General features: G+C 64.1%; 105 protein-coding genes and 5 pseudogenes. 51 read left to right on the top strand and 59 right to left on the bottom strand.

All coding sequences use genetic code 11. The features are described 5' to 3' along the window. A pseudogene (locus tag LCM4577_RS18650) lies at nt 1-397 on the top strand (hypothetical protein); the annotation flags it as partial. A gap of 205 nt (nt 398-602) precedes the next feature. Then, on the top strand, nt 603-1,247 hold the full coding sequence (locus tag LCM4577_RS18645; protein WP_071072761.1) for a glutathione S-transferase family protein: 645 nt from the start codon (nt 603-605) through the stop codon (nt 1,245-1,247). A gap of 77 nt (nt 1,248-1,324) precedes the next feature. Here LCM4577_RS18645 and LCM4577_RS18640 read toward each other — a convergent pair whose 3' ends face one another. Then, nucleotides 1,325-1,768, bottom strand: coding sequence for a MarR family winged helix-turn-helix transcriptional regulator (locus LCM4577_RS18640; protein WP_071034694.1), 444 nt, complete (start codon nt 1,766-1,768; stop codon nt 1,325-1,327). Nucleotides 1,769-1,917: 149 nt separating this feature from the next. On the opposite strand from LCM4577_RS18640, the gene LCM4577_RS18635 reads away from it, so the two are divergent. Further along, complete coding sequence (locus LCM4577_RS18635) at nt 1,918-2,790, top strand: alpha/beta fold hydrolase (protein ID WP_071072760.1); 873 nt, start codon at nt 1,918-1,920, stop codon at nt 2,788-2,790. Between the two features lie 82 nt (nt 2,791-2,872). Here the strand turns inward: LCM4577_RS18635 and LCM4577_RS18630 are convergent, their stop codons facing one another. Further along, on the bottom strand, nt 2,873-4,102 hold the full coding sequence (locus LCM4577_RS18630) for an MFS transporter (protein WP_071072758.1): 1,230 nt from the start codon (nt 4,100-4,102) through the stop codon (nt 2,873-2,875). Between the two features lie 162 nt (nt 4,103-4,264). Here LCM4577_RS18630 and LCM4577_RS18625 point away from each other — a divergent pair, with 162 nt between their 5' ends. Further along, the gene (locus LCM4577_RS18625) at nt 4,265-5,134 is read left to right on the top strand and encodes a helix-turn-helix domain-containing protein (protein WP_040989658.1); all 870 of its coding nucleotides are present in this window, start codon (nt 4,265-4,267) and stop codon (nt 5,132-5,134) included. A gap of 125 nt (nt 5,135-5,259) precedes the next feature. Beyond that, nucleotides 5,260-5,827: pseudogene (locus LCM4577_RS18620) on the top strand (dihydrofolate reductase family protein). Here LCM4577_RS18620 and LCM4577_RS18615 read toward each other — a convergent pair. The 8 genes from LCM4577_RS18615 to LCM4577_RS18580 all read right to left on the bottom strand — a co-directional run bounded on the left by LCM4577_RS18615 (nt 5,828) and on the right by LCM4577_RS18580 (nt 12,222). Next, nucleotides 5,828-6,763, bottom strand: a complete 936-nt coding sequence (locus LCM4577_RS18615; RefSeq protein ID WP_040989656.1) for a ribose-phosphate pyrophosphokinase — start codon at nt 6,761-6,763, stop codon at nt 5,828-5,830. It lies immediately after the preceding pseudogene. Between the two features lie 183 nt (nt 6,764-6,946). Next, nucleotides 6,947-7,570, bottom strand: coding sequence for a hypothetical protein (locus tag LCM4577_RS18610; RefSeq protein WP_040989655.1), 624 nt, complete (start codon nt 7,568-7,570; stop codon nt 6,947-6,949). A gap of 55 nt (nt 7,571-7,625) precedes the next feature. After that, the gene (locus LCM4577_RS18605; RefSeq protein ID WP_040989654.1) at nt 7,626-8,777 is read right to left on the bottom strand and encodes a Xaa-Pro peptidase family protein; all 1,152 of its coding nucleotides are present in this window, start codon (nt 8,775-8,777) and stop codon (nt 7,626-7,628) included. A 1-nt stretch (nt 8,778) separates the two neighbouring features. After that, the gene (gene pgeF, locus LCM4577_RS18600) at nt 8,779-9,567 is read right to left on the bottom strand and encodes a peptidoglycan editing factor PgeF (protein WP_071034689.1); all 789 of its coding nucleotides are present in this window, start codon (nt 9,565-9,567) and stop codon (nt 8,779-8,781) included. A gap of 86 nt (nt 9,568-9,653) precedes the next feature. After that, nucleotides 9,654-10,721, bottom strand: a complete 1,068-nt coding sequence (locus LCM4577_RS18595; RefSeq protein WP_071034688.1) for a class I SAM-dependent methyltransferase — start codon at nt 10,719-10,721, stop codon at nt 9,654-9,656. Continuing rightward, nucleotides 10,718-11,572 (bottom strand): prolipoprotein diacylglyceryl transferase, encoded by an 855-nt coding sequence (gene lgt, locus LCM4577_RS18590; RefSeq protein WP_116390099.1) that lies wholly within the window; start codon nt 11,570-11,572, stop codon nt 10,718-10,720. The genes LCM4577_RS18595 and lgt overlap by 4 nt, the downstream gene beginning before the upstream one ends. Before the next feature lie 90 nt (nt 11,573-11,662). After that, a complete protein-coding gene (locus tag LCM4577_RS18585) occupies nt 11,663-11,965 on the bottom strand; it encodes a type II toxin-antitoxin system RelE/ParE family toxin (protein ID WP_041012784.1) in 303 nt (100 codons plus the stop codon). After that, complete coding sequence (locus tag LCM4577_RS18580) at nt 11,962-12,222, bottom strand: type II toxin-antitoxin system ParD family antitoxin (RefSeq protein WP_041010205.1); 261 nt, start codon at nt 12,220-12,222, stop codon at nt 11,962-11,964. Before LCM4577_RS18580 ends, LCM4577_RS18585 begins: the two co-directional genes overlap by 4 nt. Before the next feature lie 138 nt (nt 12,223-12,360). Between LCM4577_RS18580 and LCM4577_RS18575 the strand changes: the two genes are divergently transcribed. The 3 genes from LCM4577_RS18575 (at nt 12,361) to LCM4577_RS18565 (ending at nt 13,855) form a co-directional block, all read left to right on the top strand. Continuing rightward, nucleotides 12,361-12,663, top strand: a complete 303-nt coding sequence (locus LCM4577_RS18575) for an accessory factor UbiK family protein (protein ID WP_041012785.1) — start codon at nt 12,361-12,363, stop codon at nt 12,661-12,663. A gap of 313 nt (nt 12,664-12,976) precedes the next feature. Next, a complete protein-coding gene (locus LCM4577_RS18570; RefSeq protein WP_071072756.1) occupies nt 12,977-13,477 on the top strand; it encodes a YbjN domain-containing protein in 501 nt (166 codons plus the stop codon). An 18-nt stretch (nt 13,478-13,495) separates the two neighbouring features. Then, nucleotides 13,496-13,855, top strand: a complete 360-nt coding sequence (locus LCM4577_RS18565; RefSeq protein WP_071072754.1) for a tRNA-binding protein — start codon at nt 13,496-13,498, stop codon at nt 13,853-13,855. Here LCM4577_RS18565 and LCM4577_RS18560 read toward each other — a convergent pair. Genes LCM4577_RS18560 through LCM4577_RS18540 form a run of 5 tightly spaced genes read right to left on the bottom strand, consistent with a single transcriptional unit; the run spans nt 13,847 to nt 17,825 of the window. Beyond that, nucleotides 13,847-14,911 (bottom strand): glycosyltransferase family 1 protein, encoded by a 1,065-nt coding sequence (locus LCM4577_RS18560; RefSeq protein WP_083354769.1) that lies wholly within the window; start codon nt 14,909-14,911, stop codon nt 13,847-13,849. The genes LCM4577_RS18565 and LCM4577_RS18560 overlap by 9 nt on opposite strands. After that, nucleotides 14,899-15,063 (bottom strand): hypothetical protein, encoded by a 165-nt coding sequence (locus LCM4577_RS18555; RefSeq protein ID WP_157900473.1) that lies wholly within the window; start codon nt 15,061-15,063, stop codon nt 14,899-14,901. Before LCM4577_RS18555 ends, LCM4577_RS18560 begins: the two co-directional genes overlap by 13 nt. Nucleotides 15,064-15,118: 55 nt before the next feature. Continuing rightward, entirely contained in the window at nt 15,119-16,534 is a 1,416-nt protein-coding gene (locus LCM4577_RS18550; protein WP_116390098.1) for an ATP-binding protein, read from the bottom strand. 51 nt (nt 16,535-16,585) lie between these two features. After that, complete coding sequence (locus LCM4577_RS18545; protein ID WP_040989639.1) at nt 16,586-17,305, bottom strand: response regulator; 720 nt, start codon at nt 17,303-17,305, stop codon at nt 16,586-16,588. Next, a complete protein-coding gene (locus LCM4577_RS18540; RefSeq protein WP_040990369.1) occupies nt 17,292-17,825 on the bottom strand; it encodes a MarR family winged helix-turn-helix transcriptional regulator in 534 nt (177 codons plus the stop codon). The genes LCM4577_RS18545 and LCM4577_RS18540 overlap by 14 nt, the downstream gene beginning before the upstream one ends. 260 nt (nt 17,826-18,085) lie before the next feature. Here LCM4577_RS18540 and LCM4577_RS18535 point away from each other — a divergent pair, with 260 nt between their 5' ends. The 3 genes from LCM4577_RS18535 to LCM4577_RS18525 all read left to right on the top strand — a co-directional run bounded on the left by LCM4577_RS18535 (nt 18,086) and on the right by LCM4577_RS18525 (nt 20,208). Continuing rightward, on the top strand, nt 18,086-18,979 hold the full coding sequence (locus tag LCM4577_RS18535; RefSeq protein ID WP_041010203.1) for a branched-chain amino acid aminotransferase: 894 nt from the start codon (nt 18,086-18,088) through the stop codon (nt 18,977-18,979). Between the two features lie 146 nt (nt 18,980-19,125). Next, nucleotides 19,126-19,434: a hypothetical protein gene (locus LCM4577_RS18530; RefSeq protein WP_040989635.1), complete on the top strand. Its 309-nt coding sequence runs from the start codon at nt 19,126-19,128 to the stop codon at nt 19,432-19,434. 132 nt (nt 19,435-19,566) lie between these two features. Continuing rightward, entirely contained in the window at nt 19,567-20,208 is a 642-nt protein-coding gene (locus LCM4577_RS18525) for an MBL fold metallo-hydrolase (protein WP_041010202.1), read from the top strand. Between the two features lie 85 nt (nt 20,209-20,293). Here the strand turns inward: LCM4577_RS18525 and LCM4577_RS18520 are convergent, their stop codons facing one another. The 3 genes from LCM4577_RS18520 to LCM4577_RS18510 all read right to left on the bottom strand — a co-directional run bounded on the left by LCM4577_RS18520 (nt 20,294) and on the right by LCM4577_RS18510 (nt 21,599). Next, a complete protein-coding gene (locus LCM4577_RS18520; RefSeq protein ID WP_040989633.1) occupies nt 20,294-20,707 on the bottom strand; it encodes a BA14K family protein in 414 nt (137 codons plus the stop codon). A gap of 231 nt (nt 20,708-20,938) precedes the next feature. Beyond that, nucleotides 20,939-21,151: a cold-shock protein gene (locus LCM4577_RS18515; protein WP_006202521.1), complete on the bottom strand. Its 213-nt coding sequence runs from the start codon at nt 21,149-21,151 to the stop codon at nt 20,939-20,941. Between the two features lie 235 nt (nt 21,152-21,386). Continuing rightward, nucleotides 21,387-21,599: a cold-shock protein gene (locus tag LCM4577_RS18510; RefSeq protein WP_006202520.1), complete on the bottom strand. Its 213-nt coding sequence runs from the start codon at nt 21,597-21,599 to the stop codon at nt 21,387-21,389. Between the two features lie 453 nt (nt 21,600-22,052). Here LCM4577_RS18510 and LCM4577_RS18505 point away from each other — a divergent pair, with 453 nt between their 5' ends. After that, nucleotides 22,053-22,445 carry a Kazal-type serine protease inhibitor domain-containing protein gene (locus LCM4577_RS18505; protein ID WP_071072752.1) on the top strand — a complete coding sequence of 131 codons (393 nt, stop codon included), beginning with the start codon at nt 22,053-22,055 and terminating at the stop codon, nt 22,443-22,445. A 298-nt stretch (nt 22,446-22,743) separates the two neighbouring features. After that, nucleotides 22,744-24,378: a tetratricopeptide repeat-containing sulfotransferase family protein gene (locus LCM4577_RS18500; protein ID WP_041010201.1), complete on the top strand. Its 1,635-nt coding sequence runs from the start codon at nt 22,744-22,746 to the stop codon at nt 24,376-24,378. Between the two features lie 145 nt (nt 24,379-24,523). On the opposite strand, the gene LCM4577_RS18495 is transcribed toward LCM4577_RS18500, so the two are convergent. The 7 genes from LCM4577_RS18495 to LCM4577_RS18465 all read right to left on the bottom strand — a co-directional run bounded on the left by LCM4577_RS18495 (nt 24,524) and on the right by LCM4577_RS18465 (nt 32,948). After that, the gene (locus LCM4577_RS18495; protein ID WP_071034681.1) at nt 24,524-24,877 is read right to left on the bottom strand and encodes a DUF1428 domain-containing protein; all 354 of its coding nucleotides are present in this window, start codon (nt 24,875-24,877) and stop codon (nt 24,524-24,526) included. 100 nt (nt 24,878-24,977) lie between these two features. Further along, nucleotides 24,978-25,394: a glyoxalase/bleomycin resistance/extradiol dioxygenase family protein gene (locus LCM4577_RS18490; RefSeq protein ID WP_071034680.1), complete on the bottom strand. Its 417-nt coding sequence runs from the start codon at nt 25,392-25,394 to the stop codon at nt 24,978-24,980. Between the two features lie 150 nt (nt 25,395-25,544). Beyond that, the gene (locus LCM4577_RS18485) at nt 25,545-25,727 is read right to left on the bottom strand and encodes a hypothetical protein (protein WP_040989628.1); all 183 of its coding nucleotides are present in this window, start codon (nt 25,725-25,727) and stop codon (nt 25,545-25,547) included. Between the two features lie 93 nt (nt 25,728-25,820). Next, nucleotides 25,821-26,210 carry a nuclear transport factor 2 family protein gene (locus LCM4577_RS18480; RefSeq protein WP_071034679.1) on the bottom strand — a complete coding sequence of 130 codons (390 nt, stop codon included), beginning with the start codon at nt 26,208-26,210 and terminating at the stop codon, nt 25,821-25,823. A gap of 111 nt (nt 26,211-26,321) precedes the next feature. Further along, complete coding sequence (locus LCM4577_RS18475) at nt 26,322-27,848, bottom strand: ABC-F family ATP-binding cassette domain-containing protein (RefSeq protein ID WP_071072750.1); 1,527 nt, start codon at nt 27,846-27,848, stop codon at nt 26,322-26,324. Between the two features lie 437 nt (nt 27,849-28,285). Further along, nucleotides 28,286-31,381, bottom strand: coding sequence for an excinuclease ABC subunit UvrB (gene uvrB, locus LCM4577_RS18470; RefSeq protein ID WP_071072748.1), 3,096 nt, complete (start codon nt 31,379-31,381; stop codon nt 28,286-28,288). 316 nt (nt 31,382-31,697) lie between these two features. Beyond that, the gene (locus LCM4577_RS18465) at nt 31,698-32,948 is read right to left on the bottom strand and encodes a hypothetical protein (RefSeq protein ID WP_371410059.1); all 1,251 of its coding nucleotides are present in this window, start codon (nt 32,946-32,948) and stop codon (nt 31,698-31,700) included. 107 nt (nt 32,949-33,055) lie between these two features. Between LCM4577_RS18465 and LCM4577_RS18460 the strand changes: the two genes are divergently transcribed. Then, nucleotides 33,056-34,099 carry a CapA family protein gene (locus LCM4577_RS18460; RefSeq protein ID WP_071072744.1) on the top strand — a complete coding sequence of 348 codons (1,044 nt, stop codon included), beginning with the start codon at nt 33,056-33,058 and terminating at the stop codon, nt 34,097-34,099. 82 nt (nt 34,100-34,181) lie between these two features. Beyond that, nucleotides 34,182-35,153 (top strand): DUF3137 domain-containing protein, encoded by a 972-nt coding sequence (locus LCM4577_RS18455; RefSeq protein WP_071034674.1) that lies wholly within the window; start codon nt 34,182-34,184, stop codon nt 35,151-35,153. Nucleotides 35,154-35,156: 3 nt separating this feature from the next. Here LCM4577_RS18455 and LCM4577_RS18450 read toward each other — a convergent pair whose 3' ends face one another. Then, nucleotides 35,157-35,639: a YegJ family protein gene (locus LCM4577_RS18450; protein WP_071072742.1), complete on the bottom strand. Its 483-nt coding sequence runs from the start codon at nt 35,637-35,639 to the stop codon at nt 35,157-35,159. Between the two features lie 179 nt (nt 35,640-35,818). Between LCM4577_RS18450 and LCM4577_RS18445 the strand changes: the two genes are divergently transcribed. Continuing rightward, a complete protein-coding gene (locus LCM4577_RS18445) occupies nt 35,819-36,445 on the top strand; it encodes a hypothetical protein (protein WP_071072740.1) in 627 nt (208 codons plus the stop codon). Nucleotides 36,446-36,454: 9 nt separating this feature from the next. On the opposite strand, the gene LCM4577_RS18440 is transcribed toward LCM4577_RS18445, so the two are convergent. Both LCM4577_RS18440 and LCM4577_RS18435 read right to left on the bottom strand, forming a co-directional pair. After that, nucleotides 36,455-36,970 carry a hypothetical protein gene (locus LCM4577_RS18440; protein ID WP_071034672.1) on the bottom strand — a complete coding sequence of 172 codons (516 nt, stop codon included), beginning with the start codon at nt 36,968-36,970 and terminating at the stop codon, nt 36,455-36,457. Nucleotides 36,971-37,110: 140 nt separating this feature from the next. Continuing rightward, nucleotides 37,111-38,238, bottom strand: a complete 1,128-nt coding sequence (locus LCM4577_RS18435) for a hypothetical protein (protein ID WP_071072738.1) — start codon at nt 38,236-38,238, stop codon at nt 37,111-37,113. A 1,037-nt stretch (nt 38,239-39,275) separates the two neighbouring features. Here LCM4577_RS18435 and LCM4577_RS18430 point away from each other — a divergent pair. Beyond that, entirely contained in the window at nt 39,276-40,214 is a 939-nt protein-coding gene (locus LCM4577_RS18430) for a diacylglycerol kinase family protein (protein WP_071034670.1), read from the top strand. A 71-nt stretch (nt 40,215-40,285) separates the two neighbouring features. On the opposite strand, the pseudogene LCM4577_RS18425 reads toward LCM4577_RS18430, so the two are convergent. The 3 genes and pseudogenes from LCM4577_RS18425 to LCM4577_RS18415 all read right to left on the bottom strand — a co-directional run bounded on the left by LCM4577_RS18425 (nt 40,286) and on the right by LCM4577_RS18415 (nt 44,023). After that, a pseudogene (locus tag LCM4577_RS18425) lies at nt 40,286-41,202 on the bottom strand (NAD(P)-dependent oxidoreductase). Beyond that, complete coding sequence (locus LCM4577_RS18420; protein WP_071034669.1) at nt 41,199-42,410, bottom strand: mandelate racemase/muconate lactonizing enzyme family protein; 1,212 nt, start codon at nt 42,408-42,410, stop codon at nt 41,199-41,201. Before LCM4577_RS18420 ends, LCM4577_RS18425 begins: the two are co-directional and overlap by 4 nt. Beyond that, nucleotides 42,407-44,023 carry a GMC family oxidoreductase gene (locus LCM4577_RS18415; RefSeq protein ID WP_071072736.1) on the bottom strand — a complete coding sequence of 539 codons (1,617 nt, stop codon included), beginning with the start codon at nt 44,021-44,023 and terminating at the stop codon, nt 42,407-42,409. Before LCM4577_RS18415 ends, LCM4577_RS18420 begins: the two co-directional genes overlap by 4 nt. A 189-nt stretch (nt 44,024-44,212) precedes the next feature. On the opposite strand from LCM4577_RS18415, the gene LCM4577_RS18410 reads away from it, so the two are divergent. Next, nucleotides 44,213-44,608, top strand: a complete 396-nt coding sequence (locus LCM4577_RS18410; protein ID WP_040989615.1) for an acyl-CoA thioesterase — start codon at nt 44,213-44,215, stop codon at nt 44,606-44,608. A 118-nt stretch (nt 44,609-44,726) separates the two neighbouring features. Beyond that, complete coding sequence (locus LCM4577_RS18405) at nt 44,727-44,930, top strand: hypothetical protein (RefSeq protein ID WP_052469074.1); 204 nt, start codon at nt 44,727-44,729, stop codon at nt 44,928-44,930. 168 nt (nt 44,931-45,098) lie between these two features. Here the strand turns inward: LCM4577_RS18405 and LCM4577_RS18400 are convergent, their stop codons facing one another. Continuing rightward, the gene (locus LCM4577_RS18400; protein ID WP_040989613.1) at nt 45,099-45,467 is read right to left on the bottom strand and encodes a helix-turn-helix domain-containing protein; all 369 of its coding nucleotides are present in this window, start codon (nt 45,465-45,467) and stop codon (nt 45,099-45,101) included. Nucleotides 45,468-45,557: 90 nt separating this feature from the next. On the opposite strand from LCM4577_RS18400, the gene LCM4577_RS18395 reads away from it, so the two are divergent. Continuing rightward, entirely contained in the window at nt 45,558-46,163 is a 606-nt protein-coding gene (locus tag LCM4577_RS18395) for an NADPH-dependent FMN reductase (protein ID WP_071072735.1), read from the top strand. 186 nt (nt 46,164-46,349) lie between these two features. Beyond that, nucleotides 46,350-46,715, top strand: coding sequence for an avidin/streptavidin family protein (locus LCM4577_RS18390; RefSeq protein ID WP_071072733.1), 366 nt, complete (start codon nt 46,350-46,352; stop codon nt 46,713-46,715). 127 nt (nt 46,716-46,842) lie between these two features. Here the strand turns inward: LCM4577_RS18390 and LCM4577_RS18385 are convergent, their stop codons facing one another. After that, nucleotides 46,843-47,250, bottom strand: coding sequence for a helix-turn-helix domain-containing protein (locus LCM4577_RS18385; protein ID WP_083354768.1), 408 nt, complete (start codon nt 47,248-47,250; stop codon nt 46,843-46,845). 98 nt (nt 47,251-47,348) lie between these two features. Between LCM4577_RS18385 and LCM4577_RS18380 the strand changes: the two genes are divergently transcribed. After that, nucleotides 47,349-48,329, top strand: coding sequence for a zinc-binding dehydrogenase (locus LCM4577_RS18380; protein WP_071072729.1), 981 nt, complete (start codon nt 47,349-47,351; stop codon nt 48,327-48,329). Between the two features lie 34 nt (nt 48,330-48,363). Here LCM4577_RS18380 and LCM4577_RS18375 read toward each other — a convergent pair whose 3' ends face one another. The 4 genes from LCM4577_RS18375 to LCM4577_RS18360 all read right to left on the bottom strand — a co-directional run bounded on the left by LCM4577_RS18375 (nt 48,364) and on the right by LCM4577_RS18360 (nt 49,974). Further along, a complete protein-coding gene (locus LCM4577_RS18375) occupies nt 48,364-48,681 on the bottom strand; it encodes an autotransporter outer membrane beta-barrel domain-containing protein (protein WP_071034663.1) in 318 nt (105 codons plus the stop codon). Nucleotides 48,682-48,925: 244 nt separating this feature from the next. Next, nucleotides 48,926-49,258 carry a hypothetical protein gene (locus tag LCM4577_RS18370; RefSeq protein ID WP_071072727.1) on the bottom strand — a complete coding sequence of 111 codons (333 nt, stop codon included), beginning with the start codon at nt 49,256-49,258 and terminating at the stop codon, nt 48,926-48,928. Further along, entirely contained in the window at nt 49,259-49,435 is a 177-nt protein-coding gene (locus LCM4577_RS18365; RefSeq protein ID WP_157900472.1) for a hypothetical protein, read from the bottom strand. A gap of 149 nt (nt 49,436-49,584) precedes the next feature. Then, nucleotides 49,585-49,974, bottom strand: a complete 390-nt coding sequence (locus LCM4577_RS18360) for a gamma-glutamylcyclotransferase family protein (RefSeq protein WP_244508370.1) — start codon at nt 49,972-49,974, stop codon at nt 49,585-49,587. A gap of 50 nt (nt 49,975-50,024) precedes the next feature. On the opposite strand from LCM4577_RS18360, the gene LCM4577_RS18355 reads away from it, so the two are divergent. Continuing rightward, entirely contained in the window at nt 50,025-50,426 is a 402-nt protein-coding gene (locus LCM4577_RS18355; RefSeq protein WP_244508369.1) for a GNAT family N-acetyltransferase, read from the top strand. Between the two features lie 48 nt (nt 50,427-50,474). Here LCM4577_RS18355 and LCM4577_RS18350 read toward each other — a convergent pair whose 3' ends face one another. Then, nucleotides 50,475-51,785, bottom strand: coding sequence for a hemolysin family protein (locus LCM4577_RS18350; RefSeq protein ID WP_071072725.1), 1,311 nt, complete (start codon nt 51,783-51,785; stop codon nt 50,475-50,477). A 244-nt stretch (nt 51,786-52,029) separates the two neighbouring features. On the opposite strand from LCM4577_RS18350, the gene LCM4577_RS18345 reads away from it, so the two are divergent. After that, nucleotides 52,030-52,206 (top strand): hypothetical protein, encoded by a 177-nt coding sequence (locus LCM4577_RS18345; RefSeq protein ID WP_198540293.1) that lies wholly within the window; start codon nt 52,030-52,032, stop codon nt 52,204-52,206. 33 nt (nt 52,207-52,239) lie between these two features. Here LCM4577_RS18345 and LCM4577_RS18340 read toward each other — a convergent pair whose 3' ends face one another. The 4 genes from LCM4577_RS18340 to LCM4577_RS18325 all read right to left on the bottom strand — a co-directional run bounded on the left by LCM4577_RS18340 (nt 52,240) and on the right by LCM4577_RS18325 (nt 55,558). Next, nucleotides 52,240-52,947 (bottom strand): LssY C-terminal domain-containing protein, encoded by a 708-nt coding sequence (locus LCM4577_RS18340; RefSeq protein ID WP_071034703.1) that lies wholly within the window; start codon nt 52,945-52,947, stop codon nt 52,240-52,242. A gap of 68 nt (nt 52,948-53,015) precedes the next feature. Next, the gene (locus LCM4577_RS18335; protein ID WP_040989603.1) at nt 53,016-53,843 is read right to left on the bottom strand and encodes an extensin family protein; all 828 of its coding nucleotides are present in this window, start codon (nt 53,841-53,843) and stop codon (nt 53,016-53,018) included. A gap of 167 nt (nt 53,844-54,010) precedes the next feature. Beyond that, the gene (locus LCM4577_RS18330; RefSeq protein WP_041010169.1) at nt 54,011-55,057 is read right to left on the bottom strand and encodes an extensin family protein; all 1,047 of its coding nucleotides are present in this window, start codon (nt 55,055-55,057) and stop codon (nt 54,011-54,013) included. 75 nt (nt 55,058-55,132) lie between these two features. Continuing rightward, a complete protein-coding gene (locus LCM4577_RS18325) occupies nt 55,133-55,558 on the bottom strand; it encodes a DUF3775 domain-containing protein (RefSeq protein WP_071034657.1) in 426 nt (141 codons plus the stop codon). A 178-nt stretch (nt 55,559-55,736) separates the two neighbouring features. Between LCM4577_RS18325 and LCM4577_RS18320 the strand changes: the two genes are divergently transcribed. Both LCM4577_RS18320 and greA read left to right on the top strand, forming a co-directional pair. Further along, a complete protein-coding gene (locus tag LCM4577_RS18320; RefSeq protein ID WP_071072723.1) occupies nt 55,737-56,273 on the top strand; it encodes a tetratricopeptide repeat protein in 537 nt (178 codons plus the stop codon). Between the two features lie 258 nt (nt 56,274-56,531). Continuing rightward, nucleotides 56,532-57,005, top strand: coding sequence for a transcription elongation factor GreA (gene greA, locus LCM4577_RS18315; RefSeq protein ID WP_027168132.1), 474 nt, complete (start codon nt 56,532-56,534; stop codon nt 57,003-57,005). Nucleotides 57,006-57,145: 140 nt separating this feature from the next. On the opposite strand, the gene waaC is transcribed toward greA, so the two are convergent. From waaC to rfaD, 3 genes are read right to left on the bottom strand one after another with little or no spacing between them, the layout of a single operon-like run. After that, nucleotides 57,146-58,120, bottom strand: a complete 975-nt coding sequence (gene waaC, locus LCM4577_RS18310) for a lipopolysaccharide heptosyltransferase I (RefSeq protein ID WP_071034656.1) — start codon at nt 58,118-58,120, stop codon at nt 57,146-57,148. Further along, nucleotides 58,117-59,124 (bottom strand): lipopolysaccharide heptosyltransferase II, encoded by a 1,008-nt coding sequence (gene waaF, locus LCM4577_RS18305; protein WP_071034655.1) that lies wholly within the window; start codon nt 59,122-59,124, stop codon nt 58,117-58,119. Before waaF ends, waaC begins: the two co-directional genes overlap by 4 nt. After that, the gene (gene rfaD, locus LCM4577_RS18300) at nt 59,097-60,044 is read right to left on the bottom strand and encodes an ADP-glyceromanno-heptose 6-epimerase (RefSeq protein ID WP_071072770.1); all 948 of its coding nucleotides are present in this window, start codon (nt 60,042-60,044) and stop codon (nt 59,097-59,099) included. The genes waaF and rfaD overlap by 28 nt, the downstream gene beginning before the upstream one ends. 143 nt (nt 60,045-60,187) lie before the next feature. Here rfaD and LCM4577_RS18295 point away from each other — a divergent pair, with 143 nt between their 5' ends. The 5 genes from LCM4577_RS18295 to LCM4577_RS18275 all read left to right on the top strand — a co-directional run bounded on the left by LCM4577_RS18295 (nt 60,188) and on the right by LCM4577_RS18275 (nt 64,223). Further along, nucleotides 60,188-60,424, top strand: coding sequence for a type II toxin-antitoxin system Phd/YefM family antitoxin (locus LCM4577_RS18295; protein ID WP_040990363.1), 237 nt, complete (start codon nt 60,188-60,190; stop codon nt 60,422-60,424). 358 nt (nt 60,425-60,782) lie between these two features. Continuing rightward, nucleotides 60,783-61,409, top strand: a complete 627-nt coding sequence (locus LCM4577_RS18290; protein WP_071072721.1) for a LysE family translocator — start codon at nt 60,783-60,785, stop codon at nt 61,407-61,409. A gap of 127 nt (nt 61,410-61,536) precedes the next feature. Continuing rightward, nucleotides 61,537-63,021 (top strand): D-glycero-beta-D-manno-heptose-7-phosphate kinase, encoded by a 1,485-nt coding sequence (gene rfaE1, locus LCM4577_RS18285; RefSeq protein ID WP_071072768.1) that lies wholly within the window; start codon nt 61,537-61,539, stop codon nt 63,019-63,021. Between the two features lie 7 nt (nt 63,022-63,028). Continuing rightward, nucleotides 63,029-63,601, top strand: coding sequence for an SIS domain-containing protein (locus LCM4577_RS18280; protein ID WP_040989594.1), 573 nt, complete (start codon nt 63,029-63,031; stop codon nt 63,599-63,601). Beyond that, a complete protein-coding gene (locus tag LCM4577_RS18275) occupies nt 63,594-64,223 on the top strand; it encodes an HAD-IIIA family hydrolase (protein WP_071072719.1) in 630 nt (209 codons plus the stop codon). The genes LCM4577_RS18280 and LCM4577_RS18275 overlap by 8 nt, the downstream gene beginning before the upstream one ends. A 69-nt stretch (nt 64,224-64,292) precedes the next feature. Here the strand turns inward: LCM4577_RS18275 and LCM4577_RS18270 are convergent, their stop codons facing one another. Then, complete coding sequence (locus LCM4577_RS18270; RefSeq protein WP_040989590.1) at nt 64,293-64,769, bottom strand: Lrp/AsnC family transcriptional regulator; 477 nt, start codon at nt 64,767-64,769, stop codon at nt 64,293-64,295. A gap of 278 nt (nt 64,770-65,047) precedes the next feature. Between LCM4577_RS18270 and trxB the strand changes: the two genes are divergently transcribed. Both trxB and LCM4577_RS18260 read left to right on the top strand, forming a co-directional pair. Beyond that, entirely contained in the window at nt 65,048-66,022 is a 975-nt protein-coding gene (gene trxB / locus LCM4577_RS18265; protein WP_071072717.1) for a thioredoxin-disulfide reductase, read from the top strand. 72 nt (nt 66,023-66,094) lie between these two features. Continuing rightward, complete coding sequence (locus LCM4577_RS18260; RefSeq protein WP_071072715.1) at nt 66,095-66,991, top strand: LysR family transcriptional regulator; 897 nt, start codon at nt 66,095-66,097, stop codon at nt 66,989-66,991. Between the two features lie 15 nt (nt 66,992-67,006). On the opposite strand, the gene LCM4577_RS18255 is transcribed toward LCM4577_RS18260, so the two are convergent. The 3 genes from LCM4577_RS18255 to LCM4577_RS18245 form a co-directional block, all read right to left on the bottom strand. After that, nucleotides 67,007-67,507 carry an isoprenylcysteine carboxylmethyltransferase family protein gene (locus LCM4577_RS18255; protein ID WP_071034699.1) on the bottom strand — a complete coding sequence of 167 codons (501 nt, stop codon included), beginning with the start codon at nt 67,505-67,507 and terminating at the stop codon, nt 67,007-67,009. Nucleotides 67,508-68,250: 743 nt separating this feature from the next. Further along, nucleotides 68,251-70,299, bottom strand: a complete 2,049-nt coding sequence (locus LCM4577_RS18250) for an elongation factor G (RefSeq protein WP_071072714.1) — start codon at nt 70,297-70,299, stop codon at nt 68,251-68,253. 435 nt (nt 70,300-70,734) lie between these two features. Next, nucleotides 70,735-71,595, bottom strand: coding sequence for an alpha/beta fold hydrolase (locus tag LCM4577_RS18245; protein ID WP_071072712.1), 861 nt, complete (start codon nt 71,593-71,595; stop codon nt 70,735-70,737). Between the two features lie 132 nt (nt 71,596-71,727). On the opposite strand from LCM4577_RS18245, the gene LCM4577_RS18240 reads away from it, so the two are divergent. Together LCM4577_RS18240 and LCM4577_RS18235 are read left to right on the top strand one after the other, a co-directional pair. Next, the gene (locus tag LCM4577_RS18240) at nt 71,728-72,417 is read left to right on the top strand and encodes an isoprenylcysteine carboxylmethyltransferase family protein (protein WP_083354767.1); all 690 of its coding nucleotides are present in this window, start codon (nt 71,728-71,730) and stop codon (nt 72,415-72,417) included. A 4-nt stretch (nt 72,418-72,421) separates the two neighbouring features. Then, entirely contained in the window at nt 72,422-72,817 is a 396-nt protein-coding gene (locus LCM4577_RS18235) for a cupin domain-containing protein (protein ID WP_071072710.1), read from the top strand. A gap of 61 nt (nt 72,818-72,878) precedes the next feature. Here the strand turns inward: LCM4577_RS18235 and LCM4577_RS18230 are convergent, their stop codons facing one another. Further along, the gene (locus LCM4577_RS18230) at nt 72,879-74,081 is read right to left on the bottom strand and encodes a pyridoxal phosphate-dependent aminotransferase (RefSeq protein WP_041010466.1); all 1,203 of its coding nucleotides are present in this window, start codon (nt 74,079-74,081) and stop codon (nt 72,879-72,881) included. Nucleotides 74,082-74,300: 219 nt separating this feature from the next. On the opposite strand from LCM4577_RS18230, the gene LCM4577_RS18225 reads away from it, so the two are divergent. From LCM4577_RS18225 to LCM4577_RS18215, 3 genes are all read left to right on the top strand, one after another. After that, on the top strand, nt 74,301-75,200 hold the full coding sequence (locus LCM4577_RS18225; protein WP_071072708.1) for an EAL domain-containing protein: 900 nt from the start codon (nt 74,301-74,303) through the stop codon (nt 75,198-75,200). Continuing rightward, complete coding sequence (locus LCM4577_RS18220) at nt 75,197-76,057, top strand: EAL domain-containing protein (protein ID WP_071072706.1); 861 nt, start codon at nt 75,197-75,199, stop codon at nt 76,055-76,057. The genes LCM4577_RS18225 and LCM4577_RS18220 overlap by 4 nt, the downstream gene beginning before the upstream one ends. Before the next feature lie 150 nt (nt 76,058-76,207). Next, on the top strand, nt 76,208-76,816 hold the full coding sequence (locus LCM4577_RS18215; RefSeq protein WP_071072704.1) for a glutathione S-transferase family protein: 609 nt from the start codon (nt 76,208-76,210) through the stop codon (nt 76,814-76,816). A gap of 323 nt (nt 76,817-77,139) precedes the next feature. Here LCM4577_RS18215 and LCM4577_RS18210 read toward each other — a convergent pair whose 3' ends face one another. Then, nucleotides 77,140-77,340: a hypothetical protein gene (locus LCM4577_RS18210; protein WP_041010462.1), complete on the bottom strand. Its 201-nt coding sequence runs from the start codon at nt 77,338-77,340 to the stop codon at nt 77,140-77,142. Nucleotides 77,341-77,616: 276 nt separating this feature from the next. Then, complete coding sequence (locus LCM4577_RS18205; RefSeq protein WP_027168154.1) at nt 77,617-77,829, bottom strand: cold-shock protein; 213 nt, start codon at nt 77,827-77,829, stop codon at nt 77,617-77,619. A gap of 332 nt (nt 77,830-78,161) precedes the next feature. Here LCM4577_RS18205 and LCM4577_RS18200 point away from each other — a divergent pair, with 332 nt between their 5' ends. Beyond that, nucleotides 78,162-78,488, top strand: coding sequence for a hypothetical protein (locus tag LCM4577_RS18200; RefSeq protein WP_041010155.1), 327 nt, complete (start codon nt 78,162-78,164; stop codon nt 78,486-78,488). Between the two features lie 28 nt (nt 78,489-78,516). Here LCM4577_RS18200 and LCM4577_RS18195 read toward each other — a convergent pair whose 3' ends face one another. Then, nucleotides 78,517-79,086, bottom strand: a complete 570-nt coding sequence (locus LCM4577_RS18195; protein ID WP_071072766.1) for a methylated-DNA--[protein]-cysteine S-methyltransferase — start codon at nt 79,084-79,086, stop codon at nt 78,517-78,519. 165 nt (nt 79,087-79,251) lie between these two features. On the opposite strand from LCM4577_RS18195, the gene LCM4577_RS18190 reads away from it, so the two are divergent. The 5 genes from LCM4577_RS18190 to LCM4577_RS18170 all read left to right on the top strand — a co-directional run bounded on the left by LCM4577_RS18190 (nt 79,252) and on the right by LCM4577_RS18170 (nt 84,176). After that, complete coding sequence (locus LCM4577_RS18190) at nt 79,252-80,232, top strand: lytic transglycosylase domain-containing protein (RefSeq protein ID WP_071072702.1); 981 nt, start codon at nt 79,252-79,254, stop codon at nt 80,230-80,232. Nucleotides 80,233-80,266: 34 nt separating this feature from the next. Beyond that, nucleotides 80,267-80,764: an N-acetyltransferase gene (locus LCM4577_RS18185; RefSeq protein WP_071072700.1), complete on the top strand. Its 498-nt coding sequence runs from the start codon at nt 80,267-80,269 to the stop codon at nt 80,762-80,764. A 424-nt stretch (nt 80,765-81,188) separates the two neighbouring features. Next, entirely contained in the window at nt 81,189-82,412 is a 1,224-nt protein-coding gene (locus LCM4577_RS18180; protein ID WP_371410058.1) for an ABC transporter substrate-binding protein, read from the top strand. A 23-nt stretch (nt 82,413-82,435) separates the two neighbouring features. Next, nucleotides 82,436-83,350, top strand: coding sequence for a carbohydrate ABC transporter permease (locus tag LCM4577_RS18175; protein WP_071072698.1), 915 nt, complete (start codon nt 82,436-82,438; stop codon nt 83,348-83,350). Nucleotides 83,351-83,357: 7 nt separating this feature from the next. Further along, the gene (locus LCM4577_RS18170) at nt 83,358-84,176 is read left to right on the top strand and encodes a carbohydrate ABC transporter permease (RefSeq protein WP_071072763.1); all 819 of its coding nucleotides are present in this window, start codon (nt 83,358-83,360) and stop codon (nt 84,174-84,176) included. Between the two features lie 4 nt (nt 84,177-84,180). On the opposite strand, the gene LCM4577_RS18165 is transcribed toward LCM4577_RS18170, so the two are convergent. Further along, nucleotides 84,181-84,519, bottom strand: a complete 339-nt coding sequence (locus LCM4577_RS18165) for a hypothetical protein (protein ID WP_071072696.1) — start codon at nt 84,517-84,519, stop codon at nt 84,181-84,183. A 162-nt stretch (nt 84,520-84,681) separates the two neighbouring features. On the opposite strand from LCM4577_RS18165, the gene LCM4577_RS18160 reads away from it, so the two are divergent. The 4 genes and pseudogenes from LCM4577_RS18160 to LCM4577_RS18145 all read left to right on the top strand — a co-directional run bounded on the left by LCM4577_RS18160 (nt 84,682) and on the right by LCM4577_RS18145 (nt 87,571). Next, nucleotides 84,682-85,437 carry a DUF899 family protein gene (locus LCM4577_RS18160; protein WP_071034639.1) on the top strand — a complete coding sequence of 252 codons (756 nt, stop codon included), beginning with the start codon at nt 84,682-84,684 and terminating at the stop codon, nt 85,435-85,437. A gap of 101 nt (nt 85,438-85,538) precedes the next feature. Then, nucleotides 85,539-86,093 (top strand): DUF4142 domain-containing protein, encoded by a 555-nt coding sequence (locus LCM4577_RS18155; protein WP_071072694.1) that lies wholly within the window; start codon nt 85,539-85,541, stop codon nt 86,091-86,093. 286 nt (nt 86,094-86,379) lie between these two features. Next, nucleotides 86,380-86,681 (top strand): annotated as a pseudogene (locus tag LCM4577_RS18150) (Rid family hydrolase); the annotation flags it as partial. A gap of 101 nt (nt 86,682-86,782) precedes the next feature. Next, nucleotides 86,783-87,571: a type I restriction enzyme HsdR N-terminal domain-containing protein gene (locus tag LCM4577_RS18145; RefSeq protein ID WP_040989545.1), complete on the top strand. Its 789-nt coding sequence runs from the start codon at nt 86,783-86,785 to the stop codon at nt 87,569-87,571. A gap of 47 nt (nt 87,572-87,618) precedes the next feature. Here the strand turns inward: LCM4577_RS18145 and carB are convergent, their stop codons facing one another. The 4 genes from carB to LCM4577_RS18125 form a co-directional block, all read right to left on the bottom strand. Continuing rightward, the gene (gene carB, locus LCM4577_RS18140) at nt 87,619-91,122 is read right to left on the bottom strand and encodes a carbamoyl-phosphate synthase large subunit (RefSeq protein ID WP_071072691.1); all 3,504 of its coding nucleotides are present in this window, start codon (nt 91,120-91,122) and stop codon (nt 87,619-87,621) included. Nucleotides 91,123-91,308: 186 nt separating this feature from the next. Further along, entirely contained in the window at nt 91,309-92,112 is an 804-nt protein-coding gene (locus LCM4577_RS18135; RefSeq protein WP_071072689.1) for an SH3 domain-containing protein, read from the bottom strand. 52 nt (nt 92,113-92,164) lie between these two features. Then, nucleotides 92,165-92,923, bottom strand: coding sequence for a metallophosphoesterase (locus LCM4577_RS18130; protein WP_071034634.1), 759 nt, complete (start codon nt 92,921-92,923; stop codon nt 92,165-92,167). A gap of 3 nt (nt 92,924-92,926) precedes the next feature. Next, nucleotides 92,927-93,283 carry a helix-turn-helix transcriptional regulator gene (locus tag LCM4577_RS18125; protein WP_040989537.1) on the bottom strand — a complete coding sequence of 119 codons (357 nt, stop codon included), beginning with the start codon at nt 93,281-93,283 and terminating at the stop codon, nt 92,927-92,929. A gap of 194 nt (nt 93,284-93,477) precedes the next feature. Between LCM4577_RS18125 and LCM4577_RS18120 the strand changes: the two genes are divergently transcribed. Further along, nucleotides 93,478-94,656 carry an MFS transporter gene (locus LCM4577_RS18120; RefSeq protein ID WP_071072687.1) on the top strand — a complete coding sequence of 393 codons (1,179 nt, stop codon included), beginning with the start codon at nt 93,478-93,480 and terminating at the stop codon, nt 94,654-94,656. A gap of 34 nt (nt 94,657-94,690) precedes the next feature. Here LCM4577_RS18120 and LCM4577_RS18115 read toward each other — a convergent pair whose 3' ends face one another. After that, the gene (locus LCM4577_RS18115; RefSeq protein WP_040989531.1) at nt 94,691-95,155 is read right to left on the bottom strand and encodes a MarR family winged helix-turn-helix transcriptional regulator; all 465 of its coding nucleotides are present in this window, start codon (nt 95,153-95,155) and stop codon (nt 94,691-94,693) included. A 233-nt stretch (nt 95,156-95,388) separates the two neighbouring features. On the opposite strand from LCM4577_RS18115, the gene LCM4577_RS18110 reads away from it, so the two are divergent. Further along, complete coding sequence (locus LCM4577_RS18110; RefSeq protein ID WP_040989529.1) at nt 95,389-96,183, top strand: SDR family oxidoreductase; 795 nt, start codon at nt 95,389-95,391, stop codon at nt 96,181-96,183. Between the two features lie 303 nt (nt 96,184-96,486). Beyond that, nucleotides 96,487-96,762 (top strand): annotated as a pseudogene (locus tag LCM4577_RS18105) (transposase); the annotation flags it as partial.

Genomic DNA, 96,762 nt, shown 5'->3' with positions numbered 1-96,762 from the left:
GCTGCCGAAAGAACTGGCGCTGGCCGGCATTGCCGATGTCGAGGCCGCCAACCGCTTCATCGCACAGACCTATCTGCCGGCTCACAACGCCCGCTTCGCCAGGCCGGCCGCGGTCCAGGACAGCGCCTTCGTCGCCGCCGATCCGGCCGTTCTGGCCGAGATCCTGTGTATCCAGGAAGAGCGTGTCGTTGCCCGCGACAACACCGTCGCCTTCGCGCGGCTCAGATTGCAACTGCCGCGAAGCCCGATCCGACACCACTTCGTCAAAGCCACGGTTAGGGTCAGGCAATACCCGGATGGCACGCTTGCGATCTTCCACGGGCCGAGACGCATTGCGACATACAACTCGCAAGGCGCCACAATCCAGGAAATCTGCCCCACTGGGCAAGCTGCGTGAACCGCTTCGACGCAAACTGAAGCGGACAAATGATGTGCTACCAAACCGGACAACTTGATTAGCTACCGACAGCGCTTGGGCTGGAAGGCTTGGCAGGGGCGGTTTCCAGCGACGAAAGCATAACCGGAAGTCCCATTTGCAACAATGTAGGATCGGGCGGTTCCCAGCCGTCCTGCGGCATGCAACCAGACCCCAGGGGACCAATATGAAACTCCTGTTCAGCCGCAATCCCAATCCTCGCCTCGCGGTCGCGACGGCACGCTATCTCAAGGCCAAGATCGCGTTCGCGTTCGCATCGCCGATGGCGCCCGGGCAGGCCGAGCGCTACCATGCGCTCAATCCCAACCTGACCTTGCCGATATTGGTCGGCGCGGGATGGAGCCTGTGGGAGGCGGACGCCATCGCCTGCCGGCTTTCGCGCGAGATGCGTTCGGATTTCTGGCGCAGCGGGGACGACGAGCCGGACATGATCCGCTGGATGAGCTGGGGCAAGGAGCGGTTCGCCTTCGCTTGCGACATGGTGCATTTCGAGCGCGGCACCAAGCAGCGCTATGGGCTGGGTCCCATCGACCAGGCGCTGGTCGAGGAGGGGCTGAGGCAGTTCCACAAGGCCGCGGCAGTGCTCGAGCCCGAGCTTTCCGCGCGGGAGTGGCTGGTCGGCGCTTCGATCTCCTATGCGGACTTCCGCATGGCGACGTTCCTGCCGTTCAATGATGTCGCCGGATTGCCGCTCGACGACTATCCGGCGATCCGCCGCTGGTACGGCCGGCTGGAGGCGATCGACGCCTGGCGCGACCCATTCCAGGGGTTGGAAGCGCCGCAACTGCCGCCGGTCAAGGTCGAGGCGTGACCCGCATATGCTGAACCTATCAAGGCGTCCGGGACGCAAACCCGCCCGGTCGAGCCCGCTCTCTTTTTTCGTATATCTCAGGCGGGGTCGACCTCCAGGCCGCCATTCAGCGCATCGCGCAATGCCTGGATTTGCCGGTTCAAGGCATCGAGCTCAGCCAATTTCATGCCTGAGCGCTCGATCAGCGTCTCGTTCAAGCAGTTGCACTGGACGAGCAGAGCCCGGCCGCTGGGGGTCAGGTCGACCTGGACCTGGCGCTCGTCGGCCTGGCTGCGCTGCCGGGTGACAAGGCCAGCCTGCTCCATTCTTTTCACCAGCGGCGTGATGGTGCTCGATTCCAACGCGAGCCGATGCGCGATGCTGCCCACCGACATGCCGTCCGCCTCTCCCAGCGCGTTGAGCACGAGATATTGCGGATAGGTGATGCCCATCCCGTCCAGCATGGGCTTGTAGGTGCGGTTGATCGCCATCGAGGTGGCATAGAGCGTGAAGCAGAGCTGATTGTCCAACGGGAGAGGCACGGCGCATTCCTTTTGCCGACTGAGAACTCATTGTATACCACGAAAAATGATATCGCGATACATATTCTTGTGGACAAGGCTTCCGATCTCCGTTACGCATATAGTTATCGCGATATTGTTTATCGTGATATCAACTGAAGGAGATTGAGATGAGCTTGCAGACCACGTCAGGGCAGACCAATTCAGGCTCGGGCAGCGGCACGGTCACCACCAAGGACGGAACGCAGATCTTCTACAAGGATTGGGGGACGGGCCAGCCGATCGTCTTCCACCATGGCTGGCCGCTGAGCAGCGACGACTGGGACGCCCAGATGCTGTTCTTCCTGTCAAAGGGTTACCGCGTCATCGCGCATGACCGACGCGGCCATGGCCGTTCCAGCCAGACCGACACAGGCAATGAGATGGACACCTATGCCGCCGACGTGGCGGCGCTCGCCGCGCATCTCGACCTCAAGGACGCCATCCATGTCGGCCATTCGACGGGCGGCGGCGAGGTGGCGCGCTATGTCGCGCAATATGGCGGCGCGGGCCGCGTCGCCAAGGCCGTGCTGATCGGCGCGGTGCCGCCAATCATGTTGAAGACGCCCGCCAATCCAGGCGGCTTGCCGATCGAGGTGTTCGACGGTTTCCGCGCGGCGCTGGCGGCCAACCGCGCCCAGTTCTTCCATGACGTGCCGGCGGGACCGTTCTACGGCTTCAACCGTCCCGGCGCCCAGGTTTCCGAAGGCGTAATCGACAATTGGTGGCGCCAGGGCATGATGGGCGGCGCCAAGGCGCATTACGACTGCATCAAGGCCTTCTCGGAAACCGACTTCACCGAAGACCTGAAGACAATCGACGTGCCGGTGCTGGTCATGCATGGCGACGACGACCAGATCGTGCCGATCGCGGACTCCGCGCTCATCTCGATCAAGCTGCTCAAGAAGGGCGAGCTCAAGGTCTACAAGGGTTTTCCGCACGGCATGGCAACGACCCACGCGGACGTCATCAACGCCGACCTCCTGGCCTTCTTCAAGGCCTGAGGCCGGTCGCCAAACACGAAGGCACCCGCCAGGCGGCGGCGGGTGCCTTGATCCTTGGAAGCCGTTCGAGGTGGCTGGGCAATCAGGCCTTCCGCGCTTCCTTCATGTTGGGCAGGAAGACCGTCAGCAGGCCGAGGAAGGGCAAATACGAGCAGATCTGGTAGACGAAGTCGATGCCCTTCATGTCGGCGACGACGCCGAGCACCGCGGCGGCGATGCCGCCCATGCCGAAGGCGAAGCCGAAGAAGATGCCGGCGATCATGCCGACGCGGCCCGGAACCAGCTCCTGCGCGAAGACGACGATATTGGAGAAGGCCGACGACAGGATCAGGCCGATCAGCACGGTGAGCACCATCGTCCATTCCAGATTGGCGTAGGGCAGCGCCAGCGTGAAGGGCAGCACGCCGACGATCGAGAACCAGATCATCGCCTTCTGTCCATAGCGGTCGCCGAACGGTCCGCCGAGCAGGATGCCCAGCGCCGAGGCGCCGAGGAACAGGAACAGCATCACCTGGCTCATCTGCACCGAAACGCCGAACTTATGGATGGCGTAGAAGGTGTAGTAGCTGGAGAGCGAGGCGATATAGGCGTTCTTGGTCAGCACAAGCAGAGTCAGCACGGCCAGCGCCCACATGACCTTCTTGCGCGCGAAGGGCGAGACATGGGCAGCCTGCTTGCGGCTGGCCATCGAGGCGCGCAGCCGGCTGTACCAGCCGCCGACCCGCCACAAGACGACGATGCCGATCAGCGAGYCGACGGCGAACCAGGAAATGCTGGCCTGGCCGAACGGCACGACGATGAAGGCGGCGAGCAGCGGGCCCATGGCCTGGCCGAAATTGCCGCCCACCTGGAACAGCGACTGCGCCAGGCCGAAGCGGCCGCCGGAAGCAAAACGGGCGATGCGCGAGGATTCCGGATGGAAGATCGCCGAGCCGATACCGATCAGCGAGGCGCCGATCAGGAGCAGCCAGTAATGGCCGGCATGGGCAAGCACCACCAGGCCGACCAGCGAGGAGGCCATGCCCCAGGGCAAGGAGTAGGGCATCGGCTTCTTGTCGGTGATCATGCCGATCACCGGCTGCAGCAGCGAAGCCGTCACCTGGAAGGTGAAGGTCAGAAGGCCGATCTGCCAGAAATCGAGACCGTAATTGTCCTTGAGCAGCGGATAGATCGCCGAAAGCAGCGACTGCATGATGTCGTTGACGCAGTGGCAGAAGCTCACCGCAAGAATGACGGTGAAGGCCGTCGTTTGCGCCGAGATGTTGCTTGCCGGCGCCGGTGCGGCGACGGAGGTGGCGGTCGTATCGGTCAAGGCAATGCTCCGTAGTCTTGTTGGAGCATGATCTTTTCCGAAAACCGTTTCCACTTTTCGGGATCATGCTCTAGGCGGCGAACCGCAGCCGGCCTTATAGGCCCGTTGCCAAGCGACTTCTTTCGTGGTTTGGTCCAATAGTTTCGCAAGTGGGCCACATCGATGCCGCATGGCAAGGAGATATTCAAGGGCGACGCCGCCGAGCTCGGCCGGCTGCATGAAAGCCGCTGGCAATGGCTGGAACAGGCCGTCGGGCCGGCGGTGGCGCTGCCGACAGAATATCCGGACGGCTACCACGTGCCGCGGCACCGCCACAGCCGCAGCCAGTTGCTGCACGCGCTGGTCGGCGTGGTCCTGGTGACGACCAGGCACGGGCGCTGGATGGTGCCGCCCGACCATGCGATGTGGATACCGGCCGGCACCGAGCATTCCGTCGAGATGCTGGGCGACGTCTCCATGCGGTCGGTCTATGTGATGCCGGACGCCATTCCCGGCTTACCGGAGGGCCTGCGCGTCGTCGGCATCACCGAGCTGATGCACAGCCTGATCGTCGAATCGGAGAAGCTGCCGCAGGGGAGTGAGCTCGAAGGGCGCGCCGCCCTCGTCATGGGTCTTCTGCTGCATGAGATCCCGAACCTGCCGGAACGGCCGCTCGGCCTGCCTTTCCCGTCCGATCCGAAGCTTGCAGCGCTCTGCCGGCGCTTCGTCGCGGCCCCGTCGCCGCGTGCGACGATCGACGAATGGGCGGATGCCGCAGGCATGAGCCGGCGGTCCTTCACCCGCGCCTTCCACCGCCAGACCGGACTGTCGCTGTCGACCTGGCGCCAGCAGGCCTGCCTGTTCGCGGCGCTGCCCAGGCTCGCCGACGGCGAGCCGATCACCAGGGTGGCGCTCGACCTCGGCTATGACAGCGTGCCGGCCTTCACGACCATGTTCAAGCGCATGCTCGGCACCTCGCCGCGCGGCTATATGCGCGGCGCGCGCGATGTCGGTGAAAACCCGCGCCGCACAGGTGGTCCGATCGCCGCGTGAGACAGCGCCGCCAGCATTGAGTTGATGTGTCGGTTCTCAATCTGGGTTCCGTTTGCCAAATACTGATTGCAAACTGCAATCGGTTATGTTCCTCTTTGTGAGGAGGCAAAATCGGAGGAACGCTGGTGGCCACGATTGTCTATGCCATGCTGACATCGCTGGACGGCTACATCGCCGGACCGAGTGGAAGTATTGACCTGCCGGTCCCGGAAGAGGAATTGCACCGGCATTTCAACGACGAGATGCGACGGACGTCGATCGCGCTTTGCGGGCGCAGGATGTATGAAACCATGCGTTTCTGGGACAGCCCGGAGCGGGAGATCGCCGCCGAGGTAGGTCGAGCGGGATTTTGCGCATGCCTGGCGGGAGACGCCGAAGGTCGTGTTTTCGACCACGCTTCGGGAGGTTGGGCCGAATGCCCGTCTGGTGAGGGGTGATGTCGAGGCGGTTGCAAGGTCGCTCAAGGCGGACACGGACGGCGAGATTTCCGTCTCCGGCGCCGAGTTGGCTGCCCATCTTGTCCGCGCGGGCCTGATCGACGAATACCGGCTTTACATGCATCCGGTCGTGCTGGGCGGCGGCAAGCCGTACTTCCGGTCCGGCCTGTCGCTGGCGCTGAAGCCGCTCGGTACGGAGCGCCTTGCGCAAGGCGTCACGCTGCTGCGCTACGCGCCCGGGGTAGCCAGTTTCTGATCAATCGAACAGGCTCGACACCGACTCCTCGGTCGCGGTGCGCGAGATCGCCTCGCCCATCAGGTCGGCGATCGAAATGACACGGATGTTCGGCGCGTCGAGCACGCCCTGCGTCGGCTGGATCGAATCGGTGATCACCAGCTCCTGCAGCTTCGAGCCGGCGATACGGGCGACGGCGCCGCCAGAGAGCACGCCATGGGTGATGTAGGCGGTGACGGAGGTCGCGCCGTTGGCGAGCAGCGCGTCGGCCGCGTTGCAAAGCGTACCGCCGGAATCGACGATGTCGTCGATCAAGAGGCAGTCCTTGCCGGCGACCGCACCGATGATATTCATGACTTCCGATTCGCCGGGACGCTCGCGGCGCTTGTCGACGATGGCGAGCTGCGCATCGAAGCGCTTGGCGAGCGCGCGCGCCCGCACCACGCCGCCGATGTCGGGCGACACGACGACGACATTGCCGAGCTGCTTGTATTTGGCCTTCACGTCGCGCGCCATCACCGGCACCGAGAACAGATTATCGGTCGGGATGTCGAAGAAGCCCTGGATCTGGCCGGCATGCAGGTCGAGCGTCAGCACGCGGTTGGCGCCGGCGCGGGTGATCATGTTGGCGACGAGCTTGGCCGAGATCGGCGTGCGGCCGGAGGCGCGGCGATCCTGCCTCGCGTAGCCGAAATAGGGGATGACCGCCGTGATGCGTCGCGCCGAGGAGCGCATGAAGGCGTCCATCATGATGAGCAGTTCCATCAGATGGTCGTTGGTCGGATAAGAGGTCGACTGCAGGATGAACACATCCTCGCCGCGCACGTTTTCCTGGATTTCGACGAAGATTTCCTGGTCGGCGAAGCGCCTGACGCTGGCCTTCCCTAACGGGATGTTGAGATAGCGAGCGACCGCTTCGGCCAGCACCCGATTGGAATTGCCCGCGAAAAGCTTCATGCACCGTTCCTGGTGAAGGATGGAGAGGCCGGAGAGACTCTCATGAGCCTTTTATGCGGGCTTTTAGCGGCCCGCGCCGGTATTGCAAGCCTCGTTGTGGGGAATCCTTGCGGCGACCGCAACAAACAGGGAAAACATCGCAAGCCGGCAACAGTTTGGTCGGCAACAGTTTGGCCTGTCCGGTCAACCGGCGCCGCCGCTGCCCAGCCAGGCGGCGAACTGGTCGATCGTCTGGTCGGCAATGGCCTGCATGGTGGCGGGCGCTACCGCGGGCCAGCCTTCGCCGCTGCCGACGGAGGGCGCCTTCTGCTGGCCATTGATGCGGTGCAGGCGGTTTCCCGAGGGATCGTAAATGTCCCAGACATAGATGACGGTCGTGTCCTTACCCTCGGACATCGTCGAAAAATAGCCCTTCAGCACATGCGTCGCTGTCTGGTCCGTGCTGCCGACAAGCGTCAGGCCACGCTGTTTGGCACGGGCCTGCAGTTCCGCCGTCAACGGTGCCGCCGCGTCCACCGATGCGCCGACGATCGGCGCCACCTGCAGCCGCGTCCTGGCGAGGGCGGCGGTCTGGGCGGGCGTTGCGGGCTTTGCAGGTGCCGTCGTCGCAGTGGCGGTCGACGGAGCCGGCGCGGTCATGGTCGGAGTGGTGGCCGTCGTCGATGTGCCCTGCGGGGTGGCCGAAGACTGGGCCGAGGCCGCCGGCGGGGTGATCGCCGAAGGTTCGAGCACGTCCTTGGCGTTGGTGCAGGCGCCGAGCGCCAGCGCCGCAAGCAATGACACGGTCGTCACCCGCGATCGTCTCATTTGCCTGAAAGCTCCCTACTGGCGAACGCCCCCGCGTGAACCAACCATTATGGATTCACTGCACGATCAAGTCGAGATCATGGCGCGACAGCGGCTTCGGCGCCGATTCCGTCGTAAGGTAAGTCCGGCCAAGCGTCATCGCGGTCTCGGTCTCGGAGTCCATGATGATCATATGCGCGAACAGCGTCATATTGGGCGCGATCGGCTCCGGATTGCCCTGGTAGAACATCGGCATGTCCATCCAGGACGGCGTGAAGCGGGCGCCGACCGAATAGCCGCAGGCATTCAGCCGGTGCTTGGTCAGATTGTGCGCTTCGAGCGTGCGGGCATGCGCGTCGAAGACATCGCCGAAGGTGTTGCCCGGCGTCATCGCCTTTTCGACCGCGAGCAGGGCGGCGCGGGAAGCGTCAAACAATTCCTGGTGACGCTTCGACACCTTGCCCGTGAGTACGGTGCGCATCATCGGGGCATGATAGTGGTGGAAGACGCCGGCCCATTCGAGCGTCAGCTGGTCGTTCTTGGTGAGCTTGCGGCGGCCGGCCTTGTAGCGGCAGAGCAAGGCATCGGCGCCGGAGCCGATGATATACTCGTTGGCGGGATAGTCGCCGCCGCCGGCAAAGACGGCCCCTTGCATGGCGGCAAGGATGAGCCCTTCGTCGCCGCCTTGCTTGATCAGCGGGAGTGCGGCATCCAGCGCGTCGTCGGAAAGATTGGCGGCCTTTTCCGCCTTGGCGATCTCGGCCGGGCTCTTGAACAGGCGCAGCCGGCCGACGATGCCGGAAGCATCCGCGATCTGGCCGAAGGTCTGCAACTGCTCGTCGAGGCGCCGGCCATTATAGGCGGTCAGGCCATGGGTGTCGTATTCGACGCCGATGCGGGCGCCGAGCAGGTCGAGGTCGTTGAGCAGGTTGCGCAGGTCGATCGCCGGGTTGGCGCCCTGACGATCGGTCCACAGCACGATGTTTTCGATGGTCGAGGTATGGCGTGCTTGCCTCAGATCGGCCGAACGGGTGAGCAGCACCATCGAGCCGTCGGCCTTCACCACCAGGCACTGGAAAAAGCAGAAGCCGAATGTGTCGTAGCCGGTCAGCCAGTACATGCTCTCCTGCGCGAACAAAAGCACGGCGTCGAGCTTCTTCTCGGCCATTTCGATCAGCAGCCGATCGCGTCGCGCGTCGAATTCCGAACGTTCGAAATGCAGCGCCATTTTACTCTTTCTCCAGAACGATTGCCGAAACCTGGCGCCCGTAATCCGCTTCCTTGCGGTGTGTGGTGCGCCGGTAGGAATAGAAAAGCTCTTCTTCCGCGTAGGTGCAGCGGCCAAGGCCTTCGGCGGTCACGCCAGCCTTGCGCAGCCGGTCGACCGTATATCGGTTGAGGTCGAACATCGAGTGGCCGGTCGTCTTCGACGGTCTGAAATAGCGGTGATTGCCGGCGTCGGCTTCGACGAAGCGGGCGACGAATTCCGGCCCGACCTCGTAATTGTCGGGGCCGATCGAGGGGCCAAGCACGGCGACGATGCGCTCGCGGCGGGCGCCGAGGGCTTCCATCGCGGCGACCGTGTTTTCGAGCACGCCGGTGAACGCGCCCTTCCAACCGGCATGCGCCGCGCCGATGACGCGCGCCCCGGCGTCGGCGAAGAGAACCGGCCCACAATCGGCCGTCGAGGCGCCGATGGCGATGCCGGGACGGTCGGTGACGATGGCGTCGGCCTTCGGGCGAGGACCGGCGAAGGGTTCCCTGGCGACAATGACATCCGGCGAGTGGATCTGGTGCGCGGTCAACAGATGATCCGCGGGCACGCCCATCCAGGCGGCGACGCGCCGCCGGTTCTCGGCGACCAGTGTCTGGTCGTCGCTGGAGCCGGTGCCGATGTTGAGCCCCCGGTAGATGCCGTCGGAGACGCCGCCGATGCGGGTGAAGTAGCCGTGGCGCATGCCCGGCACTTTTTCAAGCAGCGGCGAGCGTACTGGATCGGGTCTGGTCTGATTCAGCATGGTTGGGTTTGTCGTCCGTGCAAGGCGGGTTCGTCAAGGCGAAGTTCGGAGAACGAAGCGGACCAGATGGCGAGGCCGCTCGGCGATCAGGTGGCTTTCGCCGCCGGCAGGACCTTCATGACCTTGAACAACTCGCCCATCGCGTCGGGGCCGGCCAGGCGTTCGACCGCGTCGGAAATGGCTTGACGCGTCTCGGTATCGCCATCGGCGCCGAGCGTGCCGGCGCGCTCGAGCAGGCCCATGCCGAGCAGGAATTCGCCCTGGGTCGACAAGTGCACCTCGAGACCGTGAGCGCGCGCCATCTCGGCAAGCGCGGCGAAATCGACATGGGCTGTGAGGTCGGCTTCGCCAGGATTGGCTAAAACGTCCTCGCGCTGGTGCCGGCGCAGCGCCTGGAAAGTGTCGCCGATCCCCGGCTGAAGGTGGCCGTAGTCGATGAAGAGGCCGGCGCCGCCCTGGCCGGCTATGCGCTCGGCGATCTGCGACATCAGCGCCGAACGGGCAGGGGCCACTTCGACGATAGCGCCTTGCGGCGCGTCGGCAGCGGCGGCCGGCAGCAGTGCCGGGTCGACAGACCCCGCGCCAGCGAAGAAGTGCAGTTCATCGGCGCCGTCGAGGCCGACAACACGCTCGCGCCAGCCCGCGCCGACATAGACGAACTGCCGGATCGGCACAGCGTCGAACAATTCGTTGCCGACGATGAAGAGCGGCTGCCGCGGCAGCGTGTCGATGGTCTGGTGCCAGGCAGGCGCCGCGCTCTGGCCGGCAAGCGTCTGCTTCTGGATCTCGGCCAGGCGCGGGCTGGTCTCGATCATGGCGAAGGAAGCGCCAGCGACGAGCGCCGGGTCGAGCCGCGACCATGTGCGCAGCATGTCCTTCATCAAGGTGCCGCGGCCGGGACCGATCTCGGCAAAGGTCGCGGGCAGAGGCCGGCCCTCGCCCTGCCAGGCCTGGTAGAGCCAGACGGCGACGAGCTCGCCGAACATCTGGCTGATCTCGGGCGCGGTGATGAAGTCGCCGGCGGCGCCGAAGGGCTCGCGCGTCGTGTAGTAGCCCTCGTCGGGATCGAACAGGCAGAGCGCCATATATTCGCTGACCGGGATCGGCCCCGCGGCGCCGATCAGGCCTATGATGCGCTTTTTCAGCCGGGTCATGCCGCCCGCGGCTGTGGCGCCGGCTTCGCGGTGACCATCGCCCAGATGCCGGCGAGCACCATCGGCGTGGACAGGATCATGCCCATGGTCAGCCAGCTGGTGCCGAGCAGGTAGCCGAGCTGCTGGTCGGGCTCGCGGAAGAACTCGACGAAGATGCGCGACAGGCCGTAGCCGCAGATGAAGGCGCCGCCGACGAAGCGCGGCGTCTTGAGCTTGAGGCGCGAATGGGTGAGGAAGCGCAGCACCAGGAACAGCACAAGGCCTTCGAGCAGCGCCTCGTAAAGCTGGCTGGGATGGCGGGTGAACGGGCCGCCATTGGGGAATTCGATTGCCCATGGGACGTCCGAGGGTCGCCCCCACAGCTCCGAATTGATGAAGTTGGCGACGCGCACAAGGCCGAGCCCAACGGGCACGCCGGCGGACACCACGTCGAACAATGTCCAGGTGGGAATCCGGCGCTTGAGCGAAAACAGCGTCATGGCGAGGATGACGCCAAGCAGGCCGCCATGGAACGACATGCCGCCCTGCCAGACCGCGAAGATGTCGAGCGGATGCGCGATGTAGCGCGGCAGGTCGTAGAAGAGCACGTAGCCGGTGCGTCCACCGAGCACGACGCCGATCGCCGCCCAGACGATGAAGTCGTCGAGGTCCTCGGGCTTCATCGGCAGATGGCCGTCCGGCCACAGGCGCGGGTTCGTCACCAGCCGCTTGGCATACCACCAGGCAAAGAGGATGCCGACGATATAGCCGACGCCGTACCAGTGCACCGCGAGCGGCCCGATTTGGACGATGACCGGGTCGATGTTGGGGAAGGGCAGGGAGGCCAGCGGCAGCAGGAAATATTCGCTCAACGGTGTCTCCGGGGCGCGGTCACGATTGGGCGCGGACCATGCGGCAGGGTTTTGGCGCGGTCAAGGCAGCGCCGATGCCGCAGCCGACCGTCAAGTCTCAGGGAACAGAATCCGCTCATAATCCGTCGCGCCGTGAAGGATGTGCAGCACTTCGACGGCATCCATATGGATGCGGAAGAAAATCAGATAATTGCCATACACCCGACGACGGATGCCGGAGGATTGATGGCGGGCGACCAACTGACAACGTTCCGGCATTGTGCATAGTTCAATGCAGGCATTGCGCAATTCACGAACGAAGGTCATTGCCCGGAATGGGTTGTCGCCCGCGATGTGATCGCCGATAGCCTCAAGGTCGCTCTCGGCCTCGTCGGTAAATACCAGCCGTTTCACCTACGCTTCTCGGCCATCGCCTTATATTTGCTCTCCAGGCGATCGAACACGTCTGCGGCAGGCTTCACGCGTCCTGCATCTGCGTCAGCGACGCCTCGCGCGAGTGCAGCGTCAAGCGCGGCGAGACGTTTCTCCCTTTCTTCCACAAGGCGGACACCTTCGCGCAACACTTCGCTTTTCGAATTGTAGCGGCCGGTGCTGACGAGCCGGTTCACGACGTTTTCCAGGCGCTCACCGAGATCTGCACTGATTGCCATGACATACTTCCTAGGACTCTCACCGAGATAATAATAGTTATTGAGCGGCTTGCCAACAGGAGCAACCGCTCCGCGTCAGATGCGCTTGCATTCCGCGTCGCGCGCCACTACGTCAAAACGACAAAGCGAGGATCTGCCATGGCGACCGGACCGAACCGCATTCTCGACGAATTCGCAAAGATCATGACCGACGCGGCGGGCGCCGCGCAGGGCGTGCGGCGCGAGGTGGAGACGGCGTTCCGGGCGCAGGCCGAGCGCATGCTGAACTCCATGGATGTGGTGCAGCGCGAAGAGTTCGAGGCCGTCCGCGAGATGGCGGTCAAGGCGAGGGAAGACAACATCCAGCTGGCGACACGCGTCGAGGCGCTCGAGGCCAGGCTCGCCGAACTGACCGGACAGGCCGCACCTGCGGGTGCCGCGAAGCTCCGCGCAAAAAAATAATCGTTAAACTTTTCCACATAGCGCGATCCGAAAAATCGCTTTGCCGTGAATCGCTTACCGGCATTGCATGAATCTTTGTGACAGCCACCTTTCCACATGCGGATGACGCAGTGCGAAAAATTGGGCTGTTCACGCGACTCCCGATCAATAGACTGAATTTGTTGCATGATTCGAAGCAGGGTCATGCGCCGGGCGGTGGGGTCCGGTTGGGTCTTTGCGTTGGAAAGTCCTGACCGTCCGAGTTCTAGACAAGATTGTTCGTCGTGTGTGCCCCGCGGAGCGTGTGGCGCTCCCCTGAACACAGGAAGCATTCATGGAACTCCTCGAACTCGAATTCTCCCGCGAAATCCACCCGGTGGATGTCATCGAGCAGGTGGCCCACAACAACGACTGGTCCTTCGAACGCGCCGGTGACGATGAGATTTCGATTTCGGTCGCCGGCAGCTGGACGGACTACCACGTCTCCTTCTCTTGGATGGAGGATTTCGAGGCGCTGCATCTGGCCTGCGCCTTCGACATCAAGGTGCCGGAGACGCGCGCGCTTGAAGTGATGCRGCTGTTGTCGCTGATCAACGAGCAGATGCTGTTCGGGCATTTCGATCTGTGGGAACAGGAAGGCGCCATCATGTTCCGGCAGTCGCTGCTGCTTGCTGGCGGGGTCGAGCCRTCGAGCCAGCAGGTCGAGGTGCTGTTGTCCTCGGCGTTAGAGGCCTGCGAATGCTATTTCCAGGCCTTCCAGTTCGTCGTCTGGTCGGGTACATCGGCCAAGGACGCGCTCTCCAGCGTGCTCTTCGAGACCCACGGAAACGCCTGAACCAAACCGACACCGCCGATGAGTTCCAGCAGCGAGCGCAAGCCCGAGATCAGCTTTGCCGATTTCGACCGTGTCGACATCCGTGCCGGCACGATCGTCGAGRCCGAGCCGTTTCCGGAAGCGCGCAAGCCGGCGATCAAGCTGAAGATTGATTTCGGTCCGGCCATCGGAGTGAAGAAGTCGTCGGCGCAGATCACCAAATACTACGCGCCGGAAACGCTTGTCGGCCGTCAGGTCTTCGCGGTGGTCAATTTCCCGCCGCGCCAGATCGGCCCGTTCATGTCGGAAGTGCTGACGCTCGGCTTTCCCGATGAAGAGGGCGCCGTCGTGCTCGGCGCCATCGAGCGCAAGGTGCCGGACGGCGGGCGTTTATTCTAGGACGAGCCTGGGGCGACCTGGAGCCAGCCTATCCTGATCGGCGCGTTTGCTTGGCATCCCCAGCGCTTCATCGACCACGTCGAGGAACATTCCGGCGCAGGCCTGCCAGCTGTAGCGCATCGCGCGCTGGCGGGCTTCGGCGCGGTCGACGTGAAGCGCCTTCATCGCCGCTTCGCCCAGGTCGTTCGACACGGCTCCGCCGATGCCGTCGCCGACAATGTCGATCGGTCCGGTCACCGGGAAGGCGGCGACCGGCGTTCCGCTGGCCAGCGCCTCGATGATGACGTTGCCGAAAGTATCGGTGCGGCTCGGGAACACGAAGACATCGGCCGAGGCGTAGATCTCGGCCAGCTCGTCGTTCGGGCGGTGGCCGAGGAAATGCGCGTTGGGATAGCGCGCCTTGAGTTTTGCCAGTTCCGGTCCTTCGCCGACGATCACCTTGCTGCCGGGCAGATCGAGATCGAGGAAGGCGGTCAGATTCTTTTCGATCGCGACGCGGCCGACGCACAGGAAAACCGGGCGGGGAAATCCGGTTTCCTTGCGCTTGTCCGGCCGGAAATGGTCGGTGTCGACGCCGCGCGTCCAGGGCCTCAGCTTGTTGAAGCCGCGGGCCGCGAGATCGTCCGCCAGCGATTGCGTTGCGACAAGCGTGCCCTGTCCGGAATTGTGGAAGTCGCGCAGCCAGTTGTAGGCCCAGCTCTCCGGCACCGGCAGGCGGGCGCTGAGATATTCGGGAAAGCGCGTGTGATAGCTGGTGGTGAAGGGGCGGCCCACCTTTCGGCAATGGCGACGCGCCATGATGCCGAGCGGACCCTCGGTGACGATGTGGATGTGGTCGGCCTTGGCGGTGTCGATCATGCGCGCGACATGACCCGGCGTCGTCAGCGCCAGCCGGATGTCGGGATAGGTCGGCATCGGCAAGGTGCGAAAGAGGTTCGGCGTCAGGAAATCGAGCTCGACGTCGAAAGGTTTCAGCGCCTCGGTCAGACGTTCCAGCGTGTGCACCACGCCATTGACCTGCGGCCGCCATGCGTCGGTGACCATCAGGATGCGCATGGCGGTCCTTTGCCGGCATGGCTATCGAGCATGCCGGCGCGGTGCCGGAACGGCAGCCAGGCAGCAGCCCGCGCCTCGCTCCAGCGCACCCGGGTGGGCACCGGATCGAAGCGGGGCGGCAGGGCCGAATCAACGAAGGTCGCGCGCTTCATGCGCGCTCTTGACCATGATTTCATGACGGGCGGATGAAGCCTGTCTTGACCGGTCTTACGCGGGCACCTTGATGACGGCGCGCAGGCCGCCGAGCGGGCTGTCCTCGAGGCTGATGTCGCCGCCGTGGCTGCGGGCGATGTCGCGGGCGATCGACAGGCCAAGTCCCGTGCCGCTGGCGTCGAGGTTGCGCGCTTCGTCGAGCCGCAGGAAAGGCTTAAACACCTCTTCGCGCTTGTCGGGCGCAATGCCKGGACCGTCGTCGTCGATGGTGACGGTGAGCGAGCCGCGACCGTGATTGGCGTGGACCTCGACGGTCTTGGCGTAGCGGAAGGCATTGCCGATGACGTTCGACAGCAAACGGGCAAAGGCGTTCGGCCGCACATGCACGGCCGGATCGCCTGTCAGCGTCGTCGTGAGCTTGCAGCCGCGCAATTGCGCTTCCTCGCCAAGCTTCTGGAAGTAGGCGTTGAGATCGAAACGGCCAGTGTCCTCCGCCGCCTCGCCGCGGGCAAAGGAGAGATAGCCTTCCAGCATCGACTGCATGTCGTCGATGTCCTGGTTCAGCGCGGCCTTGGTCTCCGACTTGCCGCCGGCCAGCGCCAGTTGCAGCTTGAATCTTGTGAGGATGGTCCTGAGGTCGTGGCTGACGCCGGTCAGCATGGCGGTGCGTTGCTCGATCTGGCGCTCGATGCGCTCACGCATCTGGATGAAGGCGAAACCCGCGCGGCGGACCTCCTCGGCGCCGCGCGGGCGGAAATCGCGCGGCATCGGCCGGCCCTTGCCGAAACTCTCGGCCGCCTCGGCGAGCGTCAGGATCGGCCTGATCTGATTGCGCAGGAAGGGGATGGCGATCATCAGCAGGACCAGCGAGGTGCCGACCATCCAGATCAGGAAGATGTGGGTGTTCGAGGCATAGGCCTGGCTGCGCCGCACGAAGACGCGCAGCACCTTGCCTTCGAGCTGGACGCGAACCTCGACGACGTTCGAGTTGCCGACCGTGTCGATCCAGAACGGACGGTTGATCTGTCTCGTGATCTCCGACGACAGCGCCTCGTCGAGGATCGAAAAGAACGGCTTAGGGCCCGGCGGGGGCAGCGGATCGGGCGGCAACAGATCCACCTTCAACTGCATGCGGTCCTGGGCGATGCGGATGATGTTGGCGTAATCGGCGTCGTGCGGATAGGTCTCCATCATGTCGATGACGGCCGCTATGTCCGAGATCGTCGCCTGCGACAGGCGCTGGGTGACCGTCTGCCAGTGCCGCTCCATGAAGACGAAGGCCACCACCGACTGCAGCAGGATCATCGGCGCGATGACGATAATCAGCGAGCGGGCGTAGAGCCGCTTCGGCATGTAGAGCGCGACCAGGCGCCAAAAGCGGTTCCAGGCGCGCGGCATCGCCCTCAGCGTCCGCAGCACGAGATCGCCGGGGCCGCCTCCTTCGGGCTTTTCCAGTTGCGTGGTCGCCATTCGCCCTTCCGCTCGTCGATGGCCGTTCAGCAAAGGGCCTTCGACGGTAGTTTATTCGACGCTGAGCCGATACCCAATACCGCGCACCGTCTGCAGCCACACCGGATTGGATGGATCGCGCTCGATCTTGCGGCGCAGCCGGTTGATCTGCACGTCGATGGTGCGCTCGCCGACATCCGATTCATCGCCCACCAGTTCATGGCGCGGTATGGTCTCGCCCGCCCGCGCGGCGAAGATCGCCAGGATCTCTTGCTCGCGGTCGGTCAGCTTAAGCGCCTCGCCGCCGCGCTTCAATTCACGCTTGGCGATCTGGAACGTGTAAGGCCCGAACACCAGCTGCTCGACCTTAGGGGTCGCGGCGGGGCCGCCACGGCGCAGGATGTTGTTGATGCGCAGGATGAGCTCGCGCGGATCGAACGGTTTCGGCAGGTAATCATCGGCGCCGGCTTCCAGCCCGGTGATGCGGCTGTCGGTCTCGGACAGCGCCGTCAGCATCAGGATCGGCACGTTCTTCTCGGCCCGCAGCGCCTTGGTGAGATCGACGCCGGTCTCGCCCGGCATCATGACATCGAGCACCAAAAGGTCGAAGTCGAGGCCGGCGAGCTTGCGCCTGGCCTCGCCGGAATTGCCGGCGACGGTGACGCGAAAGCCGTTCTCGGACAGATACTGCTTGAGCAGGTTGCGGATACGCGTGTCGTCATCGACAACCAAGAGGTGCGGCGCGTCATCGTCGGGCGCGGCCGGATGATCAACCTTCTCAATGGTCTCCATGGTTCTTCCCCGATGTTTGCGCAGGCACAATGTCGATCTGCGCTCTTAGTTCCGGATTGACCATTGCTTCCAGGAATCGCTCGATCGTGGCGCGCTCGGTGGCTCCGGAATCCTCCAATGCCGCACGGATGCGGCGCGACTGTGGCCGCGCCAGCGCCAAGGCCAGCGCGCGGCCCCTGGCGGTCGGGTAGAGTTCGCGCTGCCGGCGATCGCGCGGACCCTGCACCTGGACGATATGGTCGGTGTCGATCAACTGCTTCAAGACCCGCGCCAGGCTCTGCTTGGTGATCTTCAGCACATCGAGCAGTTCGGCGACGGTGAGCCCGGGCCTGCGGTTGACGAAGTGCAGCACGCGATGATGAGCGCGGCCAAAGCCGTATTCGGCGAGTATCTGGTCCGGGTCGGAGGTGAAATCGCGGTAGGCGAAGAAAAACAGTTCGATGATGGCAAAGTCGATGCCGTCCTCGTCGGCGATCGCCGTCCTGATCGGTTTTCCGGCTGCGGGGCTTGGATCCGTCATCATTTCTCCATGCGAGGCGGGAATTATGTCAGTACTATTGACGTAATTTCCGGGCAATGATAATTTTTGACAAGCTTTTCGGCGGATTGCGAACGAAAAGGCAAGTGGAAGCCGTTTTTCCGGAACTTCCTGAGTTTGCCACGAATTGAATATCCGCCTACGCTTTCATGCATTGGCCAACGTTTCGGATCCTGTGGCGGGCCGGTACGGAAGGCTTTAAAACACAACGATTTGCGGGCGGCCGCCCGCGGGAGGTTTCCATGGCATCCGTTCCCTTCGATCAATTGGACGGCTTCATCTGGATGAACGGCGAGTTCGTCAAATGGGCCGACGCCAAGATCCATGTGCTGACCCATGGCCTGCACTATGCCAGCGCCGTCTTCGAAGGTGAGCGCGCCTATGGCGGCCAGATCTTCAAGCTGACCGAGCATAATGAGCGCCTGCATGAATCGGCGCGCCTGCTCGGCTTCAAGATTCCCTATCCGGTCGCCGAGATCGACGAGGCCTGCCGCACGCTTTTGAAGAAGCAGGGTTTCCAGGACGCCTATGTGCGCCCGATCGCCTGGCGCGGCAGCGAGCAGATGGGCGTCTCGGCGCAGAACAACCGCATCAACTGCGCCATCGCCATCTGGCAGTGGCCGAGCTATTTCGACCCCGCGCAGAAACTCAAGGGTATCCGCCTCGATGTCGCCGAGTGGCGCCGGCCCGATCCGCGTACCGCGCCGTCAAAGTCGAAGGCCGCCGGCCTCTACATGATCTGCACGCTCTCCAAGCACGCCGCGGAGGCCAAGGGCTACGCCGACGCCATGATGCTCGATTGGCGTGGCCAGGTGGCGGAAGCCACCGGCGCCAACATCTTCTTCGTCAAGGACGGCAAGATCCATACGCCCACACCCGACTGCTTCCTCGATGGCATAACCCGCCGCACGGTGATCGGCCTGGCGAAGGATCGCGGTTTCGAAGTGGTCGAGCGCGCCATCATGCCTGAGGAGCTCGAAGGTTTCGAGCAGTGCTTCCTCACCGGGACGGCAGCTGAGGTCACGCCGGTCTCGGAGATCGGTCCGTACCGATTCGAGGTTGGCGAGATAGCCAAGACATTGATGAATGACTATTCGGCTGCGGTGCAGCCAAAGCATGCGATTGCCGCAGAATAGCGATAGTCACAGCTTTTTTGTGCAATAGGGGCGGTTTTCGGGCCGCCCTTTTTATTTAAGCTTTCACGCATTTGACTTTCGAACGGTTCGGCGTCTCATGATGGTGTCGGCCCTTGGAGGCAGGCGGCTATGGAGGGACTAGTTACATGGACAGCAACACGATTATTCAGATCGTTGTACAGGTAATTGCCGGCGTTATCGGTGGCCAGGCGGTTGGCGCTGCGCTGAAGCAGGCGGCGATGGGCCAGCTTACCAAGATCCTTGGCGGCGCCATCGGCGGCGTCGGCGGCGCGGCCATTCTTGGCAGTCTGCTTGGTGGCGGTGGAGTCGACGCAGCGGCAGCGGCGGGTGGAATCGGCAGCGCGCTCGACCTGAAGAACCTTCTTGGCGGCGTGGGCGGCGGTGCCATCCTGACCGGCATCATCGGCGCGGTCATGAACGCGATGAAGAAGTAAGGCCTCTCGCTTCAGGTTTTCAAATGGGCGGCTTCGGCCGCCCATTTTCGTTTCCAGGATATTTGTTCTGGCCCGCAGTGGACGCGCCTAGCACGCCTGTCTACATCAGGGCGAAACTTGGAAAGGAACGTTATGGGTCAGCTTAATGCCGGTATCGTGCCGGTCACGCCGTTCCAGCAGAACTGCACCATCCTGTTCGATATGGACGACAAGACGGGCGTCGTCGTCGATCCCGGCGGCGATGTCGACCAGATACTGTCGGTGCTGAAGGACAATGCCATCACCGCCGGCGCGATCTGGATCACGCATGGCCATATCGACCATGCCGGCGGCGCGATGGAGCTGAAGGACGCGCTGGGCATCGACATTATCGGCCCGCACGAGGCCGACAAGCCGCTGCTTGCCAATCTCGAGAACCAGGCCAGGCGTTTTGGCCTCACCGATCCGGTGCGCAATTGCGTGCCGGATCGCTTCCTCACCGAAGGCGAGACTGTGTCGTTCGGCGAGCATGTGTTCGAAGTGCTGCATTGCCCGGGACATGCGCCGGGCCACGTGGTCTACTACAACCGCGCGGCTAAATTCGCGCATGTCGGAGACGTGCTGTTTCGTGGCTCGGTCGGGCGCACCGATCTGCCCGGCGGCGACCATGCCGCCCTGATTGCCTCGATCAAGCAAAAGCTTCTGCCGCTCGGCGACGATGTCGGTTTCATCTGCGGCCATGGTCCAGGCAGCCGTTTTGGCGATGAAAGGCGGACCAATCCGTTTCTGACCTGACCTGCAAGCAAAGAAAAGCGCCGCTCGAGGCGGCGCTTTCGTGGGCAGGGAACCCAGCGATTACTCGGAGCTTCGGTAGCTTCGGTCAGTTGGCGACGCAGAAATGCTGGGCGCCGTCATTGCCGGTGAAGGTGCCGGTGCGCGAGTTGAAGGTGCGGTAACGGTCCGAGCAATACTCGTACCAGCCGCGGGTCCACGGCTCGGCGTAGCGGTCGGCATAGACGTAGCGGGGCTGCTGCACGTAGTAGCGGCGCACCGGCCGGTCGACATAGTAGTCGTCACCATAGGCCGGCTCGTAATAGCGCGGACCGGGGTTGCTCAGCGCGCTGCCGATCAGGGCGCCTGCCGCGAGGCCGACGACACCGGCGGCGAGGGCGTCGCCGCCGTGGCTGCGATGATGGTGCCAGCGCCAGTCATCCGCATTGGCCGCCGAGAAGGTGGCCAAGGTGGTCGCGGCAATGCCAACGCTCAGGATGGCGGTCTTGAGAAAGCGGTTCATTTTCGGTCTCCTTCACGCCGGCCCGCGCATTTTTTCGGGGGATACGGGCCGGCTTTAGCAAAGGTTAATAGAAGACCGTGGCTGAACGGAGGCTGAACGGAACTCGGCCCAAGCGATTTTTGAAGCTGGCGATTTTCGAGCTAGGGCGATTTCGAGGCTTGGGCACAGCCCTGTACCGGGCGGGAGCGGTCCCGCCTGGCGTAGCCTCCGTCGGATCCGTCGCGAGTCGGCTTAGCCGATCGACAGATTGACGGCCTTCGGACCCTTGCCGCGCTTGTCCGGCTCGGTGTCGAATGTCACTTTCTGCCCATCCTCAAGACCGGGAAGGCCCGACGCCTGCACGGCCGAAATGTGGACGAAGACATCCTTCGCGCCATCATCGGGCGTGATGAAGCCGAAGCCCTTGGCATGGTTGAAGAATTTGACGGTGCCGGTCTGCGGCATGGGAAACTCCTTTGATCCCATCAAGTCAAGTCTCGGGCCGGCAAACTGCCCGAGAGGAAATTTGTCCTTTATTTTAGCGCTATCGGCAAGAGAAAGTTTTCGCCTGCCGATCCAAGCATTTGCGTGCGAAAAAGGCGCGACGATATCGTCGCGCCTTCGCAATTTCGGGCCTGCCCGCAAGCCGATTTATGATCCCGCCGCACCATTGCATCCGCAAGGACAGGCTGCTTCGAGATCAGGCGGCGCGCAGGTTGACCGCCTTCGGGCCCTTGCCCATGCGGTCCGGCTCGACGTCGAATGTGACCTTCTGGCCGTCGACCAACGTGCGCAGGCCGGACGCCTCGATCGCGGAGATATGGACGAACACGTCCTTGGCGCCGCCATCCGGCGTGATGAAGCCGAAGCCTTTGGTGGCATTGAAGAACTTTACGGTACCGGTCTGGGCCATTGGGGAAAACTCCTTCACCCGTGTCAGTCTTGTGGTTTGCCCGCTGCCTCGCGCCTTGGGCAAATCCCGGTGGTTGCTTCGGCGGTCATGCATTCGCGCATGGTCAAACCCCCCGCCGAAAAACGGGGTTGTCAGAGATTCACACTTGTCGGGGAAAGGTCGTCCAAAACGTGCCGCTCTCCGGGTCGCAAATGCCCGAAYATGGTTTTTATTACACGGAAACGTGATGGTTGCAAGATGACGCTCGCGGGCGGCCTTCGGCGCGTCCAACGCTGGGGCTTCGATAGACCCGGCCTCATCACCGGTCATCGGCCAGAGACGGGCCAAGCATAGGCCAGAATGAGGGCGGCGACCGCAGGCCACGGTGGCTCCACAAACAGTGGTTGCGTTTACCGCGCAGGATGCGAGGATATCGCGAGCCGGCGTCACCGGGCCGGGACGGAGGAGGGACATATGAGATTTCTTGCGGTCTCGCGTCAGGGTTTTGTCATTCTCATCCTGTCCGCGCTGCTGGCGGCCTGTACCGTGGTCGTCGACGATGGCCCGCGCCCGCGCCCGCCCAGGCCGCATCCGCAGCTCTGCACCATGCAGTACCAACCGGTTTGCGCCCGGCGCGGCGGCGACCGCCAGACCTTCGCCAATGCCTGCCTGGCCGAACGGGAAGGCTACCGCATCCTGCGGGAAGGTGCTTGCCGTGATGGCGGCGGCGGTGGTGGGGAGCAGACGTTCTGCACGCGCGAATATGCTCCGGTCTGCGCCAGGCGCCACGGGCAAGTGCGCACCTTCCCGAACGCATGCGAGGCCCGCGCGGCGGACTATCGCATCGTCGGCGACGGACCGTGTTGAAAGGGACGGCGGTGTCCATCCGCGCAAATGGACACCGCGACGCGCGCTGACGCTTAAAGCGCGTCGCGCTGAAACGGATTTCCGGCGACGCGGTTTAAGTCTTTGTTTTGATGCATGTCGTTGTCCCATAACCGCTGCGCGCTTCTGGGCGACATGCATTAGTCTTGAATCTCTTGCCCGTATGGCTTAGGTCCGGCGGACCAACAAATACGGCAGGTTTCCCATTAGCAAAGATCACAGAAGAGCGGCAAACGCCGGCGGCAGGCCTGGTGGCTCGCCCAGCCCGCTCGATCCGTATGTGCAAAAGGCGCTGCAATTCCATCAGGCGGGGCGCCGCCAGGAGGCCGAGGCGCTCTACCGGCAGGTCCTTGGGCAGCAGCCTAACCATGCCGCGGCGCTGCATTTCCTCGGATTGCTGCTGCACCAGACCGGCAGGAGCGAGGAAGGGCTCGATCTCATCGAGCAGTCGGTGACGCTGCAGCCCGAGAATGCCGACTTCCTCAACAATATGGGCACGGTCATGCGCGATCTCGGGCGCGTCGCCGCCGCGATCGATTTCTTCCGCGGCGCGGTGGATATCCGGCCCGACCAATTGGCCGCGCGCGACAATCTCGGTTCGTCGCTGACGCAGCTCGGCCAGTTCGAAGCGGCCGAGGAAATCTATCGCGGCACGATCGGCCGCAACCCGTTCCATGTCCGCGCACGCATCGGCCTTGCCGAGACGCTGCAGGAAGCCGGACGGCTGGACGAGGCGATCAAGCTGTTCCGCGAGGCGCTGTCGATCCGGCCGAAGGACGCCGAGCTTCTCTATGGGCTGGGCGTCGCGATGATGGAGAAGGGCAAGCTCGACGAGGCGGCGGATCTCGCCCGCCAGGCGCTGGCGATCGCCCCGAACATGGCCAAGGCTTGGCTGCTGCTCACGCAGGTCAAGCGCCAGACCGAGCGCGACAAGGAGCTTGCCGGCATGGAGGCCGAGCACGCCAAGGCGCCGCAGGGCAGCCTGGCACGCATGCAGCTTTCCTTCGGCCTGGGCAAGGCCAATGACGACCTCAAGGATTATGGCCGCGCCTTCGACTATTTCGCCGAGGGCAATGCCATCCGCCGCAGGGCGATCGCCTACGATCCCGCGCGCACGCGCGGCGAATTCGAGGCGATGAAGGCGGCCTTCGACACCGCCTTCTTCGAGAAGCACCGGCCAAGCGACATTTCCGACGACACGCCGATCTTCGTCGTCGGCATGCCGCGTTCCGGCACGACGCTGGTCGAGCAGATCATCGCCAGCCACCCGCAGGTCCTTGGCGCCGGCGAGTTGAACATCCTCAAGACGGCCGTCGGCAAGCAGTTTCCGATGAGCATGCCGGGCGGCTTCCCCGGCGGTATCGCCGACATGCCCGACAAGGCCTTCGCCGAGGCCGGCCAGGCCTATCTCGACATGCTGCATGCCCGCTATCCGGGCTACCGCCATGTCACCGACAAGATGCCGGGCAACTTCCTGCTGGTCGGCTTCCTGCACATGATGCTGCCGAAGGCCAAGATCGTCCATTGCGCGCGCGACGCGGCGGCCACGTGCCTGTCGATCTTCAAGGTGCATTTCCGCGGCGACAGCCACCGCTACGGTTACGACCTCGGCGAGCTCGCCGATTTCCATAACCTCTACACCGACATCATGGCGCATTGGCACAAGGTGCTGCCGGGCGTCGTGCACGATGTGCGCTATGAGGATTTCGTCGCCGACCAGGAAGGGCAGACGCGGGCGTTGATGGCGTATCTCGGCCTGCCCTGGGACGACAAGCTGCTGTCCTTCCACGAGACGGACCGACCGGTGCGCACGGCTTCGGCCGCGCAGGTGCGCCAGCCCATGTATCAGGGCTCGGTCGACCTGTGGAAGCGGTATGGGGACCGGCTGAAGCCGCTGCTCGACAAGCTGGGCTGATATTGAGGTGAGGCCGGCCTGCGAACGGCGGTTCCCTGCGCTTCCGGTGCTCACGTACTTTAAGTACGCTCCGCTCCGGTTCTCGGGAACCACCATTCTCGACTCGGCCTGACCTCAATCTCAACCCAGCTTGGGGCAGAGTTCCTCAAAGCTCCAAGAACGGCTGGAAGCCGCCGAAGATCATGCGCTTGCCGTCGAACGGCATGGCTGACCAATCCATCTTGAGACGCGCGTCGGCCATCACCTTGGCCATGACCGCGTCGCGGCTCTGCCTGGACTCGTAAACGACCCAGGCGAAGATGACGACCTCGTCGTCCTTGGCTTGAACGGCGCGCGGGAACGAGGTCAGCTCGCCATAGGGCACGTCATCGCCGACGCATTCGACATAGGAGAGCGCGCCGTGCTCCATCCATATCGGGCCGGCGGTGTTGGCCAGCTTCTTGTAGTCATCGAGATTTGCCCTCGGCACGGCGATCACGAAACCATCGACATAGGACATGATGAGACTCCTTGGTGAAAAACAAGCGCCGGGTCGGCGGGGAACGACCCGGCGCGAGTGAGCGCGCCATCCCTCGGGGCGACGCCTGCTCGCTGGGAAATCACTTCACCGGCGCGTTCATCGCCCAGGCGACGCCGAAGGGATCTTTCACCTGGCCCCAGCGGTCGCCCCAGAACATCACCTGCAGCGGCGTGACGATCTCGCAGCCGGCATCGACCGCGCGCTTCCACCAGGCATCGATGTCGTCGCTGCCGAGATGGAGCTGCAGCGTGTAGCCCTGCGCCGCCTGGTGCGGATGGCCGTGTTCGGGATAGGCATCGCCCAGCATCAGCGTCGAGCCGTTGACATAGAGATGGATGTGCATGGTGCGGCCCTTGTCGTCCGGCGGATAGGCGAACACTTCCTCCGCGCCGAAAGCCTTCTTGTAGAATTCGGCGGCCTTGATGGCGCCGTCGACCTGCAGGTAGGGGGTCAATCCGCCAAGGACCTTGGCGCGGGGCGGGGTCTGATCGTTCATTCTCGTGTTCCTCTTCACGGGGTTTGATCGGGTTTGCCACCCAAGGACGGATGAAGCGGCGGCGATCCTACATGCCTCCCGAAAATTTCTTAAAGGGCCGGTTTCCGGCAGCTCGGGCGACCGGAGAACAATCGCATGGGATTTGCAGCTTTATATGACCTTCGCCGAGAAAGTGGCGGCGCGGCGGCTTTCGCGCGTTTCGAAAATCTCCGGAAAGCCGATGTCCTTGCGCAACTCGGCGGGCAGTGAAAGCAGGATGCGCTCGCTGCGGTAGCGGGCACGGGCCGCGGCATAGCGGTTGGCGAGACGGCCGATGGATGACAGTACCGACATGTTGGTTTCTCCCTGGTTGATGCCGGCATCATCGCGTCGGCATCCCAAGGACGAGGCGGCAACAAGCGATCCGACAGGTCGCTGCAATCTTTTTCAGAGCATCGACGCGGCCAGCGCGGTGTCGTAATATTCCACCATCTCGACGATCTCGCCGTCGCGCACCGTCCAGAAATTGGCGGTGCGCATGATGAACTCCTCGCCGGTGGCGCGGCGCGTCATGTGGATCTCGACCTGTGCCGCGACCTTGTCGCCGCCGTCGATGATGTCGACCGGGACGAAGTGCCGGTATTCGAAGTCGTCGTCGAGCGCCAGCAACCTGGAAAGGAATTCCTGCTTGCCATGCGCGATGCCGGCATGGCGCGATTGCCTGGGATCGGCAATCCATCGGAACACGACATCCTCGGCGCACCGCGCCAGGGCACCCTCGATATCGCGGTCCGCATAGGCCTGGTAGAGATTGCTGACGATGTCCACTGCACGCATGGCCCGTTCCCTCCATGGCTGAGCGATTCAAGATGCTCCTTTTTTAGCAAGTGGAAAAGTATTGTCGGGCCGGCACTACTTTGAGTGCCGGCCCGGCTGATGCGCCGTCACTCAATTCGGCGTTTCGGCGACCGAGCGGAAGAACGCCTCCGGGTCGTCGACCTCAGTCAGCCGCCGCTTGTCGATCAGCCAGAAGCGGTTGCCGACGGCGCGGATGAAGGAGCGGTCATGCGAGGCGAGCAGGCAGCTCGCCTGGTGCGTCAGCAACTCGTCCTCCAATGCTTCCTGGCCGTCGATGTCAAGATGGTTGGTCGGCTCGTCGAGCAGATAGAAGTTGGGCTGGATGAGCCGGAGCACCAGCATCATCAGCCTCGACTTCTGTCCGCCGGACAGAACGCCGATCTTCCTCTCCTGCATCTCGATCGCGACGCCGGCGCCGGCGAGCAGCGAGCGGGCGCGCTGCTCGCCGACCTCGAAGCGGTGCGAGAGCATCGCCAGCGGCGTGTCCTCGCCGTCAATGCCCGACAGCGCCTGGTCGCTGTAACCGAGCACGGTCGACGGCGTCACCTTGACGTTCGCGACCGATCCCGGCTCGGCGACGGCGTCGCGGATCATCGCGATGAAGCGCGTCTTGCCGACGCCGTTGCGGCCAAGCAGCACGATGCGATCGCCCTGGCAGATGTGGCGCTTGCCGGTCCTGAACAGCAGCGTGCCGTCAGGCGTTTCGACCGCCGCGTCCTCGAGCGTGATCAGCACCTTGGCGTGGGTGCCGCGGTTCGCCAGCCTGATCGCGCCGGCCGAGCGCTCGCGATGCGCTTGTACGGCGGCATCCTCCAGCTTCTCGGCCCGATCCTTGAGCTGCCTGGTCTTCACCGTCAGAAGGTCGCTGCCGGAATTGATGCCGATGTTGTTGAGCTTGGCGGCCTGCTTGCGCAACTGCTGGGCGATCTTCATGTCGCGCTCGAACTTGCGCGCCGTCGAGGCGTCGAGCTCGTCGAGCGCCTGCCTGGCGCGCGAATAGGGCAGCGCGAACACCGGCGAGTCTTCGGGACGCAGGAACAGCGTGCGGCTGGTGGTGGCGTCGAGGAAGGCACGGTCGTGGCTGGCGATGATCACCGGCACCTCGCGCGGCAACGCGTTGAGCCATGTTTCCAGCTGGGCGATCCTGGCGAGGTCGAGATGATTGGTCGGCTCGTCGAGCAGCAGCATGTCCGGATCGGTGACCCAGACGCGGGCGATCAGCGCCAGCCGCTGCCAGCCGCCGCTCAGCGCCCGCATCGGCCGGCCGCGCATGTCTTCCGGCACTTCGAGCGAATCCAGCACCACGTCGACCCGCCAGAACTCGCTATCGCGCTGGTCGGCCGGCAAGGCGTCGGCGACGACGTCATGGAAGCCGCGGCCGAGCAATGCGTCGGGGACGGATTGCTCGACGTGGCCGACGCGCAGGCCGCGTGAACGGGTGATGTCGCCGGAGGTGGCTTCGAATTCGCCGGCCAGGCATTTGAGAAGTGTGGATTTGCCACGGCCATTGGCCGCGACGATGCCGAGCCGGTCGCCGGCGCCGATGGTAAGGTCGAGATTGGAGAAGAGCGGCGCACTCATGGTGACGCCGAGGGATTTGAGGCTGATCAAGGCCATGTCGATTTCTCTGGTCTGCCCGGAGGCGCGCTCCGGTCCGATGCACTTTGACGGTGCGCCGACAGGCCATCAGGCCAAGCTCAGCGGCACCACGAAGGGCAGACCAAAAATCGAAACGGGAAGAGAACCCGGACCGTCCTGGTCAGCCCTGCAAGCAAGCTCGCAGGGCGCAAATCGGGCCACGCTGACGATGGTGATAGTAGTTCACGCAGCCCTCCTTCCAGAAGTTCGAGTTGGGGATTGGGTACACTGGGGAGGGGTTGGTGGCAAGTGGCGCCCTTCCCCTTCTCCCCTTGTGGGAGAAGGTGGATCGGCGCGACAGCGCCGAGACGGATGAGGGGTGCTCCAGCGGAGTGAGACGCTGGTGGCATCTGGAGCCCCCCTCATCCGTCGCCTTCGGCGACACCTTCTCCCACAAGGGGAGAAGGAAGAAGGCGCTACTGCCCCGGCCGTCCGGTCTTGCCCGGTCGACGCTTTTGGCGGCGCTCGTCGGCCGGGTCCTCGTAGGAGCCGATGCCCGAACGTTGGCGGACGATGGGTTTGTCGTCGCGGCCTTCCGGCGTGGGAGAAATTGGCTGGGGCTTCGCCGGCTTCTTTCCTTCCACCGGTTTCTCCGTTCGCCGCACCGTCATCTCGTCGAGCGAATTCTTGCGGAACAGCGGCCTGGTGCGGTCGCCGGGAATGCCGAAATCGGAGCCATGCGCTTCCTGCGCCGTCTGCTTCTTGAACAGCGAGCGCGACACCGCCCCTGCCGGCGTCGCCATGTCCGTGCCGGGGCCCATGTCGTCGAGCGAGGGCTTGGCGAAGAGGGGCTTCTTCACCGGCACGGCGCCGTCGGCGCCCATCTCGTCCAGATGCGGCTTGCGGAACATGTTGGGGCGGGCAGCCTTGGCCGCCTCCTCGGCGGCGCGGGCTTCGTCGAGCCTGCGGAACCGCTCCTGCTCCTCGGCGGTGCGGTGTTTGGCGACGCCCTTGTTGTGCTTGCCCTTTTCGCGCCCGGATGCAGGACTTTGGCTTTCCACCTCGCGCGCCAGCGGGTCGTCGGAGATGGCGAGCTCCATCTCGCGCAGCCGCTTGATCTCGTCGCGGATGCGCGCCGCCTTCTCGAAGTCGAGATTGGCGGCGGCATCGCGCATTTGCTTGTCCAGCGCCTCGAGATGGGTCTTCAGATTGTTGCCGATCATCGCTCCGGCATCGTCGGTGAACTGCGAGATGTCGGCGCGGACATGGTCCTTCTCGTAGACCGAGTCGAGAATGTCGGCGATGCGCGACTTGACCGATTCCGGCGTGATGCCGTTGGCGGCGTTCCACTCCATCTGCTTCTCGCGGCGGCGGTTGGTCTCAGCCATCGCCCGCTCCATCGAGCCGGTGATCTGGTCGGCATAGAGGATGACCTTGCCGTCGACGTTTCGCGCGGCGCGGCCGATGGTCTGGATCAGCGAGGTCTCCGAGCGCAGGAAGCCTTCCTTGTCGGCATCGAGGATGGCGACGAAGCCGCATTCGGGAATGTCGAGGCCCTCGCGCAAGAGGTTGATGCCGACCAGCACGTCGAAGGCGCCGAGGCGCAGGTCGCGCAGGATCTCGATGCGCTCCAGCGTGTCGATGTCGGAATGCATGTAGCGGACGCGGATGCCGTTCTCGTGCAGGTATTCGGTCAGGTCCTCGGCCATGCGCTTGGTCAGCACGGTGACCAGCGTCCGGTAGCCGGCCCGGGTGGTGTCGCGGATCTCGCCGACGACGTCGTCGACCTGGCTCTTGGCCGGACGCACCTCGACCGGCGGGTCGATCAGGCCAGTCGGGCGGATGACCTGCTCGGCGAAGACGCCGCCGGACTGTTCCAATTCCCAGGCACCCGGCGTCGCCGAAACCGCGACCGAGAGCGGGCGCATGGCATCCCATTCCTCGAAACGCAGCGGCCGGTTGTCCATGCAGGAGGGCAGGCGGAAGCCGTACTCGGCCAGCGTCGCCTTGCGGCGGAAGTCGCCGCGATACATGCCGCCGATCTGCGGCACGGTGACATGGCTTTCATCGATAAAGATCAGCGCATTGTCCGGCACATATTCGAACAAGGTCGGCGGCGGCTCGCCCGGCTGGCGGCCCGTGAGATAGCGCGAATAGTTCTCGATGCCGGCGCAGGAACCGGTCGCCTCCAGCATCTCCAGATCGAAGCGCGTGCGCTGCTCCAGGCGTTGCGCTTCCAGCAAACGGCCAGCCTTTTCAAGCTCTTGCAAGCGGTGCTTGAGCTCTTCCTTGATCGACTTGATGGCTTGATTCAACGTCGGGCGCGGCGTCACATAGTGCGAGTTGGCGTAGATCTTGACGCTCTTCAGCTCGCCCGTCTTCTGGCCGGTCAGCGGATCGAATTCGGTGATCGATTCAATCTCGTCGCCGAACATCGAGATGCGCCAGGCGCGATCCTCAAGGTGGGCCGGGAAGATCTCGATCGTGTCGCCGCGCACGCGAAACGAGCCGCGCACGAAGTTGACGTCCTGGCGCTTGTATTGCTGGGCGACGAGGTCGGCCAGCAACGAGCGCTGGTCGAGCCGGTCGCCGACCTGCATCTGGAAGGTCATCGCCGTATAGGTCTCGACCGAGCCGATACCGTAGATGCAGGACACCGAGGCGACGATGATGACGTCGTCACGCTCCAGCAGCGAGCGCGTTGCCGAGTGGCGCATGCGGTCGATCTGCTCGTTGATCGAGGATTCCTTCTCGATATAGGTGTCGGTACGTGGGACGTAGGCCTCCGGCTGGTAATAGTCGTAGTAGGAGACGAAATACTCGACCGCGTTCTCGGGGAAGAACTTCTTGAACTCGGCGTAGAGCTGCGCGGCCAGCGTCTTGTTGGGCGCCAGGATCAGGGCAGGGCGCTGCGTCTCCTCGATCACCTTGGCCATGGTGAAGGTCTTGCCCGAGCCAGTGACGCCGAGCAGCACCTGGGTGCGGTCGTTCTGCTCGACGCCTTCGACGAGGTCCTTGATGGCGGTCGGCTGGTCGCCGGCCGGTTCGAAATCCGACACCATCTTGATGGCGATGCCGCCTTCCGATTTTTCCGGTCGGGCCGGACGGTGCGGCGTCCAAAGCTGGCCGTCCTTGTGCAGCGGATTGCCGGATTCGATCAGCGCCGACAGCGCGGCGACGGTCGCGGTGACGCCGCTCGAGGAAACCTGCTCGGCGTCCTCCAGGCTGATGTCGAGGCCGGCCACCGGATTGAGGCCGGCGGCCGCGCGTTCCTTGGCCGAGGCTGCGCCGCCCATCGAGGTGCCGCGCGCGGTGCGCCCGGGCGCCGACGAGCGTTCGGGGATCTTTTTGGGAGCTTTCGCCTTCGGCTGCTTTTCCGCCTCGCGCTCGATCTCCCCGACCCAATCGGAGATCGAGCCGGTCAGCGGCGCGCCGGAAAATTCGGCCTGCGGCGCCTCGGCGAAACCACCCGGCTTCAACGGCTCGGCGGCGTCGAGGAATTCGGTCAGTGGGCTGCGCCGCTTCGGCGCGCCGTCTTGCGAAGGCGTCTTCTTGTCAGGATGTCTGGCCATGCCCCGAATATGGGTGGACTCGGCCAAAATGGAAAGAGCCGAGTGCATGGGCGCCGGCCGGGCGCGGACGCTGCTGACAGAAGGCTGTCAGGAGGGGCGTCATGATCCGATGGGAGAGCGAACGCCGACCTCAAAGGTTCTTCGCCCCCGCCAGAGGCGGGGGAGAGGTGTCCGCGAAGCGGACGGAGAGGGGGCTTCGTAAGGCGGAAGCCCTTCTCCTTGAGGCGCTTTCGCCGCCCGAACCGGCGCTCCCCTCTCCGTCTCGGCTTCGCCGAGCCACTTCTCCCCCATTTCATGGGGGCGAGGAACCCAAGACTCAGTTGAACCACAGCGCGAAGGTCAAGAATCCGGCGCCGCCGAACTCGCGCTGGATCTGGTCGAAATCGTCGCTGCTGAGGATCCTGCCGCTTTCGAGATAGGGCGCGATGCCGGGGCCGGTGATCGACAGCACGAGGTCAAAGGGTTTCGGCTCGTCGAAGAAGCGCTTCATGTTGATGCCCTTGCCGGCGATGCGGAAATGCGGCAGCAGCGCGCGGCCTTCGAGAAGGTCCTCGGCCAAAGTCAGCGTGGCGAGCCAGGCCTGCACCTGTTCCTCGCCGACCTCGAGGCCGGTCAGCGGATTGAGGCCCTTCTGCTGCGGTCCCGGCAACCATTCGCGGTCATTGTCGGTCTCGGCCAGGATCGCTTTCCAGTCCTCGCGCGACAGCCGGATCATCTCCAGCAGGTGGCGGCGCGCGGCCTGCCGGCGTTCCGGCTCGATCACCGGCCAGTTGACGAGATGCACCAGCGAGATGAAGTCCGCAAAGCGCCATTCCGAGGCGAACATGTTGCCGCTCATGCCGCCGTCCAGCGGCACCAGCGCGTCCTGCAGCGGCAGTTTGGCGCGCGGGAAGAGCATGTGGAACGAGCCGTCGAAGGCATTGCGGAAATCATGCGCCAGCCAGAAATCGGCCTGCGCCATCAGGAATTCGGCATAGCCTTGCAACCAGAAACCGTCGGCGCGGTCGAAGCGGAAGGTGAGCGAAGGCGCCGCATTGCCGGTGTCGATGCCGCCGCGTGAGAGCGACGCCATGATCGCGGCGAAGCTTTCGTCCGGCGCAATCGTGCCGTCTTCGTTGAGATCGATGCCGGCGCGGGTGAGATCGACGACCATGCCGATGTCGGCATCTTTTGGCACGGAGCCCAGCGTGGCGGCGGATTTTTCGAGCCGGTCGCGGAAGGCGACCAGGATGGCGCGGAATTCTTCGTAGGTCAGCGGCTGCGGGTTGGGGTTGTCGGGCACGGGCAACTGCATCAGCGGCAGCATGAAGGATTTCGGGCTCTCGAAACCGTGGCGATGCAGGCCGCCGGCGAGAAGCTCGAGCGCGGTGAAGAATTCGCCGGCGCCGGCCGCATAGGCCGAGGCCGGGTCCTTCGCCGCTGCCGCTTCCAGCGTCGACAATGCCGTGTTCCGCTCGGCCACGCTCTTCGCCTCGAACATGGACTTGGCTGCGTCCGGCATCTCCGCCCAGGCGAAGGACGCCGGCAGGACTGCAAACAAGGTTGCTGCAAGGATCGCTCTAAGCATCRTCATCGCCCTCCACTGCCGGCGAGCATACACGCATTTCGGTCGCGGGGTGACCCGCTTCAACCGGCCTGCCAGACAGTCTACACAGGTCGAAACTGGATGGACCCGTGTCGAACTATCCGCTTGCCTACAAACTGTCGTGGCTGCCGCGCCTGCTGAGACCGTCGCTTGGCGGCGACAGAAGCGGGTTTACGGCGTCCGCGGCGGTGTTGCTCGATCCGAAGCCCAGGCGGACGGTGCGGCTGGCCTTCGTCGGCGACATCTCTGCGGTTGCCAATCGCGATGCGCCGGAATGCGCTCCGGCCATCACGACGCTGCTTTCGTCCGCCGACCTCGTGGTCGGCAATTGCGAAAGTCCGATCGTCGAGCGCGCATATGCGGCGATGGGCACGTGGCTCGGCACGCATCATGCGATGAGCGAGCGTTTCCTGGCCGATGCGCTCGCAGCCGCCGGCATCGCGCGCGGCAGGCTCGTTCTGTCCCTGGCCAACAACCACATGCTCGACCAGGGCATCGCCGGTTTCGAGGAAACGCTCGCGGCGCTGAGCCGGCTCGGGATCCGAACCATCGGCACGGTTGCCGGCGGACCTGTCCAGCGTCATGCGGCCGGATCGCTGACGATCGGCTTTGCGGCCTTCACGCTCTGGCGCAACACGGGCGCCGCGCCGTTCGAAGAACGCATCTCGATGCATGCCGCCGAATGGCCGCGCGCCGCCGTTTCCGGCATCGACCTCACCTGCGCCGTGCCGCATTGGGACTGGGAGTTCCGGCACTTTCCGAGGCCGGAGACCCGAGCGCTGGCGAGGCGGCTGGCTGATCATGGCGCCCGGCTGATCACCGGGCACCACGCTCATGTCTTGCAGCCCATCGAGCGCATCGGCGACAGCGTGATCGCCTATGGGCTTGGCGATTTCCTCGGAACGGCCCTTGCCAGGCAGCCATGGCCCGGGCGCATCGGCTCCATTCTTATTGTCGATGTCAGCGCCGATGCCGCCACGCGCGGCGCCATAGCCGCCTACCGGCAGCACTTCTTCATGCGCCTCGCCGATAGAGGTCATGAGCGGCTGGTGCCGGTCGAGGCTCTGGATGGCGCGCTCAAGCACCGGGTCGCGGCCCGGCTGGAGGCGATTTTTCCAATGTCGCAGGCCTAGCCGCCGACCGCAGCGAGCGCAGGCGACTTTCGCGTGAAAAGCGCTATCATGGCCGCGTCTCAGTGGCGGCCGGGGGTGGGCCATGGAAGCAGCGGATTTCATGCCGAGCGAGGCGGTGATCGCGGGGATCAGGCACGGCATCGAGGACTATGAGGCGAAACGGGCGTCGGTCCAGCGGCAGGTGCGCTGGCGGGTGCCGGTGTTCGTCGGCCTGGTCGTCGTCTTCGTCGCGCTGATAGCCTGGCTGTTCAACGCCGCCGCCGATCCCCACGAACAATGGCTCTCGACGCCGCATGTCTTTCTCTATCTCGGCGGCATGGTTGTCGCGGTGCTGCTCTATTTCCAGGCGCTGAGGCCGGCGACCCGGCTGCAGCAATCCTTCCGCGACACGCTGCTGCCGATGATCTTCGGCTTCGTGCGCGACGTGCGCTACCAACATGGCGCGCGGCCGAGCTCCTTCGACAGGATGCCGCGCGAAACCGTCGCCGCTTTCAGCCGGCAGAGCTTCGACGACGTCATTTCCGGACGCTACGAGGATTTTCCGTTCGAGCTCTACGAGGCGAGACTTTGGGAAGGCTCCGGCAAAAGCGAGACGACCGCCTTCAAAGGAGTCATCGTCGCCTTCGAGACCATCGAGCCGTTCCCGGGAACACTGGTCGCGGCGCGCAAGGCCGGCAAGGTAACGCACTTCTTCCGCGGCATGTTCGCCTCAAAGATGCAGGAGCTGTCTTCCGGCGTCGACGACCTCGATGACACCTATGAATTCCGCACCGACAATGTCGAGGCGGCGCGGCCGCTGGTGACCGGCCGGATGGCGCAGGCGCTGACCTGGCTGCGCGAGACATGGCCCTACGACCAGGCGCGGGTGGCGCTCAGCGGCAGCGACGGCTTTCTGTTGATGCCGCGGTCGAAGAACTTCTTCGAGCTTCCGGATATCTCGCAGCCGATCGATTACAACGCGCATGTCGCGCCGATGATCACCGATCTCGGCGCCATGCTGGCCACCGCGGCGCTGGTGCGCAAGATCGGCGCGAGGGATCAAGTGAGCGGATAGACCTCAGCAGTCGAAGCCGTATTGGGTGCGCATGTACTCGGCCTCCTCCTTCGACATCTTCTTCAACATCACGCAGACGGTGAAGCTGCCGACCTGACGGCCGTTTTTGGTATAGCCCCAGTCGGATATATCGTCCCTGGTGAATTCGATGTTCTGGCCGAGGACGACGTTGCGGACGATTTCCGGCTCGTTCGCCAATATGCCGACGAAGCCGGTGTCGGTCCGCTTGAAGGGGATGACCCAGAAATGCTCCGTCGCATTGCCGTCGGCGATCATCACTTTCAGCTTGAACTTGTCGGTTCCCGGCGGCGGAGTGTCGGATAATGCCAGGAATTCATCCAGGCTGGATCGCGCCTTCTCGATCGCCGCCGCCATCTCGGCGTCGTCGGAGGCGATCATCATGGCCTTGTCGTCGCTTTGCGCGCGGACGTGCAAAGGAACGAGCGCCAGCAGCAGGCATAGCGCGATACGAACGGCAATTGTCATGACACCCCCCGGTCAAGGCCAATATCCTTGCGTATTATCTTCGGGCAATGCGCCGGCTTTATCAATCGGAGAACCGGCCCACGACAATTGTCATCGGGGAATGATAAGAGGCGGCTTCGGCCGCCGAAACGAGGCCGCCATCGAACGCGGTGACCGGAACAGCGCGGAGAGGACAGGATATGCGACTGAGATTGGCGGCAGCGGCGCTCGCGGCGATCATGCTTTACTCGGGGCCCGCCCGTGCCGAGGACCCGAAGGCCTTCAAGCTGACGATCGACGGCGTGAGCGTCGACATCGATCCGGGCGAGGATGTCGACGTATCCTTGCCCGGCGGCAAGACCAGCAAGGTAAGGCTCGAGCACAATGATTTCGCCACCTTCTCAGGCGGCACATTCTCCTTCGTCCATCCGAGCACCAATTCGGTGACCAAGACCGATCTCGGCGACGGTATCGCGCAGTATCTCATGGCTTCGGCGCTCGGCACCCTCGTCGTGGTGCAGAAATACGACAAGATGAACCCGGTCTCCCTCAACCAGCTGATGCTGCAGGAGATGACCAAGGAAACGGTCCAGGCGGGCGGGCAGCTGACGCAGCAGCCGACGACCCGCAAGCTTGCCGACGGCAAGGAACTGACCRGCCTCAAGGCTATCGTGAAGACGCGCACCGACAGGGCGGATTTCGAGATCGTCGGCTTCGGCACCGCCGATCAGGGGCTGCTCTTCATCACGCGCATCGGCGATCAGGACAATGCGACCGAACAGCCGCTGATCGACAAATTCTGGGAGACCCTGAAAATTAAACTATAGTGATCCGGATCAAAGACCCGTCAGACCCGCCAACCAGGTCGCCGAGCGCTTCGCCGCGTCCACCGTCGCGCCGGCGGCGCGGCTAAGGTCGGTCTTGACCACGGCATAGCCGGCCTTGGTGCGGTAAAGCACGGCGCGGCCGCCATCGACCGATCCGTCGAAGGCGACGGGCTTCGCCGATTCCGTTTCGCTCGCGGTCACCGTTCCGCCGACCGGAACGCTCGGGCGATGGTCGAGCTCGGGCGGCAGCGGGGCGATGGTTTCGACGACGCGGTTCCTGGGCTTCAGATCCGGCCTGGAGGCTTTCGCGGCAAGCTCGGAAGAAGAGGCCGAGCCCTTGACGCGGCAGATGCCTGAAACCAGCGGATAGTTGAAATTACGCTGATGCAGCATCTGGCTCTTCATCGCCGCCTCGCAGTCGGCGACCGTCGCCCATTTGGCCGGCGTCTCGCCGATATATTCGCACAGCTTGGCGTCGCAGTCGCAGCCGACGATGGTCATGGCGACAAGGGCGGTCTTGATCACGGTCTTGTCCCTTCGAAATTTCTCCCCATCCCACTCGCATCAATCCATGCCGAACAAGGCGGGATTTGGCCGCGATTGTGAAATGTGGATGACGCGACGTTTCCGAAGGTTGCTCAGCCGACGACTGTGACCGAAATGCCTCAGTCATCGGCATAGACATGTTCCAATCTGGCACCGGCCTTGGCCAGGGCCGGCAGGACGAAGTGCAGCTTGCGCACGGCGACGGTCAGCGCGGTGCGGCGTGTGTCGGGCGATACCGGGATCGGCTGGCTGAACAGGATTCGCGAGCCGTCGGGAGCGGTGATCTCCGCATCTGAGGTCACCGTGATCATGATCTCGTCATTGCCGCCGATCTCGACGAAGGAGATTCCCTCGTCGATCAGGCGCGGGATCGTCCCGGTAAAGGCCTGCGAGCGGCCGGTGACGAAGATGGTGCCGTCACCGCCGAGATCGCGCTCGAGAAGCGTGTCCGGCTCGTTGCGCGCCGCCTCGCCGACCGGACCCTTGGCCCAGACATGGATGTCGGGCGGCCCCGGGTCGTCGGCGGTGGCCAATGCCGATCTGCCCAGATCGGCGCACCATTGCTTGACGGTGTCGGCGAGGCCGAAGGCGAGCTTGCGTTCGCTGGTGCGGAGGGAGTCGTCGCCGGTGGCGGGCTCGACGGCAAATAGCCCAGCGCGCTTTTCGGCATAGGGAAATTCATACCACGGCGTCTTGTCGAGAAAGGCGGCATAGTCGCCGGCGACCTTCGCCTGGTAGATGTCGGCGGCAATGCGCTTGCCGGCGGTCGCCTCGGTGATGCGGCCGACGGTGTTCTCGTAGGCCCATTGAAGGGCGTAGTCGATCGTAAGGCCGATGCCGGTGAGTGTCGGCATGACGTAATCGGCGGTGTTGAAGCCGTGGACGGAGCTTGCGCGGATGATCGCCGCATAGTCCTGCCAGTAACGGCCTATGTAGGACAGGTAAGGAAAGCCGCTTGGCTGGTCCTCGTCGACGAAGGCGGCATAGTCGCGCGCGGCGTGGACGGCCGCCCATTTCGGGTAGGCGAGCCACGACCTGGGCGATCGATAGCCCGGTATCGCCTGCCGGACCTTCACGGCCAGCTCTGCTGGCGGAGCGCCGTCTGCGATGCCTGGCAGGGGCGCTTTATCGAGGGCAGGGATGGTGAGGAAGCCGTAGGCCAATCCGACGATCGGGATCAGCACGACGGGGACGATCAGCCAGAGGATTGTCTTGAAGAGTCGCCTCAGCCAGCGCAGCACGAACATGTCAGGCTGCGCCCGGATCGATCGGGCGGCAAAGGTCCGCATGGTCGGCGGAGATGCCGGCGAGGGCAAACTTGCGGATCAGCGGCATGAAGCATCCCTCTTCACGTCACGCTGAACGTTAGAGCAATTCCAGGAAAAGTGTGAGCGGTTTTCCGTCCGGAATTGCGTAAGAACAAAGAGGTAGTGCGTTTCGCCGTTTCCGTGAAACGGTGAAGCGCCCTATCCGATTTTGACGCGGGGAACAGCCAGGCTCCGCAACAAAGCGCGAAAGGGGTTACCGACGGTGGGTCTATCCCGCGGGTGCCGCTCGCCCGTCTGGCGACGCAACGCAGCAGACTGCCCGGCAAGCAGATCTCAAAAAGACAGTCGGCGCTGGGATTTCTCCCAGCGCCTCCCTGTCAGATCAGGAACCGGTTAAGGCAGCAACTTCCGTAAAGTCGTCGCGCCAGGCCAGCCTTGATTTTGACGGTCCTGCCAGTCGCCACCCGAGGGCAGCTCCCGTTCCAGACCACGCCGATCTCCACCCTTGCGGGCTTCGCCCAGCGTGCCATCGAAGGTTTTTCCCGGCCTTCATGGCAGCATCGGTCCGCCGTCGGCGTTGGCACGCTTTCCGCGGCACCCGTAGGTCTCGGCATCCGTCCCTCCAGCAGGCGAACCTGCTCTCGTTCTGGGCCGTACGGGCCTCAGGAAATCCGCCTTGCGCTTTTGCCTTTCGGCTGGGGCGTTCAGTGGCCGCCTGAGATGGGTTGAATGTACGCCGGGTAAGCGGTTCAGGGAATGCCGGGGTGCCTGTGGATAGCGGGATTATCGGGGACCAATGGCAAAAGCCTCGGAATTCGGTGGCCGAACCCCTTAGACAGCCTGCCCGCTTTTTTAGCGACCTTGGATGTTGGAGCCTTGCTCAGCCGCCCGGTCCGCGTTTCAATGTCGGCAAAAGAGTTCGGGTCGGCAAAAGAGTTTGGGCCGGCAACAGAGTTTGGGCGCCAGCGCGGGCTCAGCCGCGCATTTTTGCGTGACGTGCCTCGGGGGAGGTCGGTTTGAAGGTCGGGGTGGTGCTCAATCCGATTGCCGGCGGCGGCAGGCTCAAGCGGCATTGGGCGGAGGCGGCGGCGTCGCTCAAGACGAATTTCGGTGATTTCGAGTTGCGCGAGACGCAAGCCAGCGGCGACGCCGAGCGACTGGCGATCGACCTCGCCGCCGTCGGATGCGACTTGGTCATCGCCGCCGGCGGCGACGGTACCGCCAGCGAGGTGGCCGACGGGCTGCTGCAGGCGCAGGACGAGACCGGCCATGAAAGCGCGCTTGGACTTCTGCCCTGCGGCACCGGCATCGACTTCGCGCGAGGGCTCGGCATGCCGCGCTCCATAGGCGCGTCGGTCAAGCAGATCGCCGATGCCAAGGCGCGGAAGGTCGATGCCGGGCGGGTCTGTTACATCGACGATCATGGCAAGCTGGCCAGCCGCCACTTCATCAACATCGCCAGCCTCGGCCTGTCCGGCGCGACGGATCGCGCCGTCAATGCCGACAAGCGCAAGGGCAGGGTCTCGACCAAGGCGCTGTTCTTTTGGCGCACGGTGCTGGAGTTCATCCGCTACCGCTTCCAGGACGTCAGGATCACCATAGACGATGGCGAGCCGGTCGAGGCGCGCATGGCGCTGGTGGCGGTCGCCAACGGCAAGTTCTTCGGCGGCGGCATGATGATCGCGCCCGACGCCGAGCTGTCGGACGGACAGTTCGACATCGTCATCGTGCGGGCGGCGAACAAGCTCGGCCTGATAAGAGACATCCGGCTTCTTTATGGCGGGCGTCACCGCAATCATCCGGCGATCACCATCCTGCGCGGCCGCAAGGTGCTGGTCGAGCCTTTGGGCGATGCCGAGAAGAACGGCGCGCTGGTCGATATCGACGGCGAGTCGCCGGGCCGGATTCCGGCGACTTTCGAGATCCTGCCCGGCGCGCTGACGCTGAGATGTTGAATCAACGGCCTCGGGGACGGATTCCGGCGATGCGGCCAGGCTCTTGAAATGGCTGGCTAAAAATCTGTCGGCTATATCTCCAGCCTGGCCGGGAAGCCGGGCGCGCGAAGCTCTGTGCCGACGGCATCCTCGAGCAGCTTGACGATCTTGGTCGACCAGGCGTCGCCGCCATAGGCGCGCTTGCCTTCCTCGAAAATCGCGTTGACGCGCGACGCCAGATCGAGCGGCGCGCCGAAATCCCTGCCCATGGCCAGCGCGAAGCCGAGATCCTTCAGCGCCAGGTCCATGGTGAAGCCGATGTCATAGGAGCCGTTGAGCACGAGCTGGCTTTCGGTCTCATGGACGAAGCTGTTGCCGGAAGAGGCGACGATGGCGTGGTAGGCCTGGGCGAGGTCGAGCCCGCCCTGTTTGGCGAGCATCAGCGCCTCGCCGGCGGCGACCAAATGGATGAAGGCCAGCATATTGGTGATGACCTTGATCACCGCCGCCGAGCCGACAGGACCCATCAGGAAGGACTTCGCGCACATCGCCTCGATGGCAGGCCGGTGACGTTCGTAGAGCGTGGCGTCGCCGCCGACGAGCGCGGTGATCTTGCCCGCCGCGGCCAGATGCACGCCGCCGGTCACCGGACATTCCAGCGTCTCGATGCCCTTGGCCGAGGCGAGGACTGCGAGGCGAACGATCTCGTCGCGGCCGTTGGTCGACATCTCGATCCAGGTGCCGCCCGCGGGCAGGCCCTGGAGCAATCCCTCCGGGCCGGCGAGCACCGCCTCGCTGACCTTCGGCGAGGGCAGGCAGGTGATCGCGTTGCCGGCACGGGCGGCGGCGTCCGCCGGGCTCGCCGCCGCCGTGGCGCCGAGCGCGACGAGGCGCTCGACCGCCGCCGGGTCGCGATCGAAGACGGTGACGGCAAGCCGTTGCGCAGCAGGCTGGCGGCGAGATTGCCGCCGAGATGGCCGAGGCCAATGAAGGCGTAGGCCAGGGTCACGGCATCAGCGGCGTCTGCATCATCTGCAGATGCAGGTCCTTGCCGCTATAGGGATGCGCCTCGCAGACCACCTCGTTGAGCTCGACGCCGAGGCCGGGCTCCTTCGACGGGATGACGTTGCCGTCCTGCCATTCGATCTTCTTCTTGAGCAGGGTGGCGTGGAAGCCGTCCCACTGCTTCAGCGATTCCAGGATGAGGAAGTTGGGCAGCGTCACGGCAAGCTGGATGTTGGCGGCGCCGACGATCGGGCCGCAATAGCAGTGGGGCGCCACCTGGATGTGGTAGGCCTCGGCCATGGCGGCGATCTTCTTGGTTTCGAGGATACCGCCGGAGCGGCCGAGATCCGGCTGCAGGATGGTGGCGGCGCGGTTCTCGATGACGCGGGCGAATTCGGATTTCGTCGTCAGCCGCTCCCCGGTGGCGATGGGGATCGAGGTCTGGCGGGCGACCTGAGCCATCACCTCGGGCATATCAGGCGGCACCGGCTCCTCGAACCACAGCGGATCGTAGGGCTCGATGGCGCGGGCCATGCGCAGCGCGCCGGAGGCCGTGAACTGGCCATGCGTGCCGAACAGGATATCGGCCCTGGTGCCGACCGCCTCGCGGATCGCCTTGATCATGCGCGCCGACAGGTCGATGTCGATCAGGCGCGGCTGGTGGCCGTCATAGGCGGTATAGGGGCCGGCTGGATCGAGCTTCACGGCGTTGAAGCCCTGCTCGACATATTCCAGCGCGCAGGCCGCTGCCATATCGGGATCGTTGTAGACATTCTGGCCGCGCGCATCCTCCGAATGGACGCTGCCGGTGTGCGGATAGAGATAGGTGTAGGAGCGCAGCGTCTCGTGCACCTGGCCGCCGAGCAGCTTGTAGATCGGCTTGCCGGCTTCCTTGCCGACGATGTCCCAGCAGGCCATTTCCAGCGCCGAGAAGCAGCCCATGCCGGAGACGTCGGGGCGCTGGGTGAAGCCGGAGGAATAGGCGCGGCGGAAGAAATTCTCGATGTCGTGCGGGTCGCGGCCGACGAAATAGCGTTCGGCCATGTCCTCGATCATCCTGGCGGTGACATGCGCCGAGAAGGTCGCGTTGTAGGCCTCGCCATAGCCGACGACGCCGCCATCGGTGGTGAGCTTGACGAAGATGAAATATTTGCCTCCGATGCCGGGCGGCGGGTTGCCGACAACCCAGGTCTTCACGTCGGTGATTTTCATTTCTGATCCTCCAGAACCAGGTCGGCGCCTTTCCATCCGGTGAGGATCGAGGCGGCGTTGGTGTTGCCCGTGATGTTGTCGGGGAAAATCGAAGCGTCGATGACGCGCAGGCCCTCGAGCCCATGCACCCGAAGCCGTGGATCGACGACGGCGCGTGATGCATCAGGCCCCATGCGGCAGGTCGAGACCGGGTGGTAGACGGTCCCCGAGCGTTTCCTGAAATCCTGGATCAGGTCGGCGTCCGACTGGACCGACGGTCCTGGCAGCACCTCTTCCTCGATGATCTCGGCCATGGCCGGCATCGCGGCGATCTTGCGCACGAACTTTACCGCCGCCAGCATCTCGTCGACATCGGCATTGGTCGAATAGGCATTCGCGGTGATCCTCGGATAGTCGCGCGGATTGCTCGAGCGGATCATGATCTCGCCGCGGCTCGAAGGCCGGCAGTTGGACAGGCCGATCGAGAAACCCGGCCACGGGTCGGGCGTCAGGATCGGACGCTCGCCGCTCTTCGGGATGACGGTCGAGAAAGCCTGGAAATAGAGCTGCATGTTCGGCCGCATCATCGACGGATCGGTGCGGAAGAAGCCGCCGGCATTGTTCATCGACAGCGACAGCGGACCGGAGCGCAAGAGGATGTATTGCATGCCGACCAGAAGCTTGCCCCACCATGGCCGCAGGATCTGGTTCAGCGTCGGCAGCTTGCCCTTGAAGGTGTAGTTGATGCCGACATGGTCCTGCAGATTGGCGCCGACATTGTCGTTGGCGTGGACGACCGGGATGCCGAGACCAGCCAGCAGCGTCGCGGGGCCGACACCGGAGAGCTGCAGCAGTTGCGGCGAGTTGATCGAGCCGCCGGAGAGGATCACCTCGCGGCTCGCGCGCGCCGTCTTCTTCTGCCCGTTCTGCTCATATTCGACGCCGACGGCGCGCTTGCCCTCGAACAGGATCTTGGTCGCCAGGGCGTTGGTCTCGACACGGACGTTGGCGCGCTTCATCGCCGGCCGCAGGAAGGCGCGGGCCGCCGACATGCGGCGGCCGTTCTTGGTCGTGATCTGGTAGACGCCGACGCCTTCCTGGGAGGCGCCGTTGAAGTCCGGATTGAACGGCAGGCCCGCCTGTTCGGCGGCGGCGAGATAGCGCTTGGTCAGCGGGTGCACGGCGCGCGAACAATCGGTGACGCGCAAGGGGCCGCCGACGCCGCGCCATTCGTCGGCGCCGGCCGCATTGTCTTCCATCGCCTTGAAGGAGGGCAGCAGGTCGTCATAGGCCCAGCCAGGATTGCCGGCGGCGGCCCAGGCATCGAAATCCTCGCGCGCGCCACGGATGAAGACCATGGCGTTGATCGAGCTCGAGCCGCCAAGCAGCTTGCCGCGCGGCCAATGGTCGGCATTGCCGGCGAGACCGGGATCCGGCTCGGTCTTGTAGTTCCAGTTGACGGCCGGGTCGAAGAAGGTCTTGCCGTAGCCGAGCGGCATCTGGACGTAGAAGCGCCGATCGGTCCCGCCGGCCTCCAGCACCAGCACCGAGAAGCGGCCCGAAGCTGACAATTTGTCGGCAACGACCGAACCGGCCGAACCGGAGCCGACGACGATGAAGTCATAAGTCTGCATGATGGAAGGGCGGGCTCCGCAACGTCGGGCTTACCCTAGACATTGCCGGCTCGCGGCGTCGCCGTGGCTTCCGGCATGGCTTGTGAAAAAAGCGACCGGCGCGGTGGCGCACATTTCGCTTTCACCAGAGCTTGCGACATGGCGGTCGCATTGCTACGCAACAACAACTGACCTCCCAAGGATTTCGCCATGGTGCATTACGCGGACGGAAAACCTCTTGGCGATCTCACGCTGAGGACGCTCGCCATGCCGTCCGACGCCAATGCCGCCGGCGACATCTTCGGCGGCTGGGTGATGGCGCAGATGGACCTTGCCTGCGGTATCCGCGCCGCCGAGCGCGCCAAGGGCCGCGTCGTGACGGCGGCTGTGAAGGAGATGTCTTTCGCCAAGGCGATGAAGATCGGCGACACGCTCTGCATCTACACCCATGTCGAGCGCGTCGGCCGCACCTCGATGGTGCTTAAGGTCGAAGCCTGGGCGCAGCGTTACCTTTCCGACCTGATGGAGAAGGTCACCCATGCCGATTTCGTCATGGTGGCGCTCGACGGCGAGGGCAAGCCGAAGCCGGTTCCGGCCGAGGCCTGACGCGACCTCCGATTCTCCCAAACCCCGCGGTTTGTAACAACGCCCGCGCGGGAGACGAGCTCCGCGACATCCAATGGTTGCCTTCCCCGCCCACTTTGGGGGTGGCGGAGGAAAGACAATGCGTCAACATATGCTGAACGGGTGGCTCGTCGTAGCCCTTGTCGCCCTGGTCTGCCTGCTTGGCATAACGGCCTATATGGAGGTCAGGAGAGACCTTCCGCGCGTCGCATGCGTGAGGGACTTGAAGGCGATCGGCAAGAAGGTCGCGCAGCCGGAGAACTGCTCGACGACGTGCTGCGGCAGCGCCATCCCAAGCGCCTGATCCGTGGCCGGCTGAAGACAGTCGTCCTTGTCGAGACGGTTGCGCGGAGACACACGAGGCTGAGTACGGGGCCGCGGCGGATCCGATCAAAGCCGGAAGGTACGACAGACCCGGGGCCGGACCGTACGATTCATCTACTGGTTCAGAAACCTTTGAACTATAAGGGGTTCAGGCCTGTTGGCTGTCGAATTTGGCGCGCGCCTCGCGGACCCGATTGGTGTTTTTGCGCGCCCATTCGCCGAGTGCGCCGACCGGCACGAGCAATTCATGACCGAGCTCGGTCAGTTCGTAATCGACACGTGGCGGAATGGTCGGAAACACCTTGCGCGTGACGAAGCCATCGCGCTCCAGGCCGCGCAAGGTGGTGGTCAGCATCTTTTGCGAAATGCCGCCGACGGCGGCGCGCAATTCGTTGAAGCGCATCGCGCCGTCGCCCAGCTTACCGACCACGAGCACGGTCCATTTGTCGCCGACCCGTTGCAGGATTTCCGACACGGCCCGGCAGTCCTCGGTGATGTGCGGGTGCCTCAGTAACAAAAACGTGCCTCCTTGCGCGCCGATTTGTCAGTATCACATATAGCGCCGGTATCCAAACGATACCAGAAATTGCCGCAAGGAGAGCCCCTTATGTCCAAGCCCAAAATCGCCATTGTCGTCGGTTCGACCCGCGCCGCCCGCTTCGCCGACGTGCCGACGCAGTGGATTGCCAAGATTGCCAAGGCGCATGCCGATATCGACGTCGAGATCGTCGATCTGCGCGACTGGCCGCTGCCCTTTTTCGACGAGGTCGCTTCTTCCGCCTGGGCGCCGTCGCAGAACGAAGTGGCGCAGCGCTGGCAAAAGAAGGTCGCCGAGTTCGACGGCTTCATCTTCACCGCCGCCGAATACAATCATGCGCCGACCGGTGTCTTGAAGAACGCCATCGATTACGCCGCCAACGAATGGAACAAGAAGCCAGCCGGCTTTGTCGGCTATGGCTCGGTTGGCGGCGCGCGCGCGGTCGAACAGCTCCGCCTGATCGCCGTCGAGTTGCAGATGGCTCCGGTCAAATCGGCCGTGCACATCGCCTGGGGCGATTTCTTGGCTGTCCGCCAGGGCGAGAAGAAGCTCGAGGACATCGAGCACCTGAACCAGGCGGCCACAGCACTCGTCAACGACGTCGCCTGGTGGGCGAAGGTGCTGAAGGCGGCGCGCGCCGCCGACGCGATCGCCGGCGAAGCCCAGGCCGCGTAACGAGCCTGCGTAGAATCATCCTCCCGAAGGGCGGCGCTTGCGCCGCCCTTTTTCATTTTCGGGTGCCGGAGCTGCCTGTCTTGCTTGGATCCCGACCACGTTTTGGCGGTCACTTGACCGCCCGGAACGGCGCGTTAGATGCAGGCCCGAATCCGCGGGAGACGAAGACAGTCGTGGAGGAGCGGAATGCCTTGGCTTGGCAGATGGCGTAATCAGTATGGGTCCGTCCTCGACATAACCGGCGAGGACGGTGGCCGGATTGAAGGCACGTTTCGCACGGCACTCGAAGACAGCAGCTTCTATGGACAGACGGTGCCGATATTCGGCATCGCACATGGCGACGTGATCGGAGTGACGGCCGCCGGCGAGGGCACGGCCGGCCCCGCCGCGGTGAGCTACACCGGCATATTGCGGGACGGCAAACTGGAGACGATGTGGCTGACGGTGGCAGGCAGCACCATCACCGGCAAGGAGGGCGAAATCGCTTCCCGCAAGCGGGTCGGAACCTGGCGTGCCTTCGGGACCAGCCTCGACACCTTCGTCCGAGAATAGCCGAACAGCTAATAGGCACTAAGCGCCTTTGCTTCGCGCTCCAATGTCCCGTGATTTTGGCAGCGCTTGGCGATCAGTCCCAAATTTGCGTGACATCTACGGCAAGCCACCGCTTGCGCCGCCCTTTTTAATTCGGGGCAGCCTCGGTGGCGCGCCTTGGCCTGATGATGCAGTCGGCAAGATGCGGCCGCTCGTCCAATTCGTCGGCGTGGTGCTGTCCCCACTGACAGAGCGCGAGCAGGATCGGCTCGAGGCTGAGGCCGAGCCGCGTCGCTGAATATTCGACGCGCGCCGGGATCTCGGCGAAGATCTCGCGGCTGACGAGGCCATGCTCCTCCATCTCGCGCAGCTGGTCGATCAACACCTTCTGGGTAATGCCGGGCATCAGCGCCTTGAGTGCCGAAAGCCGGCGCGGACCGTCGAAGAGATAGTAGAGGATCACCGCTTTCCAGCGACCTGAGATCACTTTCAGCGCGCGTTCGGCGGGGAGCATCGGCAGTCGCTTGATCACGCGTTTCTTGGTGATTTGGGGCATGGTCACCTCCTGGTGTGCAGCGGACAAATCCGTGTGTAGCGGCGACTGCGCAGATAGTGGCAAAGACCGGCTGACGCCATAGCAATCGGAGCCCTGCCATGAAAGCCTTGCAGTTCAACCGCTTCGGCGGTCCGGAGGTGATGGAGGTCGTCGACGTGCCGACGCCCGTCGCGCAAGCCGGCGAGGTGCTGGTCAAGGTGGAAGCGGCCGGCATCAACTTTTTCGAGGTGCTGATGCGCGCGGATCGCTACGCGGCCACGCCGAGCCTGCCGGCGTTCCCTGGCGTCGAAGTCGCCGGCACGGTCGAGACGGTCGGCGAGGGAGTAGATCCGGGCCTGTTCGGACGCCGCGTGGCGGCGCCGCTGTTCGTGTCGGTCCGGCCGTTCGGCGGCTATGCCGACTATGTGGCGATCGACGCCAGCCTCATCGTGCCGCTGCCGGATGTGCTTTCCTTCGAAGATGCGACCGCCCTCATGGTGCAGGGGCTGACCGCCTTGCATCTCACGCGGCAAAGTCCGCCGGCCGGCAGGACGGTGCTGGTTCCCGCTGCCGCCGGTGGCGTTGGCTCGCTGCTGATCCAATTGGCCAAAGGGCAGGGCGCTCGTCGCGTGGTCGCGCTGGCCGGCGGGGCCGCCAAGCGGGATTTCGCCCTCTCGCTCGGCGCCGATGTGGCAATCGACTCCAGCGCGCCGGACTGGCCGGCGCGAGTGCGCGAAGCGAGCGATGGCGCAGGCGCCGAAATCGTCTACGATACCGTCGGCGGCGCATTGACCAAGCAATTTCTCGACGTCCTGGCACCCGGCGGCGAGCTGGTGTTTGCGGCGCTCGGCCGGTTTCAACTGTCGGCTTCGGACCTCGAGGCGATGATCGGCCGCAATCAAGCGCTCAAAGGGTTTGCCCTGCTGCCGCTTTTGTCTCCAGACATTTTGAGGACAAGTCTTTCCGAGCTGTTCGACCTTGCGGCGCGTAGCCGCTTGAAGGTGGCGATCGGCGGCCGCTTTCCGCTGCATCAGGCAGGCGAGGCGCATCGATTGCTCGAAGAGCGCCGCGCCACCGGCAAGGTCGTGCTGCTGCCCTGACAGCCAGCCTTTTTCGACCTATCGTCGCCGGCAGCTACCACTTCACGCTGAAGCCGACGGTGCCGCCGAAGGCATGGCTGTCGCCGAAATCCTCGAGGCTCGAGCGTGCGAGCAGCTCGCCATGGACGGCGTAGCGGTCGTCGGCCCAGCTCAACGAGCCGCCGAAACCGAGACCGCCCCAAAGCGGCTGCGACTTGCTGGTCAGCCTGGTGCCTGAAACGTCGACATCGGTGCCGTCGAGGAAGTCGTAATAGAGGTTGGCGATGCCGTAGACATGCGAGCGGCTCGTCTGACCCGCCTTGTCCTGCCACTCGCTCTCATAGTCGGCGGAGAGACCGAGGCGGCCGGTCATAAAAGCAACATTAGTCATCTTGAATATGGTAAGTATAAATATGGGTATTTTCTTAAACACCTCATTCGGCTGTATGGGACGATAGCGGAACCCAGGCGGTCCGGCCCGCTTATCATGGTGACACAGGATTTGCGGGCCGGACCTTGCCCCGTGGCGTGGCCGTCCAGGGCAACATGTGGTTAGCTTCACCCTCGGCGGCTAACACTGACAATCGATAGTCCGGATGAGCACGCGCCGAGGTCGATCAGGCGGAACCGCGTTCAAGCTCCGCCGACAGCTGGGCAGGGTCGGAAACGCCACGGCCGAAAAGCGCTATGACCCTGATCGCGATCCGTTCGCGCTCATCCTTGTCGGCAACGCGGTGCCTTGCGCAGTAGTCGTTCAAGGCTTTTGTGAGAATGTCGAGCTGGGCGGAATCCGCCACACCGCATGCTGGCATGCTTGCCTCCCTTGACAGGGGCGAAAGCATGATAGCCGCTTCCAAGCGTCCGCTTGCCTCTATTCGGTACGGACGACGAACAAACAGTACGCTCGAAATGTGACCGTTACGAGTCAATTTGCGTAGGGTGAACTCCATCTACTTCTTCTTCAGCAGCCGCGCCTCCCGAAGAAGCGAGTTCGGATCGATGCCGATCATGTCGACAAGGTCGCGGGCCTGGGTCTCGGTGATGCCGGTTTCCTTCATGAGGAACCGGACCCGGAATTCCTTCTCCGCCCTCAGTCGCTCGTCGCGTTCTTGCTTGCTCTCGGCCATGGATTTGTCCCCAAGCCCTGAAACTGCAAGTTGGCGCTAAGGTTCCACTCAGCGCACGATCTGCCGATGCCCGTCGGGAAGCACGAAGCGCCGGTCATTGTAACGGGCCAGATAACCCGAATGGATGGGATCTGCCAGATGCCGGGATTTCATATAAACCTGCGCCACAGTCGATGGCCCGCCTCGAGCGGATCAACCTCGATCGGCACGCGCCAATTGCCGGGAGAGCCGATGGATTCAATTCTGTCGAGGCGCAAGAGGGCGCGATCATCGACCGCGTAAAGTTCGCCAGCGACCTGGAAGCCGACGCCCGGTTCGTTGAACATCATCGGGGCAAAGCGAGGCCCGGCAATCAGCATTGGAAAGCGCTCACGTGTGCGACGGTTGCCGAGAAACGCGGCCCCGCTCAAACCCCGGTCGTGAAGGGGAAAGCCCATCTTCAAAGTGCCGAATACAAAGACTTTCCAAACCATCGGGCCAAACCATCGGGCCAAACCATCGGGAAGGAACGTTGGCCGACGCCGGAAGTCATTGTCCATGCCATTGTTCGGAACAGGCAGACATGAACGAGACTTCGCATCTGAGAATAGTGGCGTTGGCCGACGAGGCCACCAAGGCCGAGGCGGCAGTTGCGCTCTATCGCTATAACGTCGCTGCCACAGGCGTGGATGACCGCGCGCCCATCGGCGCGATGCTGTGCAATGGCTCGGGCAGGGCGCTCGGCGGGCTTTGGGGTCGCACTGAGCTCGGCCTGCTGTTCCTCGACATGTTTTTCGTGCCGGAGTATTTACGTGGCCGATCCTACGGCGCGCGATTGCTCGCAGCCGTCGAGGAAGCAGCAAAAAGGCGCGGCTGCCGGGCCGCGGTCGTCGAGACGAGCAGCTTTCAAGCCCCCGGCTTCTATGCCCGGCATGGTTACGCCGAATTCGGCCGCATTCCTTTCGCAATCGACGGACAGGCGCGCATTTTTTTGCGCAAACAGCTTGCCTGAGCGGATGTCAGGAGTTCCAGCCCTATCGAGAAATCGGGGAGACGATCCTCAGCGCACGACCTGCCGATGCCCGTCGGGCAGACGGGTGGCGATCAGCTTGTCGATGCGGCGGCCGTCGAGATCGACCACCTCGAAGCGCCAGCCTTGGGCGTCGACGCACTCGCCGGTCGCCGGCAGATGGTGGAGATGCGACAGCACATAGCCCGCGACGGTTTCGTAGTCGCGGTTCTCCGGCAGGTCGATGCCCAGCACCTCGGYCATTTCGTCGGCCTGCATGTAGCCGGCGAGCAGCCAGGAGCCGTCGTCGCGCTTGACGGCGTTCTCCTCCTCTCCGGCCTCGAGATCGGAGCGGAACACGCCGGTGATGGCTTCGAGGATGTCGGCCGGCGTGACGATGCCTTCGAAATGGCCGTATTCGTCGTGGACCAGCGCCATCGGCACATCGGACTCGCGCAGCTTCTGCAAGACATCGAGCGCGTCGGCCTGGTCATGCACGATAGGGGCGGCGCGCACATGCTGGCGCGGATCCAGCACCCTGCCGGCGAGCAGGGCGGCCAGCACGTCGCGCGTCTGGATGACGCCGACCATGGCGTCGACATTGCCGTCGCCGACGGGCAGCCGCGAGTGCTGGGTGTCCATCAAAAGCTTTCGAACCGCGGCTTCGTCGGATTGCAGGTTGAGCCAGTCGACCTCGGTGCGCGGCGTCATCACGGCGCGCACGGCGCGGTCGCCGAGGCGCATGACGCCAGCGATCATGCGGCGCTCGTCGGATTCGATGGTGCCGTGATGCTCGGCCTCGGCAACCAGCATCTTGATCTCCTCATCGGTGACCTTTTCTTCCGCCTCGCCGCTCTGGCCGAGCAGCCAGAGAATGGCGCGGCCGGAAATGTCGAGCAGGAAGACGAGCGGCGCCGAGATGGTGGCAAGGATCGTCATTGCGGGCGCGGCGCGGGCCGCGACGCGCTCTGGATCGCGCAACGCGATCTGCTTCGGTACCAGCTCGCCGACGATCAGCGAGGCATAGGTGATCAAAGCGACGACGATCCCGACGCCGACGGGGTCGGCGATGTTTTCGCGAATGCCGGTCGAGGCCAGATATTGCGCCAGTCTCTCGCCGAGCGTCGCGCCCGAGAAGGCGCCCGAGAGAACGCCGACGAGCGTGATGCCGATCTGCACCGATGACAGGAACTTGCCGGGGTTCGAGCCCAGCGCCAGCGCGCGGCCGGCGCCCTTGACGTTGCGGTCGATCATCGCCTTGAGGCGGGCGGGCCGCGACGACACGATGGCAAGCTCCGACATCGACAAAAGGCCGTTCACCAAGATGAGGACGGCAACGACGGCGATTTCAACGTAAAGCATGGGCGGTCAATAGCATTGCTGCAGTGCATTCGAAAATAGCCTGCCGGTATTTTTGGAAGATGACAGGCCGGAGCAAGACAGGGCTGGCGAGACCATCCGGCGAAGCAGGCATCGGCCTGGAGTTTGCAAGCCGCATATGGGCACGACGGCCCAATTCGGCGACAGCGTCCTATTAAAAATCAACGGGATAGAGTGGAACCAATATCAAATGACATAGTTATAACAGCTCGTTGGGGGTTGCCCAATGGCGCTCGAACCGAAACGTGGCCTTGTCCAGAGGCTTCTGGAAGAGACTGGCATCACCGAGACGCAGGCGCTGGAATTGATCTCGCTGCTTGGATCGAATTGGTCGTCGCTGGTCAGGGAAGCGAAAGCCATCAGGCACAGCCTGAAGCCGCCGACCGGGTCTTCGTCCGCGTGACCTCTGCGCCACCGCTCGGCTTTCGTCGTGCCGTCACTCCCGTGTGTTCAACACGCCAATCACGGCCATGCCATCGGTGAAATAGGGATCGCCGCCGCCGTTGCGTCCGGTCCTGGTGGCGCCGATCCCCGGTATCTTGCTGGTCGAGGCCAGCAGACCGGCGGCATCCAGGTCGCCGATGAGGAAATCGCGCTCCGCGTCGATGTCGGGGTCGATGTGATGCGTGATGGCGCCGGTGTCGTGGCTGAGGCCGACGCCGCGATCGAAGCTCGCGGCGCCCAGCCAGAGCGGGCGGCCGTCGTCGCCGACCGTGTCGGTCAGCCAGAAGCGGACGTGATGGCGCCGGTCGGCGCTGCCGCCGACCGGCTTTTCAAAGGCAAGATCCTGGGCGCGGCCCTCGAACAACAGGCGGCTCATCGGCGCGTCGGGGTAGGGGCGGGAAAACAAGACGCTTTCGCCGATGTCGATCGCGGTCCTGAGCGTCACGGCATCGGCCGTGTCCCAGCCGGCGGCCGCGAAGGCGTGGACGACTTCCTTCTCGGTGCCGACAAGGCCGACATTGATCGGATCGCCGGGAATACCCTGCGGCGTATGCGTCACCATCTCGAAGGGGCGGGTGCGGAAGCCGCGCTCCCGCCAGGTCCAGAATTCCGGCGCGGCGACATAGGCGAGCGCCAGATAGAAAGCGCAGACCGCCGCGAGCCAGATCGCCGCGCGCCGCCTCAGGCTTCGTTCACCCACGACCAACCGCTCCCAAATCCTTGCGCGACCATTTTATGCGGTGTTGGCCGTTTTGGGGCAGAGCCGCCTCAGCGGCAGGCGCGGTAACCGCTTTTGCGGTTCTTGATGTCGAAATGGAAATGGTTGCGGTGGTCGTAGTTGTAGCCGGGGCCGAGCACCGTGGTGAAATATTCGCAGCCGTCGGCGCGCACATTGTTGAGGAAGCCGCGCGTGCGGAAAGCGAACAGGCCGGGCTTGCGGACGTCGATGTCGTCGCCATTGTTGAGCTCGATGCTCATGACGTCGAGGGCGTTGCCCTTGCCGTGCTCGGACAAAACGCCTTCACCGGCGATGTTGCGGCAGGAATAGCTGGAGCCCTGGTGGATCGCCTTGACGCCGGAGAAGTAGCGCCAGCGGGCGGCCGGCTGCAGCTCGTTCTTCGTCCAGGCGGCAAAGGTGGCGGCCATGTTGCAGGTCAGCGTCGCCGCCGGCTTCATGGCGACGCTGCCGATCGCCGAGACCTTTACGGGAAAGTCGATGCCGCACTGGCCTTCATGGATCGGCTGGACGTCCTGATAGACGACGCCCATCCGCTTCAGCTCGTTGCGGCAGTCGATCTCGCTGGCCGGCATCTGCTCGAGAGGCGACATCGGCTCATCCATGCGCGGATAGGCGGCCTGGGTCATGTAGGGGTTGGACGGAACAAGGCGCTGCATGCCGGAATATTGCGGCGCGTCGGGTTGCGGCACTGCCGCCGTCTGGCTGCCGACATCGACGGCCGGCTGCAGCGCAAAGACGTCACCGGTCGTGCAGGCCGATATCATCGCGATGGCGCCCGCGGCCAGCCCGACAATCGCGATCCGCGCGCACTTGTTCCGTCGCGCCGCCATCAGCACAGCGCCAAGTCTTCGAGCCATTGAAGGGCGTCCTTGTCCCCAAGATCTGATCCCAATTGGGATCATGATCCATGTGGCACAAGGTTAACCCTCAACAGTAAAGGAAAGATCAGCGCTGGCATTCATGCCTGGGGCGGAATTGCGGCGTTGTTCTTGGGCCCGAAGCGGCCAGGACTTTCGGAAATCGCCTATTGGCAGAAGGTGCCGCCGTGGCGGCGCGGCTCCAGATCGAGGTGGAAATGCAGCGCATGATCGGGGTCGGCCCCCGGCCCAAGCACCGTCTTGAACGGCCCGCAGGCAGCCTTGCGGACCGCGGCGAGGAACTTCGCATCCTTCTCCGGCGGCGCCGGACCGACCTCGATCTTCCTGTCGTCCGACAGGGTGAAGCTGGCGATGTCGAGCGCGTTGCCGAAGGCATGTTCCGACAGCTTGCGCGTACCGTTGCGCGGCCGACAGACGAATGCCGAGGCCTGGTTGACCGACTTCAAATCGGCGCCGAATTCGGCCTCGGCCGCCGGCTGGACGACATCGGCCATGAAGCGCGCGGTCGCCTCGGCCATCGGGCAGTTGAGCTCGGTGCCGGGGCTGATGCCGATGGACTTGCCGAGCGTCTTCAAAATTATCGGATAGGGGATCGAGCAGCCGATCTGCGCATCGTGCTCGGCCTTGTGCTCCTCGAACTCGACGCCCAGCGCCTTCAGCCGCTCGCGGCATGCGGTTTCTTCCGCCGGCATCTTGTCGGCCGGCATGTCGGCCGAGCGCGGATCGGGAAGCATCGTTTCCTCGCCCGGCGGTTCGGGTTTTTCCGGCGGCTGCGGCGCGGTTTCCGGCGGCTCCGGCTCCAGTTCGACGGGCTTCTGCGGCGGCGTCGGCACGACGTCCGGCGTCTCAGGCTCGGATTCCGTCCGCGGCTCTGATTGAGCGCCCGTCGAACGCGGCGGGCGGGCGTCCCATTTCGGATGCGACTTCTCCTGGTTGAGGAAGTCGTCATTGCTGTCGAGACGCCTTTTGTCTTGCCCGGACTTATCTGCGCCGTTCTCCATATCCTGGGGACGCGGCCCCGGAACCGGTGTCGCCGGCGGCGTTTCAGGAGCCGGAGCGGCGCTCTGGCTGGCCGGCGGCACGTGCCTTTTGTGCCGATGATGATGTTTGGCCGAGGCCGGGGTAACGAGCAGGATCGCGGCCGCCACAGGCAGCGCCAGTCTGCAAAGTCGTGAAAGGCTCAGCGTTGCCATCGCCCCGAAACGGCAATCGTAGCGCGAAGTTGCTTGCACCAGATGCCTTGCCGATCACAATCGGTTACCGGCGCGTTACGCGCCGATGGCTTCAAGGCCTGCCTCCAGCCAGTCGGCAAGCATCGGCAGGCCGAGCAGATATTTGGCCGTGCGCTTCCTGGGACGCTCCCTGGCGGCGGCCACCGCATCCGCCCATTCGGATGCGTCATAGTCGCCGCGCCCGATCCAGGCGAGCGCGATCAGCTCGGCCGCTTCGTCGATGTTGAGATCGTTGATCAGCTCGCGGAATTCCTCTTCGGTGAGGTTTTCCGAGGCTTCCTCGACAAGGCCGTCATGGTGGTGGCTGGCATGCGTGCCGCCGTCGAACTCGACCTCGTGCTCGGCCCCGTCGTCATAGTCCTCGTTGACGGCGGCGCTCAGCGCCTTCGCCTTGAGGATGAACAGGCGTACCGTGTCCGGATCGATCGAAAGGTCCCACTCCTTCTCGAGGCGCTGCTGCACGGCCCTTCTCCACGTGATGCGCTTGGCTGCGATGATAGCGGAATTAAAGCGCGCGTCACGTCCGCAGGTAAATGCTTCTTTCCGGCCATCGAAAATAGTTCGGCAGCCGCTCGCATTTCGGGATGAAACCGCGCCAGAGCGGCGTTAATCTGCCATTGTCACGCTCATGGAGGCTTCGATGCGCAGACGTTTGCTTGTTCAGGTCATGGCTATCGCGGCGCTGCCGCTGTTCGTTGCTCCGGCTTTTGCAGCTGGTGAAGGCGGCAGCAGCAGTGGTCAGACGACCACCACCTGCAAGAAGGGCGAAGTTTGGGACAAGAAAAAGAACAAATGCGTGAAGCCGCAATACGGCATGCTGGATGACGACAGCATCTATGAGGCCGGACACGATCTGGCGATGGCCGGGCGCTATGACGAGGCGATCTCGGTGCTGACGCTCGCCGCCAACAAGCAGGATCCGCGCATCCTCAACTATCTCGGCTATTCGCACCGCCATTCGGGCCGCGTCACGGTCGGCCTCGGCTACTACGAGGAAGYGCTGAGGATCGACCCGAACTACACGTTGGTGCGGGAATATCTCGGCGAAGCGCATCTGCAGATCGGCGATCTCGCCGGCGCGCAGCAACAGCTCCAGGAAATCGAAAAGCGGACCRGCAAGGGCTCGCGCGAATACGGCATGCTGTCCGAGCAGATCGATCATTTCCTGAGGAGCTGACAGGCTTCCAGGCTCCTCGAACCGGCTGCGGGCAAATCGCGGCCGGTTTTCATTTGCCGCGCGCCGCGGACCCGCGAAAGCGGTGATCATTTTGCCGAATTTCATTTTTGGGCGTGAAAATCGCGCGAAGATTGCTATATTCAGGGAAATTGTGGTGAGACGGTTCCGTTAGCCCGAGGCTGCCGGACCGTTTTCTTTTTGTACCTATCGACAAGGCCGCTCCCGAAAACGGGGGCGGCGGCAGGAAAGGTCAGGCATATGATCAAGGTCCCGATGACAGGCGAGGGGTTCGCGTCATTGAAGGAAGAGCTCCGCTGGCGCCAGCAGGAGGAACGCCCGCGTATCATCGAGGCGATTTCCGAAGCGCGCTCGCATGGCGACCTGTCGGAAAATGCCGAATATCACGCGGCGAAGGAATCGCAGAGCCACAATGAAGGCCGCATCAACGAGCTCGAGGATCTGATTGCGCGCGCCGAGGTCATCGACGTCTCCAAGCTCTCGGGCGACAAGGTGAAGTTCGGCGCGACGGTGGTGCTCGTCGACGAGGACACCGAGGAAAAGAAGACCTATCAGATCGTCGGCGACCAGGAAGCGGACGTGAAGTCCGGCCGCATCTCGATCTCGTCACCGATCGCGCGCGCGCTGATCGGCAAGGAAGTCGGCGACGCCATCGAGGTCAACGCCCCGGGCGGCGCGCGGGGGTATGAGATCGTCCAGGTGCAGTTTATCTGAGGACCTTTTGATAATTCTACTCTGGCGGCCGACTAGCGCGGTTTTCTGCGCTTCCGGTGCTCACGTACGTTAAGTACGCTCCGCTCCGGTTCTCGAAAACCACGCTATTCGACTCGCCAGAGCGAATTCTGAAAAGGTCCTCACGCTGGCGCGTTTGATCTGAGCGCCAGGAGGCACTCCGCCTCCGCCATCACCTCAGCCGGCGTTACCTTGCCGCCGGCTGGCGCAAGCAAGGTCGATGCAAACTTTCCGCGCGGGCCGGTGAGACCCGGTTCCGTCGCCAGGAAGATGGCGACCGTCGGCAGGCCGAAGGCGCTGGCGAGGTGGGTGAGGCCGGTGTCGGCGCCGATGACGAGCGTCGAACGGCCGAGGATCGCTGCGATATCCGCGAGCGGCGATCTCGCAACCAGCACCGTCCTTGGCACGGCTGCGGCAATGGCTTGCGCCACCTTCCTTTCCGCCTCATTCGACCAGGTGACGACCGGCGTGAATTGCCGGTCGGCCAGCTCGCGCGCGGTTTCGATCCAGTCCTCGACCGGCCACTTCTTGTCCTCGCGGCTGGTGCCGTGCAGCAGGAAGGCGGTTTTGCCTTCAACGCCGGCCAGGTCGCCCGCCGGCGGCACGATGCCGGACTCCAGCGCCGACAGGTCAGGCTGGTAGCCCAGCGCCAGCCCGAACAGCCGCCTGGTGCGTTCGATGGCATGCAGGTCGCGCGGCACGGCGTATTTGCGCTGATAGAACAGCGTCGCCGAAGGCTCGCGGGCGCTGGCCCGATCGAAGCCGGCGATAGGCGCGCCGGCCTGGATGGCGACCAGGGCCGACTTCAACAAGCCTTGCGCGTCGATGACAAGATCGTAGTTTCCCGACTGCAGCGCCCGCCGCAGACTTGCCATTTCGCGCCAGGTTCCGCCGTCGAAAAGCCTCTTGCGCCAACGCCGGACCGCCACCTTGTGGATGGTGCCGATCGCCGGATGCAAGGCCACGATGCCGGCAAACGGCTCCTCCACGCACCAGTCGAAGCTGATGTCGGGGCGATCGCGCAGCGCGTCCTCGACGGCCGGAAACGTGTGGATGACATCGCCCATCGACGACGTCTTGACGATCAGCACTTTCATGCCGCTGCCGGGACCTCGAGCAGGCGGTCGGCCGCTGCGGTGACGCGGCCGACATCGAGCGTCTTGAGGCAGTTGAGGTGCCCGAGCGGGCAAACCTTCTTGTGGCAGGGCGAGCAGGACAGATGCAGCCAGATCAGCTCGGCGCGCTCGCTGAGCGGCGGCGTGTTTTCCGGCGAGGTCGAGCCGTAGACGGCGACGATCGGCGTGCCGACGGCGGCCGCGACATGCATCAGGCCGCTGTCGTTCGAGACCGCGAGCTTCGCCGCGGCGATCAGGTCGATGGCGTCCTCCAGCCGCGTCTTGCCGGCAAGGTCGATAGCGCCCGGGGCAAGTGCTGCGATCTCAGCCGTGACGTCGGCGTCGTTCTTCGAGCCGAGCAGGGCGACGCCCAGACCCCTGGCCATCATGTCGCGGGCCAGCCCGGCATAGTGGTCGCTCGGCCAGCGTTTTGCCGGGCCGAATTCGGCGCCAGGCATGAGCGCCACGAATTTCTTACCGGTCAGCCCGAACCGCGCCAGCAGATCGGCTTGATTGGCGTTGTCGACGGTAAGCCTCGGCGCACGAAACGTGCCGCCGCGCGCGAGGCCGAAATAGGCGCGCGCCGTGCGCCGCTTCAGGGCTTCGGGCAGCGGCACGATGTCGGTCAGCAGGCCGTAGCGCATCTCACGCAGATTGCCGACGCGGCGCGGGATGCGGGCAAAGAACGGGATCAGCGCCGATTTCCAGCTTCCCGGCAGCACATAGGCCATGTCGTAGCGGCCGCGCAGCAGGCGGCCGAAGCGCCTGCGGCTGCGGAATTCGAGCGCTCCCGGCATCAGCGGAAAGTCGATCTGGCTGCGTATCTCGGGCATGCGCTTGACCAAAGGCGCGGCCCAGGCCGGCGCCAGCACGTCGATGGCCGCATGCGGATGTTTTTCCTTCAGCGCCGCAAACAGGCACTGCGCCATGACCATGTCGCCCACCCAGCGTGGGCCGATCACGAGGATCGTTGGGCCTTCAGCCATTCGACATAGTCCCTGACGCCGGTTTCGACTGTGCGGAATTGGCCATTGTAGCCGGCCGCGCGCAAGCGGGACATATCAGCCTGCGTAAAACTCTGGTAGCTGCCCTTGAGATGGTCGGGGAAAGGGGTGAATTCAATCTCCCCCTTGCCCAGCGTGTCGATCACCGTCTCGGCGATGGCGCGGAACGGCTGCGCGCGGCCGGTGCCGCAGTTGAAGATGCCGCTCAAGCCGCGTTTCCAGAGCCACAGATTGACCTCGGCGACATCGCCGACATGGATGAAATCGCGGCTCTGCTCGCCGGGCCCGAAGTCGCCATAAGCGCCGAACAGTTTCGGATTCTCGCCGCGCTCGACCTGGTTGAACAGATGGAAGGCGACCGACGCCATGGCGCCCTTATGCGCCTCGCGCGGTCCGTAGACGTTGAAGTAGCGCAGACCCGTCACCTGCGAATGATCGGCGTCGAAATTGCGGCGGACGTAGTCGTCGAACAGCTTCTTCGAATAGGCATAGACGTTCAGCGGGCGCTCGAATTCGGGCTCCTCGCGGAACTCGCTGCCGCCGCCATAGACCGAAGCCGACGACGCGTAGAGGAAGGGCACGCGCAGCTTCAGGCAGGCATGCAGCAGCCGCTTCGAATAGGCGTAGTTCACGTCCATCATGAACTTGCCGTTCCACTCGGTGGTGGTCGAGCAAGCGCCCTGGTGGAAGACGGCCTCGATGCGGCCGAGCCCGCCATCCTCGATCAGGCTGAGAAAATCGTCCTTGTCGAGATAGTCGGCGATGCGCAGGTCGGCGAGGTTGGCGATCTTGTGGCCGTCGGTGAGGTCGTCGACGACGACGATGTCGTCATGGCCCTCGGCATTGAGAGCGGCGACGATGTTGGAGCCGATCATGCCGGCGCCGCCCGTGACGATGATCATGAAGGCCTCTGCTGCTTACGATTCCGGCTCTTATAGGGGAGGCGGAGGGGAGTGTCGATAAAGCTGGCGCCCGTCCCGTACCCAGCTCGTAGTTCTTGTCTATTTCGCCCGTTTTGTCTATTATGTACAAAACGGAGCATTCCATGAAACAATATCCGTCGACCGATTTGAAACAGAATCTCGGTGACGTTCTTGCGGCCGCGAGCCAGCAACCTGTCTCCATCACTCGTCACAACAAGCCTAGATATGTCCTGATGAGCATTGAGGCCTACGAGGCTCGCTTCGCCGACGACAGCCGTCGCGCTTACGCTGCGAAGGACGCCCCGGTCGAACATGTCGAGATGCTTGAGGAGTACGCTGCCGGAGAAAGTCGCGATTAGGTCAATCGCCGCCGCGAGCCCAGTCGCTTCCGGCTGAATGTCGGGAACCACGTCAGGTTAGCGCTGCCCCTCATTGCCCTGCCGGGCATTTCTCCCCGTATAGTGACGGGGAGAAAGGGCTGACCGCAACCTCGGCGCCCCTATTGCAACGTTGGCGATTGGCGAAACCGTCGATGACAGCTCCCCTCTCCCCGTCACTATACGGGGAGAGGATGCCGGCAGGCAGGTGAGGGGCAGCGCCAACGTCTGAAATTATGTTGGAGGAATTCGAAGATATCCATATCTGTGGTATCGCCAATATGGAGATCAGGCCAGCAAGGCGTAGCCTGACAGAGACGTGATCATTGAGGGACCAGGCATGCCGTCCACTGAACTGCTGATCGCCTTCTTCGCCACCACGGCGATCTTCGCCTATATCCCGGGCCCCGCCATGCTTTATGCCGCCGCGCAGACGATGGCGCGCGGCCGTTGGTCGGGGCTGACGGCGGCACTTGGCATTCACCTTGGCGGTTATTTCCATGTCTTCGCGGCCGCCGCCGGCCTGTCCGTCCTGTTCCATGCGGTACCGCCGCTCTATCTGGCGGTCAAGCTCGGCGGCGCGCTCTACCTGATCTGGCTTGGCGTCTCCATGTTCCGCAAACGAACGGATGCGGCTCTGCCCTTGATCGAGCGGAAATCGGCCCGTCGCGCCTTTTTCGAAAGCGTCACCGTCGAGGTGCTCAATCCGAAGACCGCGATCTTCTTCATGGCGTTCCTGCCGCAATTCATCGATGCCGCGGCGGCGTTTCCGGTCTGGCTGCAGTTCGTCGTGCTCGGAACCATCGTCAATCTGATGTTCTCCTCCGCCGACATCGTGTGTGTTTTCCTTGCCGGCGCGATGGTCGCGCGGCTTCGCCGATCGGGCCGGGCGCAGCGTTTGATGCAACGGGCAGGCGGTGCCGTGCTTGTCGGGCTCGGCGTTCATGTCGCCCTGCAGCGGAGCTGAGGTAGGCGGGCCGGCGTTGCACTGACCCGAATTGCGGTATATCGGCATCGCCTTGAGCAGCCCACGCCACAATTCCGGCGCTGAAATCTATTCAAGTCCGGCCTTCTTCAGGCATACCTCGAGCGAGATGATCAAGCACAATCCGCCTTCTCCGGAACCTTTGCACCGCACCATCGCCCGGTTCGGCGACGTCACCGTGCTGGTCGTGGGCGATTTCATCCTCGACCGGTTCGTCAGCGGCGTGATCGAGCGCATCTCGCCGGAAGCTCCGATCCCCGTTCTGCATGGCAAGGGCGAGTCGCTCAACATGGGCGGCGCCGGCAATGTCGTCTCCAACATCGTCTCGCTGGGCGCGGCCGCCATACCCGTGTCGGTGATCGGCGCCGACCAGGCCGGCAACAATCTGATGCGCATGCTTGGCGAGATCGGCGTCGACACCGACGGGCTGCTGCAGCGCCAGGACCGCATGACCTCGTCGAAAAGCCGCTTCAGCGCGCTCAACCAGCAGGTGCTCCGTTTCGACGAAGAAGAGATCAAGCCGCTCACCTCCGCCGAGCGGGCCAAGCTCATCGATCATTTCCAGGCGGCGCTCGGCCGCGCCGATATCGTCATCCTCTCCGATTACGGCAAGGGCATCCTGCTCGACGGCGTCGCCGGCGAATTGATCGCGATCTGCCGCGATGCCGGCAAGCCGGTGCTGGTCGATCCGAAGGGGCACGACTACGCGCGCTATGCAGGCGCGACGGCGGTTACGCCGAACCGCAAGGAGCTTGGCGAGGCGGTCGGGCGCAAGGTGTTCGGCGACGACGAGATCGTGGCCGCCGCACGCGACCTGATCGCCGCGCATGATTTCGAATTCATCGTCGCCACGCGCAGCGAGAAGGGCATGAGCGTGGTCTCCGCCGAGGATGCCCGCCACATTTCCACCCAGGCCCGCGAAGTGTTCGATGTTTCAGGAGCCGGCGACACGGTCATCGCGAGCTTCGCGCTTTCGCTTGCCGCCGGCGCCGACCGCGTGCATGCGGCCGTCATCGCCAACGCGGCCGGCGGCGTCGTGGTGGGAAAACGCGGCACGGCGCGGCTGAACGTCGAGGAATTGTCCGGCGCGCTGTTCCGCTCGCATGGGCCGACCGGTCACCAGGACGCCATCCTCGATTTCAATGCCGCGGCCAGGATGGTGGCGGCATGGAAGGAAGAGGGGCTGACCGTTGGCTTCACCAATGGCTGCTTCGACATCCTGCATGCCGGCCATGTCAGCCTGCTGCATGCCGCGCGCAGCCAGTGCGACCGGCTGGTGCTCGGCCTCAACAGCGATGACTCGGTGCGCCGGCTGAAAGGGCCTGGACGCCCGGTCAACAACCAGCACGACCGCGCCTGCGTGCTGGCAGCGCTTGCCTCTGTCGATGCCGTCGTCGTCTTCGAGGAAGATACACCGCTGAAGCTCATCGAGGCGCTCCTGCCGGACATCCTAGTCAAGGGCGCGGATTACACGATCGAGACCGTGGTCGGCGCCGATGTGGTGCAGAAGGCGGGCGGGCGCGTGGTGCTGGTCGACCTCGTCGCCGGCAAGAGCACGACGAACACGATCGGCAGGCTGCGTGCCGCAAACTGAGGGTCTCATGTCCGATTTGAACGACTACCTTGTCCGCTCCGCGGCGGCGATCTCGGCGATGGTCGAGCGCGATCTCACCGCCGAGATGGAACGCGCGGTGAGCACCGTGGTGACCGCGCTGTCGCAAGGCAAGGCGCTGCTGATCTGCGGCAATGGCGGCTCGGCCAGCGACGCCATCCACATCGCCGGTGAGCTGGTCGGCCGCTTCCTGAAGGAGCGCAAGGCCTACAATGTCATCGCGCTGCCGGCCAATGCTGCGGTGCTGACCGCCTGGGGCAATGATTACGGCTTCGACACCGTCTTCTCGCGCCAGGTCGAGGCGCATGGGTCGGAAGGCGCGGTGCTGCTGGCGATCTCGACCAGCGGCAATTCGCCGAGCATCCTTGCCGCCGCCGAGCAGGCGAGGGTGATGGGCATGACGGTGATCAGCCTGACTGGCGAAACCGGCGGCAAGCTCAAGCCGCTGACCGATATCCTGCTCAACGTGCCGTCGACCTCGACGCCTATCATCCAGCAGGGGCATCTGTGCCTCTATCACCATCTGTGCGAGGCGGTCGAAGCGCGTCTCAGCAATGGCTGAGAATACGGGCTTTCCGCTGGCCGAGCCAGGTCTCTGGGTCGAGCGGACCAGCACCAGGAGCTTTCCGACCGGCCGGCCGGCGCTGTTCCTGGACCGTGACGGCACGATCAATGTCGACACCGGCTATCCCGACGATCCGGCGGCCATGGTGTTGCGCGACGGCATCGCGCCGGTCATCGAGGCCGCGAACCAGTGCGGTGTTCCGGTCATCGTCGTCACCAACCAGTCCGGCATCGCGCGCGGCTATTTCGGCTGGGATGCGTTCGCGCGGGTCAATGGGCGGGTGCTGGATTTGCTGGCCGAGCAAAATGCCTTCGTGGACATGGTGCTCGCCTGCGCCTATCACGACGCTGGTTCAGGTCCTCTCGCCATTGCCGATCACCCGATGCGCAAGCCCAATTCGGGCATGCTGCTGGAGGCGGGTCGCCGCCTCGGCCTCGACCTGAAGCGGTCGCTGATCGTCGGCGACAAGCCGGCCGATTTGGAAGCCGGCCAGCGCGYTGGTCTCAAGCGCGGCTGGCTTGTCGACGGCGAGGTCTCGACGATGGACGGGCTTTCGGTTTCGCCGTTACGCGACGCCACGGACCTCGAAGGCCTGCTCACCGCGATACGGTCGCTCTGATCGCGGATTGATTCAAAACCTGGCGCTAAGCCCTTTGTTTGCACGGGCGAATTTCCGGAAGCCGGCACATTAAGTTGGGAAGGCCACCAGCCCTTCGTCCTTGACGCGACGGATGGTCAGGGCGGTGCGTACGGTATCCACATTCGGGGCCGAGGCCAGCTCCTCGATGACGAAGGTCTGGAAGGTGCCGAGGTCGCTCGCCACGCAATGCAGCAGGAAATCGGATTCGCCCGAGACCATCCAGGCGTCACGCACGATCGGCCAGCCGCGCGTGCGCTCGGCGAAGGTCTTCAGCTCGGCATCGGCCTGATGATGCAGGCCGATCAGGCAGAAGGCCACGACATCCATGCCGAGCGCCGGCGCGTTGAGCAGCGCGCGGTAGCCGCGGATGATGCCGGCCTCTTCCAGCCGCCTGACGCGGCGCAGGCAAGGCGGCGCCGAGATGCCGACCCGGTTGGACAATTCGACATTGGTCATTCGGCCGTCACCCTGCAGCTCGCGCAGGATCTTCCAGTCGATGGCGTCGAGATCGGCTTTGAGCGGCATGAATGGGCTTTCACGCAAGAATCTTTCGCGATTTTGTAATTTGGTTTCGCGCTGGAGGCCATAGCTTTGCGATGATTTTCTCCTTGTTTTGATGCAGGGCGTGATCCAGCGCCGCGCATACCTCTGGGCGACATGCATTGGTGACGGGCGGCGATATGGCCCGATATGCAGGGGACGAAGCTTTCCGGGGACGAAGGCCAACTTGCCTTGCTGGTCCCACGGGCAACACTTACATTACGCGCAACAAACCACGGCCGCGCGCCGCAGGGGACTTTTTCATGAACACGAAACACGCACCTGTTCTCATCATCGGTTCCGGCCCGGCCGGCTACACGGCGGCGATCTATGCCGCCCGCGCCATGCTGAAACCGATGCTGGTCGCCGGCCTGCAGCAGGGCGGCCAATTGATGATCACCACCGACGTCGAAAACTATCCGGGCTTCGCCGATCCGATCCAGGGGCCTTGGCTGATGAGCCAGATGCTGGCGCAGGCCGAGCATGTCGGCACCGACATCGTCAACGACATCATCACCGAGGTGGACCTCAATGTGCGGCCGTTTCGCGCCATCGGCGATTCCGGCACGGTCTACACGGCGGATGCCTTGATCATCGCCACCGGCGCGCAGGCCAAGTGGCTGGGTATCCCGTCGGAACAGACCTTCATGGGCTTTGGCGTTTCGGCCTGTGCGACCTGCGACGGCTTCTTCTACCGCGGCAAGGACGTCGCGGTTGTGGGCGGCGGCAATTCCGCGGTCGAGGAAGCGCTCTATCTGTCGAACCTCGCCAAGAGCGTCACCGTCATCCATCGGCGCGGCGATTTCCGCGCCGAGCGCATCCTGCGCGAACGGCTGCTTGCGAAGGACAATGTCCGCGTCATCTGGGACACGGTGGTGGACGAGATCACCGGGCGCCCAGGCAAGGCGCCGCTGCCGCCTTCCGTCGAAGGCCTGGCGCTGCGCAACGTCGTGACCGGCCAGGAATCGAAGCTGCCGGTCGACGGCGTGTTCGTGGCGATCGGCCATGCGCCTGCGGTCGAGCTCTTCGTCGGCAAGCTGAAGCAGAAGCCGAACGGCTATCTGTGGACGGCGCCGGATTCGACCCGCACCGACGTGCCCGGCGTGTTCGCCGCCGGCGACGTCACCGACGACGTCTACCGCCAGGCGGTGACGGCGGCCGGACTTGGCTGCATGGCGGCGCTCGAGGCGGAAAAATATCTGGCGGGCATCGAGGTCCACCGCGAAGCGGCGGAATGACAGATCGGCTGAAAAAAGCCGTTTAAAAGCCTGATTTTTCATTCAGACGCCAAAGGCAACGCGAGGGGAATCATGGCGCTGGACTGGGACAAATTACGCGTATTTCACGCCGCGGCGGAGGCTGGGTCGTTCACCCATGCCGCCRAGACGCTGCATCTGTCGCAATCGGCCATCTCGCGGCAGGTCAGCGCGCTGGAGCATGATGTCGGCGTCGCACTCTTCCACCGCCACGCACGCGGTCTGGTGCTGACCGAGCAGGGCGAGATGCTGTTCCGCACGGCGCATGACGTGCTGATGAAGCTGGAAACCATCAAGACGCGGCTCACCGAAACCAAGGACCGGCCGTCGGGCGTGCTCAGGGTGACGACCACGGTGGGCCTGGGCGCCGGCTGGCTGACCGAGCGCGTGCAGGAATTCATCGAGCTCTATCCCGAGATCAGCCTGCAGCTGATCCTCGCCAATGAGGAGCTCGACCTCACCATGCGCCAGGCCGATTGCGCCATCCGGCTGCGGCAGCCGCAACAGCCGGACCTTATCCAGCGCCGGCTGTTCACGGTGCATTTCCACCTCTACGCAGCGCCGTCCTATATCGCCAAGTTCGGCAAGCCGGCCTCGATCGCCGAGCTCCGGAACCACCGCATCGTCACCTTCGGCGTGCCGGTGCCTTCGCATCTGTCGGAGCTGAACTGGCTGGAGACGGTCGGCGATTTCGAGGGCGCGCAGAGAGTGCCGACGCTGCAGATCAACGACATCCTGTCGATCAAGCGGGCGGTGCAGGGCGGCGCCGGCATCGCCATGCTGCCGGACTATGTGATCAGCAAGGACACGAACCTGGTCCAGCTGCTGCCGGAGACCGAGGTACCGTCCTTCGACACCTATTTCGCCTATCCCGACGCGATGAAGAACCAGGCGAAGCTGCACGTTTTTCGCGATTTCATTATCGCCAAGGCGCGCAGCTGGTCTTATTGAAATGACCGGCCGGGACTACTGGCCGCGCCAGGGTGTGATGCGCGGCAGCCAGCCGGGGACGGCGCGGCGGTAGGTTTCGTATTCCGCGCCGTAGCGGCTGGCGAGCGTCGGCTCTTCATAGACCTTGACGAAGGAGATCATCGCTGCCGCGGCGATGAGGCCGTAAAACAGCACCGGCCAGCTCGAAAAGATCAGCGCCTGGCCAAGGATGATCGCCAGCACCGCGACATACATAGGATTGCGCACGTGGCGGTAGATGCCGCTGATGACCAGTTTCTCGGTCGGCGCCACGGGAGCGGGTGTGCCGAGGCCCTCCAGCGCAAAACGGGCAAAGGCATGGAGCAGGATGGCGGCTGCCCCCACCACAAGAACAGAGCCCGCGGGCACGAAGCCCGACACCGCCGACAGAGGCTTGCGATAATGGTCGGTCAGGAGCCACGGCAGCAGCCCGGCGACAACGCCGGGCGCCGCGACAAGGAACAGCGCGCTGCCGGCGATTGCCGAAAAAGTTCGCATCATCGGTCTCCTGCCGTGAAAATAAACTCGGCTTGCCGAAATTGACATCATTTGGCCGGCTAGCCTATTTCCGAGCAAAATCGGCTCGATTTTGCATTTAAGCAGTCGCTTTAGGGCCGGAAACGCGCCGAAACCGGCGATTTTCCTGGTCCTATGGGTTCCAGGAATAGGTTGGACCACAGCCTGCGTCTTTTTGCATGCGTGTGTTGCAAAATAGATGCTTGTTTCTTGGGCATGATGAGCACATATATAGTGACATCTCCAGGGCGCGTTCTCCTCCCATTAGCGCCCTCGAGTGTTCCCCTCTGGAGGTTAGCCTTAATCGGCACTTCCAATCAAACTCAGCCGGATCTTTATTGATCCGGCTTTTTTGTTGCCTGCATGCCTTCGAGCCGGCAAAAACACGACCGAATCCGCCACGTAACAGTGACATGTAACATCGGGTAACATGTCGCAGACGCAGTCTATGGTTTAAGTGGATGATAGGACGCGGTTGGTCGGTTCGGGAGATGGGGGCATCACTCGGAAGACCGGGCTCAGGCAGCTACCGCGTCCGAACCATTTTTTCCGGATGCGGCGGACCAGCCGTTGCCTCCCAGGAAAACGGTCCGCAATAGGAACGGCGTCCGGATCATCCGGACGCCGTTTTCATTTCGCCACAAATCAAAGCGCGATGCGCTTCAGTCCCTTGCTTGACGCATGTCATTCTCCCGAAACCGTTATGCACTTTGGGGCGACATGCATCAGGCAGCCTTGCCGTTGGCGTTCATCGCCTCATCGGCGAGCCGGCCGGTGAGCTCGGCCATGTGGTCGAAAGCGGCCTTGTAGCTGGCAACGCCGGCAGTGGCCGAGCGCAGCTCGATGATCAGGTCGCCGATCTCGGCCTGCGGCATGGTCGCCTCGACGACGTCCCAGCCCGGCCAGTCGGGCCTTGCGTCATAGCCGAGGATCTGCCCGCGCCGCTGCGGGATCAGCGCGATGATCTTAGAGGTCGCGTCGGAAGGCGTGACGATCTCGACCTTCATGATCGGCTCGAGCAGCACCGGCGAACAGGCGGCCATGCCCTCCTTCATCGCCAGCTTCGCCGCCATCTGGAAGGCCATGTCGGAGGAGTCGACCGCATGGTAGGAGCCGTCCGACAGGTTGACGGCGACATCGACGACCGGGAAGCCCAGCGGACCCGTCTTCAGATAGTCGCGAATGCCCGTCTCCACCGACTGGATATAGGTTTTCGGCACCACGCCGCCGGTGATGGTGTCGGAGAACTGGAAGCCGGAACCGCGCGGCAGCGGCTTGATCTCGATCACCACGTCGCCGAATTGGCCGTGACCGCCGGATTGCTTCTTGTGGCGGCCGCGCTGCTGCGCTCCTTTGCGGATCGTCTCCCGGTAAGGCACCGCCGGGGCATGGCCCTCGATCGGAATCTGGTTCTTGCCCTCGAGGCGCTCACGGACCACGCGCAGATGCATTTCGCCGTGACCCGACAGGACGGTTTCGGCGGAGTCCTGGTTGTGGCGCAGGCTGAGCGACGGGTCTTCCTCGGCAAGCCGCTGGATCGCCGCCGACATCTTGACCTCGTCCTTACGCTCCTTGGGACGAAGCGCGAAGGCGAAGACCGGCTGCGGCGGCTCCAATGTGACCAATGGCCGGATGCCGCCCTTGGTCGAGCTCAGCGTCTGGCCGGTCTTGACGTTGTCGAGCTTGCCGAGCGCGACCGTGTCGCCGGCCTTGGCCGATGTCTGCTTGATCTGGTCTTTGCCCAGCATCCTGTAGATGCCCGAGACCTTTGCCGTGTCGCCGTTGGACAGGAAGAGCTCGGCCGCGTCGGCCAATTGGCCGGAAAGCACGCGCGACACCGAAAGCTTGCCGCCATGCGCGGTGTGGATGGTCTTCATCACCTGCACCACCGTCTGGCCGTCCGGCGCGCCAAGGCGTTTCCTCGTCGTCTCGACATCGGGCGCATCATGGCGGATGGCTTTCAACAGGCGCAGCACGCCATTGCCCTTCTCGGCCGTGCCGATCAGCACCGGCGTCACCGCGCCGGCGCGCAGGTCGGCCGACAGATCGTCGAAGATCGCGTCCTTCGGTGGCTCGATCTCCTCCAGCAATTGCTCCATCAGGTGATCGTCGTGATCGGCAAGTGTCTCCAGCATGGAGAAACGCGCTTCCAGCTCGCGTGCCTTGTCGTCGCCTGGAATTTCGGCCACTTCGCTCGCGGCGTATTCGCGATAGATATAGGCGCGCTCCAGCGCCAGATCGATCGAGCCGATGACGACGCCGTCCTTGCGCACCGGAATCTGGCGCAGCAGCAGCGGTACAGAACTCGCCGGCTGCAGCATCTTCAGCGTCTCGCGCACGCCCGCGATCGCCTTGTCGACCTTGTTGAGGAACAGGATGCGCGGAATGGCGAGGTCGTCGAGCTTGCGCATGATGAGCTGCAGCGCCGGGATCTTCTTCTCGTCGGCCTCGGCGACGACGACCGCGAGGTCGCAGGCGGCAAGCACGGGTTCGGCTTCGAAGGCGAATTCGATCGAGCCGGGGCAGTCGACGAAAGTGATCTGCTCGCCCATGAAATCGGTGGTCGCGAAGGTCGCCTCGACGCTCATGGCGTGGGCGCGGGCTTCGGGTGAATGATCGGAAACGGTGTTGCCCGATGAAACGGGGTTCTGGCGGGGAATGGCGCCCGTGCGGGCGAGAATTGCTTCGAGAAGTGTCGTCTTACCGCTTGCAAAGGGACCGACTATGGCGATGCATTTCGGTCCCGTGCGTCGTTCTCCGGCGCGAGTACCCATGGCTGAACCTCCACTCAGGCGTTTCCCAAGAGGGCGATCAGCAAAAGTGGAAACCGGTTTGCGTCCGATCGCACCCTGTGCAGAGCGGCGGCCGGCCTGTTCGGCCGTCGCGGGCGGGGTTTTCACCTCTTCCCAAAACCATCGTCACACGGGTTTGCCGGCAGGGCAAGAAAAATAGGATGTTCGCCGGCTTGGGTCCGGCAGGCCGCGATTTCCTGTTCGTCAGGCTGTGAGGGCGAGCGGCTCGCGGGCGGCGGCACACAAGGCGCTTGCCCTGTCGCGCGGCGCCGGCTTGCCGAAGAAATAGCCCTGGAAGCGGCTGCAGCCGGCCCTGAGCGCGGAGTCAGGACTGTCGCTCGGCGACTGCCCGAAGCCGGTTGCGACGACCTCACTGCGAAGCGAAACCAAGGCGCGAGACGTCGGATGAACGGGGCGTCAGCCTGCACGGCGCCGGGCTGGCACGACGATCGCGGCGTCCTGTGCCGCCACCCACCCGGCAAAGCGCGACAGCATCGGATTGAACAGGTCCGGCCGCTCCCAGAAAGGGGCGTGTCCGGCCCCGGGYACGACGTGGCATTGCTCCCACAGCGTGCCGCAGTCCAGCGTGTCGAAGTAGTTAATCCGGATGAACGGGTCGTTCTCGCCATTGACGATGGCAACCGGGAAGTCGGCCTGCTCGACCACCTGCTTCTGGTCGGCTCCCTTGCCGGCCATCATCGAGCGTGTCACCGTGGCGCGCAGACGGCCGTCGGTGCGAAGAATGTTTTCGCGGAAGGACGCGTCCGCGCTATCGCCGAAGCAGAGCGTTTCGAAGCGTTCGGCGTCGCGCTCGGAATAGAATTTCTTGGAAGCCAGCAGCATGTCCCAGTTGGCGTGGAAGCCGCGCAGCATGCCGAAGAAGCCCTTCGACACGGGCGGCGCGCCGGTCAGCATCAGACCCTTGACGACCGGATGGAAGCTTGCGAGCTCGATGGCGACATGGCCGCCGAGCGACCAGCCGTAGACGATGGCATGGCGGACGTTCAGGTTGTCGATGAGCTCCGCCGCCGATCGCGCCAGGCCGGTGATCGTATAGTCCGTCGCCGGGTCGGCCGCGTCCGAGGACTCGCCATGGCCCGGGAGATCGAAAGCGATCAGCCGGTGGGCGTCGGCAAGCGGGCTGTCGAACTGGCGGGCGAACACCGCGCGCGAGGCGCCGGACCCGTGGATCATCACGATGGGCATGCCTGGCCCCGCCGATTCGCTGACGCGCAAATCGGCCTGTGGGGTGCTGATGGTGCGCTCGGCAATGGCCATGGCGCATAGAACCTCAGGATTGCGTTGCTTCCAACATCGCATTCCCGGGTCTACACGCGCTTTAGGTTTCTGGTTAAGAAAAGACTAATATGCAGCAACCGGCTATAGTGCCCTCGAATTCTCGGTGTGGCCATGGAATTTGACTTGGAACGCGGGCTCGACCTTCTTGTCTCGATCGTCGGTATCGCCACGGTCGGCCAGTATCTGTGGTCGACGCGCGCCCATTTCCAATCATCGGGCATGTCCTCAGGCGCCACGATAATCTCGGTGGTCGTGGCCGCCACGGCGCTGTTTTTCCTGGCGATCATATGGATCCTCCCGCAGCCGCCGCTGGCCAAGATCGTAGGGCTGGCGGTTCAACTGGTGAGTTCGGCGCTGTTCTGGTGGGCGATTTTGAGGTCGCGCAAGGCGCGGCTGCGGTTCGTCTTCGACGCCGACGATCCGCACGGCCTGGTGACCGACGGGCCGTTCTTGTACCTCCGCCATCCGTTCTACACGTCCTACATCATCTTCTGGGCCGGCTGGGGCATCGCGACCTGGTCGAGCTGGGCTGTGGTGCCGGTTGCAGGGATATTCGTGCTTTATCTGATCGCCGCGCTGGACGAGGAGAAGAAGTTCTCGCGGACGGAAATGGCCGACGCCTACGCGGCCCACCGCAAGCGGGCCGGGCTGTTCTGGCCACGGCTGCCGAAGTCAGGTGACCGTGACCGAAGTGCGATGCCCCAGCCCGGAGGCGGTTGCGTCGCGCGCGGCATCGACGCAAAGCGCCGCCGCGAGGGTGAGCGGCCACCACCGCCGATGCGGCATCAGTTCGAGGATTGAGACGATGAAGATCATTGCTTGCGGCAGCGTGCCGACCATCATCGCGCCGGACAGGTATTTCACCGGCCGGGTGCTGCAGACGCCGATCATCGAGAAGGAGGCGCCGGCGCGGCTCAGGGCGACGCTGGTCAGTTTCGAGCCCGGCGCGCGCACTTACTGGGACACCCATCCGCTCGGGCAGACGCTCTATGTCACCGCCGGCGCCGGGCTTACCCAGAGCTGGGGCGAGTCGGTCCGGATCATCAGGGCAGGGGACGTCGTCTCCTTCGCACCGGGCGAAAAGCACTGGCATGGCGCCGGCGCGAAAACAGCCATGGCGCACATCGCCATGCAGGAGGCGCTGAATGGCGTGCACGCCGACTGGCTGGAGGCGGTGACGCCGGAGCAATATGGCGGCTGAAGCTGTCCAATAGAAAACCCGGCTCAAGCCGGGTTTCTCATTCAAATGGCGATGCCGCCGATCAGGTCAGCGACGCGGTGAAGCGCTGGATGCGCGTGCAGGCTTCCTCCAGCAAGGCATCCGACGTGGCATAGGAGATGCGGAAGTTCGGTCCAAGGCCGAAAGCCGAGCCGAACACCACCGCGACGCCTTCGGCTTCCAACAGCTCGGAGCAGAACGTCTCGTCATTGTCGATCACCTTGCCGGTCTTGGTCTTCTTGCCGATCAGCCCGGCGCAAGACGGATAGACGTAGAAGGCGCCTTCGGGTGAGGGGCAGGTGATGCCGCGCGCCTGGTTGAGCATCGAGACGACGAGGTCGCGCCGGCCCTGGAAGATCGCCTTGTTCTTGGCGATGAAGTCCTGCGGACCGTTGAGCGCCTCGACGGAAGCCCATTGCGCGATGGTGCAGGCGCCCGAGGTCTGCTGGCCCTGGATCATGTCCATCGCCTTGATGAGCGGCACCGGGCCGGCGGCGTAGCCGATGCGCCAGCCGGTCATGGCATAGGCTTTCGACACGCCGTTCATGGTCAGCGTGCGCTCATAAAGGTTCGGCTCGACCTCGGCGATGGTCTTGAAGATGAAGTCGCCATAGGTCAGGTGCTCATACATGTCGTCGGTCAGCGTCCAGACATGCGGATGCTTGAGCAGCACATCGGCCAGCGCCCGAAGCTCGGCCTCGGTGTAGGCGGCGCCCGACGGATTGGACGGCGAATTCATCAACAGCCATTTGGTTTTCGGCGTGATCGCCTTTTCCAGCACTTCGGCCGTCAGCTTGAAGCCGTTGTCGATCGAGGTGTCGGCGAAGACCGAGGTGCCGCCGCAGATCGCCACCATTTCGGGATAGCTCACCCAGTAGGGGCGCGGGATGATGACCTCGTCGCCCGGGTTCAGCGTCGCCATGAAGGCGTTGAACAGTATCTGCTTGCCGCCGGTGCCGACGATGGTCTGCTCCGGGCGGTAGTCGAGATTGTTCTCGCGCTTGAATTTCTTCGCGATCGCCTCGCGCAGCGGCACGATGCCGGAGACCGGCGGATATTTGGTCTCGCCGCGGCGGATCGCCTCGATCGCCGCGTTCTTGATGTTGTCGGGCGTATCGAAATCCGGCTCGCCGGCGCCGAGGCCGATCACGTCACGGCCGGCATTTTTCAGCTCGCGCGCTTTCTGCGTCACCGCGATGGTYGCGGAAGGCTTAACGCGGGAAAGGGCGTCGGCGAGAAAGGCCATGACAAGATGTCTCCTAGGAAAGGCGGCCAGGAGCGGCCGCGGCGCCTCTCATGTCGCATCATGGCGCCGAGCGCAAGCATTGTGCGATGAGCCAGAGGTCAAGGAGGCGTGACCAAAGTCAGCCTGCGTGAGCGGCAACGCTAAATTCATCAACGGCCGGTAAACCCTTGGCTGGCAGGATCGCAGATCGGATTGCGCCTATTCGCGGAGCGGGAAATCTTGTCGCGCAGCATCGGGCTTGCCCATATCATCCGTCATGACGACGGCACCTCCTCGGGTGTCTGGGGCATCTATACGCTGCAGAGCGCGTTCCAGCCGATCTTCGCCTTCAAGGAGGGCAAGCTTTCGGTCGCTGCTTTCGAGGGGCTGATCCGGCCGTTCCGCGACGGCGAGCCGCAATCGCCGGGGGCATTCTTCGGGACCTGCCCGGCGGCCGACCGACTGCATATCGAGGCCCTGACGCGCACGCTGCATCTTCTGAACGCCGGCGCCTGCCTGCCGGAAGAGGCCTCCATCTTCGTCAATTTCGACCCTTCGGTCTTCACCGATCGCAGCATCGCCGACAAGGCGCTGCGCGACATGCGGCTGGTGCTGCACGAAGCCGGCATCGATCCGCGCCGCATCGTCTGCGAGGTCACCGAGCAGAAATCGGCTTCGCAGGAAACGCTCTACGGCTTCGTCGAGGCGCTCAGGGCGAACGGGTTCCGCATCGCGGTGGACGACTATGGCGCCGATGATTCAGACATCAACCGGATCAAGGAACTCAAGCCCGACATCGTCAAATTCGATGCGCATTGGATCACCCACCTGATGGAGTCCGGCGCCGGCTTCGCGTTGCTGACGGCGATGGTGCAAAGCTTCGAGGACCAGGGCATCCGCACCGTCTTCGAAGGGATCGAGGAAAGCTGGCAGCTGGAGCTCGCCGAGAGGTCCGGCGCCTCGATGGTGCAAGGTTATGTGCTTGCCCGGCCGGAACTTGCCCCCACCAGCTTTCGCGTCTTCGGCAAGGTCGCGCGGCAGCCTTCGGCCGAAGAAAGCAAGGCACAGGTCGCCGCAAGCGGCGCCCCGGCGCCGCAGGCGCGACGGGCAAGAGTGTTCGGGCGCAAGGTCGCGCCATGAGCGGACAACCGGACAGGCGGCGCAACGTCGCCGGGGCGATCTTCGCCGACGAGATCGGCCTCCAGTTCGGCGTCTATGGCGAGTTCCGGCTGTGGAGCGCCTATCAACCGATCTTCGCGCCGGAAGGCAGCGTGCTCAGGGCGGTTGCCGTTGAAGGGCTGATCGAGCCGCGCCGTATTGCCCAGCCGGTAGCCTCTTCGATCTTCTTCGGCGGCGTTCCCGCGTCCGACCGGCTGTTTGTCGAAACGCTGTGCCGGATGCTGCATCTCGGCAATTATCGCAACATCGGCGTCGAGGGATTGACGCTGTTCTTCAACTACAATCCGAACGTCAACGACCATCTCGGACGGGCGCTGGCCGAGATCCGGCTGATGACCAGGCATCTCGGCGATTTCGATCTGGAGCCCGGCCTGCTGGTCTGCGAGATCACCGAGCAGGCGGCCGACGATCACGTTCTTGCCAGCCTGGTGCGCGAAATGCGGCGCGACGGGATCCGCATCGCCATCGACGATTTCGGCACGGGGCATTCGACCGAGGCGCGCATCGACCTGCTTGCGCCCGACATCGTCAAGATCGATGGCGCCTGGTTCGGCGAGCTCTGCCGCCACGCCGCCGCCGAGCGCTTCTTCCGGCCGTTGGTAGCGACGCTGCATGATCGCGGCRCAAAAGTGCTGGTCGAGGGCATCGAAAACGCGCAGCATTTGCGCGTCGCGCTCGAGGGCGGCGTCGACCTTTTGCAGGGTTTCCATCTCGCTCGCCCGGCGCTCGCCGGCACGATCTTCGAGGAAGAACCGCTTTCCATCGGTGCCCTGCTCGACGCCGGCAACAAGGTCGTACCCCTGCATCAGCATCGCTGATGCCGACCAGAGAAAGCTATCAGCATCGCTGATGCTGGCCCCCAAAGGACGTATAAGCGTCGCTGATGGTTCTTCTCAAAAACAAATCACTGGATGGGACCTGGCCGCGCGCGTTAGAGCGTTCCAAGGAGACTCGGAGAGGCAAGAGGTATGATCCTTTACGACATGGCCGACAGCGGCAATTGCTACAAGCCGCGGCTGTTGATGGCGAAGCTCGGCGTCCCCTTCACCCGGGTCGAGGTGAGTTCGCATACCGGCGAAACGCGCAAGCCCGACTATGTCGCCAAGAATCCGAACGCGATGGTGCCGATGCTCGAGCTCGACGACGGCAGGCGCATCGCCGAGAGCAACGCCATCCTGCTCTATCTCGCCGAGGGCACGCGCTTCCTGCCGGCCGACAAATATGAGCGGGCGCTGGCTTACCAATGGCTGTTCTTTGAGCAATACAGCCATGAGCCCTACATCGCGGTGCGCAAGGCGCTTTTGACCTTCCCGGAACGGGCGAAGGACGCCACGCCGGAACGGCTGGCGCAGACGCTGGAGCGCGGCAACAAGGCGCTGGGCGTGATGAACCAGCATCTGCAGCGGAACGAGTTCTTTGCAGGCAGCGCCTACAGCGTCGCCGACATCGCGCTCTATGCCTATACCCACACCGCCGGGATGGGCGGCTTCCAGCTCGATGCCTATCCGGCCGTCGCCGCCTGGCTGAAGCGGGTCGAGGCGGACAAGGGGCATGTGCCGATCGAGTGGGTGGGGTAATTCCTCATGCGATCGCCGCTTCGCACCTGACCTGTACGAGCGCGCCAACGAGCCGCTCGGTACGCTCACGGCCGTAAGCGGCTATTTCAAAAGGCGTTCATTCGGAGTGGGTGCCGATCCAAAACCAGATCATGTCGTCCTGGTCCCGGACTGCGACGGCACGGTAGTCCAGATCAACTCGAGCTGACCAATAACGTCCAACCCGCTTGAAATGGAGCGAAGGATGAAACGGATCTGCGCGCAGCTTGGCAAAGCTATCGTCATCCTGATTGATTTAGGTAATTTATCGTAGGCGTCCCATAACGAAGGGGCGGCAAAGTGGTTCACAGAGGCCGGGTCCGGCCGGCGCGGTGGTCGGCCAGTGCTTGTTCTGCAAGCTTGTCCAGCCGCCCCGCCCTCGCGTCGGCTTCGATCTGCTTATCCCACAGATCAGCCTGCAGCGCCTCGAACCAGGCGGCAAAGGCTTTCAGCTCTTCGGGGCTCAGTTCGGCGACGGACTTTTCGATCTGCTCGAGTTTGGTCATGCATGAAAGGTAGCACTAATGGCCCCAAAGTGCCACCCGTGGGCCTGCTGGGCCCGAAGAAGAACTCGCCCCAAACTCTAGGCAACAAAAAAGGCGGGCAATGCCCGCCTTCCTATGCCGGTAGCCTGATCGGGAGCGTCTGGTCCGGGCTGGCAGCTATCTGCTGTTCCAGCTTGTCGGGTCTTTTCGCTCCGGCGCGCTTCTCGCGCGACCGTCAGTACATCCGTGACTTGCCGCGCGCCCCGAACCTTCGTCCGGCGCGCGCCCTGCGCTAAATCAGGCTGCCTTGCTCAGAGACCCAGCAGCGGACTTGCCGGTGCGGCGGTCCTGCTCGATCTCGAAGTTGATTTTCTGGCCTTCAGCGAGGCTGGTCATGCCAGCGCGCTCGACAGCGGAGATGTGGACGAAAACGTCCGCGCCGCCATTGTCAGGCTGAATGAAGCCGTAGCCCTTGGTGGCGTTGAACCACTTGACCGTACCAGTTGCCATGGAAAATGCCCTTCCACATTTGCTTTTGTTTGACCGGACCAAAGTCCGGCCGGTGGTATCGAAATTTTGGAGACGTCAGCAAACGCGAGGGATCGCGAGGCCCGATCGATCGGCCAAATTCAATGTAGCGGATATAGGATAGTTTGCGCGAGAAAACAAGACGGGTCGCTTGAGGCGCTGCCGGCATGTCGTCCTCATCGAAGGCAATGGAAGTTTTGACAGCGGCCCCGCGTTGTGGAGGGATGAGATGCTTGCCGCGTGAGAGCGGTTTGACGCAATTCCGGACGGAAAACCGCTACGCACTTTTCCTGGATTGCTTTAGGAGAGGAACCATGAAGACAATCCTGCTTGCCGCCTGCTTCATCTTGTTGGCCGCGGAGGCGCAAGCGGTGTCGCGTTACGATCCGACGCGCATGAGCTGCGACCGGGTGCAGGCGACGATCGCCAGACAGGGCGCCGTCATCCTGCGCTACCAGTCGGCGCGCGTGCCGGGGCTGCCGCTCTACGACCGCTATGTGCGTGACGAGCGCTTCTGCAACGCGGGCGAAGTGCGGGCGCGCGCCTATGTGCCGAGCGCCGACACCAGGTCCTGCATGGTCTATGTCTGCAAGCGTCCGGATTTCGACCGGCGCTTCCGCCGCCGGTTCCTGCATGACTAATTGATACGGGGGAGCGAGCAGGCGCCCCTCAGAAACCGAACGAGGCCTGCGCCGCCGGCGGCGGGCCGACGCGAACGCCTTCCATGGCCAGCATCTTTTCCTTGGTCGCCGAGCCGCCTGGAGCGGAAAAGCCGCCGATCTTGCCGCCCGCGGCGAGGATGCGGTGGCACGGGATAACCAGCGGCACCGGGTTGGCGCCGAGCGCCGCACCCGTCTCGCGCGGAAGGCCGGCATGGCCGGCGCGCCTGGCCAACTCACCATAGGTGGTGGTCTCGCCGAAGCGGAGCTTGCGCGCCGCATCGTAGATGGCGAGGCGAAAGTCGTCGACGCCGTCCAGATCGACCGGCACGCCGGAGAAGTCGACGTCCTCGCCGGCCGCGTAGGCCTTGATCAAGGCGATCAGCTCGACCACCCATCGCGGCTGGTCCGTCGAGGTCGAGACGCCGGGGTGGCGCAACAGCCGGCGCTCGATCGCCTCGCGGCTGCGTTCGGGCAGGCAGAGCCGGATCAGGCCCTTCTCGCTCCAGGCGATGCCCATGAAGCCGATCACTGTTTCTAACACTGCGTGGCCGGCCGTGATCTCAGATGTGGGTTTCATGGCGTATTCCTTCCGTAAAACGGCGAAAAACGAGTACATATCCAGAACAATATGGCATTTCCGCCCTGTTATCGCCACCCGAAAACCGCCTAGTGGCCCCGATTGCCGGGTGTGAATCGCTGGTGTAAGGACTCCTTAACAACCGACAAACCGGACCTGCACGGCTTGCCAGCTAAAATCATATTCACCGCGCTCGGCGTGCTCGTTGCAACAGCCGGTCTCAGCGGCTGCAACACGACCTCGCAAATGAAGGCCGCGCCCGCGCTTGCGGCGGCTTCGACGCCTGCCGTCGCGGACGATACGCCGACCGTTGCGCTGCCGGAAACCGTGGCCGTGCTGCCGGAGCCTTCCGGCCTCGCGCAGGTGCAGACCGCGGCGCTCGCCGGCGATGCCGTCGCCATGGCGACCGCGCCGGGGGCGCCCGTGACGCAAGGCGCGCTGTTGCCGCCGCCCGTCCAGCCCGGCGCGACGCTGGCTCAGCCCGCGGCCTTCGCCGGAGCGACGCCGATGGCCGGCCAGTTTCCGCCGCCGCCGGTGCTGACGGCCGGCGGCTCGCCGACCAGTCCAGGATCCATCAAGCAAGGGGCGTCGATCAAGCAAGCGGCGGTCTACACGACCGCGGGCATGGCAATGCCGGTCACCGGCCAGTCGGCGAAAGTCGCCCCGATGCCGGGCGTCCAGCAGGCCGCCTATGTGGTGCCCGACAACCCGGCGTTGCTGGCGGCACCCGGCCAGCCCGAGCAGCATGCCAGCGGCCCGCGCGGCGAGATCGAGCGGCTGATCGAGAAATATTCGGCGATCTACGAAGTGCCGGTCGAGCTGGTGCGCCATGTCGTCAACCGCGAGAGCACCTTCAACCCGAAAGCCTACAATCACGGCCATTGGGGACTGATGCAGATCAAGCACGCGACGGCGCGCGGCATGGGCTATGACGGGCCGGCGGCCGGCCTGTTCGACGCCGAGACCAATCTCAAATACGCGGTGAAATATCTGCGCGGCGCCTGGCTGGTTTCGGGCGGCAACGCCAAGCGGGCCGACACGCTCTACCAGACCGGCTACTACTACGACGCCAAGCGCAAGGGCCTGCTCGAGGCGACGGGCCTCGGCGTTGACCGCAAGCGGCGGCGACTGCAGCCCGACGCCTGACCGGACGATCCGCGCGGCGTTTCGAGACAGCGCCATGCATCAGAACACGACGCCCCGCCCGCCGGCTCCCAACGACGTCCGCCTGCGCAAGCTGCTCGACGATACGCTCACCGCGCCGCATTGGCCGGAGGGTTTTGTCATGCGCGCCTTCGAGCATCGTGACGCGCAGGCTTTGCACGCGCTGCTGGAAGAGGTGTTCGACGACGGCGCCGACGGGTCGTTCGACGAATGGTGGCCGCGCATCGCCGGCGATGCGGAATTCGACCCCGCCCTCTGTTTCCTGGCGATCGACGGCAAGGGCCTGCTTGCGGGCGCAGCGCTCTGCTGGACGTCCGGCTTCGTCAAGGGCCTCGCCGTCCATCCGGRGTCGAGACGGCAAGGCCTCGGCGAGGCGTTGATGCGGCACGTGTTCCTGACCTTTCGCGAGCGCGGGGCGACGCATGTCGATCTCAAGACCAACACGGTGAAGAACACGRCGGCCTTCAGGCTCTACGAGCGGCTAGGCATGATTCCGGTCGACTGGGAAGGCTGACAGCGCCAGCATTGTGAACGGCTTCACATAGGCTGACGTTAGGTCATGCTAATGCGTCGTCGTGCCGGGCGGCCGATCGGCGGATCGACGCTGGCAAGGCGTCGGAGGCGGCTGTGCCGGCATGCGTCAGCCACTCCCAGACGGGCTCCGGGGCGGGGGTTTCGGAGCCCGTCCGCTTTCGCGAAAAGCGGGTCAAGGGAGCGCGATGCCGACGCGGTCGAGCCGACCGGGTCCGGCTTCACCGACCGCTGGCCCGACCGTCACCGCAGCACCGACGGAACCGAAAAGCGGCGCTCGGCATTCAACGCGGGGTGGGGTCTTGATGAGCTGACGAATGCGCGGACGTCCGCCTCGCCGGCTCGGAAGCGAGAGCGACCCGCCCGTGAAGTTCTTAGCACCTGCCGTTTTCGCTTTCGTAACAAGCTTGCTGCTGGCGACTTCTCCGGCGCGCGCCATCGAACTGTCGATTGTGTCGGGCGACACCGGCAACGGCATCAAGGTGCTGCGCGAGATCCTCGACCGTTACGAGAAAAAGAGCGGCAACAAGGTCGACATCGTCGTCATCCCGCCTTCGACCACCGACCAGTTCGGCCAGTACCGGCTCTGGCTTGCCGCCGGCAGCAGCGACATCGACGTCTACCAGACCGACGTCATCTGGGCGCCGCAGCTGGCCAGCCAACTGGTCGACCTGACCGAGGCGACCAGGGATGTGGCGGGCGCGCATTTCCCGTCGATCATCCAATCGCAGACGGTCAACGGCAGGCTGGTCGCCCTGCCGATCTTCACCGATGCGCCGGCGCTCTATTACCGCAAGGATTTGCTCGACAAATATCACGCCAAGGTGCCGACCACCTGGAAGGAATTGCAGGACACCGCCAAGCTCGTCATGAACAAGGAGCGGGCGGCCGGCAACAGGGATCTCTGGGGCTATGTCTTCCAGGGCAATGCTTATGAAGGGCTGACCTGCAACGCGCTCGAATGGGTGATGTCGAATGGCGGCGGCGGGATCATCGAGCCGGACGGCCGCATCTCCATCGACAATCCAAAGGCGGCGGCGGCGCTCGACAGGGTCAAGGGCTGGATCGGCACGATCGCGCCGCCGGGCGTGCTTGCCTATCAGGAGGAGGAAGCGCGCGGCGTCTGGCAGACCGGCAATGCCGTCTTCATGCGCAACTGGCCCTATGCCTATGCGCTCGGCAACAGCGAGAATTCGCCGATCAAGGGCAAGTTCGACGTGGCGCCGCTGCCGGCCGGCGATAGCGGGCATCCGGTCGCGACGTTGGGCGGCTGGAACCTCGCCGTCTCCAAATATTCGAAACATCCCGCCGAGGCGATCGACCTGGTCAAGTTCATCGCCTCGCCCGAGATGCAGAAATACCGGACGCTGAAGACGTCGAACCTGCCGACCATCGCGGCGCTCTATGACGATCCCGACATCGCCCGGCAGCAGCCGATCGTGCCGCGCTGGAAACCGATCTTCCTCAATGCGCAGCCGCGTCCCTCGGCGACCGCCAGGATCAAATACAACGAGGCATCGAGCCAGTTCTGGACGGCCGTGCACAACACGATCTCCGGGAACGGAACCGCCGCCGACAATCTGGCCGAGCTCGAGGCGAGGCTGACCAGGCTGAAAGGCAAGGGCTGGTGAGCGCGGCAGGGCGATCGCCGCTGATGCGCCGGCGCGTGCGCACGGCCTGGCTGTTTCTGACGCCGATGCTCTTCGTGCTCGCCGTCGTCGCCGGCTGGCCGTTCCTGCGCACGGTCTATTACAGCTTCACCGACGCCTCGCTGGCCGATCTCGACGCGCGGCAATGGGTGGGCTTCGACAACTATTTTTCGGTGTTGCGGCTGCCGAGCGGCCGGGTGCTCTATGACGGGCTGCTGGTCGATCCGGTCTGGTGGCGCGCGGTGTGGAACACGGTGCGCTTCGCCGTGGTGTCGGTGGCCTGCGAGACGGTGCTCGGCATGGTCGTCGCGCTTGCGCTCAACGCCGAATTCCCGGGGCGCGGCATCGTGCGGGCGGCGATCCTCGTCCCCTGGGCGATCCCGACCATCGTTTCGGCCAAGATGTGGCAGTGGATGCTCAACGACCAGTTCGGCATCATCAATGTCGTTCTCCTCAACCTTGGCCTGATCCACGACAAGATCGCCTGGACCGCCAGCGCCGACACCGCGATGATCGCGGTGCTCATCGTCGATATCTGGAAGTCGACGCCGTTCATGGCGCTGCTGATCCTGGCGGCCCTGCAGATGCTGCCGCGTGAGATCCTCGAAGTGGCGAAGCTCGACGGCGCCAGCCCCTGGCAAGTCTTCCGATGGGTGACGCTGCCGCTGATCCGGCCTGCGGTGATGGTGGCGGTGATCTTCCGCGCGCTCGATGCGCTGCGCATCTTCGACCTGATCTATGTGCTGACGCCGAACAACGTGCGGACCAAGTCGATGTCGATCTTCGCGCGCGAGAACCTGTTCGAGTTCGACAAGTTCGCCTATGGCTCAGCCGCCTCGACGCTGCTTTTCCTGATCGTCGGCCTGCTCACCATCGCCTATATCCGGCTCGGCCGGCTGAGCTTCGAGGGAGGGCGCTGAGGTGAAGATGCTGAAGCGCGCCGCCTTCTATCTGCTGCTTCTGGCGATCGTCTTCGTCGCAGTGTTTCCGTTCTACTACGCCATCGTCACCAGCCTGAAGTCGGGAACCGAATTGTTCCAGGCGGACCTGTGGCCGCGATCGTTCAGCCTCGCCAATTACCGCAATGTGCTGACCGAAGGTCCCTTCCTGCGCAATCTCGTCAATTCGCTCGTCGTCTCCGGCGCGGTCGTGGTGGTCTCGCTGCTCATCGGCATCACCGCGGCCTATGCGCTGGCGCGCATCCGTTTTCGCGGGCGCTCGGCGCTGATGCTCGCCATCCTGTCGGTCTCGATGTTTCCGCAGGTGGCCGCGCTTGCCGGGCTGTTCGAGATCATCCGGGCGCTGCATCTCTACAATTCGCTCTTGGCGCTCATCCTGTCCTACATGATCTTCACGCTGCCGTTCACGGTCTGGGTGCTCACCACTTTCGTGCGCGACCTGCCGGTCGAGATCGAGGAGGCGGCGATCCTCGACGGCGCCGGGCCGTGGCTCATCGTCACGCGCATCTTCCTGCCGCTGATGTGGCCGGCGCTCGCCACCACCGGGCTGCTCGCCTTCATCAGCGCCTGGAACGAGTTCCTCTTCGCGCTCACCTTCACCTCCACCAACACGCAGCGCACCGTGCCGGTGGCGATCGCGCTTCTGTCGGGCAACTCGCAGTTCGAGATCCCCTGGGGCAACATCATGGCCGCCTCGGTGATCGTCACCGTGCCGCTGGTGGTGCTGGTGCTGATCTTCCAGCGCCGCATCGTCTCCGGGCTTACCGCCGGCGGTGTGAAGGGATAGCGCGTCAGATGTCCGGCGCGTTGCCGACCTTCTTCTTCATCTCCAGCGCCCAGGCGCGCCCTTCGTCGCCGCCCCACAGCAGCCAAGCGATGTAGCCTGCCGAGGGATTGTCCTCGTTGCCGTAATTCCTGCCCTTCTTGTCGACCTCGTGGCGGGCGAAATACCTGACCATGCGCCGGATGGTCGAGGGCGACAGATTCTTGCGGTTCTTGAGCTCGGTGGCGCGCGCGACGCCGATCTCGGTGCCGCCGCGGCCGAACTGCTGGCGCAGCCGCAAGCCCTTGGCGGCGTTGTCGGCAACGATCTGCGGGCAGCGCAGGTCGATCTCGTCGCTGTCGGTCATTTTTCTCCCCCGTTCCCGGACGGTTCTAGTCAGGCAAAGGAATGCCGCAAAGCGGGGCTGGTTCCGACGATGAAAAAATGTCGGATCGCATCCGGGCGGCGCGTCCTTGGGTCGTAGAGCAACCCGCGCCGGGACGCCGGCGCGAAGGCCAAGGAGACGATCATGATCACCTTTCCCAATGAATCCGCCAACTACCGCACGGCCCGCGAGAAACTGCTGAAGAAGGAAATCGAGCTGCGCCGCGCCATGGAGGCGGTCGCCGAAGCGAGGCGCGCTTTGCCGCCGGGCGGGCTGGTGCCGCAGCATTATGTGTTCGATGCCCTGGACGACAAGAACCAGCCGGCGAAGGTCAAGCTGTCGGGCCTCTTCGCGCCGGGGAAGGATACGCTGATCCTCTACCAGATGATGTTCCCGCGCCATCCGCAGGAGACGCGCGAGGTGGCGGCGGGCGGCGAGACGGCGAAGCTTGCCCGGCAGGACCAGCCATGCCCGTCCTGCACCGCGCTGCTCGACCAGTTCGACGGCGCGATCGGCCATCTCGAAGCGGCGGGCTTCAACTTCGCCGTGGTGGCGAAGACCGCGCTCGACAATTTGATGGCRCTCGGCCGTGACCGCGGCTGGAAAAACATGCGGCTGGTCTCCTCGGCCGGCAACGCTTTCAAGCGGGATTACAATTCCGAAACCGCCGAAGGCGCGCAGATACCGCTGCTTTCGGTGTTCCACCGCGACGGCGACGGCATCCGGCATTTCTGGTCGTCGGAGCTCGGCTTCGAGCCGTCCGAACCCGGCCAGGACCCTCGCGCCATCGGCACCTGCGAGATCCTGTGGAATCTGATGGATTTCACGCCGGAAGGGCGCCCGAACTGGCACGAGCAGTTGCAATATGCCGGACAGGCGCCCGCCGCGCACTGCCACTGATGGCGATGCGGGCCTCGGCCCGCGCGCTCTTTTTGAGGCAACCCCTGGGGCCGGTGCGGCGTTGGGGAAGGCGGAGGGGCTGTTTCGGACCGGAGATCGAGATGAAAACGCTGCTGCCCCTGGTCGCCGTCGCGCTTCTTGCCGGCGCGCCCGCCGCGTTCGCCCAATCGGACGACACAGATGCCGTGGGACCGATGGTGACCGAGAACAAGGTCGACACCCAGACCTTCGTCACCACCGTGCCCAACGCCAATGAATCCGAGATCCAGTCGAGCAAGCTGGCGCAGGAGAAGTCGGCATCGGCCGACGTCAAGGCCTTCGCCGCGCAGATGATCAAGGATCACAGCAAGGCGGGCGAGGATTTCAAGGCGGCAATGAGCCAGGGCCAGACCACCGCGTCGATCAAGCCCGCCGGCCCGGCGCTGCAGCCGAAGGAACAGCAGATGCTCGACGAATTGAAGGCTGCCGGCGGCAAGGACTTCGACGCCAAATACATCAAGATRCAGACCGACGCGCATAAGGATGCGGTGGCGCTGTTTTCCACCTATGCCAATTCCGGCGACGACCCGGCGCTGAAGGAATTCGCCAAGAAGACGCTGCCGGTTTTGAAGATGCATGAGAAGCACGTGAAGGACCTGGCGGTCGCGCATCAGTAAGGGTTTGGGAGAAGCCAATAGGCCAGCGTCGGTGCGAGGCCCCCCTCTCTGTCCTGCCGGACATCTCCCCCTCAAGGGGGGAGATTGGCAGCTTCGACGCCTCCGCCTTTCCTGCGACGTTGGAGATTGGCGAAAGCCGGCGTGACGGCTAATCTCCCCCCTTGAGGGGGAGATGTCCGGCAGGACAGAGAGGGGGGCGAAGGAACGCTACGTTGCGCATTTTTTGCGCAAGGATCGGTCGGCTTATCTAGGGCAGGGGTGAGACAAGCGCACCTTCTCCATGTGCGCCAACGGCTTCGTGTTCATCTCGGCGACGCCGCCTGCCGACATGGCGATCGGCGAGATGGTGCGCGGCGACATCGAGACCCAGACCGAGGCATCGCTGAAGGCGCTGAAACACTGCCTGGAAGCGGCCGGCACCCCGCTGGACAAGGTGGTGATGGTGCGCATCTACGCCCCGGCTTCTATAACGCCATCAACCAGGTCTACGCGAAGTATTTTGCCACCAACCCGCCGGCGCGGAGTTTCGTGTCGGTGGCGTCATGGCCGATGGAGTTGATCGAGATTGAGTGTGTAGCGGTGGCGTGATTACGACAGCCACGGGACACATTTTTCAAGCCGGCGTAATTTCTGCTTGTCTTTAAAGTAAAGTCGTCCTCAAATCCCGGTGGGGATAGGGAGGGCGAGTCATGAATAAGCTACCTAAGAAGTTCGTCGACCGGATTGCGTCGAATATCAAGAAATATCAGCGTATTGCCGTAACACAGCAGAAATCGGATGTGGCCGAGGCCGACACCGTTACGCTGGTGAAAGACATCCTTGCCGAGGTGTTCGGTTACGAGAAATACGAGGAGCTCACCTCCGAGCATCAGATCAAAGCCACCTACGTCGATCTTGCGATTAAGATAGGCGGCAAACTTCGATTGCTTGTCGAGGTGAAATCAGCCGGTGCGGAACTCGCGGATAATCATTTGCGTCAGGTCATCGACTATGGCGCTCATCAGGGTATCCATTGGGTAATCCTGACGAATGCCGTCGAGTGGCGACTGGTCCGGATCTATGTGGCGAACCAAATCAGCCATGAAGAAGTCTGCCGTATCGTTTTAGCCGACGTGAATCCAAAAAATGAAGACCATCTTCAGTGCCTGTTCCTATTCGCCAAGGAAGGGCTGACAATCGACGCGATGGATGCTTTTCACCAGCAGGCCCAGCTTTTCAACAAATTCACGGTCTCTGCGATCATGCGCTCAGAACCAGTAATCTCACTCCTACGGCGAGAAATTCGAAGGCTCTTTCCCGATATTAGAGTCGGCAACGAAAACCTCTCACAGCTTATCGAGAATGAGGTAATTAAGCGCGACACAATTGAGGGTGATAAGGCAAAGGAGGCGGCTTCCAGAATAAAGAAAGCCGCAAGTAAGTTGGAGCGAGCCAAAAATAAGATCGAAAAGACGACTACTCCAGAGGCTGTGAGCTAACGAGCAAAGGTACGCCGTAGCGAGATTTGGGTCGCGTCGCTACGACCTTACCCAAAATACTCCTGCAGCGGCCGCACCTCCAGGTTCCCCGCCCGCAGCGCCGCAATCGCCTCCGCCACCGCCGCCGCCCCTGACAGCGTCGTGTAATACGGCACCTTCTGCATCAGCGTTGCCCTGCGCAGGGACTTCGAGTCGGACACCGCCTTCTGGCCGTCGGTGGTGTTGAAGACGATCTGGACCTGGCGGTTGCGGATGGCGTCCTCGATGTGGGGGCGGCCTTCCAGCACCTTGTTGATCTTCTCGGCCGTCACGCCGTTCTCGGCGAGGAAGCGGGCGGTGCCGGAGGTGGCCAGCACTTTAAAACCTTGGCCGGCGAGGCGTTTCACCGCCGGCAGGATGCCCTTCTTGTCCTCGTCGCGCACCGAGACGAACAGGGTGCCGGAGCGGGGCAGGTCGACATTGGCGCCCAGCTGGCTCTTGGCGAAGGCCAGCGCGAAATCGCGATCGAGGCCCATGACCTCGCCGGTCGAGCGCATTTCCGGGCCGAGCAGGATGTCGACGCCGGGGAAGCGGGCGAAGGGGAAGACGGCTTCCTTGACCGCGATATGGCCGGGGTTGCGCGCGTCGGGCATGGCGCCGTAATGGGCGAAGGCGTTTTCCAGCGTCTCGCCGGCCATGATGCGGGCGGCGATCTTGGCGATCGGACGCCCGATGGTCTTGGCGACGAAGGGCACGGTGCGCGACGCACGCGGGTTCACTTCCAGCACATAGACCGTGCCGTCCTGGATGGCGTATTGCACGTTCATCAGGCCGCCGACATTGAGCGCGCGGGCAAGCGCCGCGGTTTGGCGCTCCAGCTCGTCGACGAGGTCGGGATGCAGCGAGTGCGTCGGCAGCGAGCAGGCGCTATCGCCCGAATGGATGCCGGCTTCCTCGATATGCTCCAGGATACCGGAGACGAAGGTCTCCTTGCCGTCGCAAAGGCAATCGACGTCGACCTCGATGGCGCCGGACAGATAGGTGTCGAACAGCAGCGGGTTCTTGCCGAGCAGCGTGTTGATCTGGCCGGTCTTGTCGTTGGGGTATTTCTGCTTGATGTCCTCCGGCACCAGGCCGGGCACGGTATCGAGCAGGTAGGTCTGCAGCATGCTTTCGTCATGGATGATCTGCATGGCGCGGCCGCCGAGCACATAGGACGGGCGCACGACCAGCGGGAAGCCGAGCTCGCCGGCGACGAGGCGGGCCTGCTCGACCGAATAGGCGATGCCGTTCTTCGGCTGGGTGAGGTTCAGCTTGTGCAATAGCTTCTGGAAGCGGTCGCGGTCCTCGGCGAGGTCGATCATGTCGGGCGAGGTGCCGAGGATCGGGATGCCGGCCTTCTCCAACGCATCCGCCAGCTTCAGCGGCGTCTGGCCGCCGAATTGGACGATGACGCCGACGAGCTCGCCCGAGGCCTGCTCGGCGCGCAGGATCTCCAGCACGTCCTCCGCCGTCAGCGGGTCGAAATAGAGGCGGTCGGACGTGTCGTAGTCGGTCGAGACCGTCTCCGGGTTGCAGTTGACCATGATCGCCTCATAGCCGGCGTCGCGCAGGGCAAAGGCGGCATGGCAGCAGCAATAATCGAACTCGATGCCCTGGCCGATGCGGTTCGGGCCGCCGCCGAGGATGACGACCTTTTTCCGCGCCGACACGCGCGCCTCGTTGTCGAGCGTCCCGGCGAAGGGCACTTCATAGGTCGAGTACATGTAGGCGGTCGGCGAGGCGAACTCGGCGGCGCAGGTGTCGATGCGCTTGTAGACCGGATGAACGTCGAGCTTTTCGCGGGCCTTCCGGACGACTTCCGCGTCGRTCTTGGTCAGCGAGGCAAGGCGGGCGTCGGAAAAACCCATCGCCTTCAGCATGCGCAGATTGACGGCATCCTGCGGCAAGCCGTGCTCACGGATGCGCTCCTCCATGGCGATGATGCCGGCGATCTGCTCGAGGAACCACGGGTCGATCTTGCACATGGCGTGCACGTCTTCGAGCGACGTGCCCATGCGGATCGCCTGCGCCACCATGCGCAACCGGTCGGGCGTCGGCGTGCCGAGCGCGGCGCGGATCGCGTTGCGGTCGTCGACGTGATCGGCGGCGGTTGGCCCGTGGCCGAAGCCCGGGATGTCGATCTCGTCGAGGCCGGTCAGGCCGGTTTCCAGTCCACGCAAAGCTTTCTGCAGCGATTCCTGGAAGGTGCGGCCGATGGCCATCACTTCGCCCACCGACTTCATGGCGGTGGTCAGCACCGGCTCGGCGCCGGGGAACTTCTCGAAGGCAAAGCGCGGGATCTTGGTGACGACGTAGTCGATGGTCGGCTCGAAGGAGGCGGGCGTGGCGCCGCCGGTGATGTCGTTCTCCAGCTCGTCCAGCGTGTAGCCGACGGCGAGCTTGGCCGCGACCTTGGCGATCGGGAAGCCGGTGGCCTTGGAGGCCAGCGCAGAGGAGCGCGAGACGCGCGGGTTCATCTCGATGACGACCAGGCGGCCGTCGGCCGGGTTGACGGCGAACTGTACGTTGGAGCCGCCGGTCTCGACGCCGATCTCGCGCAGCACCGCGATCGAGGCGTTGCGCATCATCTGGTATTCCTTGTCGGTCAGCGTCAGCGCCGGCGCGACGGTGATCGAGTCGCCGGTGTGCACGCCCATCGGATCGAGGTTCTCGATCGAGCAGATGATGATGCAGTTGTCCGCCTTGTCGCGGACGACCTCCATCTCGTACTCCTTCCAGCCGAGCACGCTTTCCTCGATCAGCACCTCGGTGGTGGGCGAGGCGTCGAGGCCGGACTGGACGATGTCGTAGAATTCGGCGCGGTTGTAGGCGATGCCGCCGCCGGTGCCGCCCATGGTGAAGGAGGGGCGGATGATCGCCGGAAGACCGACATGGTCGAGCGCCTGGGCGGCGATCGCCATGGCATGGCTGATATAGCGCTGCTTGCGGTCGCCTTCGCCGAGATTCCAGCGGGTTTCCAGTGCGTCGAGCGCGCCATCGAGGTTTTCCGGGTTCTCGGCTTTGAGCGCCGCGCGCTCAGCCTCATGCGTCTTGCGGTCGGCGTTCTTGACGTCGGTGGCGTTGGCCAGCATCGAGCGCGGCGTCTCCAGCCCGATCTTGCTCATCGCCTGGCGGAACAGCGCGCGGTCCTCGGCCTTGTCGATGGCATGCGCGTCGGCGCCGATCATCTCGACATTGTAGCGGTCGAGCACGCCCATGCGGCGCAGCGAGAGCGCCGTGTTGAGCGCCGTCTGGCCGCCCATGGTCGGCAGCAGCGCGTCCGGCCGCTCCTTGGCGATGATTTTGGCCACCACTTCCGGCGTGATCGGCTCGATATAGGTGGCGTCGGCCAGCTCCGGATCGGTCATGATGGTGGCCGGGTTGGAGTTGACCAGGATGACGCGGAAGCCCTCTTCCTTCAGCGCCTTGCAGGCCTGGGTGCCCGAATAGTCGAACTCGCAAGCCTGGCCAATGACGATGGGGCCGGCCCCGATGATCAGGATCGACTTGATGTCGGTGCGTCTTGGCATATTCGAAAAATCCGTTCGGCGAGCGGCTTGCACGAAAAACCGGGACGGGGGGAGGACCCGGCCGGTTGTGCTTGCGATTCAGGTATCAGGCTAGGAGGGCCTTATAGGGAAGAGTTTTGGCGGATGTAACCCCGAAAATGAAGGGCAGTAAGCTGCGGGTCGGTGTTCCCCGACGGCCTAATCCCTCTATTCGCCCAGCGCTAGTTCGTCCGTGATCTCGAAACGCTCGGAAACGCCGACGCGGATCATGTTCAGCGTGCCTTCACGCGTGAACCGCAATTCGTCGGGCGAATCCGAGCTGGCTGGCTGGCCGCTATGGAAGATGATGACGCGCGCTCCGCCATCGGGCCAGGTCACGGTCACCGTGCTGTCGCCGTCCTTGCGGGTAACGCTGACGTCGCAGCGGGTCATCGGCTGGCCGATGCGGCGCGCGCAGGGGATACCGCCGGCGGCGTCGGGGGCAGGAGCGTCGGATTGGGCGTTTGCCGCGGCTGCGAAAGCGAGACCATAGGCATCCAGCATGGCGGTCTTGCCGATTTCGGCCGCGGAAGGCGGCTCGGCCGGCTCGCCGCCGCCCAGGCGCGCCGCTATATCCGGCTGTGGCTCCTCAGGAGGCGATTGAGACGCGACTGTGGCGGTCGCCGGCGCGGCGCCGTCTTCAGGAGGCGGCGCCGGGTTGTTGGGACTGAGATAGCGGGCCGGCGCCCAGCCGGTGATGTGGGCGTCCTGCGTGTCCTCGACCTTGCACCATGGATAATTGTTGACGGCCTTGCAGCCGTAATTCTTCACGGCCGCGCCGTTGGGCAGGCGCGCTTCGATCTTTCCGCCCGGTGAAGCGGTCGCGCGGATGTTGAGCAAATCGTCCGGCGCGAGGCCACCGATGATCGAGATGATTGTTCCGGGCGCATCCTGAGCCAAGGCCGGGAGGRCGGCCAGACACAAGGGAGCGGCGATCAGCAGCGTCGATCGGAGCGTGACTTTGCGCTTCATCCCTCGGCCATAACCAATGCACTTCAATCGTGATGCTCGATATGAGCTTCGCTCAATCCTTTATAAAACCAGTCCGCAGCGCTTGCGCCCATTCCGGTCTTCCCGCTTGTTCGGCCTGCTTTGCGGCGGCTTCATGGTCGTAGTCGACGGCGATGCTCTCGAAGCGGCTGGGACGGCCGTCCGTGCCAAGTTCGACGATGCCATAGCGGGCGTGCGGCGAGCCTTGCTCCGAGACATGCGCCGGCGGCGTGTCGTCGTCATAGGCCGGACAGCCGACGCTGCCCGGGTTGAAGATGACCGGACCGCCGGGGACGCGGATGAGCTCATTGCGGTGGCTGTGGCCGCACAGCACCAGGCGGCAGGCCGGATCGAGCGGCTTCAGCCGGCGCCTGATCGCGGCAAGCGGCGCGCGCACCAGCCGGCCGTCGACAATGGCGTCGGCAAGATATTTCTCGTCATGGTCCGGCCGGGCATGGAAGGCGACGAAGCCGGGCGCGATCTCCAATGTCAGCGGCAAGGCGAGCAAGGCCTCGCGCTGCGAGGCGGTCAGCCGCTCCTGGGCGTAGCGATCGGACGGCCACATGGTCTCGTCGGCCGTGTCCTGGGCGACGCGGCGGTCATGGTTGCCGCGCACCGTCGGCAGGTTGAGCGCCTGCAGCCGTTCCATCGTCTCGCGCGGCCAGAGCGGTCCGGAGACGCAGTCGCCGAGATCGACGGTGATGTCGGCGCCGCCGCGCGACCGGAGATCGTCAAGCACCGCATCCAGCGCCAGCACATTGCCATGGATGTCGGCGATAACCGCGATGCGCATGGATCAGGCCGAAACCTCGACTTCGGCGGTGCCGACCGCCGGCAGATCCTTGTCGCCGTCGGCCGCGGCAATCACGCTGTCGAGCAGGCCGGGAAAACGCTTGTCGAGGTCGTCGCGGCGCAGCGTGATCAGCCGGCTGGTGCCGACCGCTTCGCTGCGGGTGACGCCCGCCTCGCGCAGCTTGGCGAGGTGGTAGCTGAGATTGGTCTTGGAGGCGAGGTCGAGGAACTTGCTGCAGTTCAGCGGCACGCCTTCCTTGCTCGCCAGATAGCGCACGATGGCAAGCCGGGTCGGGTCGCCGAGCACGGCAAGCACGATCGGCAGGCTGATCTGGTCGGCGGTTGGATGGGGCAGGCTCATGACCCAGAATTAAGCACAAACGGCACGAACTTCAACGCGGCTTCCTTTTCCGCCGACAGACATGACCTTTTCTTTTCGACCCCGTCCTGACACAGGGCTGTCAGTAGGGTTCAGCTATTTTGTCCCGGCTCGGTTGACATCATGCCCTGCCATGTCCAATTGTTCAATAACTTTTGAACTAAGGACAGTTCCCCATGGACAAGCGGATCTTCTGGCTGGCGCTCGGGTCGTTCGCGATCTCGACCGAAGGCTTCGTCATCTCGAGCCTTCTCCCCGACATCGCGACCGATGCCGGCATTTCCGTGCCGCTCGCCGGCTCGCTGATCACCGCCTTCGCGCTCGCCTATGCGATCGGCGCGCCGGTGCTGGCGACGCTGACCGGCGATTGGGACCGGCGGCGCGTCATCCTGTGGACGCTGGTCTTCTTCGTCATCGGCAACCTGGTGGCGGCGGTGAGCTCGTCTTTCGAGCTGTTGTTGATCGCGCGCATCGTCATGGCGCTGTCGTCCGGCCTGTTCGCGGCGACCGCGCAGGGCACGGCCGTGGCGCTGGTCGACGACCATCACCGGGCGCGCGCCATCGCCGTCGTCGTCGGCGGCACCACGGTGGCGGTGGCGGTCGGCGCGCCGCTCGGCGCGCTGGTCGCGGCGATCGCCGGCTGGCGCGGCACCTTCTTCGCCATCGCCGGGCTCGGCGCGCTGTCCGGCGCGATCCTGTGGTGGCGGCTGCCGCGCGGCATCATCGGCACCAGGCTGCCGCTGAAGCGCAGGCTGGCGGCGGCGGTGCGCCCCGGCGTGATGCCGATCCTGCTGACGACGGCGCTCGCGCTTGTCGGCGCCTTCACGGTGTTCAGCTTCATCGCGCCTTTGGCCATCGAAGGCGGCGGGCTCTCGCCGATCGCGCTGCCGGGCATGCTGCTCGCCTTCGGCGTCGGCGCCGTCATCGGCAACATCGCCGGTGGGCAGGCCGCGGACCGCTTCGGCGCCACACGCACCGTCGCCTGGTCGTTGACGCTGTCGGCCGCGATGCTCGTCACCTTCTCGCTGATCCCGACCTTCCTGCCGCATCATCTGGCCGGACCGGCGTTGATGGCCATGATGGTGCCGTGGGGCATCGTCGGCTGGGCTTTCCCGCCGGCGCAGGCGAGCCGCATCATCAAGCTTGCGCCTGATGCCGCGCCCATCGTCCTGTCGCTCAACGCCTCGGCGCTCTATCTCGGCGTCGCGCTGGGCGCGGTGGTCGGCGCCGCGGTGCTGCGCTTCGGCGTCCCGGCCGATCTCGGCTTGGTTGCGGCGGTATTCCCGATCGTCGGCCTGGGCGTCGTGCTGGCCGGTCGGATGTTGGTTAGCCCTGCCGCAATGCCAGCCGAGTAAGCCGGTACACAGACCCTGATTGGCGGCCGCTTCTTCAGACGGAAGGAGCGGCCGCCGGCATTTCCAGGTCGAGGTCAGCCACGGCGTCCAGCGCGGCGCGCAGCTTCGCTGCCTGCTCGGCGCCGACCTTGTCCTCGAATTGCCGCTGGGCGACGCTCCAAAGCTTGAGCGCCTCGTCGAGCTTGGCCTGACCTTGCGGCGTCAGCCGCACGCGCTTGACACGGCGGTCGTCCTTGTCGGGAAAGGTCTCGACATAGCCGTCGCGGATCAGCGGCTTCAGCGTATGGCCAAGCGCCGAGAGGTCCATGATCAGCGCCTCGGCGATGGTGCCCATTGCCGGCTCATCGCTGACATGGATCTGAAAAAGCAGCCCGAACTGCGTGCCCTTCAGGCCGGACGGCGCAAGCGCGTCGTCGTAGAAGCGGCCGAGGCTGCGCGCGGCACGGCGCAACGTGGCGTTGTTGCAGCGGCTGAATCCCGGTTTCTGGGCTTCGTTCATGGTCACTCCTCGCCGGCGCGTCGGCGCTCGAATGGTGGGCGTCGGGGGCGGCATCGCGAAGGGCGGTGCCCCCCGGCCTGCCGCAGAAATAGTTTTCGCCGCCGCCGTTGACAAGATAGTGGCATATACCTACTTCGCAGAAAGTGGCATATGCCACTAATTGAAATCAGCGGCTCTGCTGGTGATGCGATCATCGGCGCCGAGCCAAGCGAAGCGAACAAAGGAACRAGACAATGAGCACGAAGGACAACAAGGGCACAGCCGTTATCACCGGCGCATCGTCGGGCATCGGCGCGGTCTATGCGGACCGGCTGGCGGGGCAGGGCTATGATCTGGTGCTGGTGGCGCGGCGCGCCGACCGGCTGCAGGAGGTGGCGGACAGGCTCGCCTATGCCTATGGCCGCAAGGTCCAGACGATCGTCGCCGACCTTGCGGCCGATGCCGATCTGCGCCGTGTCGAGCAGGCGGTCGCGACGGACGACAGCGTGACGCTGCTGGTGAACAATGCCGGCGTGGGCGGCCTGGAGACGATTGCCGACGCCGATGCCGACGCGGCCGAGCGCATGATCAAGGTCAATGTCGTGGCGCTGACCAGGCTGACCCGCGCGGTGCTGCCGGGCCTCATCAAGCGCAATCGCGGCGCGATCATCAACATCGCCTCGGTCGTCGCCTATGGCATTGCCGTCGGCGGCATCTACAGCGGCACCAAGGCCTATGTCGCCAACTTCACCGAAGCGTTGCAGAAGGAAGTCGCCGGCACCGATGTGAAGGTCCAGTCCGTCGTGCCCGGACCGGTCCGCACCGAGTTGTGGGACGTCTCCGGAATCAGCCTCGACAGGCTCAATCCGGACTGGATCATGAGCGCAGAGGATCTGGTCGACGCCGCGCTTGCCGGTTTCGCCCAGGGCGAGACCGTAACCGCGCCCGGCCTTGCCGACGCTTCCGAGCTGAACACCTATCTCGGCGCCCGGGATCATTTCTACGGCAGCCTGTTCTCGAGCAAGCCGGCGGCGCGCTACGCCGTCTGAGGGCTGGGTTCCTCGCCCCCGCAAAGCGGCTAGGGGATGCACACATCTTTTGAAGTGAATGACTCGCTTTTGATTGGCGATCTTGTGTTGGGCTGTGATTCCGTCTGCGATGCGTTGATGGAGATGTGTCGCGATGTCAGCCCATGAGATCGGATTAGGAGCGTTCGGCGACGAGCGCTTGCAAAAAAGGGGGCCCAGCTGCTGGGGCTCATGGTGGATCGTCAGAGCGTTTGYGTTCGACGGCTTGCGGGAGGATCGCGGGGACGGATCATTGGCTTTGGCCGGTTCCTGGCGAACAAGCGGGTGACGACGCAGAGCCTGATCGAAGGCTGGGGGCTGACGAGTTCGCAGGCCTGCGCTGGCCGTCACGTGCTGGCGGTCCAAGACACCAGTGAGATCAACTTTACGACCACGGCGCAGCACCGGCGGGGCCTGGGCGAGATCGGCAAGGGCGGCAACGTCCGAGGCGCGCTGCTGCATGCAATGTTGGCGTTGGATGCGGGAACGGGCGAGGTGCTCGGACTGGTATCGGGCCAGATCTGGACGCGCGATGGCCGGGTGGAAACGCCACATAGTCAA

Origin of the sequence: Mesorhizobium sp. LCM 4577, from assembly GCF_001854795.2 — a bacterium.
GTDB classification, from domain to species: Bacteria; Pseudomonadota; Alphaproteobacteria; order Rhizobiales; family Rhizobiaceae; genus Mesorhizobium; species Mesorhizobium plurifarium.
This window is presented reverse-complemented; position numbering and strand designations above follow the sequence as displayed.

Coding starts and splice junctions, on each gene's coding strand:
- LCM4577_RS18645 (WP_071072761.1), top strand. CDS start 603: ATGAAACTCCTGTTCAGCCGCAATCCCAATCCTCGCCTCGCGGTCGCG.
- LCM4577_RS18635 (WP_071072760.1), top strand. CDS start 1,918: ATGAGCTTGCAGACCACGTCAGGGCAGACCAATTCAGGCTCGGGCAGC.
- LCM4577_RS18625 (WP_040989658.1), top strand. CDS start 4,265: ATGCCGCATGGCAAGGAGATATTCAAGGGCGACGCCGCCGAGCTCGGC.
- LCM4577_RS18615 (WP_040989656.1), bottom strand. CDS start 6,763: ATGAAGCTTTTCGCGGGCAATTCCAATCGGGTGCTGGCCGAAGCGGTC.
- LCM4577_RS18610 (WP_040989655.1), bottom strand. CDS start 7,570: ATGAGACGATCGCGGGTGACGACCGTGTCATTGCTTGCGGCGCTGGCG.
- LCM4577_RS18605 (WP_040989654.1), bottom strand. CDS start 8,777: ATGGCGCTGCATTTCGAACGTTCGGAATTCGACGCGCGACGCGATCGG.
- pgeF (WP_071034689.1), bottom strand. CDS start 9,567: ATGCTGAATCAGACCAGACCCGATCCAGTACGCTCGCCGCTGCTTGAA.
- LCM4577_RS18595 (WP_071034688.1), bottom strand. CDS start 10,721: ATGACCCGGCTGAAAAAGCGCATCATAGGCCTGATCGGCGCCGCGGGG.
- LCM4577_RS18580 (WP_041010205.1), bottom strand. CDS start 12,222: ATGGCAATCAGTGCAGATCTCGGTGAGCGCCTGGAAAACGTCGTGAAC.
- LCM4577_RS18575 (WP_041012785.1), top strand. CDS start 12,361: ATGGCGACCGGACCGAACCGCATTCTCGACGAATTCGCAAAGATCATG.
- LCM4577_RS18560 (WP_083354769.1), bottom strand. CDS start 14,911: ATGCGCATCCTGATGGTCACCGACGCATGGCGGCCGCAGGTCAATGGC.
- LCM4577_RS18555 (WP_157900473.1), bottom strand. CDS start 15,063: ATGAAGCGCGCGACCTTCGTTGATTCGGCCCTGCCGCCCCGCTTCGAT.
- LCM4577_RS18545 (WP_040989639.1), bottom strand. CDS start 17,305: ATGGAGACCATTGAGAAGGTTGATCATCCGGCCGCGCCCGACGATGAC.
- LCM4577_RS18540 (WP_040990369.1), bottom strand. CDS start 17,825: ATGACGGATCCAAGCCCCGCAGCCGGAAAACCGATCAGGACGGCGATC.
- LCM4577_RS18535 (WP_041010203.1), top strand. CDS start 18,086: ATGGCATCCGTTCCCTTCGATCAATTGGACGGCTTCATCTGGATGAAC.
- LCM4577_RS18530 (WP_040989635.1), top strand. CDS start 19,126: ATGGACAGCAACACGATTATTCAGATCGTTGTACAGGTAATTGCCGGC.
- LCM4577_RS18525 (WP_041010202.1), top strand. CDS start 19,567: ATGGGTCAGCTTAATGCCGGTATCGTGCCGGTCACGCCGTTCCAGCAG.
- LCM4577_RS18520 (WP_040989633.1), bottom strand. CDS start 20,707: ATGAACCGCTTTCTCAAGACCGCCATCCTGAGCGTTGGCATTGCCGCG.
- LCM4577_RS18515 (WP_006202521.1), bottom strand. CDS start 21,151: ATGCCGCAGACCGGCACCGTCAAATTCTTCAACCATGCCAAGGGCTTC.
- LCM4577_RS18510 (WP_006202520.1), bottom strand. CDS start 21,599: ATGGCCCAGACCGGTACCGTAAAGTTCTTCAATGCCACCAAAGGCTTC.
- LCM4577_RS18505 (WP_071072752.1), top strand. CDS start 22,053: ATGAGATTTCTTGCGGTCTCGCGTCAGGGTTTTGTCATTCTCATCCTG.
- LCM4577_RS18495 (WP_071034681.1), bottom strand. CDS start 24,877: ATGTCCTATGTCGATGGTTTCGTGATCGCCGTGCCGAGGGCAAATCTC.
- LCM4577_RS18490 (WP_071034680.1), bottom strand. CDS start 25,394: ATGAACGATCAGACCCCGCCCCGCGCCAAGGTCCTTGGCGGATTGACC.
- LCM4577_RS18485 (WP_040989628.1), bottom strand. CDS start 25,727: ATGTCGGTACTGTCATCCATCGGCCGTCTCGCCAACCGCTATGCCGCG.
- LCM4577_RS18480 (WP_071034679.1), bottom strand. CDS start 26,210: ATGCGTGCAGTGGACATCGTCAGCAATCTCTACCAGGCCTATGCGGAC.
- LCM4577_RS18475 (WP_071072750.1), bottom strand. CDS start 27,848: ATGGCCTTGATCAGCCTCAAATCCCTCGGCGTCACCATGAGTGCGCCG.
- uvrB (WP_071072748.1), bottom strand. CDS start 31,381: ATGGCCAGACATCCTGACAAGAAGACGCCTTCGCAAGACGGCGCGCCG.
- LCM4577_RS18465 (WP_371410059.1), bottom strand. CDS start 32,948: ATGCTTAGAGCGATCCTTGCAGCAACCTTGTTTGCAGTCCTGCCGGCG.
- LCM4577_RS18455 (WP_071034674.1), top strand. CDS start 34,182: ATGGAAGCAGCGGATTTCATGCCGAGCGAGGCGGTGATCGCGGGGATC.
- LCM4577_RS18450 (WP_071072742.1), bottom strand. CDS start 35,639: ATGACAATTGCCGTTCGTATCGCGCTATGCCTGCTGCTGGCGCTCGTT.
- LCM4577_RS18435 (WP_071072738.1), bottom strand. CDS start 38,238: ATGTTCGTGCTGCGCTGGCTGAGGCGACTCTTCAAGACAATCCTCTGG.
- LCM4577_RS18420 (WP_071034669.1), bottom strand. CDS start 42,410: ATGAAAATCACCGACGTGAAGACCTGGGTTGTCGGCAACCCGCCGCCC.
- LCM4577_RS18415 (WP_071072736.1), bottom strand. CDS start 44,023: ATGCAGACTTATGACTTCATCGTCGTCGGCTCCGGTTCGGCCGGTTCG.
- LCM4577_RS18410 (WP_040989615.1), top strand. CDS start 44,213: ATGGTGCATTACGCGGACGGAAAACCTCTTGGCGATCTCACGCTGAGG.
- LCM4577_RS18405 (WP_052469074.1), top strand. CDS start 44,727: ATGCGTCAACATATGCTGAACGGGTGGCTCGTCGTAGCCCTTGTCGCC.
- LCM4577_RS18395 (WP_071072735.1), top strand. CDS start 45,558: ATGTCCAAGCCCAAAATCGCCATTGTCGTCGGTTCGACCCGCGCCGCC.
- LCM4577_RS18390 (WP_071072733.1), top strand. CDS start 46,350: ATGCCTTGGCTTGGCAGATGGCGTAATCAGTATGGGTCCGTCCTCGAC.
- LCM4577_RS18385 (WP_083354768.1), bottom strand. CDS start 47,250: ATGCCCCAAATCACCAAGAAACGCGTGATCAAGCGACTGCCGATGCTC.
- LCM4577_RS18380 (WP_071072729.1), top strand. CDS start 47,349: ATGAAAGCCTTGCAGTTCAACCGCTTCGGCGGTCCGGAGGTGATGGAG.
- LCM4577_RS18375 (WP_071034663.1), bottom strand. CDS start 48,681: ATGACCGGCCGCCTCGGTCTCTCCGCCGACTATGAGAGCGAGTGGCAG.
- LCM4577_RS18370 (WP_071072727.1), bottom strand. CDS start 49,258: ATGGAGTTCACCCTACGCAAATTGACTCGTAACGGTCACATTTCGAGC.
- LCM4577_RS18365 (WP_157900472.1), bottom strand. CDS start 49,435: ATGGCCGAGAGCAAGCAAGAACGCGACGAGCGACTGAGGGCGGAGAAG.
- LCM4577_RS18360 (WP_244508370.1), bottom strand. CDS start 49,974: ATGGACAATGACTTCCGGCGTCGGCCAACGTTCCTTCCCGATGGTTTG.
- LCM4577_RS18345 (WP_198540293.1), top strand. CDS start 52,030: ATGGCGCTCGAACCGAAACGTGGCCTTGTCCAGAGGCTTCTGGAAGAG.
- LCM4577_RS18335 (WP_040989603.1), bottom strand. CDS start 53,843: ATGGCTCGAAGACTTGGCGCTGTGCTGATGGCGGCGCGACGGAACAAG.
- LCM4577_RS18330 (WP_041010169.1), bottom strand. CDS start 55,057: ATGGCAACGCTGAGCCTTTCACGACTTTGCAGACTGGCGCTGCCTGTG.
- greA (WP_027168132.1), top strand. CDS start 56,532: ATGATCAAGGTCCCGATGACAGGCGAGGGGTTCGCGTCATTGAAGGAA.
- waaC (WP_071034656.1), bottom strand. CDS start 58,120: ATGAAAGTGCTGATCGTCAAGACGTCGTCGATGGGCGATGTCATCCAC.
- waaF (WP_071034655.1), bottom strand. CDS start 59,124: ATGGCTGAAGGCCCAACGATCCTCGTGATCGGCCCACGCTGGGTGGGC.
- rfaD (WP_071072770.1), bottom strand. CDS start 60,044: ATGATCATCGTCACGGGCGGCGCCGGCATGATCGGCTCCAACATCGTC.
- LCM4577_RS18295 (WP_040990363.1), top strand. CDS start 60,188: ATGAAACAATATCCGTCGACCGATTTGAAACAGAATCTCGGTGACGTT.
- LCM4577_RS18290 (WP_071072721.1), top strand. CDS start 60,783: ATGCCGTCCACTGAACTGCTGATCGCCTTCTTCGCCACCACGGCGATC.
- rfaE1 (WP_071072768.1), top strand. CDS start 61,537: ATGATCAAGCACAATCCGCCTTCTCCGGAACCTTTGCACCGCACCATC.
- LCM4577_RS18280 (WP_040989594.1), top strand. CDS start 63,029: ATGTCCGATTTGAACGACTACCTTGTCCGCTCCGCGGCGGCGATCTCG.
- LCM4577_RS18270 (WP_040989590.1), bottom strand. CDS start 64,769: ATGCCGCTCAAAGCCGATCTCGACGCCATCGACTGGAAGATCCTGCGC.
- trxB (WP_071072717.1), top strand. CDS start 65,048: ATGAACACGAAACACGCACCTGTTCTCATCATCGGTTCCGGCCCGGCC.
- LCM4577_RS18255 (WP_071034699.1), bottom strand. CDS start 67,507: ATGCGAACTTTTTCGGCAATCGCCGGCAGCGCGCTGTTCCTTGTCGCG.
- LCM4577_RS18250 (WP_071072714.1), bottom strand. CDS start 70,299: ATGGGTACTCGCGCCGGAGAACGACGCACGGGACCGAAATGCATCGCC.
- LCM4577_RS18240 (WP_083354767.1), top strand. CDS start 71,728: ATGGAATTTGACTTGGAACGCGGGCTCGACCTTCTTGTCTCGATCGTC.
- LCM4577_RS18235 (WP_071072710.1), top strand. CDS start 72,422: ATGAAGATCATTGCTTGCGGCAGCGTGCCGACCATCATCGCGCCGGAC.
- LCM4577_RS18215 (WP_071072704.1), top strand. CDS start 76,208: ATGATCCTTTACGACATGGCCGACAGCGGCAATTGCTACAAGCCGCGG.
- LCM4577_RS18210 (WP_041010462.1), bottom strand. CDS start 77,340: ATGACCAAACTCGAGCAGATCGAAAAGTCCGTCGCCGAACTGAGCCCC.
- LCM4577_RS18205 (WP_027168154.1), bottom strand. CDS start 77,829: ATGGCAACTGGTACGGTCAAGTGGTTCAACGCCACCAAGGGCTACGGC.
- LCM4577_RS18200 (WP_041010155.1), top strand. CDS start 78,162: ATGAAGACAATCCTGCTTGCCGCCTGCTTCATCTTGTTGGCCGCGGAG.
- LCM4577_RS18195 (WP_071072766.1), bottom strand. CDS start 79,086: ATGAAACCCACATCTGAGATCACGGCCGGCCACGCAGTGTTAGAAACA.
- LCM4577_RS18175 (WP_071072698.1), top strand. CDS start 82,436: ATGCGCCGGCGCGTGCGCACGGCCTGGCTGTTTCTGACGCCGATGCTC.
- LCM4577_RS18170 (WP_071072763.1), top strand. CDS start 83,358: ATGCTGAAGCGCGCCGCCTTCTATCTGCTGCTTCTGGCGATCGTCTTC.
- LCM4577_RS18165 (WP_071072696.1), bottom strand. CDS start 84,519: ATGACCGACAGCGACGAGATCGACCTGCGCTGCCCGCAGATCGTTGCC.
- LCM4577_RS18145 (WP_040989545.1), top strand. CDS start 86,783: ATGAATAAGCTACCTAAGAAGTTCGTCGACCGGATTGCGTCGAATATC.
- LCM4577_RS18130 (WP_071034634.1), bottom strand. CDS start 92,923: ATGCGCATCGCGGTTATCGCCGACATCCATGGCAATGTGCTGGCGCTG.
- LCM4577_RS18125 (WP_040989537.1), bottom strand. CDS start 93,283: ATGAGCCTGCCCCATCCAACCGCCGACCAGATCAGCCTGCCGATCGTG.
- LCM4577_RS18120 (WP_071072687.1), top strand. CDS start 93,478: ATGGACAAGCGGATCTTCTGGCTGGCGCTCGGGTCGTTCGCGATCTCG.
- LCM4577_RS18115 (WP_040989531.1), bottom strand. CDS start 95,155: ATGAACGAAGCCCAGAAACCGGGATTCAGCCGCTGCAACAACGCCACG.
- LCM4577_RS18110 (WP_040989529.1), top strand. CDS start 95,389: ATGAGCACGAAGGACAACAAGGGCACAGCCGTTATCACCGGCGCATCG.